Here is a 114,059-nt window from a genome sequence, read left to right on the forward strand (position 1 = left end):
CATCTTCGTGGGTTCGACCTGTGCCTTGCCACGGCCTTCGCGAGCGAGGAACGTGCGGTGGATGGCCATTGGCATAGCGTCGGCGCCCCGCGTCACCAGCGCGACCATGCAGGGAAAGATGCCGCCCGATGGATGCTTCAGGCCCACATGAAAACGCAATGATGGCGGGAGCGAGCAGGTCAGACCGCGCGAAGCGAGATAGACTTCGACCGGCGTGCCATCGGCGGGAAGCGCGGACTGCCAGATCGAAAGCGCGTATGCACTCCGTTCCGCCTGGTGCGGATCGGGACGCTGCGGCAGCACCATGCGACGGTGTGATTTCCGGACGGTCGAAGGCTGCCTGCCGTCCCACAGCCCCCGTTCCTTCAAGATTGCGATTACGTCGCGTTGTTCGCACCCGGCATGACAGCGCACCAGCACCTTGCCACCGTCATCACGGATGGAGAGGCTGGGCACGCGGTCGTCATGGGCCGGGCAGCGCGCCGTCCAGCATTGACCGACCTTGCGACCACCGAGCGCCCTGGCGATAATCTCAGCAGTCATCGTGCGCCCCCTCGTCGTCACAGGTGGCCACGTCACTGTCATCATTGGCGGGTTTGGGCATATTGGCCCGCGACCACTCGGCCAGGATGGCAAAGAAGCCGGTTACGCTGGCGGCGACCTGCTTCGCCTCGTCGCGGCTCAGGTCGCGCCCGAGGCGCGGCTGCCAGACCTTGCGAGTCTGTCCGATCAGTTCGTCATTGAGATTGTCGTTCGCTGCATTCACCGAAGATCTCACAGTCGGCTTCTCGCCGCTCCGTGCCCCTGATCTCCGGCCTCGGACTCGCACCGATGACGCTGGATCGTATCGTCATTTGCATGTTCGGCGTCCCAATCGCAGGGATCGCCAGTTTGCGTGCGCGTCAGCGCGGCAGTTCGTCCATGGGAATCGTGAACTTGTGGGATTTCCCGGCCTCGATTACGAGGTCGCGGCGGTTGTTCTTGCCGATCCCGCTGGAAATCGTGCATCGGAAGTGGCCATGGCGCAGACCGTCCAGAACGATCTGGTCAATCTGATCGAGCGCCTGGCGCAATTGAGGGCCGGTGTCGGGAAAGGGAGTTCTTTCAAGCATTGTGCAACAGCGCCTTCATGTCCTTGACGGTGGTGGAGAACGCGAGAGGCGGCACCATCGCCCCGTCGCCGTAGAACGACAGCACGTCATCGCGCCGTGACGGCCGGTCGCGAAAAACGAAGACCTTGCGCCTTCCCTCGGCACGCAGATCGAGAAGTTCGTAACCGGTGCAGCGCAAAAAGCAGGCGAGATAGAAGTCTCGGGTCTCGAACCCGTTGTCCTGCACCGATGCGTCGCATTTCGCCTGTCCACTTGACACTTTACATTCTCCTCAAAAAAAGGGGCGGTTCACCTGCCGGACAGAAGCTGCTGGAGCGGCACCACACGATGAAGCAAGCCGAGCTTCTCCAGCCGGATACGCATGGCGATGGGGGATACGACGAAGCGCTCGGCCAGAGGCTTGCAGAACCGTTCCAGCGCCTCGTCCTCCGTTTCGGAGATGTCGAAGTCGCCGACAGAAGCATGAATGCGCGGAACCTCGACGAAGGCGTGCGCGATTGGCTTTTCCGGCTGGAGTACGCGCTGTTTCCGGTCAGGAAACAAGTCGTCCCACATGGCAAAGACCATCTTGCGCGGCATCAGCAGGCAGGAGGCGTAGAAATCGGCCTGCCATTCCACCCGCTCCTTTGCCTCGCTCGACCGGCAGATGAACTTGGGTTCGCTCGCGGCATCGAGGAAGGACGCCTGCGCTGTATTCTGCACGATGAGGTGTTGATGCAACCGCCAGTGCCCGCCGCCCTCATGGGCCAGGGTGAAGCGATAGCGGCCCTCCCGCGTCGGATTTTCCTCGGGGTCGAGGCTTTCGTCGATGAAGATGCTGCCGTCACCATAGATCGCGCCAAGAATGTCGGGCTGGCCGTTCGGAGGTCGCGGGATATTGTGACGAGCGTGCATGTCGTCAAACTCGATCCGCAGCTTGAGGTACTTTTCCACGATGTCCTCGACGGGGACTGGCGGCTCGATCATTACGCCCCGTGCACGCTCATACTCTCCGATCAGGGAAGCAGCGTCGCGCTCGATAGCCTCTTCGGCAAGATAGGGAACAAAACGGCTCATCGGTCATCCTTCATCTGCATCAGCGGGGCCATGCCCCGGTGGCTTCAGTTGCCCTTGGCCTTTCCTGCCTCCCGAGAGAGCCGGGCCAGGTCGTCGGCGCTCAGGCCGTTGGCAGTTCGCAGCAGCGCCGACATTTCGACGGGCTGCCGCTTGATGATGTCAGCAAGGTCGGAAGGCACGCGCCCCGCCATCGCCAGCAATTCGTCCGGATCGCATTCGAGAATTTGCGCGATCGCCCGAACCTTGTCCTCGGTCGGCGGCGTGAACTCGTCGCGCTCGACCTTCGACATATAGGTCGGGCTCACCCCGATCTTCTTGGCCATCTCGCGCAGGCCGATCTCCCGCGCCTCGCGCTCGCGGCGGATGAACGCCCCGAACTTCTCCCTCCCGCTGGTCATGGCTCCTATCTCCGTTTCCTGTTTAGCTGTCACTATACATCCGATTCGGCAAAATCGTCAACCATCCACTAAACGGTGATCGAAAAGCCGTCAGGCGGCAAGCCGAAGTTCGCAGATATCCTCAAGCATGCGCTTGAAACCGGGCTCCGGCGCGATGCACATGGTTCGATACGTATTCAGAAACGGCAGCCATCTCGATAATTCATAGCAGAATCGGTAGCTTGGCGCCCACACAGGGCTGTGCGGCTGCCTCCTGAGCAATTCAGGATAGCATTCCGCGGCCGCGAGAAGCTGGTGGTCCGCTTGAGTTTTCAGTTTTCGGGATTGCAATAAGCCGTTGAACAAATGGCTTATTTGAATGAGGCGGGGGAGTTGTCTGTCCGGATCGCTGACGCCTCGCGGCAACTTTCGCAATCCGCTGACTTTGATCTGAATTCGGACGGCGGCCGATAGAAAACCCTGGAGGACTTTCGCTTCTGGCTGGATCAGAAGCGGGCGCTCCATGAGTTTGATATGTCGCGTTTTCTTCACGCGACCGAGTATCCATCCTCGGGTCAAAGCCAGATCACATGCTTCGCTCGAAAACGCTGTGGTCGCCGTCCTATCTCTACTGTGTTGGCATCATGTGCGATGCATCCGGGCGAACTTACTTTTGCGGGTGCTCACGGTGGTAAGCTGCCGTTTGACGCTGCCCATAGGCTATAGCCAGCGAGAATATGGCGATGACGCCAGCAACGAAAGCGGTCACTAAGATTGTTTCAGTTGGCACGTCGATCTCCCTTGTTGATTTCGACAGGCCGAGAATACATCTAGTTCCAATGTATGTTTTGCCATGGCGCAAAGACGCCATTTTCCGTGCATGGTTGCCGCTGGAGCCGGCGCTATTCAGCCGCTTCCTTGATCAAGGCGTGGCTCGAAAGGTTGCGGTCACCGGGGCGGCCCGAACCGGACAGCCAGTTGGATAACTGGTCGAGGTAGAGGTAGACGACCGGCGTGGTGAAAAGCGTCAAGGCCTGGCTGACCAGAAGCCCGCCGACCATCGCATAGCCGAGCGGCTGACGAATCTCCGATCCGGCTCCGGTGCCCAGCATCAGCGGCACGCCGCCAAGCATCGCCGCCATGGTCGTCATCATGATGGGCCGGAAGCGGAGCAGGGCGGCTTTGCGGATGGATTCTTCCGGTGGGAGATGCTCCTCGCGCTCGGCCGCGATCGCGAAGTCGACCATCATGATGCCGTTCTTCTTGACGATGCCGATCAGCAGGATGATGCCGATCAGCGCGATCAGGCTGAAGTCGTAACCGAACAGCATCAGGGTCGCCAGCGCCCCGACGCCGGCCGACGGCAGCGTCGACAGGATCGTGATCGGGTGGATGTAGCTCTCGTAGAGAATGCCGAGGATCAGGTAGACAACGACGAGCGCGGCGAGGATCAGAAGCGGCACCGTGCCGAGCGATTGCTGAAACGCCTGCGCCGTTCCCTGAAAGCTGCCGTTGAGGGTCCCCGGCGCGCCGAGTTCGCGCATGGCGTTATGAACGGCGGCCGTGGCGTCGCCGAGCGATGCATTCTCCGCGAGATTGAAGCTGATGGTGATGGCCGGGAACTGGCCCTGATGACTGATCGACAGCGGCTGCACCGGCACTGTCGTCCAGCTGGCGAAAACCGAAAGCGGAACCTGCTCGCCGGTGAGCGGTGACTTGAGGTAGATTCTGTCCAGCGTGTCGAGCCTGCCCTGCAGTTCGGGTAGAATCTCAAGGATGACGCGGTAGGTGTTGAGTTGCGTGAAGTACTGCGCGACCTGCCGCTGACCGAAGGAATCATAGAGCGTGTCGGAGATCAGCTGAGGCGAGATGCCGTAACGGGACGCCGCGTCGCGGTCGATCGTCAGCGTCAGCGTGGTGCCGCCGGTCTGCTGGTCGGTGGCAACGTCCCGGAGTTCGGGCAGCGCCTGCATCTTCTTCAGCACCTTCGGCGCCCAGGTATTCAACTCGTCGAGATCGGCATCCTGAAGCGTGTACTCGAACTGGGTGCGGGTGGCGCGTCCGCCGAGCCGGACGTCTTGCGACGCCTGAAGAAACTGCCGCGCGCCTTCCACCTGGTCGAGCTTTGGCCGCAGCCGCGCGATCACCTGCTGTGCGGACGCGTCGCGCTCCGCGAGCGGCTTCAGCGTGACATACATGCGGCCGTTGTTGAGGGCGCTGCCGCCGCCGCCGATGAACATGGCGATGCTGTGCACGGCGGGATCAGCCAGAACGATGCGGCCGAGCTCCTCCTGCTTCTTCTTCATTTCAGCAAAGGAGATGTCCTGCGCGGCCTCGGAGGTGCCGAGAATCATGCCGTTGTCCTGCTGCGGAAAAAACCCCTTCGGGATAATGACGAACAGGTAGACCGACAAACCCAGCGTCATGAAGAACACCAGAAGCGTGGTCCGCCGCCAGCGCAGCACGAGATCAAGGCCGCGGCGGTAGGCGTCGAGCATGGCGTCGAAACCGCGCTCGCTGAGCCGGTAGAGGCGGCCGTGCCGAACGCTGTCATGCCGGCGCAGGAAGCGCGACGCCATCATCGGCGTCAGCGTCAGCGATACGACGAGCGACACGAGGATCGCCATCGCCAGCGTGACCGCGAACTCCCGGAACAGGCGTCCGATGATGCCGCCCATCAGCAGCAGCGGAATCAGCACGGCGACCAGCGAAATGCTGATCGACAGGATCGTGAATCCGATTTCGCGCGCGCCTTTCAGCGCCGCCGCCATCGGCTCTTCCCCCTTTTCGACGTGGCGGCTGATGTTCTCCAGCACGACGATGGCGTCATCGACGACAAAGCCGACCGAGATCGTAAGCGCCATCAGCGACAGGTTGTTGAGCGAATAGTCGAACGGCCACATCAGCGCGCAGGCCCCGAGCAGGGCGAGCGGCACCGTCACGCTCGGGATGATCGTCGCCCAGAAATTGCGCAGGAACAGGAAGATCACCAGGACGACGAGCACGACGGTGATCAGCAGCGTGAACTGCACGTCCTCCACCGCCGCGCGGATGGTGGTGGTGCGGTCGCTGATGAGGTCGATCTTGATCGCCGGCGGGATCGCCGCGATCAGTCTGGGCAACTCCGCTTTGATCCGGTCGACGGTGTCGATGACATTGGCGCCGGGTTGCTTGAAAATGATCAGGAATACGCCGCGTTTCCCGTTGGCCCACGCGGCCTGCTTGTTGTCCTCCGGGCCCGTCACCGCCTGTCCGATGTCGCGGATTCGAAGCGGGGCGCCGTTACGGTAGGCGATGATGACGTCGCCCCAGTCCTTCGACAGGGTCAGTTGATCGTTGGCGTAGATGGTGTAGCTGCGCGTGCCGCCGTCGATGCTGCCTTTCGGACTGTTCACCGTGGTCACGGATATCTGGTTGCGGACATCCTCGAGCGACAGACCCTTGGCCACGAGCTTGGCCGGATCGATCTGGATCCGAATGGAGGGTTTCTGCTGGCCGCCGATAATAACCTGGCCGACGCCTGAAATCTGGCTGATCTGCTGCGCGAGCTGAGTGTCGGTGTTGTCGCTCACCGTCGTCAGGGGCAGGGTATCCGACGTCGCCGAGAGCAGCATGATGGGAGAGTCGGCGGGATTGACCTTGCGGTAGGTCGGCGGGCTCGGGAGGTTTTTCGGTAGCTGGCCGCCGGCGGCGTTGATGGCGCGCTGGATGTCGTTGGCGGCCCCGTCGATGTTTCGGTTGAGGTCGAACTGCACCGTGATCGAGGTCGACCCGATCGAACTGGTTGACGTCATCTGCGCGACGCCGGGTATCTGGGCCATTTGCCGCTCGAGCGGCTGCGCCACCGACGACGCCATGGTTTCAGGGCTCGCGCCCGGCAGGTTCGCCTGGACCTGGATGGTGGGGAAATCGACCTGGGGCAGCGGCGCCACCGGAAGCAGCGGGAACGCCACCAGGCCGATGAACAGGATACCCGCCATCAGCAGCGATGTTCCGATGGGATAGCGAATAAACGGCGCGGATAGGCTGTCGTTCATCCTAGGATCCCGAATCCGGATTACGGTTCATTTGCAGGACTTTCTCTCGCGAACTTCGGATTCGAAAAGAACGCTAGCACTCTATGAATCTCGTGTGGTTCGGGTTCAAAAGTTCGTTTGACGAACCCGCTGAGACAGGAAAGCGAACGTCTAGTCGTCCGATGACCCGGAGCTCGCGATGGTCTCGGTCACGACCGATCCCGGTTGAACACGGTACTGTCCGGCGACAATGACGCGTTCTCCCGGAGCGATCCCTTTCTCGATGATGGTTTCGCCGTCGATCGACTTGCCGACCGTGATCCTGCGAAACTCAGCCTTGTTGTCCTTGTTGACGACGTAGGCATAGAGACCGTCGGTTCCATGCTTGATCGCGTCATCGGGAACCACGACGGCATCCTTCGCGGTTGATACCAGCAGACGGGTCGAAACCGATTGGCCCGGCCACAGGACGTGATCCTTGTTCTCGAAAACCGCCTTGAGGCGGATGGTCCCGCTCGCGGTGTCGACCTGATTGTTGATCAGCATCAGCGTTCCCTCGGAAAGCATCCGCTTGCCGTCGGGGGAATACGCGATCGTCTTCGGCGAACCGGCCGTGATGGCGTCCTTGATTTGCGGCAGCTGGTTTTCCGGCGCGGTGAAGATCACGGCGATCGGCTCGATTTGCGCGATGGTGACGATGCCGGTCTGGGTTGAGGCATTGACGATGTTGCCGCGGTCGACAAGACGAAAACCGGTGACGCCCGCGATCGGCGCGCGGATGCTGGTATAGTCCAGTTGGGTCTGTGCATTGACAATCGCGGCCTCGTCCGCGGCGATCTGCGCGGTCAACTGCTTCACCATCGATCGCTGGGTGTCGGTTTGCTTCCGCGTCGCGAATTCGCCGAGCTTGGTATAGCGTTGCAGGTCGAGTTCGGCGTTGGCCAGATTGGCTTCATCCTGCGCTTTCTTGGCCTTGGCCTGGTCGAGCGCGGCCTGATACGGTCGCCGATCGATATGGGCGAGCAGGTCGCCTTTCTCGACCAACTGCCCCTCCTTGAAGGCGATCCGCTCGATCTGGCCATCGACACGCGTGCGGACCACGACGGTATTGAATCCCTGCACGGTTCCAAGTCCGGTCAGGTAGATCGGAAAGTCACCTTTGCGTACGGTGGCGATCTTGACCGGAACCGGCGGAGCCTGTGCTGCGTCGCGGGACGGCCCGTTGTGCTTTCCCCCGCCGTGCCACAGCGCGTAGCTGGCCACGACGGCGATCGCCGCGCCAAGGAGTGTCCAACCGGGGACTCGCGATCGGGGCATGAGGGCTCGTGCCTGGACAAAGACTTCAAAACTTCGAAAAAGGGCGCGGGGCCGTGGTATATGCGCGCATATCCTCTGTAAACACACCATCCCTTGAAGTCCTGAACAATCGGAAAGCTTTAGGAGGGCGGTCGCTTGTCCTGCCGAGGGTCTTTGAAGGCGTCGTTACGGATGCGCGAGTCCTGTGCCGGCTGTCGATGCGCGCCGGAGATCGGACAGCTTGAGGGATTCCACGGGATGAGACGTTTAATAAGATAAGAAATGTTGATCGAACGGGGTCTCAGGCTTTGCGGGCCGGGAGAGGCGTATCTGGAGTGTTCCCGAACTTCACGATAGCGAACGGAAGGGCGCATGCTGCCTCGCGGGGAATCTCGTGATGCGGGGGGGCCGGGTTCCATCTTTATTTCCGGCTGCGGGGCATGTTAGGGGCACCCGTTCAAGCAGGCTGCTTTTTCAATTAGGACTCTCCATCGGATGCTTCGGCTGACATCATGAGACCGGCTGATGATCCTGGAATGGTTAACCAGCATTACGATCTTGTTTTCATTAGGCCGGGGTGAACGCGTTGATGTTTAGAACGTCACTGAGGACGATTTCACTCGCCGCCGCGTTGATCATGGGGTCGCTTGTTTCATCCGCGATCGCGCAACAGAACGGCTCGCAACAAAGCGTTGCGCATCCGACCGCGCCATCCGCGCAGACGCCGGCCGTTTCCGCGCCGGCACCGCCGGTTCAAGCGCCGCCGATCTCCAATGCGTCGGAACCTGCTACCGCCGCCACTCCGTCTCCAGCCGGCACCGCCGGCGTCAACCTGCTGAATCCCGACACCGCTTCGCCTCACGAGTTATCTCCGTGGTCGATGTTCATGTCGGCGGATATTGTCGTTCAGCTGGTGATGATCGGTCTTGCGTTTGCGTCGCTGGTGACGTGGACGATCTGCATCGCGAAGCTGGCGGAGCTGTCGCTGGCGCGGCGCGCGCTGCGGGCGGCGCTGAACAAGATCGGCGACGCGCGCTCGCTGGCGGAAGCGCAGATGGCGCTCGGCGCGCGGGAGGGCGTGCTGGCCTCGCTGCTGGCCTCGGCGATGCACGAGGCGCGGCTTTCGGCCGGCATTTCCAGCGACGCCGGCATCAAGGAGCGCGCGGCGTCGAGCTTCGCCGAGATCGTCCGCGCGGAATCGCGCCGCATCCGGCTCGGCATGGGGCTGCTCGCCACCATCGGCGCGACGTCGCCGTTCGTCGGCCTGTTCGGCACCGTGTGGGGCATCATGAACAGCTTCATCGGGATTTCGAAGTCGCAGACCACCAACCTCGCGGTGGTGGCGCCCGGCATCGCCGAGGCGCTGCTCGCGACCGCGCTCGGCCTTGTCGCCGCCATTCCGGCGGTCATCATCTACAACTACTTCGCGCGCGTGACGCGGGGCTACACCGAACTGGTCGGGCGCGCCTCGGGAGCGGCCGGCCGGCTGCTGTCGCGCGATCTGGACCGCACCCACGGTTCCCTCACCTCGCGCGCGGCGGAGTAGGCCGATGGGCGCATCGATCGCGGAAGGCGGCTTCGACGACGACGAGGAGTACGGCGAAGCCCACGAGATCAACGTCACGCCGTTCATCGACGTGATCCTGGTTCTTCTGATCATCTTCATGGTGGCCGCGCCGCTGTCGACCGTCGATCTTCCGGTCAACCTGCCGACATCGAGCGCGACGCCGCAGAAGAAGCCGGACAAGCCGACCTATGTCAGCATCAAGGCCGATCTCGCGGTGGCGATCGGCGAGACGCTGGTCAAGCGGGTCGACCTGGTGCGGACGCTGGAGACCACGCCGAACATGACGAAGGAGAGCTTCATCTTTCTGCGCGCCGATCGCGCGGTGCCCTATGGCGACCTGATGGACGTGCTGGAGATCCTGCGTACCGGCGGCTACGCGAAGATCAAGCTGGTGGCGCTGGAGGGCGTTCCCGACGCCCGGTCGGTTCCGGCGGCGAACACGGCGGGGCGTTGAGATGCCTGAGATTGTCGAACAGCCACCGTCCGGCCGGCTCTGGCTTTCCGCCGCCGCCGCCGCGCTTGCGATCCATCTCGGCTGCGTGGCGCTGGCGCTGGCTCACCTGGACACGGATGAGGCGGCCGAGGATCTCGGCGCGCCGGCGATCGAGATCGGGCTCGACCTGTCCTCGCCGCATCGCGAGGTGACCGACCTTCCGCCCGGACCGGACACCGACGCGTCGATGGCCTCGCCCGCGCTGGCCGAGCAGAAGGCGGTCGAGGAGGAAACCGATCTGCCGAAGGATACGCCGACGGAGAGCGCTGATCCGGACCGCATCGTCACCGAGAACGAGTCGCGGAAGCCGTTCGATGACGCCACCGAGAAGGCGGCGAAGCAGACGCAGGCCTCGCAGGAATCGGCGGCGGCCGAGGCGACCGCGATGCCGAGCGTCGAACAGGCGCAGGAATCGGAGCGGTCGGTGGCGCCGCAGCAGGGCACCGGCGCCAGCGCGCGCCGCATCCGCGCCACCTGGCAGAAGGAGCTGGTGGCGCATCTCGACAAGCACAAGCGCTATCCGCCCGACCGGAGCCAGAAGAACGCCGAGATCCTCGTCAACTTCGAGCTCGACCGCATGGGCCATGTCGTGTCGGCCACGATCGTGAACGGATCGGGCGATCCGATCTTCGACCAGGCCGCGCTCGCCATGCTGCGCCGCTCAGACCCCGTCCCGCCACCGCCCCCCCTCATCGCCGACGAGGGCCTCAGCTTCACGCTCCCCGTCGTCTTCAGGGTCAAAGGTAAAGGGTGAGGGAAGCAAGCGTAGCGTCGTTTTCACGGCCGGCGGGATAGCGATGCACGCCCGCTATCATTGCAGGAGAAAGTACCGGATACCGACGTAAATCAGCACCAGACAGATGAAGATCAGCGCAACCGGCAGGCGCGGTCGTGCGCCTGGCGCGGAATTGACCGAAGGCGCTGGTTGCGGAGCGGGCCGTTTGAAGGCCATCACATTGCTGGTATCGACGATCGGCTCCTTCGGCATCGACTTGACATCGGGCGCCGTTCCGGTGCCGCCCATGTCCACGTAATAACTCTTGTAAATCAGTTCGATGGTCGCTTCGCTGGCCTCCGTCTCCGCCATCGTTTCGGCAAGGCTCTTGTAGCTCGCCAGGAACGTCAGGGCCTCAGTGGGAAGTGACGAAGCGCCATTCAGTTTCACCATCATCTTCCAGGTGGCGAAGTCGGCGCGTGCCTTGGTGTCGGCACGTCTTGCAATCATCTTGTCCTGAGCTTTGATCAACTGACTACGCCTCTTGCAACGCTCATTAATTATATATTGCCGGTGACCAGCAAAAGAAACTGTATCACATAACCGGTAACTGTTTTCACGATGGTGGAGATCACGTCAAGGTTGAGATCGAGCTGGCGGCCAAGCATCGGAAGCAGCAGGAGACCCCCGATCAGGATCAGCAGCCCATACGGTTCCAGACGGGAAAGCGGGGCCGCCAGCACGCTCGGCAACAGGCCGACGGCAACCCGTCCGCCGTCCAGCGGCGGGATCGGCAGCATGTTGAACACCGCAAGGATGACGTTGATGATCAACGCGTTCTTCAGGTTGTCGGCCACCCATTGCGCGCTGTTGCCGGGAATAAAGCCAAGCCCGTGAAATGCCGACGCCGCGAGGAGGGCCAGCAGAATGTTGGTGGCGGGACCGGCAAGCGCCACCCAGACCATGTCGATGCGGGGATGGTTCAGGTTTCGGAAGTTCACCGGAACCGGCTTTGCGTAGCCGAACAGGAACGGGGCGTGCGACAGCAGCAAAATGCCCGGCAATATCACCGTGCCGAAGGCATCGATGTGCCTGAGCGGGTTGAAGCTGACGCGGCCGAGATTCCAGGCGGTATTGTCGCCGAGCCGGTAGGCGACGAATCCATGCGCCGCTTCGTGAAAGGTGATCGCGATCACCAGCGGCAGCACCCAGACCGACAGCGTGTAAAGTGAAATGCCCGGCAATCGACAGCCTCGTGCGGGGTGCGACAGACGAACCCTATCATGAACAGCCGGCGCTATGACAGGGAGGTCAGGTGCGTGATCTCGCCCGCAAACCGGCTCCGCTTTCAGGATGTGACTTGGAGCATGATCCGATCAGCTTGCATCGAAGCGTGCTTCAGAACTTAATTTTCCGCTCGCGGTTCTTGCGGCGAAGAGGTCATCCGTTTCACTGGAAAGTGCTCTACGCATCCTTCAGATAATAATTCGCCCGCTTGCCGAGCGCGATGCGGCGCAGGATTCGTCGCATCGTCATCGAGGCTCGCAGCGGCCGGACAGCCGTCGTTCCCGTTCGATAGAACGCGAGTTTCACCGCATCGAATGCGGGCTGCGCGCCCGGCGGTTTCTGCGGCCAGCCGAGACCGCGCAGCATCGAGTTAAAGAAGTGAAGGTCGTTGGCGCGGCGGACCTCGCGCGTCTTCCAGGTAATGGCCATCGAGATCGAGTGCGATCCGGCGGTACGAACCCAGTGTGGCCACTGGTAAGGCACGAAGCATCCGTCGCCGCCGAACATGTGGAATTCGGTGCCCCGCGGCGCGAAACTCTCGTCAAATTTCAGGTTGCGATGTTTCGTCATCGAACGCTCGATCTCGTCTTCCGCTACGAGTCGGCGGTCCCTGTTGTCGTAGATCGTGAAGAACTTTTCGCCGTGGATCTGGACGAAGAAATTGTCCTCGCTGTCGAGATGGAACGGCGTCGTCGAGTTCGGTGATGAGACGAACAGAAAGCCCTCGATCTGTTCAAACCCGGCGTCGCGCAAGCTCTCGAAGCCGCGCGCGCGCGCGACCGACAGCAGTGCGTCCTCGATCAGGCGGCGATACTCCGGAGCGTTCTCCACGCGTTTCAGCACCATCCACGCGCCCGCCGTTTCGATCCGCTTCACCACCTCCACCGGATCGAGATCGACCGTCGGGATCGCATCGGGGTCCTGGCTGATTGCGACCTTGCCGGAATTGTACTCGATCAGATCGCGCGGCAACTCGGCCGCCAGTTGCGCGATGCGCGGCAGCGTCAACAAGGGATGCCCGGCAAGCCCGTGTCGGATCGCGAACGGCTTGAGCGGAAAGTCGCGTCGAAGTGCGTCATTGGCCGCGGTAATGACCGACCCGGGTTCGGAGGCGTTCATGCTTTCTTCTCCTGACGTTCGCGGAGGATATGGACGGCGCGGCGCATGGGTTCGCGCACCAGCTTGCGCAGCGTGATCGCCGCTCTTGCGAGCGAAACGACGGGATCACGGCGGCGAAGCGGGATCAGCACGTCGCCGATCACAAGCCGTCCGCGCCAGATCGGATCGATCATCGGATGACCCGGATCCGCGGTGGAATCCGCCATTGTGATCGCGGGGTCGGCGCAGAGATGGCGCGTGAGATCAAGCGTCAACTGTACGCCGGGTGAAAACTTCGCGAAACGCTCATCAACGCCGAGCTTGAAATAAAACGCGCGATCTTGGTGGCGCAGCACGATCGCCGCCGCCACGGGCGTCGGACCGGCGCGCAGGGTCACGATTTCACACTGGCCTCGCTCGGCGAGCGCCGGCGCGGCGCGGCGGATGAAAGCTGCATCGCCGTCATGCTGGATCAATGCGGTCCCCCGCTGCGCCTTCCAGCCGCTGGCCTCCAGCGCGAGGAAGGTTTCAAGCGCCGTCGCGACCTCGGCGGCCGCGCGTGCGACCTGGAACGACACCTCGCCATGCTCGGCAAGACGATTGCGCTGGCGTCGCAATTCCTTGAGCTTCTTGGCGCCCAGCGCCTCGCGCAGCAGTTCTTCCGGGTCGCGAGTGGCGTCGAGGCAGGCGCGCGCGTGTCCATGCAGCCTGTGCGGCTGGAGGCCGTCGGGTTCGAGGGCCGCCGTAAAGGCTTTCACGGCGGCGCCGTCGAGCGTGACGTTGCGGAGGATCAGCGCGCGTTGGCCGAGGGCGCGCGCCTCGCGCAGCAGCGTGGCCGCGGCCTGATCCGTGCGGTCGCGGTCGAGCAGCGGCGTGCAAAGCGTGCCGTAAGGGTCGGCGCTGACCAGAAGGGGAAGCGGAATCCGGTAGGCCCTCCAGGCGGAGATAGCCGGGATCAGGCCGATGAGAGTTTCCGCGCCAGTTTCGCCGGATGAAAAATCGGAACGCGCCGTCAGCGCCGACGCATGGGTCCGGCCGCGCGCCGTGGCGTCCAGCGCCAGCTCCCAATCAGCGAGATAGTAGCCGTTCGGCTCGACGGCACGGTCGGCGAGCGATCGCCACTGGTCGGGATCGAGCGATGCAAGGGCGGCCGCTCGGTGTAGCGTGCGCGGCGGCGAGGCTACGAACTCATTCATCAGCGAACGACGAGCCGGAGCCGTATTGGCAATATCGACCATGTCCCCAGTTTCCCATGCGATAGACGGCGAGGCGAGGCCGCGCATGCCGCTGCCCTTCCTTGTTGGCGACAGACGATAGTCGAAATATTCGAAGATAACGTTGGTTCCGACCTCCGATTTTTGTCTCGGGATTAATTCTACGTTCACTCTGTATGCCGCCGGCAGCGGGCAACAGGTTCAATATCGTCGGGGGGGACTTGCGGCGCATTACCAACCTGACGAGCGGTTTGCGGCAGGTTCAGACCTGCTGTCGGGCGATATGATCATTTTACGGCCGCCACCGGCATATGCCAGTATGATCCGGACCCGCCTGAGCAGTAGAAAAGATATGGTTCGGTCCGACCGGCGATATTACGGCGCGGGCCCTGCATGTGAAATTTGCACGGATGATGAACCGTCGCGCCGCGCAGGCCGACAACCGTCGAACAAGGACGTTACGCGGAGCCTCCCATGACATTTTCGATGATTCGCTCGATCGTTCTCGGGGTGGTCGCCGCGATCGTGCTGACCGCGCATCCGGCCGCCGCCGAGAACCGACTGGCGCTGGTGATCGGCCAGTCGGCCTATCGCGCGGTGACGCCCCTGCCAAATCCCGGCAATGACGCCAAAGCCATGACGCAGATGCTTGGCGACGCCGGTTTCGATGTGCTGACGGCCTCCGACCTGTCGCAGACCGAAATGCGGGAGAAGGTGGGTGAGTTCGCGGCAAGGATCGCGGAGAAGGGGCCTGACACCATCGCGCTGGTTTTCTATGCCGGCCACGGCTTGCAGGTCGACGGCGAGAACTTCCTGGTTCCGGTCGATCTCGATCCGAAGCGCGAGGCCGATATTCCGCTCCAGGCGATTCGCCTCAACGACATCATGAACACGCTGACGTCGGTTCCGAGCCGGATGCGCATCGTTCTGCTGGATGCGTGCCGCAATAACCCGTTCCCCGCCATCAACAAGACGGTCGGGCACGGCCTCGCCATCGTCGATGCCAAGGTGGCCGCTCCCGGCACGTTCCTGTCTTTCTCCACCTCGCCGGGAGCCGAGGCGGAGGACGGTGCGGGCACGGACAGCCCTTATACGGCGGCGCTGTTGACCGCCGGCCGGCAGCCGGGACTTTCGATCGAGGAAGCGTTCAAGCGTGTCCGGCTGGAGGTCAACAAGGCCACGAATGGCCGCCAGACTCCGTGGGAAAGTTCCTCGCTGACGGATAGTTTCCATTTTTTCCCCGGATCGGCCGAAACAGGCGCGACGCCGCCTGCCGGTTCCACAGTCAAGCGTACGGTCGCGGAGTGGCGCCGTGAATTGAAAGGCAAGACCGCCGAGCAGGCGCACGAACTGATCGTCAGCGACGGCAGCGGTCAGGCCTATGAAGCGTTCGTCGGGCTGTATGCGGACTCGCCGTTCGATCTGGAGGCGCGGCAGTGGCTCGATCGCCAGCGCCGGATGCAGGCCTGGAACAGGGCGGTCCTCACCAATACGGCGGCCGGATACCGGGCCTTCCTTGCCGAATATTCCGATAGCGACCTGACGCCGACGGCGCGCAAGCTGGAGGAGCGTCTGCGCAACCGGCCCGATAATCCGGGTGTGGCGGTTGCCGCGGCCGCGGCCGGCCCGACCTGTCCCTGCAGCACGCCGCCGCGGGAGCCGCAGAAGAAGAAAGCCGAAACGCCCAGGAAGAAGCAGGCAAAGCAGGATCGTTCGCGGAACGAAGATACGCCCCCGCGCCGGGGCCAGCGTCGGCCCGCTTATTATGCTGATGATGTGCCGCCGCCGCCTCCGCCACCCAGCGTCGTGCCGATGCCCTTGCCGATACCCTCCATCGGCATCGGCGGGTTTGGTGGAGGATTCGGGCGTGGCGGCGGGTACGGCGGTTCCGGGCGGGGGGGAGGAATGGGCGGCTCGACGGGCCGATACTGAGCACATATCCGGACATCTCCGATCGGGGCCGGGCGCTGGTCCCGCTTCCCTTCCTCGTCCTCACAGCAAACGGTGATGATGCGCTCGAGCCATGGGTGCCGGGCGGCGTCTCGGAACCTCAGGGCGCTTTCGAGCGGCGAGCCGCTTGAAACCAAGAGGATCGCGCGTTTATGCTGTCCATTGTGGGGAGGAGTTCTGATGAAAATTCTATGCGCATCCATGCTCATGGCGGCCGTGGTGTCGGGTCCGGCTTTCGCCCAGGCGCCGCAATTCAACATGATGGCTGACGGGCCTGGAAAAACGCCGGAGCAGATTGAGAGACAGAAGGCCCTTGAAAAAGCTTACAAGGAGTCGCTGCGAAAGATTCCCGATGCGGCGGTGGTCGACGATCCCTGGGGAGGCGTTCGAAACGCGAGCCAGTCCAAGACCAGTTCCAAAAGCAGACAGCCCTGACGCCGCGCGTTTTCCCCCGCCAATGACACGACGTTGACGTCGATTGTTGACGCCAAGGGGCCATCTATCGGCCTTAGCCGGTTATCCGCTTTTCCGTCGTTCGGAGCTTGTTGCCTTCAGGCGTGACCAGCGCTCCAAACAACAACGTCACCTGAGCGGAATATGATCGCCCGGTGACGTTGTGCATAGACTGGGTAATGCAATCCCCCAGCCCTTTTTGGGTCAGCGTACCGCGGGAAAGGTTCAAACGGGATCTTCGCCAGGGCATGCCGGCGAAGTTTGTCTCCGGTTCAGCCGGCCAATGGTCGACCGCTTCAAGTTCAGGTGAGAGCCTCCCTGATCGTCCGTGTGTTGCCGATCGCTTTTCAGCGCGGCCTATGCCCGGCGCGCCGTCAGGAGCGGCCAGTGATTCGGCGAGCGGGACACCAACTGGAAAGTTTTGATTAAGATTCGACGCGCATTCTAGCCAAACCTGTTTTGTGTGCCGGGAGAAAGATCATGCTGACTACCGAACCTGGTTTGGCCCGGAATTTCCTCAATATTGCACTGGGCGGCTTCGGCGTGCTTGTCGCGGTGCTGATTGGGGTGGCGATCGGCTGAGACACCTGCAAGATATCCACGGCTGGCCAAAAGCGGTAGACAAAGGGCAGTAGACATTGCCCGGAAGCTGCGGCTCGATCGACCGGAGCAACGGACACCGGAGCAACCGACGTGGGTAACAGCAGCGGCGGGTTGGACAAGGGATTGATGGCCCTGATCCAGAACGTTCTGGGGACTCGCCCTCACGCGCGCCCGCCTGAGCCCGAACTGCCCGACGACCATCAGCACGGTTCACCGGAATCGCCCGGCGCTGAAATCTCGCCGCAACCCGAGGCAGAAGGGTCGGCTGAAGAAACTGGCGCGCCGTCGCCGGACCAGCCGGAGAGTTACGATCGCCGCAAAACCGCGGACGAACTGGCGGGCATCATTCTGAAGGCGCTGCAAACACTCGACGGCGCGCCGGCCCATGGGTTCGTGGTGACCGTCTATGGCGGCAACCCATGGAACGCGATGCTGACGATCAAGCCGGAGGCCGGGCCGATCGCCGATCCGGGCCTGTGGCGCGAGCGCGTTCGGGATATGGCTGCGCGGTTACGTCAGGATTTTGATCTGGCGGAGACATAGCGGGCCGAGCAGAGCACCAGCGAGCAGAGTGCGGTCGAATAGACAAGCCTGTCAGGTGAGGGCATCGCGGTCCGGTCAAGGCCGCGACCAGTAGCCGTCAATCGCGTGAGCCAGGAAAATGCCGGCGCTCATGAATCCAAAGAAGGCGGTGATTGTTTCCAGCATCTTACTCATCCTGCTACCCAGCGGCTGTCAGCAAATGCAAATCGTATTGCACAGTCAAAAGGATTCTGACCGCGCGGCGGACTCGCTGTCGTGCTGATGATTTCCGGCAACACCGTTGCTGGCTCGCACTGTCTTATGTATTTTGTCGCCGGGGATTCAAACTTCGGAGCCGAAGCTTGCATCGTGCGATGGCCTTCGCAGCGTCGCGCGCAGGGCGTTCGTGCATGAACGGCAGAAATCGTACTGCGCGACGTGCGGACGGCACGGTACTGGCCGAAATGGGCCACCGTCGATTGAAACAGGCCACCTCGCGCAAAAAAGCCCGGCACGATGGCCGGGCTATTACTGGTTATTAAAGGGTGAGGATTCACCCTTTGCGAACGGGTGTTGCGTAGTTCGTGCCCTTCACAAGATCAATGCCGTGCAGGCAGTCGGACTTATTCCAATAGCCTTCACCAGAGTCTGCGATCTTCCTATGGTTAGTCGCATATAGCGTCCAGCGCCACTGTCCTGCTATATCTTTGTCGAGGTGAAAAAACATGTCGCTCTCCAATGTCGATGAATTTCAACGGTACTTGTTTGAATACAAATTCGACGGAGCGGAGTGGGGTGTCGAGATCAAGGCCGCGAGTCCAAATGAGGCGCTTGAGCGCTTGAAGGCGATTAGCTGGGCTAAATACAAAGGGGAAATCTACGCAACCGTCCCCGTAGCATCTGCTCGGACGTCTCGCACACTCGCGCGTCTCCGCGCCGCCGTCGGTCTTGGCTAAGCGGCCAACTTCCTCGCCTCGGCAACATCACGGCTGCCGATGTGGCGAGTGCCCTTAAGCACTTCGTTGACGCGGCCGGGGTTCACGTCGAAATGCGCTGCGATTCGATGTTGGAATTCGCCACCCCAATGACGAATCCAGATATCCACAGCGTCGTCGAAAGTTAGTGCATAAGTCGGAGTCTTCAAATCATTGACCTTTTTAAAAAAGGCCAAGGGGACTCTTGACAGAAGTTACAGCACCAATACGGTGCCGTTGTGAATAACTGTCTCTGCAACAGTCCCCTTAGACCTCGTTGCGAATCACGGAAACCGGGGTGTATCAGACCCCGGTATTTCCATGGGTGGGCGAATCGACCGCTCACCATCTGTAAGGTTTCCGCACTCTCGCATTGCGAGTCAAGCTGACGGAATGCAACTTTCACAACTTCCCACCCTGAATTACTGTGAACTTCCGCCGACGATCCGGAGGCGTCTCCGTCGGCAGTGCTGGCGCCACGGCGAGCGCCGCGTCCACAAGTTGGCCAATACTCCAAGCCCGATCTGCAACGCCAATGGCCTTTGCTGGCGTCGTGTGTAGGGCTTCATGAACACGGCACAGATTGTAGTGCGCGACGTACAGCGCGGCCGCCGCACCACCCGGGGATAAAACAGGCCAGCACTCGACGCAGGGTACTGGCCTGTTTCGACCCTCAGTGGCCTAGTTTGATTTTGATAGTGGCCTGTTTTACTTTGGGCGTGCGGCTCGCCCGCGAAGGGGCTCATAGAGCCTGCACTGCCCCCGACAAGGTTCGGGTCTCACACATCAACGGATGGAGACCAGAATGAACCACCAAGAACGAGAGCGCAAAGAACGTGAACGAAGGCTTGCCGAGTTAGGGCTTAGGCCAGCCCGGATATATACCCTATGGACATGTAGAACATACCGTGATATAGAATGGGCATTCTCCTAGGAGGGAGAGTGCAATGGCTCAAAAGCCGTCGAAAATTCGCGAATTTCAGAAGCGGTTCCCTGATGAAGAGGCTTGCCTGACGCATTTGATGCGCACCCGGTTTGGCGAACGTCTGACCTGCTTCAAGTGTCAGAAGCAGGCGACCTATTACCGGGTCAAAAACCGCCGCTCCTTTGAGTGCGAGCATTGCGGCTATCAGGTGTATCCGACTGCCGGAACGCCGTTCGAAAAGACACGCACCAGCCTGCGGGATTGGTTCTATGTCATGTTTCTGTTCTGCGAGACGCGGAACGGCGTGGCCGCGAAAGAAGTGCAGCGTCAGCTAGGCGTGACCTACAAGACCGCTTGGCGCATGTGCCATCTTATCCGGCTCTATATGGGCTACGTCGATGGCGACTATCCAATGGGCGGGCCCGGTAAGACCGTTGAGGCGGACGAAACGTTCATCGGCGGCAAGGACAAGGCTGGCAAAGACGACAAAGCAATTGTCATGGGGATGATCGAGCGTGGTGGCGATGTCGTTACGCGCGTCGTCCATGCTCGTACAAAGGCGCATATCTTGCCGCACATCGTTCGGTTTGTGAAAGAAGGTTCGCGCGTCCACACGGACGAGGCGTCAAACTTCAAGCTTCTCAAGGAGAAGTATGGCTACGATCACGAAGCGGTTGATCACTCTGCGAAGGAGTACGTTCGCGGTGACGTACACACTAACTCAATCGAGTCGTTCTGGTCTCAGGTGAAGCGTGGGATCAACGGGACCTATGTTTGGGTTTCGAAAAAGCACTTGCAGCTTTACCTTCGCGAGTTCGAGTATCGCCATAACTTGCGGAAGCAACCCGGCCTGATGTTCGAGCTTCTTTTGCAGGCGTTCCCGAAGGTACGGGTTGAGTGACCATAGCCTGCAAAAGCTGATCGAAGCGCTTTCTCACCTTACTGTCTGAAGACATGGCGGTCCTCTTGCAAAAAGGAATAAATGTTTCCTGTCGCGGCCTCATTCTCGCGATACGCGATGAATACCGAATAGCGCTGCTTCACTCGACCCTTCTTAACCGCCCTCACTTCGACCAGATTTCCCGTACCGGGTATAGGCGATTTGTTTGCGGTGCCATCCCCCCAAAAATGGGGGCCATGGGCCGCTTGCGCAATCGTTGCGATGGGTACGCGCACATGCTCACCTTCTGAAAACTTCACCGCGTCAACTCGCAGCAGCAACTGCGCTGGCTTATTAAACGACCATTGAAGGTGTTCGTACAGGACTAGTTCCAGGGAGTGACCGGTCACAGGGCCAATAAATCTAACAGAAAAATATGGGGTTTGGACCTCGTATCCGTCTTTTACATCGCTGGCCGGATGGAACACGACATTGAATACTCGCCGCCGATCTGCCCACCACCTCCGAAGCTGTGAGTTATCGTTGTAGAGGTCAGCATAAAATGTGCCGAGTCCGAATGCGGCAATCGTCGCTAGGATGGCGATCCACGGCACGTCTACCCACCACGGCCGGAATTGAAGCCATTGTTGGCTGCAAAACCAAGCCGCCCCAAACAATAAAATAAGCCCTGGTACGGGCAGATATTCCCTAAAAGGGAATTGGCTCTTGCGCATCCAAACGTCTCCCACGCCCGTCTAGGGCTAGTTGTGGCAGACGGACGAATAACACGATTCATATTACATGTCCTAAGGGTATATATCTGCCCGACGCAGCGAAAGAACATATTGCGAACTTGGAACAAATGGGGTACATATTTGCATCGGATCAACACTGCGCCATTCGTTGTCCCGTTCGCGAATCCCGTTCATAAGGAGCCCGGCCTAATGTCCCAAGCTGCCCTGCGTATCGTCGAAGGATCCTCCATGGATAAGTCCAAGGCGCTGTCCGCCGCGCTGTCACAGATCGAACGCCAGTTCGGCAAGGGCTCGGTGATGAAGCTGGGCAAGAACGACAAGTCCATGGATGTGGAGGTTATTTCCTCGGGCTCGCTCGGCCTCGACATCGCGCTCGGCGTCGGCGGTTTGCCAAAGGGACGCATCGTGGAGGTCTACGGTCCGGAGTCCTCGGGCAAGACCACGCTGGCGCTGCACGCGGTGGCCGAGGCGCAGAAAAAGGGCGGCATCTGCGCGTTCATCGACGCCGAGCACGCGCTCGATCCGGTCTATGCCCGCAAGCTCGGTGTGAATGTCGACGACCTCCTGATATCGCAGCCCGATCACGGCGAGCAGGCGCTGGAAATCGCCGATACGCTGGTGCGCTCGGGTGCTGTGGATGTGCTGATCATCGACTCGGTCGCCGCACTGGTGCCGCGCGCCGAGCTCGAGGGTGAGATGGGCGACGCGCTGCCCGGACTACAGGCGCGGCTGATGAGTCAGGCGCTGCGCAAACTCACTGCCTCGATCAACAAGTCCAATACCATGGTGATCTTCATCAACCAGATACGTATGAAGATCGGGGTGATGTACGGCTCGCCGGAGACGACAACCGGCGGCAACGCGCTGAAGTTCTATGCCTCCGTGCGCCTCGATATCCGCCGCATCGGGGCGATCAAGGAGCGCGACGAGGTCGTCGGCAATCAGACTCGCGTCAAGGTCGTGAAGAACAAGCTGGCGCCGCCTTTCAAGCAGGTCGAGTTCGACATCATGTACGGCGAGGGCATCTCCAAGATGGGAGAAATCCTCGATCTCGGCGTCAAGGCCGGTATCGTTGAAAAATCCGGCGCCTGGTTCTCTTATGACAGTCAACGCATGGGGCAGGGCCGCGAAAATGCAAAAGCGTTCTTACGGGCCAATCCTGACATCACCGCCAAGGTCGAGATGGCTATCCGGCAGAATTCAGGACTGATCGCCGAGCAGATTCTGGCCGGAAGCCCTGAGCGGGAGACCGACGATGACGAGACGGCGGAGGATTGAGTCGCTTATAGCGTTTTCGAGCGAAGCATGTCCTCGGGCTTGGCCCGAGGATGGATGATCTGTTCGCGTGAAGACAACGCGTCAAAACAATAATCCAGAGCTTCGCTTCTGATACAATCAGAAGCGAAAATGCTCTAGCTTCCAGAGCTTCCATGGAAGCATAGGCGCACGCTCCCTGATCTTAGTCGCCGCGTTTTCCTCCGAACCTCGACGCGTCCGGGGAAAGCCTGAGAATACTCTTCGGTCGAGAACACCTTGGCGAGGTGAATTTTCAGGACCAGGGCGCGCGACTCCGGTGGGTGCGATCCGCGAAGACGGGAATCCTTCGTGGAAGTCTGTGTCGCGCCTGTTGGAAGAGACGGGCGCTGTGGATGTTGAGTTGCCGACATCCCCAGCGTCCGGCTTGCGATCATTCATCTCACTTCCTTCTCTCATGGCGAGAGAGGGAAGGGAGTTCGGAGTTTCTCGTTTCCGAGCGAAGCATGTCCTCGGGCTTGACCCGAGGATGGATGATCTGTTCGCGCGAATAAAACGCCTCAAAACCAGGCCGCCCGTTCAGTACCAGATCACGATGGTTTTGGATCGAATCGATCCAAAACCATGAACGTGATCAATTCCAACATTTTAGAGCGGGATGCGGGCGGGAAAACCGCTACACACTTTTCCTCATCCCGCGCTAGGCCGGATCGACATTCACGGCAGCCAGATCAGGGCTGCGGCCAGGTGAACGAAGCCCGTGAAGTGAACGGTGCGCCTGTCGTAGCGTGTGGCGAAACGGCGGAAGTGCTTGAGACGGTTGAAGCAGCGCTCGATCCGGTTGCGGTGTTTGTAGAGACCGGCGTCATGCGGGATGATGATTTTGCGTGTCCTGTTTGAGGGGATCACCGCTTCGGCGCCCATGCCGGCGATGAGTGCACGCAAGGCGTTGCTGTCATAAGCCTTGTCGGCCAGCACGGCGTCCCCGGCCTGGGCTTCGAGCAGCGCGGGGGCTTGTGTGATGTCTCCGACCTGCCCGGCGGTGACGATGAAACGCAAGGGTCGGCCCAGCGCATCGGCGAGCATGTGGACCTTGGTGGTCAGTCCACCTCGGGAACGCCCCAGCGCCTGATCCTTGGCCCCCCTTTTCCGGTAGCCGCCTGCTGATGGGCTCGAACGATGGTTGAGTCGAGCATCAGATACTGGTTGTCGCGATCGGCTGTCAGGGTGGAGAACACCCGTTCCCACACACCGGCATGGCACCACCTGCTGAACCGCCGATGCACCGTCTTCCAGCGACCATAGCGCTCCGGCAGGTCACACCAGTGCGCGCCGGATCGCAGCACCCACAGGCAGCCGTTCACAAACAACCGATTATCCGATCCCGTCCGTCCCGGATCAGAGGCCTTGCCTGGCAGCAACGGTGCAATCTTCGCCCACTGATGATCGCTCAGCTCATACCGCTTGATCCCCATCGTGCAGCTCCGTGTCAGAATCACGGAACCCTATGAATCAGCGATCAGACCGCCTGGGAATCCTGAATGTCGATCCGGCCTAGGTCCCAAAGAGTCGCGCTTCCAACTCCGTCAGAAGCGGAGAGGCGCTGGATACAGCCGTCATCTTCTACTCCGCGGCCTGCGCGTAATCTTCCACGGGCGGACAGGAGCAGACGAGATTGCGGTCGCCGTAGGCGTTGTCGACCCGTCCGACCGGACACCAGTATTTATCCGACCGCGAGCTTCCCGACGGAAAGCAGCCCTGGGCTCGGCTGTAGGGTCGCGACCATGCGTCGTCAGCGATGTCGTGCGCGGTATGTGGCGCATGGCGCAGTGGCGATGCCTCGACTTTCCAGCGTCCGGCCTCGATCTCGGCGATCTCCTGCCGGATCGCGATCATGGCGTCGCAGAAACGGTCCAGCTCCGCCTTTGATTCGGATTCGGTCGGTTCAATCATCAGCGTGCCGGGCACCGGAAAGCTCATGGTCGGGGCATGGAAGCCGTAGTCGATCAGCCGTTTGGCGATGTCGTCCACGGTGACGCCGGTTTTGGCCTTCAGCGCGCGGGGATCGATGATGCATTCATGCGCGACCCGGCCTTTCACATTGCGGTACAGCACCGGGAAGTGCGGATCGAGTCGCTGCGCGATATAGTTGGCGTTGAGGATCGCGACTTCGGTCGCTCGCTTAAGGCCCTCGCTACCCATCATCAGGATGTAGATGTAGGAGATGGTCAGGATCGAGGCCGAGCCGAAAGGCGCCGCTGAGACCGGTCCAACGGCGGACGGTGTCGCGTCATCGATAGCGGGGTGCCCGGGCAGGAAAGGCGCGAGATGCGCCTTCACGCCGATCGGACCCATGCCAGGTCCGCCGCCGCCGTGAGGGATGCAGAAGGTCTTGTGCAGATTGAGATGGCTGACGTCGGCGCCGTAGTCGCCGGGCCGCGACAGACCGACCTGCGCATTCATGTTGGCGCCGTCGAGATAGACCTGTCCGCCATGGCCATGCACGATGTCACAAATTTCGCGGATGCGCTCTTCGAACACGCCGTGCGTTGACGGATAGGTGATCATGATGGCGGCGAGACGATCGGCGTGCTGCGTCGACTTGGTTCTCAAATCGTCCACATCGACGTCGCCGCGGGCGTCACAAGCCACGACCACGACGTCCATTCCGGCCATGTTGGCGGAGGCCGGATTGGTGCCGTGCGCGGAGGAGGGGATCAGGCACACCGTGCGATGGCTCTCGCCGCGCGCCGCGTGATAACCGCGGATCGCCAGAAGCCCGGCATATTCACCCTGTGCGCCGGAGTTCGGCTGCAGCGAAATCGCATCGTAGCCGGTGATGTCGAGCAGCCATTCTTCGAAGTTCTCGAATAGCGTGAAATAGCCTTCAGCCTGCTCGGGCGGCGCGAACGGATGCAGGTTCGCGAACGCCGCCCAGGTCAGCGGAATCATCTCCGTCGTGGCATTGAGTTTCATCGTGCAGGAGCCGAGCGGGATCATTGCGCGGTCGAGCGCGAGGTCGCGGTCGCTGAGCTTTCGCATGTAGCGCAGCAACTCCGTTTCGGAGCGGTGCTCATGAAAGACCGGATGGGTCAGATAGGCTGTCTTGCGCTTGAGATCGGCAGGCAGCAAGTCGGGAGCGTGCGCTTCGACGTCGGCATAAGACCATGTTGCGCCAAACGCGCGCCATAGCGCTTCGACAGTCTCCTCGATGGTGAGTTCGTCCAGCGCGATGCCGAGCGTGCCGTCCGCGTTGATCCGGAGGTTGATGCCCTGGCTGCTCGCGCGTTTAACGATCTCGCTTTGCCGCTCGCCCGCGTTCACGGTCAGCGTATCGAAAGCGGTACTGTTGAGCGGCGCGAAACCGAGTCTCGTCAATCCCGCCGCCAACGTCGCGGTGTGCCGGTGCACGGTACGCGCGATCTGCGCCAGTCCTTCCGGACCATGATAGACCGCGTACATCGAGGAGATCACCGCCAGCAGCACCTGCGCGGTGCAGATGTTGGAGGTGGCTTTTTCGCGGCGAATGTGTTGCTCGCGAGTCTGCAAGGCAAGGCGATAGGCCGGCGTCCCGCGCGAATCCACCGACAGCCCGACGAGGCGGCCGGGCAGCAGCCGTTTCAGCGCGTTGCAGACCGCCATGTAGGCGGCGTGCGGACCGCCATAGCCCATCGGCACGCCGAAGCGCTGCGCGGAGCCGATGGCGATGTCGGCGCCGAGCACGCCGGGAGAGGTCAGCAGCGTGAGCGCCAGCAGGTCTGCCGCGACCACCGCCAGGCCGCCTTTCGCCTTGATCGCGGCGATGGCCGGGCGCAGATCGCGTACGACGCCGGATGTGCCGGGATATTGCAGCACCGCGCCGAATACGTCCGCCTTGTCGAGATCGTGCAACGGATCGCCGGTGACGAGCGTCCAGCCCAGCGGCTCGGCGCGGGTGCGCAGCACGGCCAGGGTCTGCGGATGCACCTCATGATCGACGAAGAACGCTTTTGTTTTCACCGATGATGCGCGCTCCGCGAGCGCCATCGCCTCTGCCGCCGCGGTTGCCTCGTCCAGCAGCGACGCATTGGCGACGTCGAGGCCGGTGAGGTCGCAGATCATGGTCTGGAAATTGAACAGCGCTTCCAGCCGGCCCTGGCTGATTTCCGGCTGATAGGGCGTATAGGCCGTGTACCACGCCGGATTTTCCAGAATGTTGCGCTGGATCACCGCGGGCAGGATCGTGCCGGAATAGCCTTGCCCGATCAGCGACGTGAGCGGTTGGTTCTGCGCCGCGAGGGCCTGCATATGCGTCAGCACTTCGGTTTCGCTAAACCCTTCGCCGAGATCGAGCGGCGTCTTCTGCCGGATCGACGGAGGCAGCGCCTCGTTCATCAGCGCCTCGAGACTCTTCGCGCCCACGGTTTCCAGCATTGCGGCGATATCGCGTGACGATGGACCGATATGGCGGCGCGCGAAGGTCGTGGCGGGCTCTTCACGGGCGATCATTGAATGGCTCCCTGGATGCCTGGATCAAAGTTATGAATGCGCTATGCCGGGCTTCGTGCCGGACACGAAAATGCTTAAGCCGTGTGAGCCTTGTAGGCTGCCTCGTCCATTAAACCTTCGAGCTCGCTCCTGTCGGCGATCCTGAGCTTGAAAATCCAGGCCTTGCCCTCGGCGTCGGAATTCACCAGCGCGGGCTCCGCGCCGAGTGCCTCATTGACCTCCAGAACCTCGCCCGTAATCGGCGCATAGACGTCGGAAGCCGCCTTGACCGACTCGACCACCGCGGCTGCCTGGGCCTTCGTGAGCTGGCTTCCGACTTTCGGAAGCTCGACGAAGACGACGTCGCCGAGCTGAGACTGCGCGTAGCCGGTAATGCCGATCGTTGCCGTATCGCCCTCAATGCGGAGCCACTCATGGTCGGTGGTATACAAAACGGTCATGACAAATCCTCAACGCTTGTAATTGTGTGGAACGAAAGGCATCGCGCATATCCGTAGCGGCAGCCGCTGTCCGCGTACTTCTGCATAGACAAGACCGCCCGTGGCGGCATGTGAGACCGGCAGATAGCCCATCGCGATCGGCGCGTTCAGGCTCGGCCCGAAGCCGCCCGATGTCACCGCGCCAATCGAATCGGCGGAGGCTGCATCGGCGAACAGCGGCGCGCCCTCGCGCACGGGCGCGCGGCCTTCCGGCCTCAACCCGACGCGGCGGCGGGCCGCGCCCTGCTCGAACTGGGGCAGAATGACATTGGCGCCGGGAAAACCGCCCGCGCGCACGCCGCCGCTGCGCCGGCTTTTCTGCACCGACCATTCCAGAGCGGCCTCGACCGGCGTTGTCGTCGCGCCGATGTCGTGGCCGTAAAGACAGAGGCCGGCCTCGAGCCGCAGGCTGTCGCGAGCGCCAAGTCCGACCGGCGCGACGTCGGGATCGTCGAGCAATGCCGACACCACATCCTCGGCCCGGGCCGCGGGAATCGAAATTTCGTAACCGTCCTCGCCGGTGTAGCCCGAACGCGAGACGAAGCAGGCGACGCCGCCGACCTGGCGAGGACCGGCCTCCATGAATTTCATCGCCGGCACCTCGGGACATTTCTTAGCGAGTACGGACGCCGCCTTCGGACCCTGCAGCGCGATCAGCGCGCGATCCGTCAGAACCTCGATGGCGCAGGCATCGGAAAGGTGCTCGCGCAAATGCGCTTCGTCGGCGGCTTTGCAGGCGCCGTTGACGACCAGAAACAGGTGGTCGCCGAAATTGGCCACCATCAGGTCGTCGAGCAGGCCGCCGGCCGGATTGGTGAACTGGGCGTAGCGCTGCCGTCCGGGCGCGACCGCCACGATGTCCTGCGGGACCAGCCGCTCCAGCGCGAGCGCGGCGTCCCTGACGTCGCCGGACTTCGGCCGCAGCGCGATCTGGCCCATGTGCGAGACATCGAACAGGCCGGCTTTGGCGCGGGTGTGGAGATGTTCCTTCAGCACGCCGGACGCGTACTGCACCGGCATGTCATAGCCGGCGAACGCCACCATCTTGCCGCCCCGCTCAAGGAGCAGGGCGTGCAGAGGTGTTTTTTGCAGGGTAGGGGCGTCTGAAACGTGGGTCACCATCAAGGGGGCCTCGCGGTTAAAGGGACGATTCCCTGCAAACCCGTTGAGAGACCCCATCTGTCGCTGTGCCTGAGAGTATTATCCCGTCGGCGGACCCTGTACGGACCGCCGGTCCGCAAGGGTCTCTTTCCAGATGTAACCAGTCGCGCGGTCCGTTTGCCTGAGAGTTTCCGGGGCGGTTGCTCCTTCGGCGCCAGCCTGCTTCCTCATCCGGAAAGCGGCCGATCTCTCCCGGCGCGACTAAACTAGCAGATATGAGGAAAATACGGTTTCAACAAGGCTGTCAACGCACCGCAGCATCTTTCAACGGATGATATTTGGAGGGCCGCCAAGCCCCTGATCCTCCTGCCCACTTTCTGGACAGCCCGGCCACCCCCGTCTAAAAGGCGGTCGCTGGGCGAACTCTGACAGCTTTCGGGGCCGCGAGCCCTTATTGACGCGATGGAACACAATGAGCGGCGTTAACGACATCAGGTCGGCGTTTCTGAACTATTTCGCGGCCAACGGCCACCAGATCGTGCCTTCGTCACCGCTGGTTCCGCGCAACGATCCGACGCTGATGTTCACCAATGCGGGCATGGTGCAGTTCAAGAACGTCTTCACGGGCGTCGAGAAGCGACCCTATCAGCGCGCCACCACTTCGCAGAAATGCGTGCGCGCCGGCGGCAAGCACAATGATCTCGACAACGTCGGATACACCGCGCGGCATCACACCTTCTTCGAGATGCTCGGCAACTTCTCGTTCGGCGACTACTTCAAGGACCGCGCGATCGAACTGGCATGGAAGCTGGTCACCCAGGAGTTCGGCCTGCCGAAGGACCGCCTTACAGCGACGGTCTATATCGACGACGACGGGGCGTTCGACCTCTGGAAGAAGATCGCGGGCCTGCCTGAATCCCGCATTATCCGCATAGCTGGCTCGGACAATTTCTGGCAGATGGGTGACACCGGTCCGTGCGGCCCGTGCTCGGAGATATTTTACGATCACGGCGACAGGATTCCCGGCGGGCCTCCGGGATCGCCGGAGCAGGATGGCGATCGCTTCGTCGAAATCTGGAATCTCGTGTTCATGCAATACGAGAAGCTGCCGGACGGCAGCCGCCCGAACCTGCCGAAGCCGTCGATCGACACCGGCGCCGGGCTCGAGCGCGTGGCCGCCGTGCTTCAGGGCAAGCACGACAACTACGACATCGACCTGTTCGTGGCGCTGATCCGCGCGGCGGCCGATCTGACGGGCGCGGACCCGCAAGGTCCGATGAAGGCGTCGCTGCGCGTGATCGCCGACCACTTGCGCGCATCCTCATTCCTGATCGCCGACGGGGTGCTGCCGTCGAACGAAGGCCGGGGCTATGTGCTGCGCCGGATCATGCGACGCGCGATGCGCCATGCCCAACTGCTCGGCGCGAGGGAGCCGCTGATGTGGCGGCTGGTGGGCGTGCTGGTGCGCGAGATGGGCGAGGCCTTTCCCGAATTGCAGCGCGCGCGGCCTTTGATCGAGGAAACGCTACGGTTGGAGGAGACTCGCTTTCGCAAGACGCTGGAGCGCGGACTGTCCATTCTGGATGAGAAGAGCGCGTCGCTGAAGCAGGGCGACATGTTCGACGGCGAGACCGCGTTCACGCTGTACGACACTTATGGCTTTCCGCTCGATCTCACCCAGGACGCGCTGCGCGCGCGCGGCATCGGCGTGGATCTGGCGTCGTTCACCGATGCGATGGAACAGCAGAAGGCCAAGGCGCGGGCGTCATGGTCGGGCTCCGGCGAGGCCGCGGCCGAGTCGATCTGGTTTCCGTTGCGCGAGAAACTCGGTGCGACCGAGTTTCTCGGCTATGAGACCGAGGCCGCCGAAGGCGTCGTCGCCGCGCTCGTGAAGGATGGCGAGGAAGCCGACACCCTCAAGGCCGGCGAGAGCGGGGCCATCGTTCTGAACCAGACACCGTTCTATGGGGAATCCGGTGGGCAGGTCGGTGACACCGGCTTTCTCATCGCCGATGGCGTGCGCTTTCGTGTCACCGACACACAGAAGAAAGCGGGCGATCTGTTCGTGCATCTCGGCACCGTCGAGCAGGGCGTTCTCGCACCCGGCATGGCGCTGGCGCTGGAGGTCGATCACGATCGCCGCTCTGCGATCCGCGCCAACCATTCGGCGACCCATCTGTTGCACGAGGCGCTGCGGCAGGTGCTCGGTGATCACATCGCGCAGCGCGGCTCGCTGGTCGCGCCCGAGCGGCTGCGTTTCGACTTCGCTCACAACAAGCCGATCAGCGCGGACGAACTGCGCTGCATCGAGGACATCGCTAACGATGTCGTGCTGGAGAACGGCGAGGTGACGACACGGCTGATGGCGGTGGACGACGCGCGCGAGGCGGGCGCGCGGGCGTTGTTCGGCGAAAAATACGGCGACGAGGTGCGGGTGGTGTCCATGGGCGGCACGGACCGGCACGGCGCGGCGAGCAATGCGCTCGGCTGGTCGGTCGAACTCTGCGGCGGCACCCATGTGAAGCGCACCGGCGATATCGGCCTGATCTCGGTGGTCGGCGAAAGCGCGGTGGCGTCAGGCGTACGCCGGATCGAGGCGCTAACCGGGCATCAGGCTCGCCATCACGCCAACCACGCTATCCAGCTCGCGAAGACCGCGGCCGGTGAATTACGCACCTCGCTCGACGACATGCCGGCGCGGATCGCATCGCTGATGGAGGAGCGCAAGAAGCTCGAACGCGAACTGTCCGAGGCGCGCAAGAAGCTCGCCATGGGAGGGGCCGCGAGCGCATCCTCCGGCGCGACGACGGGTGTGCGCGATGTCGGCGGCATCAAGCTGATGGCGCGTTCGGTCGAAGGCATCGAGATCAAGGATCTCAAGAGCCTCGCGGATCAAGGCAAGAAGCAGCTCGGCTCGGGCGTCGTCGCGCTGGTCGCGACCAGCGGCGACGGCAAGGCCAGCGTCGTCGTCGGCGTGACGCCTGATCTGGTGACCCGCTTCTCGGCGGTCGATCTCGTCCGCAAGGCGTCCGAGGTGCTTGGCGGCAAGGGCGGCGGTGGCAAGCCGGATATGGCGCAGGCCGGCGGTCCCGATGGCGCCAAGGCGGGCGCGGCGCTCGACGCCATCGCCGCGGCGATGGGCGCGTAGAGCGCGATCCGTTCAGGTTAAATCGGATTGCGCGCACAGATGATCTTCACCGTCGTGCCCGCGCTTGTTGCGGGCATCCACGTCTTCGCAGCGTATCCGCAAACAAGACGTGGATGGCCGGGACAAGCCCGAGCTTTGACCGAGACTGACAAACGGGTTGACCTTGCGTCGGGATTGGGCTTATAGCCGGGTTTTCCGGTGCGTTCTATCCAGTCGAGGATTGTGCTAAGTTCACCTTGCAAGGTGACAGAGAAGTCGCGGCGCATCGGGCCGGGCGTGATGACGATGCGGTCGATGATCTCGCGGATCGCGTCGGCCGCTTCCGCCGCGTCGTCAGGATGATTGAGCGCGGCGGTCAGACGTTCGATCCTGCGCCGGTAGGTTTCGGCGATGCCGGGATGAATGTCGGGAGCGTCCTGCGGGGCTTCCGAAAGACGGGCCAGAAGCGGCGATTGAAGAAATCGTTCGTGACTACATCCGCTATGATCCAGGTACCTATGATGTTGTGCTAACGCCCGCTGGCCTGGCGCTCAGCAATGACGCCAAAGTTCTGGTAATCCTCGTTGCTATTGCCGGGTGGCAGTATGTGGTCGATGAAATTCGCCCTGTCGATACCAAGCCTGCTGCACTAGGCCGGATCGACATTCAGGATTCCCAGGCGGTCTGATCGCTGATTCATAGGGTTCCGTGATTCTGACACGGAGCTGCACGATGGGGATCAAGCGGTATGAGCTGAGCGATCATCAGTGGGCGAAGATTGCACCGTTGCTGCCAGGCAAGGCCTCTGATCCGGGACGGACGGGATCGGATAATCGGTTGTTTGTGAACGGCTGCCTGTGGGTGCTGCGATCCGGCGCGCACTGGTGTGACCTGCCGGAGCGCTATGGTCGCTGGAAGACGGTGCATCGGCGGTTCAGCAGGTGGTGCCATGCTGGTGTGTGGGAACGGGTGTTCTCCACCCTGACAGCCGATCGCGACAACCAGTATCTGATGCTCGACTCAACCATCGTTCGAGCCCATCAGCAGGCGGCTACCGGAAAAGGGGGGCCAAGGATCAGGCGCTGGGGCGTTCCCGAGGTGGACTGACCACCAAGGTCCACATGCTCGCCGATGCGCTGGGCCGACCCTTGCGTTTCATCGTCACCGCCGGGCAGGTCGGAGACATCACACAAGCCCCCGCGCTGCTCGAAGCCCAGGCCGGGGACGCCGTGCTGGCCGACAAGCTTATGACAGCAACGCCTTGCGTGCACTCATCGCCGGCATGGGCGCCGAAGCGGTGATCCCCTCAAACAGGACACGCAAAATCATCATCCCGCATGACGCCGGTCTCTACAAGCACCGCAACCGGATCGAGCGCTGCTTCAACCGTCTCAAGCACTTCCGCCGTTTCGCCACACGCTACGACAGGCGCACCGTTCACTTCACGGGCTTCGTTCACCTGGCCGCAGCCCTGATCTGGCTGCCGTGAATGTCGATCCGGCCTAGTGGGTCCTGAACCGGACCATCGTGCTTGACCTAGAGCCATTTTGGATTGAGATTACGCATAACCGGCGTGATTGAAGAAGTTGATGCATTGGTCTGGAGAGAAGAGATCGAGGATAGAACCGATCCTGTTCCAGAGTGCGGGGATCGATCGCTCGGCGGCCTTTCGCAGATGGGCCTTGAGCTTTGCGAACGCCATCTCGATCGGGTTGAGGTCGGGCGAGTACGGCGGCAGATAGCGCAACTGCGCGCCAGCGGCCTCGATGATTTGTCGAACATCGTCGTTCTTGTGGGCGGGCAGATTGTCCATCACCACGATGTCGCCTGGCTTCAGGGTCGGGACCAGGCATCGTTGCAGGTAGACGCGAAAGATCTCGCCATTCATCGGCTCGTTGATGACAAAGGGAGCGGTGATAGCGTCGTGGCGCAGTGCCGCGACGAAGGTGGTGATCTTCCAGTGACCGTGTGGAATCTTGCCGACCAGGCGTTGGCCACGGCGGCAGCGGCCACGCAATCGCGCCATGTTGGTCGAGGTGCCGGTCTCATCGATGAAGACGAGGCGGGCTGGATCAAGCAGCCCTTGTTGCGCTTTCCAGACCTCGCGGGCCATCGCCACGTCGGGCCGATCCTGCTCGGTCGCGTAAACGCTTTTTTTTGAAGCTGATGCCGCGCCGGTCGTAGAAGCTCCACACCGTTGCCACGCTGACCGTAATGCCGCGCTCGCGCAGCAGGACCCGGACTTCTTCAAGCGTGATATCCGACTGTGCCCCAATCAGGTCGAGCAGCCACGCGGCATGCGGCTCAAGAACCGCGCGACGATGACCGCGAAGGCCGCTCGGCGCCGTTCGTCCGTCAAGCCGCCACTGACGGACCCATTTGATCGCGCTGCTGGCACTCACCGAAAAAACCTTGGCCGCCGAGGTTGCCGAAAGCCCGCCCGCAACCGCACCAATCACCCGCTCGCGCAAATCAGACGAATAGGCCCGTGTCATCGCTGCCTCCGAATCAAGACAGCCAAACCCTGGCCCAGAAAAACCCCTCCGTGAATCCTCAAACGAGTCAGATCAACCCAAAAAGACTCTAGGTCACGAACCCATAAACGGGATTCCGTTTGGACGGGATGCGTGATTCAATCTCCAGAGGTGGGAGGATTGAATGGCACGTTTTGATCTGACGGATTTTGAATGGTCTGTGATCCAGCCGCTGTTGCCGAACAAGTCGCGCGGCGTTGCACGGGTGGATGATCGGCGGGTGCTGAACGGGATTTTCTGGCGGCTGCGCACCGGTGCGCCGTGGGCGGACATTCCAGCGCGCTACGGCCCGCATACCACTTGCGTGAACCGCTTCAACCGGTGGCGCAAGGCAGGCGTGTGGGATCGCATTCTGTCGGCTGTTTCAAAGGCTTACGATGGCGACATCCAAATGATCGATTCGTCGTCGATCCGCGTGCATCAACATGCGGCCAACGGTCAAAAAAACAGACGCGATCCCGTTGCATGGGTCGCTCGCGCGGCGGGCTGACCACCAAAATCCACGCGCTGGTGGATGCCTGCGGCCTGCCGATCGTCCTCAAGATCACCGAAGGCCAGGCCCATGACGGGCGTAGCGCGCAGGACATGATCGACACCGTCGAACGCGGCGACGTGCTGCTGGCCGACCGGGCCTACGACTCCAACGCCCTGCGTCAAACGCTGGCCGCGCGCGGCGCGAGAGCCAATGTGAAGCCGATGCCAAATCGCGTTGCGGCCTTGCAATTCAACAGACGGCTCTATCGCAAGCGCAATCTGGTCGAACGCTTCTTCAACAAAATCAAGCACTATCGCGCCGTCGTCACCAGATATGACAAACGTGACGACAACTTCCTCACCTCCATCAAGCTCGCCTCAATCCGCATCTGGTTGCGATTTAATGAGTCGATGACCTAGGTGTTCAGTCCCGGCATTTGATGGATTGGATCGATGATGAATCGATCGGGCTCTGAAGTCCATCGTTTGCAGATGAACTCGTAGGGTGTGAGGCGCTTTGAGCGTCTTCAGCCTTCGGCCGAAGTTGTATGCCTTGATGAAGTCCTGAAGGTGCCGGCGCAGTTGGTCATGATTGTCGTAGTGGAAGCGCTTGACGGTGGCGTCCTTGATGGTGCGGTTCATCCGTTCCACCTGTCCGTTGGTCCAGGGATGGTTGATCCTGGTGAGCCTGTGCTCGATGCCGTTCTCGTCGCAGACGCGATCGAAGATGTGGTGGAACGCATATTTGTGACGGGCGTGGTTGGTGAACTGGATGCCGTTGTCCGTCAGCACCGTGTGGATGGCATAGGGAACTGCCACGATGAGGTTGCGCAGGAACTGAGCCGCGACCATCTTGCCCGCCTCTTGGTGGAGCTCGGCGTAGGCGAACTTCGAAGTGCGGTCGATGGCCACGAACAGGCGCAGCTTGCCCTCAGCCGTCTGCACCTCGGCGATGTCGATGTGGAAGTAGCCGATCGGGTAGCTCCTGAACGTCTTCCTGATCGGCTTGTCGCCTTCGACCTCCGGGAGCCGGCTGATGCCGTGACGGTGCAGGCAGCGATGCAATGAAGACCGCGACAGGTGCGGGATCGTTGGCTGAAGCGCGTAGAGGCAATCATCGAGCGGCAACAGGGTATGCTTGCGGAAGGCGACGATGATCGCCTCCTCCTCGGATGAGAGCACCGTCGAGCGCGGATCTTTCGGTCCCGTCGGAAGGTCGGCCACCGAGGTCCGCTTCTTCCATTTTGCGACGGTCTTCTGGTTGATCCCGTAGCGTTTCGACAGCGCTCTCAGGCTCTCTTCACTATTTTGTATTGCTCGACGGATTGCCTCTGTCGTCGTGGCGCTCCCGTGAAGAACCTGTCCCATAGCGCATCCTTCCATTCTCCGGAAAATAATGCACCATCAAATGCCGGGATCAAACAACTAGAAACTGAGCTAGTCGAAGCCTACGAGCAGCTTGTCGCCAAGCGTCGAACGCTGCCTGATCCTCTGCGCATTCTCATTCCCCGAGCCGCCTACGGAATGATCTATGACCTGCGCAGCAAGCGCAACGCGGTGCACGTGAAAGAGACAGACCCCTACTGCAATCGATGTCGCTCTGACTGTTGCCGCAGCCGGATGGATAACGGCAAAACTCCTTCGTTTATATCACAAGTCGAACGAGAAGGCCGTAGCAGACGCGATGCTCGCCCTTACTCGTGGGACCATCCCGATGGTGGAGTCGATTAACGGAGAGATCTTCGTAGGTAGGACAGTTCCGGCAAAGTTCGAGATGCTACTGCTGCTCGCCCATGCCAAGCCGAAGGGTATGAATCGCACCGCTCAGGTAATGCAGCGAAATGTAGCCAGCCGTCCGTATCCACAGCCTTGAAGGCGCTTGGGTCAGAGCGGATGGTTCATTTCGGAACCGATCAAGCCTATTATATTACCAGCGGCGGCGAGCAGACTCTCGGCCAGTGGCTGATTAGCGCCGATCATTAGGTGTTCGCGCGACGTGGCAGGTTGTCGGCTACATCGGAAATGGTCGCGGATGTAGATTTCAAATCTCCACAGTCAGCAAATGTCTGTCTCGGTCAAAACCTGCCCGGCCATGACGGGAGCGGATGGATGGCTGCTTCAGCCCATCGTCCTGGTCAGGTTGTCGGCCACCTTGTCGAGGAAACCGGTGGTGGAGAGCCAGCGCTGGTCGGGGCCGACCAGAAGCGCGAGGTCCTTTGTCATGAAGCCGGCCTCGACGGTGTCGACGCAGACCGTCTCCAGCGTGGTGGCGAATTTCGCCAGCGCCTCGTTGTCGTCGAGCTTGGCGCGATGCGACAGGCCGCGCGTCCATGCGAAAATCGAGGCGATCGAGTTCGTCGAGGTCTCCTTGCCCTTCTGATGCTCGCGATAGTGCCGCGTCACGGTGCCATGGGCGGCTTCCGCCTCGACCGTCTGGCCGTCCGGCGTCAGCAGAACCGAGGTCATCAGGCCGAGCGAGCCGTAGCCTTGCGCCACCGTGTCCGACTGCACGTCGCCGTCGTAATTCTTGCAGGCCCAGACGTAGCCGCCGGACCATTTCAGCGCCGAGGCCACCATATCGTCGATCAGACGATGCTCGTAGGTCAGGCCCTTGGCCTCGAAGTCCTTCCTGAACTCCCGGTCGTAGATATCCTGGAAGATATCCTTGAAGCGGCCGTCATACACCTTGAGGATGGTGTTCTTGGTCGAGAGGTAGACGGGGAAGCCGCGCTGCAGGCCGTAATTGAATGAGGCGCGCGCGAAATCGATGATGGAATCGTCGATATTAAACATCCCCATCGCGACTCCGGGGCCGGGCGTCTTGAACACCTCGCGCTCGATCACCGCGCCGTCCTCGCCGACGAACTTCATGCTCAGCGTTCCCTTGCCGGGAAACCTGATGTCGGTGGCCCGGTACTGATCGCCATAGGCGTGGCGGCCGATGATGATCGGCTTAGTCCAGCCGGGGACGAGGCGAGGCACGTTCTTGCAGATGATCGGCTCGCGGAAGATCACCCCGCCGAGGATATTGCGGATGGTGCCGTTGGGCGACTTCCACATGTGCTTGAGGCCGAATTCCTTCACCCGCGCCTCGTCGGGGGTGATGGTGGCGCACTTCACGCCCACGCCCACCTTCCTGATGGCGTTGGCCGCCTCGACCGTGATTCGGTCGTCGGTCTCGTCGCGGGACTCCATACCCAGGTCGAAATACATCAGATCGATATCCAGGAACGGATGAATCAGCTTGTCCTTGATGTACTGCCAGATGATCCGGGTCATCTCGTCGCCATCGAGTTCGACGACGGGATTGGTCACCTTGATTTTTGCCATGGGAGATCGGGCCTTTTCGGAAAATAGCTGCGCTTCGGAAGGAGATAGGTCGGGCTATAACATCGCGGCGGCGCAGGCGAAAGCCGAGCGGGCCGCAAGACGGTGGCGATTTTCCAGACATCTGGCGGTTTGCCGGCAAGCCTTCTCCCTGCACCTTGAGAGGCAGAACCTCATCTTCCGCCGGAAATTCAGGATGGCTTCATAAGCTCATTATTTGACTTGAGAAAAGCTGTGAAAGGCGCGATCGAAGAAGCGGCAGGCCGCCATTGAACCAGAATCTCAGCCTGAACTGAAAGAACGAGGCAGGATGTCCGGCACCGACAGGACGAAAACCGGCATCGACGTCGTCGGTCCCACCGTAATTCTGGTCGAGCCGCAGCTTGGCGAGAATATCGGCATGGCGGCGCGCGCCATGGGCAATTTCGCCCTGACGCGGCTGCGCATCGTTAACCCGCGCGACGGCTGGCCCAATATCGCGGCGCAGCGCGCGGCGGCGGGCGCCGACCACATCCTCTCCCGAGTTGAACTGTTCGATACCGTGGCCGAGGCGGTCGCCGACTGCACGCTGCTGTTCGCGACCACCGCGCGCGCCCACGATCAGGCCAAGCCCGTGGTAGCGCCGGAAGCTGCGGCGGTCGAGGCGACCGCGCAGATCGCAGCAGGCGGCCACGTCGGCATCCTGTTCGGCCGCGAACGCGCCGGCCTTTTGAACGAGGAGGTGGCGATGGCGGATCGCATCATCACCTATCCGGTCAATCCGGGCTTCGCCTCGCTCAACCTGGCGCAGGCGGTGCTGCTGATTGGTTACGAATGGTTCAAGCTGGTGACGCGGGGCGAATTGCCGTTCGCGATGCCGGAGCGCTCGGAGCGGGCCTCCCAGCACCAGATGCAGGCGTTCTTCGACAATCTCGTCGCCGAACTCGACAAGGTGGAATTCCTCCGTCCGCCGGAAAAGCGCGACACCATGCTGGTCAACCTGCGCAATATCTTCACCCGCATGGAGCCGACCAAGCAGGACATGCACACGCTTCATGGGGTCGTCATGGCGATCGCGGAGGGGCGCAAGGGGCCGGCCAAGGGCGGCGTGCTCGACGGCGCGCAGGCGACTCGGCTGCGGGCGCTTTTGGCCGAGCAGGGGCCGGGAGGAGCTTCCGCCGACAGCAGCAGCACGGTGCGCGGACTGGCGCGGCTGCTGAGGCGAAATCCCACCGATGCCGAGCGCATCCTGTGGCAGGCGCTGACCCGCGACCGCCGCTTCGCCGGACAGTTCAAGCGGCAGACACCGGTCGGGCGGCACATCCCGGACTTCGTGTCGTTCGTGCAGCGCGTTGCAATCGAACTTGTCAACGCGGACGAGAGCGACACCATCGCACGCGACCGCGCCGCGCGATCGGCATGGCTCGCCGAACGCGGCTATCGCGTGATCGAGATGGAGGCTGCGGCGGTGGAGGCTGATCTGGCGCACGTGCTTGATGGGTTGGCGGGGAGGATGGAATCTGGAAAAGACCCGAAACCGTAAAATTATCGCCAAACTTTCATTGAGCAGAGTAAAGTTGAGAATTTTCAATTCACCAATGTGTTCAAACTAGGTGTTCAGTCCCGGCATTTGATGGATTGGATCGATGATGAATCGATCGGGCTCTGAAGTCCATCGTTTGCAGATGAACTCGTAGGGTGTGAGGCCTTTGAGCGTCTTCAGCCTTCGACCGAAGTTGTATGCCTTGATGAAGTCCTGAAGGTGCCGGCGCAGTTGGTCATGATTGTCGTAGTGGAAGCGCTTGACGGTGGCGTCCTTGATGGTGCGGTTCATCCGTTCCACCTGTCCGTTGGTCCAGGGATGGTTGATCCTGGTGAGCCTGTGCTCGATGCCGTTCTCGTCGCAGACGCGATCGAAGATGTGGTGGAACGCATATTTGTGACGGGCGTGGTTGGTGAACTGGATGCCGTTGTCCGTCAGCACCGTGTGGATGGCATAGGGAACTGCCACGATGAGGTTGCGCAGGAACTGAGCCGCGACCATCTTGCCCGCCTCTTGGTGGAGCTCGGCGTAGGCGAACTTCGAAGTGCGGTCGATGGCCACGAACAGGCGCAGCTTGCCCTCAGCCGTCTGCACCTCGGCGATGTCGATGTGGAAGTAGCCGATCGGGTAGCTCCTGAACGTCTTCCTGATCGGCTTGTCGCCTTCGACCTCCGGGAGCCGGCTGATGCCGTGACGGTGCAGGCAGCGATGCAATGAAGACCGCGACAGGTGCGGGATCGTTGGCTGAAGCGCGTAGAGGCAATCATCGAGCGGCAACAGGGTATGCTTGCGGAAGGCGACGATGATCGCCTCCTCCTCGGATGAGAGCACCGTCGAGCGCGGATCTTTCGGTCCCGTCGGAAGGTCGGCCACCGAGGTCCGCTTCTTCCATTTTGCGACGGTCTTCTGGTTGATCCCGTAGCGTTTCGACAGCGCTCTCAGGCTCTCTTCACTATTTTGTATTGCTCGACGGATTGCCTCTGTCGTCGTGGCGCTCCCGTGAAGAACCTGTCCCATAGCGCATCCTTCCATTCTCCGGAAAATAATGCACCATCAAATGCCGGGATCAAACAACTAGGTCATCGACTCATTAAATCGCAACTAGATGCGGATTGAGGCGAGCTTGATGGAGGTGAGGAAGTTGTCGTCACGTTTGTCATATCTGGTGGCGACGGCGCGATAGTGCTTGATTTTGTTGAAGAAGCGTTCGACCAGATTGCGCTTGCGATAGAGCCGTCTGTTGAATTGCAAGGCCGCAACGCGATTTGACATCGGCTTCACATTGGCTCTCGCGCCGCGCGCGGCCAGCGTTTGACGCAGGGCGTTGGAGTCGTAGGCCCGGTCGGCCAGCAGCACGTCGCCGCGTTCGACGGTGTCGATCATGTCCTGCGCGCTACGCCCGTCATGGGCCTGGCCTTCGGTGATCTTGAGGACGATCGGCAGGCCGCAGGCATCCACCAGCGCGTGGATTTTGGTGGTCAGCCCGCCGCGCGAGCGACCCATGCAACGGGATCGCGTCTGTTTTTTTGACCGTTGGCCGCATGTTGATGCACGCGGATCGACGACGAATCGATCATTTGGATGTCGCCATCGTAAGCCTTTGAAACAGCCGACAGAATGCGATCCCACACGCCTGCCTTGCGCCACCGGTTGAAGCGGTTCACGCAAGTGGTATGCGGGCCGTAGCGCGCTGGAATGTCCGCCCACGGCGCACCGGTGCGCAGCCGCCAGAAAATCCCGTTCAGCACCCGCCGATCATCCACCCGTGCAACGCCGCGCGACTTGTTCGGCAACAGCGGCTGGATCACAGACCATTCAAAATCCGTCAGATCAAAACGTGCCATTCAATCCTCCCACCTCTGGAGATTGAATCACGCATCCCGTCCAAACGGAATCCCGTTTATGGGTTCGTGACCTAGTTCGTCGCCATGTCTGACGTTTGCGCAAAAGGCTAGGTGGCCTTCAAGTTCTATGCGAACGCGGTATGTGCCGTGTGGTAGAACTGCTGCAACTCGCCATCGCTTTACGGGGGCAGGCGGCTGAGCCGCCATTTCATTGTTGGTGAAATTCACAACCTCTTTCCCGGTCGAGTCACTGGCTATAATTTTGATGGCAATTGGCTTCTGGTCCACTCGGGGATTTAGTTCGAACACGAGTCCATCGTTAGCTATCGCGACGTGTTCGACAAAGACGTACTTCCGCTCGAAGACTAATAGATCGTTGGACACAATAATCTTGTGCGCCCATGACCTCGCTTGATCGCCCAGCATATCGCACAATGTCTCACGCTCGGCGATCGTTCGGCAAGATATCCATTGCAACGCCGTACCTAATGGAAATGGTGATGCCGTTAGCACTTCCGCACAGCGGTGTTCGATAATTGATTTATCTCCGCTACTTTGGATGGTCAGAGGCACTAAAATGGTTCTGCCGCGTTGCATTAATTCGTTAACAATTATCGACCTCAATCTAGCGATCTATTTACAATCTGGGATTCGCTGTGCTGAGTAATTTCGTTCGCGATCGAATTTGGGTCCAGCCAGATAACTGGCCGTCGTCCGACATTTGCGGAAGAATGATGCTTACCTATCGGCGCACAAGTCTTCTTGAATCCACGGCACAAACATTGGTCAATACAGTCAACTTGTCCGCCGTCAGGGCTCTTGAGACAGTTTAGGGGTTTTCGGGAAGGGAGGATTTCTGGATCATCGCAGCCAATTTGGAGCGCAGATGAGATAGAAATCCGGGCCGGAGAAAGCACCGGCAGAGCAGGTCGTGAAGGACATCCGCCGGGCAACGCGCCGGCAGTTCTCGGCTGAAGAGAAGATCCGCATCGTGCTGGAAGGCGTGCGCGGCGAGGAGAGCATCGCCGAGCTGTGTCGGCGCGAGGGGATCGCCTCGTCGATGTATTACGGCTGGTCGAAGGAGTTCCTCGACGCCGGCAAGCGCCGTCTCGCTGGTGACACGGCCCGCGCCGCGACGTCGGACGAGGTGAAAGAGCTGCGCCGTGAGGCGCAGGCCCTGAAGGAGGCCGTGGCCGATCTCACCCTGGAAAACCGCCTGCTGAAAAAAAGCATGCTCGCGGATGGGGAGGACGACACATGAGGTATCCTGCATCCGAAAAGGCCGAGATCATTCGCCTGGTCGAGGCCTCGCATCTGCCGGCACGGCGAACCCTGGACAAGCTCGGCATCCCGCGCGCCACGTTCTATCGCTGGTACGATCGCTATCTCACCGGTGGGATCGAGGCTCTGGCCGATCATCGCTCGCGGCCGGATCGTGTCTGGAACCGGATTCCTGACCCAATCCGGGCCGAGATCGTCGAGCTGGCGCTGCGCGAAACGGAGCTGAGCCCGCGCGAGCTGGCGGTGCGCTTCACCGACGAGAAGCGCTACTTTGTCTCGGAGGCGTCGGTATATCGGCTGCTGAAGGCTCATGATCTCATCACCAGCCCAGCCTATATCGTCATCAAGGCGGCGTCTGAGTTCAAGGACAAGACGACAGCGCCCAACCAGCTCTGGCAAACCGACTTCACCTACCTGAAGATCACGGGTTGGGGCTGGTATTATCTCTCGACCGTGCTCGACGACTTCTCCCGCTTCATCGTCGCCTGGAAGCTCTGCGCCACGATGCGGGCGGATGACGTCACCGCCACGCTCGATCTGGCTCTGGCGGCATCGGGGCTCGACCAGATCACGGTCGCGCATCGGCCGAGGCTGTTGAGCGACAACGGCGCCTCATACATCTCGGCCGAACTCGCTACCTGGCTCGACGGCAAGGGCATGAAACACGTTCGCGGCGCGCCGTATCATCCCCAGACGCAGGGCAAGATCGAGCGCTGGCATCAGACCCTGAAGAACCGCATCCTGCTGGAAAACTACTATCTGCCCGGCGACCTTGAACGGCAGGTCGCGGCCTTCGTCGAGCACTACAATCACGGCCGCTATCACGAGAGCATCGATAATCTCACGCCCGCTGACGTCTACTTCGGCCGCGGGCAGACCATCCTCACCGAACGCGAAAGGATCAAACGCCAGACCATCCACCAAAGACGCTTGCAGCATCACCTGCAGGCCGCCTAACCTCAAACCCAGATGAGCCAGAACCTCCGTTCCCGTGACCCCGGAACAGTCTCAATTCATCTGACGACGGACAAATCCACGGCACAAACATTGGTCAATACAGTCAACTGTGTTGGCGTTATGGGAAAAGGCATTGCGCTTGAATTCAAGAAGCGTCAGCCGGATATGTTCGACGCGTATAAACGCATTTGCGATAAGAAGCTGCTTACACCCGGTAAGCTGTGGTTATGGCGCGGTAACGAGCACCTTACGCTAAACTTTCCAACGAAGATTCACTGGCGTAATCCCTCAAAGTTGGAATGGATTGAGTCTGGGCTTAGGAAGTTTGTAGAGAACTACAAAGCACTAGGAATTTCGGAGATTTCGTTTCCGCGCCTTGGTTGCGGAAATGGTGGCTTGGATTGGGATGATGTGGCCCAGTGATGGAGCGCTATTTGTCCCCACTCCCAGGATCCGGTGACTATGGTACAAATAGAGAACATTTTTGTTTTTGTCAATTATTCCCGTAGTTTAATCTCAGATAATTCTGTAGGCATCGCTGTGGTTGCGGCGGCCTGCCTACCTCTCCTCCTCGCTCCCCTCTCCCTCAGCGCCGGATGATCCTTCTCCACCGGCATATTCGCATCGATCACCAAATCCAGCGCCTCCTGCGGGGCACAGTCGATGTCGACGCCGCCGCGGCGCATCTCCTTGAGCGCGGCGCGGATCGCCTCCTGCTCGTTGAGAACCTCCCGGCCGGTGCGCGAGGGGCCGATGACAGGCCAGTGACGATTTCGGGTCCTGGCCTCCAGCCGCGCCATCTTTAAGGCCTCCATCGCCTGCATCAGCTTGTCGATGTCGGTGTCCGGCTTCTCCTCCAGGTCGCGCACCATACGCTCGGCGATCGCAACCAGCCGTCCTGTCAACGCGGCCGTCTTTTGCCGTGGGCCGGCCCGCCAGAGCGGCACGTCATAGGAATGGCGCGCAGCGAACGCCGGGCGCGTCCAGCCATGATTGCGCTTCCAAAGCGTTATCGTCGAATGGTTGACTCCGGTTCGGGCCTGTATCTGCGCAAAGGTTAGCGTGGTCGTCTCCACAAGGTGCCGTACGGCACGGACGCTGGAATCCGGATGCGGCCGCCGTGTGCCCTTTGGTCGGTCGGTTGCCTGAATGGCGGGCGGACCTGCAACGGTCGAACCATCGGCGGGTTTCGTCCGGTTTGACGCGGAGGCGGGCGAGGGTGGGAGGAATGTGCGGCGGGGTCATGTGGTGGAATATAATCCTATTATCCGGCGACGGCAAGGGAGGAGGGGGTGAAACGGTCGCCCCGTTGAACTGGGCGCTTCATGACGGGTGCCCGCTGATGCGGCAGGCGTTGCGTAAATTCTGGTCAATCGCCCGCCGTCGGCACGGCTTTCCGCGTCACTTCTGGCCTTCAAACCCCGTATTCCAGCCGAATCCGCCATGGCACGGGCATTGCAATGGATGGGTGGTCCAAGGCTAGCTTTTCAGACGGGAGACAACGATGAAGCGATCCGACCTCACCGAAAAGATTCTCGACATCAAGCGCGAGAAGGAATGGAGCTGGTCATACATCGCCGGCGAGATCGGCGGTTGTTCCGATATCCTGATCGTCAGCGCATTGCTCGGCCACATGAAGCTGACCAAGTCGCAGGCGGCGGTTGCCGGAAAGCTGTTCGGCCTTTCCAAGACGGAAATCGCGATGCTCAACGAGGTGCCTGTGCGCGGCGCGGGCGTTCCCATGCCGCCGACCGATCCCTTGATCTATCGCCTGTACGAACTGGTAATGATCAACGGACCGGCGCTGAAAGTGCTGATCGAGGAAGAGTTTGGCGATGGCATCATGTCGGCGATCGACTTCGACCTCGAGCTTGCGCGCGTCGCCAGCCCGAAGGGCGATCGCGTCAAGATCGGCATGTGCGGCAAGTTCCTTCCGTTCAAGTATACCGCCGCCAGCGAGCAGCATCGGGAGCGTCACCTCGAAGAGGCCTGATTCAACTGCGTTGGATCAGAGCCCTCGCTTATCTTTTTGTTCGAACATGATCTTATCGGATCATGTTCTAACGGCTCGACCCGGCTTGGTTATCGTGGAGAGCAGGGGCGATGGCGCGGCAGATCGCCTTGAGCGACCCGCGTCGCGCTCCTGAATTCCGACCTTATCATCCCCGCCCGGCGCAAAGCCGGGCGCGGGTGGTCGCGGCCGCGAAAATAACGCGGAGAGAAGCCTTACGTCCCCGCCTTTACCTGGGCGATAGCCTCCGCCAAGAATAGGTTCATCTGCGCGCGGACCTGCTGCTCGGTGAGCGCGATGCCCTTGGCGGTGAGGTCGCCCATCACTTTCTGAAAAACGTCGTCGTCACCCGGCTGTTCGAAGTCGGCGGCGATGACCTCCTTGGCATAGGCATTGGCGGCGTCGCCGGTAATTCCGAGCTTCTCCGCGACCCATAATCCCAGCAGCTTGTTGCGGCGGGCCTCAGCCTTGAATTTCTGCTCCTCGTCGAGCGCGAACTTCTTCTCAAAACCTTCTTCACGCTTGTCGAATGATGTGCTCATGGCTTGGGTCCGGTTCCATTGTTGCCGAAGCTTTTAATCCGTCCGCTGGCGCGGCCGGTTTAATATCCTAGATCACATTCCTAAATAAGGAAGGGCCGATCCGGGAACAACGGGCGCAAGGTCGCAGGGTGAGGCGGGTAAAACTTCGCGCGGGACGGTCGGCATTGATTGTACTTGGAGACTCAATCGGCTACCCTGCGGACAGGCTGGGTTCTTGTTCTGTTTCCTGTTCTTGACCGGGATGGGTCCGGAACTCCTGGCCTTCGCGGCAGCTCCGCCACGGTCACATCAAGCGCTCGGAGCACACCAACTTCATGGATTTCAACAACACACGGTACATCCCAATGAGCCGTCGGCGTCGCATATACGAAGGCAAGGCCAAGGTGCTTTACGAAGGACCGGAGCCGGGCACCCTGATTCAACACTTCAAGGACGACGCGACCGCGTTCAATGCCAAGAAGCATCAGGTGATCGAGGGCAAGGGTGTCCTCAACAACAGGATTTCGGAGTACCTGTTCCAGCACCTCAACGACATCGGGGTGCCGACGCATTTCATCCGTCGTCTCAACATGCGCGAGCAGTTGATCCGCGAGGTCGAGATCGTGCCGCTGGAAGTCGTGGTCCGCAACGTCGCGGCGGGGTCGCTGTCGCAGCGACTCGGCATCGAGGAGGGCACCCAGCTTCCGCGCTCCATCATCGAATTCTACTACAAGAACGACCAGCTCAACGACCCCATGGTGTCGGAAGAGCACGTCACGGCGTTCGGCTGGGCGACGCCGCAGGAAATCGACGACATCATGGCGCTGGCGATCCGCGTCAACGACTTCCTGACCGGGCTGTTTCTCGGCATCGGCATCCGGCTTGTCGATTTCAAGATGGAATGCGGCCGGCTGTTCGAGAATGAGATGATGCGAATCGTCGTCGCCGATGAAATATCGCCGGACTCGTGCCGGCTGTGGGACATCAAGTCGAACGAGAAGCTCGACAAGGATGTTTTCCGTCGCGATCTCGGCGGGCTTCTGGAAGCCTACACCGAAGTTGCCAAGCGGCTCGGCATCCTCATGGAGAACGAGCGGCCGATCGGCGCCGGCCCGGTGCTGGTGAAGGGATAATCGTCCCTCTCCCTTGCGGGAGAGGGTGACGGGCAGCACAGGCAGGTTACGTTTCAAGATGAAGGCACGCGTCACTGTTACGTTGAAAGCCGGCGTTCTCGATCCGCAGGGCAAGGCCATCGAGGGAGCGCTGAAATCGCTCGGCGTCGATGGCATAGCCAGCGTGCGGCAGGGCAAGGTGTTCGATATCGAGCTTGACGGCGACAAGACGAAGGCGGAAGCCGCGCTCAAGGCGGCCGCCGACAAGCTGTTGGCCAATACCGTGATCGAGAACTATCGCGTCGAGGTTCTGGGCTAGGCGACGCACGACATGAAGTCCGCAGTTCTCGTTTTTCCCGGCATCAATCGCGAGCGCGACATGGCGCGCGCGTTGCGGCTGGTGTCCGGGCGCGAGCCCGCGATGGTGTGGCACGCGGAGACTTCGCTGCCCGAAGGCACCGATCTTGTCGTGGCGCCGGGCGGCTTTTCCTACGGCGACTACTTACGCTGCGGCGCCATCGCCGCGCGCGCGCCGGTCATGGACGCGGTGCGCGCCTTCGCGTCGGACGGCGGTCTTGTGCTCGGCGTCTGCAACGGATTTCAGATTCTCTGCGAGTCCGGGTTGCTGCCCGGAATCCTCATGCGCAACGCGCGGCTGAAGTTCATCTGTCATGACGTGCATCTGCGGGTCGAACGCTCGGATACGCCGTTCACGCGCGGCTACAATGCGGGGCAGGTGATCCGCGTGCCCGTCGCCCATGGCGAGGGCAACTATGCCGCCGACGAGGACACCATTCGCCGCCTCGAAGGCGAGGGGCGTGTGCTCTATCGTTATTGCTCGGCGTCAGGCGAGGTCGGCGACACGCATAATATCAACGGTGCGGCGCAGTCGATCGCCGGCATCGTCAATGAACGCGGCAACGTACTCGGCATGATGCCGCATCCGGAAAATCACGTCGAAGATATCATGGGCTGCACCGACGGGCGCGGCCTGTTCGCGGGCCTCGTCGCGCATCTGGAGCGGGCGGCGTGAAGCAAATAGATGAAGTAGACATTTTTAAGTTTTGGAAAGAAGTCGGGCCGTCGGAAAAGGTTCATCCAGCAGATAGGGAAATCTTATTCAATGCTCCGAATAAGTTTGATCTAGATTATTTGCCGACGCCTTTTTACGGACCACTCCGAACCGCGCCGATTGTTTTGCTTTATACAAATCCGGGCCTCTCAGATAAAGACAAGAAAGCCGGCAGCGATCCATCGGAGCAGCAGTTTTATTTCAGGCAGCGCCAAGGAAATGAGTGGCTGAGAGATCAGCGCGGGTTGACTGAAAAAAGCTGGTGGGTATCGCGAACAAAAAGAATTTGCGCGGATCCGGAGTATTTGCGAAGTCGTGTGGCCGTTCTGGAACTTTGCCCATATCACTCATCTTCGTTTGTTGATGCGAAGATGGCTCGTACTTTGCCATCATATCAAACAGCCCTTGGTTGGGCCCACCAGTATCTTTTTCCGATGGCCCGCGCTCGCGAGCGAGTCGTTATCTGTCTTCGCGCCGCGAAACGCTGGGGACTTCAACGGAATGCAAGCGACGGCTTTCTTTTTGCGCCCGGCGTAAATCGATCCGGCCATATGCTGAGCCAAGATAGAGATGTTATTATTCAGACGGCGAGAAAAATAATAGGGTTAGACAGTGGCTCTGGAGCCTGCTTGTAGTGATTGTCCGCAACGAACCTCCAATCACGCCTGAACTCGTCGCCTCGCACGGCCTCAAGCCGGACGAGTATGAGCGCATCCTGAAGCTGCTCGGCCGGACGCCGACATTCACCGAACTCGGTATCTTCTCGGCGATGTGGAACGAGCATTGCTCGTACAAGTCCTCGCGTATCCATCTGCGCGGGCTGCCGACGAAGGCGCCTTGGGTGATCCAGGGCCCCGGCGAGAATGCCGGCGTCATCGACATCGGCGACGGGCAGGCGGTGGTGTTCAAGATGGAGAGCCACAACCATCCGAGCTACATCGAGCCTTATCAGGGCGCGACCACCGGCGTCGGCGGCATCCTGCGCGATGTCTTCACCATGGGCGCGCGCCCGATCGCCTGCCTTAACGCGCTGAGCTTCGGTGATCCGTCGCATCCGAAAACGCGACACCTCGTCTCCGGCGTGGTGGCTGGCGTCGGCGGCTACGGCAATTCGTTCGGGGTGCCGACCGTGGGCGGGCAGGTGCGCTTTCACACCCGCTATGACGGCAACATCCTCGTCAACGCCATGGCGGTCGGTCTCGCCGATGCCGACAGGATTTTCTATGCGGCGGCGTCGGGCGTGAACATGCCGATCGTCTATCTCGGCTCCAAGACCGGCCGCGACGGCATCCACGGCGCGACCATGGCGTCGGCCGAGTTCGACGACGACAGCGAGGAGAAGCGTCCGACCGTTCAGGTCGGCGATCCCTTCGCTGAAAAGCTGCTGCTGGAAGCCTGTCTCGAAATCATGGCGAAGGGATGCGTCGTCGCCATCCAGGACATGGGCGCGGCGGGGCTGACGTGCTCGGCGGTGGAAATGGGCGCCAAGGGCGATCTCGGCGTCGATCTCGATCTCGACAGCGTGCCGACGCGCGAAACCGGCATGAGCGCCTACGAGATGATGCTTTCGGAGAGCCAGGAGCGGATGCTCATGGTGCTCAAGCCCGAGAAGGAAAAGGAAGCGGAGGCGATCTTCAGGAAGTGGGGGCTCGATTTCGCGATTGTCGGCTCCACCACGCCGGGCAGGCGCTTCGTGGTTCGGCACGGCGGCGATGTGATGGCCGACCTGCCGATCAAGGAGCTTGAATCGGAAGCGCCCTTGTATGACCGGCCGCATGTGCCGTCGCCGCAATTGCCCGTCATTCAGGCGCGCGACGTCGCGCCGTCCCTGACGACAGCCGACGCGCTGGAGAAGCTGCTCGCGATGCCCGAACTGTGCTCCAAGCGCTGGGTATGGGAGCAGTACGACCATGTCATCGGCGGCAACACGGTGCAGCGTCCCGGCGGCGATGCGGCGGTGGTGCGCGTCGAGGACGGGCCGAAGGGTCTCGCGCTGACGGTTGATGTGACGCCGCGCTATTGCGAGGCCGATCCGTTTGAGGGCGGCAAGCAGGCGGTGGCCGAAGCCTGGCGCAACATCACGGCAGTCGGCGGACGTCCGCTGGCGATCACCGACAACCTGAACTTCGGCAATCCGGAACGGCCTGAGAACATGGGCCAGTTCGTCGGCTGCCTGAAAGGCATCGCGGCGGCCTGCACCGCGCTGGATTTCCCGGTCGTGTCCGGCAACGTCTCCCTTTATAACGAGACTAACGGCCGCGGCATTCTGCCGACGCCCACCATCGGCGGCGTCGGGCTGCTCGATGACTTCACGAAATCGGCCTCGCTTGCCTTCAAGGCAGAGGGGCATCCGATCCTGCTGATCGGCGACACCCAGGGATGGCTCGGCCAGTCGGTTTACCTGCGCGACATTTGCCGGCGCGAGGAGGGAGCGCCGCCGCCGGTCGATCTCGCCGCGGAGAAGCGCAACGGCGATGTGGTGCGCGGCATGATCCACGCCGGCACCGCGACGGCCGTTCATGACGTGTCTGACGGCGGGCTTCTCGTCGCGCTGGCGGAAATGGCGATGGCTGATGGCATCGGCGCGGCACTCGATGCCGCTCCGGCGGCGATCGTGCCGTATGCGTGGTGGTTCGGCGAGGATCAGGCGCGCTATATCGTGACCGTTCACGAGCGGGATCTGTTGAGCGTTTTTACCAAGCTCAAGGCGGTGAACGTGCCCTGCATTCAGATCGGGCTCACGGGTGGTCATGAGATCGCTATCGCAGGCGAGCGCGCTGTCGACCTCAAGGTCTTGCGGCAAGGCTTTGAAAGCTGGCTGCCGGACTACATGGCCGGAAAGCCGTGATGCGCCGGGAGACGACGTATGGCGCACGCGGTTGCGGCGAACACGCAGGCGCGGGCCGTCTTGCCGCGGCCGTCTTGCGGTTGAACCGGTTCGTGCAAATATAAGGCCGACCACGGCGTGACTGGACCGCGCGGCCACGTTAAGCTCGGCGGCCGTTTGCGGGGATTCCGGTGCCTTATTGGGAACGCGGCGGATTTGGGAGACACTTTGAGATGGCGATGGAAGCGCGGGATATCGAGTCGATGATCAAGGAGGCGATTCCGGACGCCCGGGTGACAATCCAGGATCTCGCGGGTGACGGCAATCACTACTCGGCGACCGTGATCTCGGAGTCGTTCCGCGGCAAATCGCGGGTGCAGCAGCATCAGCTTGTCTACCAGTCGCTGAAGGGCCAGATGGGCGGCGTTCTCCACGCTTTGGCCTTGCAGACCGGCGTGCCCGAGTAGCCGTCGTCAGCACACCAGCGCGTGAACCGAGAACATCCGCTCGGGGTCGGTCCACGCGGCCACAGGCGTCCAGCCCGACCCCTTCGCCAGGGCGTTGAAACGTTCGATGCTGTACTTGTAGCTGCTTTCGGTGTGGATGCTTTCGCCGGCGCGGAAGGCGAAGCTGTGGCCGTGCAAGCGGGCCGTCTGCGGTTTTTTGCTGACGAGATGCATCTCGATCCGGTGGCGCTCCCGGTTGTAGATCGCGCGATGGGCGAACGCGGCCAGATCGAAGTTACCGCCGAGTTCGCGATTGACGCGAGCCAGCATGTTCAGGTTGAAGCGCGCGGTGACGCCGGCGGCATCGTTGTAGGCCTCGTACATCCTCCGTTCGTTTTTCTCGAGATCGACACCGATCAGCATGTATGCGCCTTTACCCAGGATATCGCGCGCCCCACGCAGGAAGCGGTTGGCTTCGTGAGGTTCGAAATTGCCCAGCGTCGATCCGGGGAAGAATCCGACCTTCGGCATGGCCGCGACTTGATCGGGTAGATGGAACGGCGCGGTAAAGTCGGCCGTCACCGGATGGATTTCGAGATGCGGAAACTCTTTTCGCAAGCCGCGGGCCTGCGCGTTGAGAAAGTCGCCCGAAATGTCCACCGGAACATAGGCGGCGAATTCACACGCGGCCAGCAATAGCCGCGCCTTGGTGGGAGCGCCGGCGCCGAACTCCACCAGCGCCGCATGTTCGGGAATGATCGAAGCGATTTCAGCCGACCGGTCGCGCAGAATGCCGAGTTCGGTGCGTGTCGGATAATATTCGGGAAGCCGGGTGATCTGTTCGAACAGCTCGGAGCCTGCCGCGTCATAAAAATACTTTGGCGGGAGTTGTTTCGGATGGTGAGTCAATCCTGCGATCGCGTCACGCGCGAAGGTTCGTGTGCTTTCGCTGGACCCTGTTTCGTTGGATCGTGGCGTCCCGGAAAAAGTGGCCGCATCCGGATTCATCATAGTGCCCCCTGCGTCGCGACGCGTGTGAGTTGACGGCGATCAGACGCCGTAGTCGGCGAGGCGCAGACCGGTGAATTGCCAACGCTGATGCGGGTAAAAGAAGTTCCGGTAGCTGACGCGACTGTGCCGTGCCGGCGTCGCCAGCGACGAGCCCCGGAGAACGAACTGGTTGACCATGAACTTGCCGTTGTATTCTCCGAGCGTATCGCGACTTGCGCGATATCCCGGATAGGGCGCGTAGGCGCTTCGCGTCCATTGCCAGGCCACGCCGAAGGCGTCGTCGAGATGTCCGGCCCGCGCCGCGACTTCCCATTCCATCTCGGTCGGTAGATGCTTGCCGCTCCAGCGCGCGAAGGCATCGGCCTCATAATAGCTGACATGGCGGACGGGAGCGTTCGGATCGAGCGGCCGCAAGCCGCCCAGCGTCATGACCTGCCAGCCGTCGTCCTTCCTTCGCCAGTAGGCCGGGGCTTCCCACGCCTCGCTGGTCGCCGCAGCGAAGCCGTCCATCAACCATAACGTGGCGTCGCGATAACCGCCGTCGTCCATGAAGGCGAGCCAGTCCGCATTGGTGACGAGACCGCGGGCGAGTTTGACCGGGCCCACCAGAACGCGATGGGCCGGCTTCTCATTGTCGAAATGAAAACTGTCGCCCTGATGCCCTATGGTGTGGATGCCCTGGTTCAGCGTGATCCATCCGCTGCCTGTGTGCGGCCCGGAAAACGGCCACGACGTGTCGTAGGCGGGGGCAATCGGATTTTGCGCGAATGCGTGCAGGATATCCGTCAGCATCAGTTCCTGGTGCTGCTGTTCGTGATTGAGGCCGGCTTCGATCAGCGGCATCATCTCGGCCAGCGCGTCGTCATCCGCTTCCTTGAGGAATCGGACCACCGCGGCGTCGACGTGCCGTCGATAGGCGGTGATTTCTTCCGCGCCGGGACGGGTCAGAAGACCCCTCTCAGCGCGCGCGTGACGCGGGCCGGCGCTCACGTAATACGAATTGAACAGGAAGGCGTAATCCGGATGGAACCCGACATAGCCGGGACTGTGCCGCGCCAGTAGAAACTGTTCCCAGAACCAGGTCGTGTGAGCGCGGTGCCACTTCACCGGACTGGCGTCCGGCATTGACTGCACCATCTGATCTTCCGGCGTCAGCGGCTTCGCGCGCCGCTCGGTCTCGCTCCGGACCGCTAGAAATGCTTCTACAACGTCATCGGCCAGCCCCCTCGAAGCGGCAAACGGCGAGACACGAGGGACCGCCCCGGCGGCAGATGCAGGATTCGCCACAGAACTCTCCAGTTTGGAGAGGAACGTTGTTCCGGGGAATGGGTTCCGTGGAATAGTCCTTTCGCCGGGCCGCAACCTGCAGGGGCGTCATGCTATTTCAGGAAGCCTTGGCGGCGGCGCCTGTGACAACCCCGGCAATTACTTTGTTGCACAACGGTTTCGGGCTATATACATGCCAAACGGGACAGGGCCGCTCGCGGCTCCATAAACTAGCGGCCAAAAGGATGTGACGGATGAGCATTAAGGAAACCATCGAGAATGAACTGAAGTCGAACGACGTCGTGCTGTTCATGAAGGGCACGCCGCAGTTTCCCCAGTGCGGTTTTTCGGGGCAGGTGGTTCAGATTCTCGACCACGTCGGCGTGGGCTACAAAGGCCTGAACGTTCTTGAATCTCCTGAAATGCGCGATGGCATCAAGACCTATTCGAGCTGGCCGACCATTCCGCAACTGTACGTCAAGGGTGAATTCATCGGCGGCTGCGACATCGTTCGCGAGATGTTCCAAGCCGGCGAGCTTCAGAAGCTGCTCTCCGACAAGGGCATCGCCTTCAACACGCCGGCGTCGGCCTGACCACGGTTCGGGCGCGCCGCCGGTCCCGCGACAGGGTATTGTCGCGGACAGTTCGGCGCAGGATATCGATGCGATCCTCAGCGGTGAAGGCTCTGATCGGCGATGATGGCGCGTTCATCGCCCGCTCTTTCATGCGCGTGATGTGAGGCGTTCAATTCGCGGCGAGGAACCCTGACAACGTGTGGCCGTTCTTGTGCGGACCAATTGCGTTGCAGGGAGATCGTGGATGAGAATACGATATATTGCCCTGGCGATGGCGGCGACCGTGGCGGTTGCCGGTCTTGCCAAGGCCGACCAGCCGGGGACCGATTGGATGCCTGCGGATCAGGTCATCGAGAAGTTGACCGCGCAGGGATACACCAACTTCAGCAAGGTCGAGGCGGACGACGGCCATTTGGAATTGGAGGCCGATCTCAAGGGTGTCCGTTACGATCTTCAGGTTGACCCGAAAAGCGGCGAGGTCACCAAGAGCAAGCCTGACAACGATTAGAGCATGATCCCGAAAAGTGGAAACCGGTTTTCGGATAAGATCATGCTCAATCAAAAAAAACAGGACGTGAGTCTGATTCAACGCCGTTGAACCAGACTCTTAGAGCATTTTCCGGCGAAGTGGATACCGGTTCGCCGCAAGAAAATGCGACCAGACAACCATTTCTAGAGCATGGTCCGATTCAACTTGATCGGATCATGCTCTAGAGCGGGATGGGTTTATTTTGAATCGATTGAGATTCCCAAATCAGAATTCATCTGATTCAACATGCTGACTGGGAAGGAGGCCAGCATGGATGGGACGAGCCTATTCGAACGACCTTCGTGAGCGGGTAGTGCGTGCTGTCGTTAAAGGCGGCCTGTCGCGGCATCAGGCTGCGGCCCAGTTTGGGGTGGGCATCAGCACGGCGATCAACTGGGTACAACGCTTCCACGAGACCGGCAGCGTCGCGCCAAGCCAGATCGGCGGCTATAGGCCAAAGAAGATTGCGGGGCCGCACCGCGAATGGCTGCTGCAACGGTGCCGAAAGGACTTTACCGTGCGCGGGCTGGTGGCCGAACTTGCCGAGCGTGGCCTTAAGGTCGATTACCGCACGATGTGGGAGTTCGTTCACGCTGTGAAGCTCAGTTACAAAAAAAGACGCTGATTGCTGCAGAGCAGGATCGTCCCGATGTCGCCCGTCGGCGAGCGCAATGGACCAAGTATCGAGATCGGATTGATCCCACTCGGCTGGTGTTCATCGATGAGACCTGGACCAAAACCAATATGGCGCCGCTGCGGGGCTGGGCGCCGCGCGGTCAACGCATCAGAGCCAAGGTGCCGCATGGCCGCTGGCAGACCATGACCTTTATGGCCGCTCTGCGCCACGATCGCATCACCGCGCCGTGGTTCATCGAGGGGCCGATCAACGGCGAAGCCTTCCTTCTCTACATCGAGAAGGTTCTGGTCCCGACCCTGCGGCACGGCGACATCGTCATTATGGACAACCTCGGCTCGCACAAGGCCAGCGCCGTGCGTCGCGTCATCCGTGCCGCCGGTGCCCGGCTCTTCTACCTGCCGAAATACTCGCCTGATCTGAACCCGATCGAGCAGTTCTTTGCCAAGTTCAAACACTGGCTACGCAAAGCCGCGCAGCGGACCACCGAGGCCGTCTACAATGCTATCGCTCCGATCCTCGAAACCGTTGCACCGGCTGAATGCGCCAACTACTTCGTCAATGCAGGATACAACCAAATCTAAACTCATCATGCTCTAGCAGATTAGAATCGGGCGTCTTCTTCACGCGAATCGTATCCCATCCTCTGGTCAGCCTCAGGGCATGCTTGCCCCGGGAACGCTACAGTGCAGACGCTCCACGTCGCAAAAAAGCCCCGGTCGCTCCGGGGCTTTTTCTTGAACCTGGATGATACTCGGATCAGCGCGAATAGAATTCGACGATCAGATGGGGCTCCATCTGCACCGCGAAAGGAACGTCCGCAAGCTGCGGAATGCGAATGAATTTCGCGCTTTGCTTGTTGTGGTCGGCGTCGATGAAATCGGGCACATCGCGTTCGGCGAGCTGGTTGGCTTCCAGCACGAGCGCGAGCTGTTTCGATGCGTCCTTCACTTCGACGGTATCGCCGACCTTTAGCTTGTAGCTCGGAATGTTGACGCGGCGACCGTTCACCTTGACATGGCCGTGGTTGATGAACTGGCGAGCGGCGAAGATGGTCGGCACGAACTTCGCGCGATAAACCACGGTGTCGAGACGGCGCTCCAGCAGGCCGATCAGGTTCTCACCCGAATCGCCCTTCATGCGGGTCGCTTCGACGTAAATCGCGTAGAACTGCCGTTCGGAAATGTTGCCGTAATAGCCCTTGAGCTTCTGCTTGGCGCGAAGCTGGGTGCCGAAATCGGAGAGCTTGCCCTTGCGGCGCTGGCCGTGCTGGCCGGGACCGTATTCGCGCTTGTTGACGGGGCTCTTAGGGCGGCCCCAGATGTTCTGCCCCATGCGGCGATCGATTTTGTACTTCGCCTCGTTGCGCTTAGTCATCGCGTCCTCTTGTCAAAGTTTAAGCCTGTGGATCGAGGAGACGCGCCCTCCTGTGCGGAAGATCTGGACATGGCGAAAACCGGAAGGCCGCTTTTCGGGATCATGACAAATCTGCCGCCGACAGGTCCGGCCCATAAGCTTCACAGGCGGGACCACGGGTCGCGAAACGCAACGCGGGCCGAAACCGGCCCGCGTGCAGGCGTTTTCTTAAGGATAAACCATGGTCCTGTCAAACCAAAGCACGGGGAGCCCGGCTGCGGACATCGCGCGTCCCGCGGCCGTATATCCTGAGCCGGCGATGCGCTGGTTCATGCCGGCACGCGTCCGCCGAAGAACGGCGCCAGCGCGTCCGCCAGCGTGCGCGAGCGGCCGGAGGTGAAAATCATCTCGGGGGGACGATCATGATCGCCGGCGGTATTCGGCGCGAGCGGCCCCAGCAGCCCCAGCAGATCGACAACACGGCGGGCGATCGCTGGCGCGGGATCGATCCATGACACCGGCCATGGCGCGAGCCTGAGCAGCCGGTCGAGCAGCAGCGGGTAGTGGGTGCAGGCGAGCACGACGGCATCGGTGCGCAGGCCGCCGCCCTCGCCAGCCGGAACGAAACATGGCGTGATCTCGCTCAGGATGTCGGCGTCGCTGACCAGCTTGCCGCTCAGGGCGTCCTCCGCCAGGGAGGCCAGCCGCGCGGCGCCCACAAGCGTCACGGTGCAGGCTTGCGCGTGATTCCGGATCAGCGCCTGAGTGTATTCGCGCTGCACGGTCGCCCGGGTGCCGAGCACCGACACGCGCTTGGTTTTCGATGCGGCGCAAGCCGGCTTGATCGCTGGAACCGTGCCCACGAACGGCGCCGGATAGGCGGCGCGCAACGGTCCCAGCACCGAGACGGACATCGTGTTGCAGGCGATCACCACGATGTCGGGGGCGTGGGCCCCGATCAATTCTCCGACCAGAGGCACCACGCGCGCGATGATGTCTTCCTCGCTGAGGCGACCATAGGGAAAGAAGGCGTCGTCGGCGACGTAGATATATCGCGCGGCGGGAAGGGCGTTGACGATCTCCCGCAGCACGGTGAGGCCGCCGAGGCCGGAATCGAGGACCAGAATGGTGGGGCTGTATGACACGCGGCAATATTAGGGATGGTCGGTTACCGCGGAGTTTTTACGGATCGGGCTGATTTGTCCACCCGGCGAAACGTGCCGCGCGGAAAGTCTGCCGTCGGAGTATCCCCGAATTGCTCCTTTTTGAGAGTATTCTCGTTATTTCAATCGGATGTAGTCAAATTCCGGCAAACGGGTTCGGCCTGGCTGAATAACCCTTCGATTGAAGCGCTTGCGCAGGCATATCAATATTTTGGATCAGTTTCTTCATTCATAAACAGAGAAGAACCTCTAGCGCAATCCTTCGTAGACCATGAAGCCGCGCGCGATCGCCAGCTTCTTGAGGGCGCGCGGGACGAAGCGTTGCGGCGGATGATTCAGATAGCGCCACGAGGTGAGGGTGAAGTCGGCTACCGGCTGCCGGCTATGCTGCATCGGCGCCAGCAGGCCGGTGAGGCTGATGGGTGTATGTGCGCGATGGTTGAAGGGTAACAGCAGCAGTTCGAAATGTGCGAGCGATCCGTTCCTCTCGGTAGCGGTCAGACCTGCGACCGAGACCAGCAGTTCTTCGGATACGATGCCGAGAATGTCGGTGATTTCATCGCGGCTTGCGGCGGCGAACAGGGCTGAAAAATTATCGCCTTTGAGATCGCGGTCAAGCAGGGCGCACACGCGGGTTCCGGCGACACGGAACGGATAGCCGCGCTCCGGATCGTAGGACAGCACGAATATGTCCCCGAGCAGCTGGCGAACCGCGTTCGGTTCGATCACGCGCCGGTCGGGGGCGCGCTCGCCATCCCGCTTCTCATCCCAATACGCGAAGAATGCCCGGTTCGATGGATGTTTCATGATGCAACCGTCCCGACCGGGGCTCGAACCGGACAAATCCGTCCTGCTTCAAGGCGACCCTCGGCCTCTTGCTGTTGTGCAGGAGTGGTGTTGCAGCGTCCATGCCGGGAGGGCGGCTTCCGCGTCATGCGATCCCTAATTGTGCCGTTAACGTTAAATTCACCATGTGAATTAACGCCTCGGTAACTTACGCGCTTCGCGAGATTCCTTGCTTGCCAGCGAAGGGGGGCGGGTAGGGGAGCCCGCGGCCCGGCTGCATCGGCTGTCGCCGTCATCGACAGCAAGAGCCGGATTGAGGTATTAGTCCGCTTGATCCGCGCGACCGCCGGTCGCAATCGTAGTGGCATGAGACCGGATAGAGCGCCGTTCGCGGACTATCCCGTACTCGATGATGGCAGAGGCAAACGCTGAATGAGACAGGCGGGAAGAGTCGCGCGGTTTTGGGTGGCCGCTTTTGGTGTTGTGGTCGGCCTTCAATCGGCCTGTATTCCGGCCGGGTCTGATGAATTCCGAGGTGGCGGCGCGGCCATCGAGAACAGCCAGTTCCGGCTGGCTCTCCTTATCAAGAACGAGGCTGGCCATGCTCGCGATGGCTCCACCATTCTGGTGAGCGAGGTCTCGGCCGAAAAGGCGGAGGTTTCGGAGGATACTCAAGCGAGCGAAACCTCAGCGGAAAAGGCGGAGGTCCCGGCTGACACTCAGGCGAACGAGGTCCCAGCGGCAAAGGAAGAGGTCCCCGCGGAAAGGGAACGAGACCACAGCGCTCGAAGTCTTGAGGAGATGCTGGCCTGGTTCCTGAAGGGAGCGGCCTTGCTGACCGCCATGGTGCTTTTCTACAAAGGGCTGAAATGGTGGGTGTTGCGCAATCGGCAGAGCGAGTAACATACTCGCTTTCTGTTCTCCTGTCGCAACTGTTTTGACATGGTTTGAAAGGTTGCGTTGTCGGGAATGTCGCGCGACCTGCGACCGGGAAGGGACCGTCTGGACCACCATTTGATGGGTTTCATCAGCCGGATCGAACCTCGTTTGCACAATCTCCTTATGCAGCTTATTCAGCCTATCGTCCCCTTGAGCCCGTCAGGTCGCCGCCCTTGGACTCCCCCCCAGATCCATCGTCAGAACGTCCGCCGGAACCTCCGCGTGAACCGATCCTGACCCTGCCGGGGCCGTTGACCGCCTATATCGGCCTTCTGGCGGCCATTCATGTTATGTGGTCGTCTGTTCCGCCTGATCTGGAATATTGGATCATCGAGGCGTTCGGCTTCATTCCGAAGCGGTACGATCCGAGTCTCCTGGCGACGGCGTTTCCAGGAGGAAGCGGCGCCAAGGTCTGGACCTTCGTGACCTATTCGCTGCTGCACGCCAATCTCAGTCACATCGGTTTCAATATTTTGTGGTTGCTGCCCTTCGGCAGCGCGCTGGCGCGCCGTTTCGGCGGCTTCAGGTTTTTTCTTTTCATGGCGGTAGCCGCCGTCGCCGGCGCGGCCGCGCATCTTGTAACCCACGAGCATAGTATCGCGCCGATGATCGGTGCGTCAGGATCGGTGTCCGGCGCGATGGCCGCGTCGATCCGGTTCGCCTTCGCGCAGGGAAGCTTTCTGTCCTTCGGGCGCGGCGATGCCGACGCCGCCGCGCAGGTGCCGGCGCTGTCGTTGACGCGCGCATTGCAAAACCCCCGCGTGCTCGCGTTCCTCGCGGTCTGGTTTGGTATCAACATCATCTTCGGCATGGGATCGATCGCGATCGGCTCCGAGCCCGGCAGCGTTGCGTGGCAAGCTCACATGGGCGGCTTTATGGCGGGCCTTCTATTGTTTTCGTTGTTTGATCCGGTGCCTCGTCCGGCGCGCGACCCCGACGACGCGTCTTCCGGGGCGGATCATTTTTAACGACGGCTTGCGATGCAGGCTGATTTCATTCATCATCCACTCGGTCAGGCGAGTTTGAATCCGTTCTCGTGATGGAAACGATGCCCCTGTCGGTGCGTTTCACTCTTTACGGGTTGGACGTTTAGACAAGATGGACGTTTAGCTTTCGCCTGAATGCTAAACGGCAAGGATCGCGCAAAGTGATCCCGCGCGATCCCCGCAAGGGAAGCGACGTCCCTCCAAGGGAGGCCGACCATGACAGTACGTGCCATTCTCAGCGCCAAGGGTCCTCAAGTCGCAAGCGTCGAACCCGACGTGAAGCTTTCGGCGGCGCTCAGGATTTTATCTGAGCGGCAGATCGGGTCCGTTATCGTCGTGAGCGGTGCGCGCATAGAGGGCATTCTGTCCGAGCGGGATGTTGTCCGCGCGCTTGATGAGCACGGCGCGGCGGCGCTCGACCAACCGGTCAGCGCCGCCATGACTCGCAAGGTTGTCAGTTGCCGCCTGTCGGATACGGTTGCTCACCTCATGGAAGTCATGACGGCGGAAAGGTTCAGGCATCTGCCGGTGGTGGAGGAGGGAAAGTTGGTAGGCCTGGTCTCGATCGGGGACGTCGTGAAACTGCGACTTCAGCACTACGAAGCCGAGCAGGAGGCGCTACGCGACTACATCAACATGGCCTGAACACGTTTCCTATTAGGGCCAATCGACATTCAGGATTCCCAAGATGCGTAATCGCTGATTCATAGGGTTCCGTGACTTGCACGGAGCGTGTGATGGCGGCGAAGCGGTACGAATTGAACGAGGCGCAATGGTCGAAAATTTCGTCGTTGCTGCCCGGCAAGACAGGCGATGCAGGTCGCACGGCAGCGGATAATCGTCTGTTCGTGAACGGCTGTTTGTGGGTTCTGCGCTCGGGTGCGCATTGGTGCGATCTGCCAGAGCGGTACGGCAAATGGAAAACGGTGCACCGGCGGTTCAGCCGTTGGTGTCATGCGGGCGTTTGGGAGCGCGTGTTCGCAGCCCTGACGGCGGATCGGGATAACCAGTATCTGATGATCGACAGTACCATCGTTCGTGCTCACCAGCAGGCCGCGAGCGGAAAAGGGGGGCCAGGGATCAGGCGCTGGGGCGCTCCCGAGGTGGACTGACCACCAAGATCCACATGTTGGCTGATGCGCTCGGGCGCCCGCTCCGGTTCGTTATCACGGCCGGATAGGCCGGCGACGTGACTCAGGCACCGGCCTTGCTTCGTGGCCAGACCGGCGAAGCCGTGCTCGCCGACAAAGCCTATAACAGCAACGCCCTGCGCATGCTCATCGCCGGGATGGGCGCAACAGCCGTCATCCCATCCAACCGAACCCGCAAGGTGATCATCCCGCACGACGCCACAGCCTACAGACAACGCAATCGTATCGAGCGCTGCTTCTGCCATCTCAAGCACTTCCGCCGCTTCGCAACGCGCTACGATAGACGATCAGCCCACTTCGCCGGGTTCATCCATCTCGCTGCCGCAATGATCTGGCTGCGGTGAATGTCGATTCGTCCTAAGGCTCGGTTCCATCTTCAGCATCGGCCGGGCGGATAGTGTCCGGCGCTGAGGCCGGGGCGAGCACTTCGATCGCTTCCACAATGGCTTCGATCGCTCGATCCGCAGCGCGTGTGCCGTGCTCGATCAGATCGTCGGCGCGGTGGAAGTCGAACCAGCCAATCTGTCCGACCCGTGGCGAGATCAAAAGGTCCGGCGGGTCGCCGGCGAGCCGCGCCCGCGTGATTCGATCCTGCATGATGTTGAACGCGTCGGTCATGACCGACACGACGCCCGGGCGATTGCCGCCGCCGAAGAATTCGCGCTTGACCGTTCGCTCGAGCGAAAAAAACCTGCTGAAGCCCAGTCTGCTCGGCGGTGGCTCGACGATCTCCTCCTGCACGCCGTTCTGCGTGCCGTGGGAAAATATCGTGGTGCTGCGACCGAACACGTCATTGGAGAGGTTGGCTGCAATCACGACCTCGGCGCCCAGCGCGCGGGCCGTGGAGACGGGCACCGGGTTGACGAGCGCGCCATCGACCAGCCAGCGATCGCCAACCAGCATCGGTGCAAAAATGCCGGGAAGGGCATAGGACGCGCGCATGGCATCGACCAGCCGCCCGTGCGTAAGCCAGATTTCATGGCCGGTGCGCACTTCCGTCGCGACGCTCGCGAACTTGAGCGGCAGTTCTTCGATCTGGATGTCACCGAGAGCGTTTTCGAGCCGGGCCGTGAGCTTGGCGCCGCCGATCAGTCCGGAGCCGTTCAACCGGATGTCCAGGTAACTGAAGAGACTCCGAGGCTGCAGGCTGCGAGCCCACTCCTCCATGGTATCGAGACGGCCCGCGGCATAGGCGCCCCCGACCACCGCTCCGATCGATGTGCCCACCACGACATCGGGCTGGATGCCGTGCGCGATCAGGGAACGGAGAATGCCGATATGAGCGAAGCCGCGCGCGGCTCCGCCGCCGAGGGCCAGTCCGATCACGGGCCGCCTGACGCTATCCAATCCTACTTTCCGGCCGTTCGACCCGTTCTGGTCGCGACCTTTCATATCCTCCGGCACGATAGAGATTCTCCGACTACCGATATCGGTTACCGCGCTTCCGGCGGACAGGGTGAGCGCAAGACAGGATGAAGTCAGGATGACTTGCCGGATGCTGCTTCGCCCGGGCGGAAATTATCACCGGACAGCGGTGTTTCAACCCGGCGAGCCGGTTTTTAAGCCTTCCACAGCAGGATGCAATTCTGAACGGGTTCAGAGGCTTGAATTTGCCGTGTTTTCCGGGAAGAACCGGCACCATGATCTTCGGGGGAAATCATCGATATCGTTCAGGTCGGCGCTCGTGGCCCCTGCTCGTGTCGGTTGTCACGCTCCTCGCGACGTATCCTCACATATCCTCGGCGCAATTGTTCAGCGAACGTCCGCCGCCGGTCCCGCCGGAATCCGTTCCGGAAGCGCCGCCGCCGGGAGCTGCGATCAGCCTCGCGCCGTCCGCCGATCCGGCGTCGATGCCAAATCTGCCTGCGCCATTGACTCAGGCGCCGGTCGCCGCCGTTCCGCTGACGTCCTCGCCCAGGGTCGCATCTCCCGCGCAGGCGGTGCTGTCACTGACCGCGCGCTACGGCAAGGATCTGCCGGCCATCAATAGCGGGCTGATCTGGCGCGTTTATTCCGACCGACCTGACGAGACCGGCGCCTTCAAGCTGGTGCGCGAGGATCATGAGGCGACGCCGAGCATCGCGCTCCCTCCGGGCGACTATGTCGTGCACGTTTCGCTGGGGCTGGTCAGCGCCGCGCGGCCCGTGACGCTCAGGTCCGACGCCGACCGGGAGTCGTTCGTGTTGCCGGCGGGGGGATTGAAGATCGAGGGACGAGTCGGCGCATCGATGATCCCGCCCAACCAGATTTCCTTCAGCATCTATAAAGGCAGCCAGTTCGAGGGCACCGAACGCGCGCCGCTCCTGCCCAATGTCGCCGGGGGCGACGTCATGCTTCTGCCGGAAGGGACCTACTACATCGTTTCCAACTATGGCGACGCAAACTCGGTCGTACGATCGGATATCCGGGTGCAAGCAGGGAAGCTGACCGACGTGACGATCTCCCATCGCGCCGCGGTCATTACCCTGAAGCTCGTCAGTGACAAGGGCGGGGAGGCGCTGGCCAATACGGCGTGGTCAGTCCTGACGCCCGGAGGGGACGTCATCAAGGAGTCGATCGGAGCCTTTCCCCGCGTCGTGTTGGCCGAGGGGGAATATCGCGTCATCGCCAAGAACGAAGGCAAGGTCTTCGAACGTGGCTTCGAGGTCTCCAACGGCGTTGACGGCGAAATCGAAGTTCTCGCGCGTTAGAGCATGATCCCGAAAAGTGGAAACCGGTTTTCGGACAAGATCATGCTCAAATAAAAAGCTAGGCGACGAGCCTAATTCAACGCAGTTGAAACAGGCTCTGGAGCATGATCCGGACCCGAAGGGCCGCGCCAGCGCAAGGCGGAAACCGGTTCGCGCGAAGAAGCGCGTCAAACAACAATCCAGGGTTTCACCTCTGATTGAAATCCGAAGCGACGCTTCAGAAATTGCTACTTCGCATTCACGCCGCGCCAGCGGCCGTAACGCCAGGGCCGGTACCACGTCGCGCCGGACGGTTTCGCCACGGGAACATTATCGATGCCGGACGTTCCCCACGGACGGCAGCGCAGGATCCGCGCCAGTGTCATCCAGCCGCCGCCCCAAAGCCCGAAACGCGCGATGGCTTCGTCACCGTAGGCTGAGCATGTCGGCAGGTGCCGGCAGTTGAACCCCACCAGCGGCGACAATGTGTGACGATAGATCCAGATCAACGCCCGCCCCGCATTTCGTGGCAGCCGCAACGCGGCATTCGTACAAGCCGGGCATAACCTGGAGCACCTCACTTCTGATGGAATCGTTTTCATGGAGTGCGGGCTTCTATCTTAAGGCACGCAATCGACGGGAGGTTCCCTCTCAGGAACCAGGCCAAGCTGCAATCGCGCCACAAGCCGTGGAAATATCGCACAGTTTTGCGGATCATGGCAAAGGTTGTCATGGACGCTGACACGTCTCGCGGCTAGTTTCATGATGTTCTGATGACAGATCACCACGTTGGAGCTGGACCGTGAGGGTCCGGCTGCACGGATTGGGCCCGGTGCTTTAGGGATATCGGTCGCGGGAAGGAACCGAATTGAGGTTCGCGCAATCATCTGGCTTCTGTGGACGGGCGCTTTTGTACGCGGCAGCTTTTGGTCTTGCCTTTTCAGGCCCATCGGCCGCATTGGAAAAAGTAGGTCCCGCAAAGGTAAACGTCGAAGCGCGCAAGCAGCCGATGCGATTCTCCTGGGTGGCTTGTGAGCCGCGCTGCGGGAGCTGGATCACCGCCGTCGGCCTCGTCACGAGCGAGACCCTTAAAACCTTTAACGACTTCGCCGCCGGGCGCGATCTTGCTGGGGCGACGGTCGTGCTGGACTCCGGTGGCGGTTCGGTCAACGACGCCATCGCGCTCGGGCGGCGCTGGCGGGAACTCGGCCTGCGCACCACGGTCGGAACCAGCGTCGTCGTCACGACGGCGGCAGGCGATCGCGCGGCCGTGCTGCCCGAAGCCTATTGCGAGTCCATGTGCGTGTTCGTGTTGCTGTCTGGAAAAACCCGCTACGTGCCTGAGCGTGCGCATGTTCGCGTTCATCAGATCTGGATGGGAGATCGCGCGGAGAACGCCAGGGCCGCTAGCTACACTGCCGAGGATTTGACGACCGTGGAGCGCGACATCGGCCGGCTCGCCAAGTACACCTTCGAGATGGGCGGGTCGGGTGACCTGTTGTATCTGGCGCTTAACATTCCTCCCTGGGAGGCGCTCTATGAATTGTCGCGATCTGAGTTACGTTCCACCAACTTGGTGACGACGGACCGTGTCGCGGATGTGTTGCCGGATGGGGAGGTCGCCGAGGCGCCCGTCGCCGATCTCGTCACCAAGCCGGTACAGGATCGCTTTCCTGGCGCCACGAATGCGCCCGCTGTTGTGACGATGACGGGACAGCCGACCAAGACGGCCGAAGCGGAGCCCTCCGGCGCTGCTGTGGTGACGACCGTCCCGGCCCGGCAATAGAGCCTTTCCGCTTCTGATGGAATCAGAAGCAGGCTCTATTATTGTTTGTCGCGTTTTCTTCACGCGAACCGGTATCCACTTCGCTCGAAAACGCTTTGGCGACGCTGGATTCAGCTTTGCGCGGTGGTCAGCGCGGCCGATTTGGCCTCGATCTGACCGATGGCGTCGACGACCGCGTCGAACGTAAGCAGGGTGGATGCGTGGCGCGCCTTATAGTCGCGCACCGGTTCGAGCAGCGCGATCTCGGCCCATTTTCCTTTGGGGGGCGAGCCGTTTTCCTTCAGCATCCGGCGGACGATTTCGCGCAACTCGCGAAGTTCGCTGGCGGTCGAGCCGACCACATGGCGCGCCATGATCGAGGAGGACGCCTGGCCGAGCGCGCAGGCCTTCACGTCGTGCGCGAAGTCCGTGACCACGGAGCCATCCATCTTGATGTCGATCTTGACGGTGGACCCGCACAGCTTCGAATGGGCGGTGGCGCTGGCGTCCGGCGCGGGCAGACGGCCCAGGCGCGGAATATTGCCGGCCAGTTCGATGATGCGGGTGTTGTAAACGTCGTTCAGCATAAGGTTTCGATATTGAATCGCTGAAAGAGGCGGAGCGCCGCTCTTGGCGACGGGAACCTCGAAGCCTATATATGTATCTATCGACCGGAAACGCAATCCGGCGATTTTCCGTCGCACCCGGATTGAACTTCAATTCGGACGTTGCAATGTTAAATATCAAGGGACTCAGGCGTCCGGTGGCGAGAAAGGCCGCCCCGTCTGCCCGGTGACACCTCCGGTCCAACGTCAGGCCGGTCGAACGGAGTGAAGATGGACGCTTTGATCAAGCCGCTGCGCAGCGGCAAGCCTTCTGACATCAACAAGGCTTCTGATATCAAATCCAGTAACGCCAAGCCTGCCGGCTTTTCTCCCGCTCAACTGGACCCGTCGGAGTTTATGGCGGCGGTTCAGCCGAACCGGCAGCGCCCGTCGAGGCATGAAGCTGAAGACGCGGTCAGAACGTTGCTGGCCTATATCGGCGAAAATCCCGACCGGGAGGGGCTGCTCGATACCCCGCGCCGGGTGATCGAATCGTATGACGAGATTTATCAAGGCTATCATCAGTGTCCGGCCGAAGTGTTGAATCGGACCTTCGGTGAAACCGCCGGCTATGATGATTTCGTGCTGGTGCGCGACATCCAGTTCACTTCGCAGTGCGAGCATCACATGATGCCGTTCTATGGCAAAGCGCATATCGCCTATACGCCGGTGGAGCGGGTGGTCGGGCTGTCCAAGCTGGCGCGTCTGACCGACATCTTCGCCCGGAGACTCCAGACCCAGGAGCACATGACCGCGCAGATCGCCGCGGCCGTGGACGAGGTGCTCAAGCCGCGCGGCGTCGCCGTGATGATCGAGGCCGAGCATACCTGCATGTCGGTGCGCGGCGTCGCCAAGCATGGCGCGATGACCGTCACCAGCCGGTTCACCGGCGTGTTCCGAGACGATCCGGCGGAGCAGGCGCGTTTCCTGTCCATGGTACGGGGGCAGCCGCGTTAGTCCCCATCCGCGTTTCGGAGCGAAGCCATTGCTATTCCGGGTTCGCGTGAAGAAAGCACGTCAAGCATAAAGAAAGATAGAGTCTTTCACCTTTTCCATGAAGGGGTGAAAGACTCCAGAGCATGATCCGATCAAGTTGAATCGAACCATGCTCTCGAAGTGGTTGTCTGGTCGCATTTTCTTGCGGCGACCGGTATCCACTTCGCCGGAAAATGCTGTAGGTCCTATTCCGTAGGGATTTCCTGTGTCTGGATCGAAATCTTCATCTGAGACCGAGGAAGGGCTGGCGTTCCAGCCCTCCTTTGACGCGTCCGGGCTCGTGACCTGCGTAGCCACGGATGCCAAAACCGGCGACGTGCTGATGGTAGCGCACATGAATGAAGAGGCGCTGCGGCGGACCGTCGAGACCGGCGACGCCTGGTATTACAGCCGATCGCGCAAGGCGTTATGGCGGAAGGGCGAGAGTTCGGGTCAGGTCCAGCGCGTGCTGGAGATGCGGACGGACTGCGATCAGGACGCTGTCTGGATCAAGGTCGAGCAGCAGGGCGCCGCCTGCCATACCGGGCGGCGCTCGTGCTTCTACCGGGCGGTGGCAAAAGGCGAGGGCGCGGGAATCCGTCTTGCCTTTGTGGATGCTGAAAGGCTCTTCGATCCGGCCGAGGTTTATCGCGCGAAAGCCTGACGGGTTTTCGGGCTTTGCTCGCGACCTGCGTTAAGGCGCCGTTAACCATAATCTTCCACCTTGCGCTTCTGGAGCGTTTCAAGCGAAGTGGACACCGGTTCGCGTAAAGAAAACGCGTCAAATCAAAAGGCTAGAGTCGTTCACCGATTCCATGAAGCGGTGAACGACTCTAGAGCATCGGACCCGAAAGTGGGAACCGGTTTCGGGATAAATCCGATGCTCAATCAATTAACTGGAGCGGCGGCGCTGATTCCATTTGACCAGCGGCCGCTCTAGCGAGCAGCAGCCGTCCGGAGACGTCGGAATAAGCGACACAATTGCCGAGGTTGCTCCGGAAGACGAGCGGCGGGTTCGCGGGAGCGGAGGTCAGGATGAACGTCGATTCCGCCAATGCCGTTTCCGGATTGAGCGGAGTCTTCGGTGGAATAACCACCGCCATCAGGCGCGCCGCCGAGGCCACGGGAGCGAGCTTCGAGTACCTGCTCGCGACGGCCAAGATGGAATCCAATTTCAATCCTCATGCCGCCGCCGGCACGTCGTCCGCCAAGGGCCTCTATCAGTTCATCGAGCAGACCTGGCTCGGCACGGTGAAGGAGGCGGGGCCCGCGCTCGGCTTTAACGGCTATGCCGACGCTATCGCCAGATCGCCATCCGGTACCTACTCCGTTGCGGATCCGGCGGCCCGCGCCGCCATTCTCAAGCTGCGCGACGATCCGGCGATTGCCTCGGCGATGGCCGGCGTGCTGACGAAATCCAACAGTTTCAAGCTGACCGGCCTGATAGGCCGCCGTCCGACCGACAGCGAACTCTACATGGCGCACTTCATGGGCGTCAGCGGAGCCGCGAAACTGATCGCGAATGCCGAAAGCAATCCGCAAGCGTCCGGCGCGCTCCTGTTTCCGAACGCCGCCGCCGCCAACCGTCCGATCTTCTATGATCATAGCGGCCGTGCGCGCAGCGTGTCGGAAGTCTATGCGGATCTGGATCGGCGCTACGCCGTCGCCGCCAATTCGCCGGCGACTCGCATGGCCGCGGCGTCCGGGACGCAATTCTCGACGCCGTCTGATCGCGCGGCCTATCTGTCGCGGCTGCCCGATGTCGGCGGCGTCGCGCCGGTCGCGGCATCATCCTCGGTCGCGCCAAGCCAGCCGATGTTCCGTTCGCTGTTTCAAGTCGGCGAGCGCGCGCAGCCGGTGTCTCCGGTCGTTCAGGAATTGTGGGGTGTGCCATCTACCACGGCGCAAAACCCATCTACCTCTGATCCGCGTCCGCCGTTCGATCTGTTCAGCGATCGCAGCGGCGCTTATAGCGAATAGAGCCTTTCCGGCCTTGATGGAAACGGAAGCAGCGCGGCGCGCTGTGAACGCCTCGCATGACCATCTGTCGCGTTCCGCCTCATGCGCGTGAACGCCCGCATTAACGAAGCGTCAGCGAAGGCAAATGGTTATGGTGAACTCTTTGTTAAGCGTCATGGTTTATTTTCTATGACCGGCACCGTTTCGCGATGTCGGTGCGTAAGCCGGAAACACCATGATCATTCGGCAATTCCTAAGCTGGGTACGGACCGCTTCCGCGGGCGCGCGCGCCGAGGCGACGCGAGCGCTGGCACGCGCGTGGCTCATATCCGATCTCTCTGATGATGAACGCGCCGCCGCCGAGGGTGGGCTGCTGCTGCAACTCGATGACTCGTCTCCGCTGGTTCGCCGGGCGATGGCGGACGTCTTTGCGCGCAGCGCGAACGCGCCGCCAACGATCGTTCGGGCATTGTCGGTCGATCAGCCTTCGGTCGCTATTCCGGTTCTCGAACATTCGCCGCTCCTGACCGATGCGGATCTCGTCGACATCGTCGCGACCGGTAGCTGCGAGGTGCAGTGCGCCGTCGCACGCCGCGTTCGCGTGCCGGTGCCGGTCTGTGCAGCCATCGCCGAGGTTGGCTCGGCGGCGGCGGCCCTTGAGCTTATCGAGAATCCGGGCGCCGATCTCGCTCGCGTTTCATGGGATCGCATCGTCGAACGGCATGGTCATCTCCCGGCGATCCGGGAAGCGATGCTCGCGCTCGACGGTCTGCCCGCGGTCACGCGGCTCTTGCTGGCTGTAAAGCTTTCGGACTCGCTGGCGCGGTTCGTTGTCGCGCGAGACTGGCTCAGCGCCGAGCGCGCCGGCCGTACGGTCAGCGACGCCCGCGATCGCTCGATCGTCGATATCGTGGCGCGTGCGCGAGAGGACGAGATGACGTGTCTGGTCGCGCATCTGCGCGCCACGGGGCAACTCACCGCCGGATTGATGTTGCGCGCGCTGCTGTCGGGGACTCTCGGCCTGTTTCACCATGCGCTGGCGGATCTGTCCGGGCTGCCTTTCAGTCGCGTCACCGCGCTTGTTCACGATCGCGGCGGCGCGAGCCTGCCTGCTTTGCTGACGCGGGCGGGGCTGCCGGAATCCGCGTTTCCTGCGTTTCGCGCCGCGCTGGAAGCGCATGAAGAGATTGGTTTTGTGGCAACGGTCGATGGCGCGGTGCGGCTGCGTCGTCGCATGGTCGAACACGTGCTGACAGTTTGTGAAGCGGCGTCCGCCGAGATCTCACAGCCTCTGCTGACTCTGCTGCGGCGTTTCGCGACGGAATCGGCGCGCGACGAGGCGCGCGTTTTTTGTGACGAGCTGGTCGCGGAGGCGGCCCGTTCGCCGATGATTGAAGATGTGCCGGCTGGGGAGACGGCGCTCCGCGATCTCGAAGTTCGCGAGGAGTTCTACGAACCCGTGCCCGCCATAGCGCTTCCAAGTGAAGTGGAGATCAACTCGCTTGAAGAAGACGCGTCGGATCAGAATGCCGGGGTCGTTTACCGCTTCGGCGAGGGGATGAAGACCTCCCGACCGAGATTTCTCGACCGGCTTGCGCTCAAAACCAGGTTCGCCGAATACGAGCCGCGTGACGCCGAGCTTGACGACGCGACGTCTCCCGACGCCGTACCTTACGAAGCCTTGTCTTGCGAGGTCTTGCCTTACGAAACCTTGTCTTACGAAGACGAGCCTGTCGAAGATGGACCTTACATCGTCTCGTCTTGTGAACCGAAGCGCGTCGAGCCGAGGTTTGATGAGCCGGCGCCCTACGATTCCCTCTACCGTGAGCCTGACTTTAGCGGGCTGAAAAATGCTCCGCCAGCATATCGCGAACCGCTGCTCAGCGATCTGCTTGCGGCGGCGTAGCTCGTTCGCGCGAGCGAAGGTCTCCGCGGCGGGCGTTCGGCTGGGAAAACAACTCGCGGCCGTTTGCAGAAAGCGATCGGGCGCGCGCTACTCTGTCGGCGCGATGCTCGGTGCGAGAATGGCTTCAAGGTGTTCGGGACGGTCCTGATTGACGGCCGCGAGATATTCATCGGCGACGAGACGCAGTTTCCGGTTGATCTCCATCGCCGTGATCTCGGCGCCGGGGGTGGTATGCTCGCGCACGATCGCCTGGATCGCGTTGATGTGATAGGCGATCAGTTCGGCGGGCACCCGGTCGAGAGCCGGAGCATGTTCGATGATGCGGCAGAGGCTTTCTGCCCCGGCTGCGGCGAATGGATAACCGAAGGTCGCGGCATCGCCCTTGATGTCATGCGCGGCTCGGAACAGCTCATCGCGCGCGGCCGGAGTGAATCCGTTGTTGAGAATGGCCGCGTGAGCCATCACAAGGCGGTCACGCTCGATCTCCATCCACTTGGAGAATTCGTCCGAAAGTCCGGCGAGCGCCTTTTCGGCGCGCGCGATCGGGTCGTCGAAGTTCTTCTCATCGACCAGCCGAACCGCGTTGCGCAGCCGATTGGGTGGAGTGATGATGTGATGGTCGGCGAATGCCTGAATGTTCAGTTCCTGGGAATTTTCCGTCAGCATGTTCGCGCCTCTTAACCCGGTGCTCGAGCCTTATCCAGCAGCGACGGCTGCTGGATAACGTCGGGCTCCCTGGCGCCGCGACGCTCGGGGCCGATATAGGCATTGCTGGTATTGCGCCTGCGGTCCGGACCGAAATAATTCTTGGTCTTGATGAAAGGGCGCGGCGAGACCACGACGTTCAGGATTCTTTGATAGAGACCCTTGGCTGAAATCGGTTTCGCAAGGAATTCGGTGATGCCTGCATCGCGCGCGACCGTAACGCGCCGCTTCTCCGAATGTCCGGTCAGCATGATGATCGGGGCAAACGGGTTTCCCTTGGAGTCGGGCTGGCGGATCATCTGCGTCAACTCGATGCCATCGAAGATCGGCATCGCCCAGTCGACGATGACGATGTCCGGAACATAATGAGTATACATCTCGAGCGCGGTGGCGCCGTCCTCGGCCTCGTAGACTTCGCGCGCGCCGAACGAATGCAGCAGCGTACGCAGGATGCGGCGCATGTGCGCGTTGTCATCGCAGACGAGAAACCGCAGCTTGTTGAAGTCGATGCCGTACATGGCGCGGATCCGGTATACCTGCCGTTAACTATATGTCCTTGCCGTTAACGAATGGTTGCCGCTTCCGTCTCCCCGAGACCACCGGAAAATGAGGAGAGGGGAGAGATCAGTATCCGAATTGCTCCCTGAGGATTCGTTCCTCGAGGCTGTGGCCGGGATCGAACAGCATCCGCATCGCAATCGTCTTGTCGGACGAGACTTCGACGCGGCGCACGTTGCGAGCTTCATCGTGATCGGCGACGGCGGCCACTGGACGCTTTTCGTGTTCAAGCGTCTCGATCGTCACGATGGCGGTATCCGGCAGCAGCGCGCCGCGCCAGCGACGTGGACGGAACGGACTGATCGGAGTGAGGGCGAGCAGCGCCGCGTTGATCGGCAAAATCGGTCCCTGCGCCGACAGGTTGTAGGCGGTCGATCCGGCCGGCGTGGCAACCATCACGCCGTCGGCAATGAGTTCGGCCATGCGTTCGCGCTCGTCAATCAGGATGCGGAGCCGCGCGGCCTGGTGAGTCTGGCGAAACAGCGACACTTCATTGATGGCGTGATGAATGTGAACCGTACCGTGAACGTCGGTCGCGCGCATCAGCAGCGGATGGATAACTGTGTCGGTCGCGGCGGCGAGGCGCGCATGGAGATCGTGCCGGCTGTACTCGTTCATCAGAAACCCGACCGTGCCGCGATGCATCCCGTAGATCGGCTTCCCCGACCGCATGTTCCGATGCAGGGTTTGCAGCATCAACCCGTCGCCGCCCAGCGCCACCAGCACGTCGGCGTCCTCGGGATCGCGGTTGCCATAGGTCTTCACCAGCTCCGTCAGCGCCTGCCGGGCTTCCGGACTGGCGCCTCCGACGAAGGCGATGCGGTTATACGATCGGGTGGAGGTCATGATCATTCGCTGGCTTTGCGGCTGTTGCCGGCGGCGTGTCGCTTCCGGTTACGCCACAGTTATGAGAGGACACTTAACCGCGCTTTGCGGCGGTGTGTCGAGATTCCGATTCATTGATGGTTATTCGTTTTCGAACGAAGTGGGTATCCGGCTGCCGCAAGCCCCGATTCGGCGCAACCCGAACTTTCGTGCCGATAAACGAAATGCGAATTTGATTTCGGCTGCGGACGGTTTAGTGATTTCCGGAGGAAGACAAACCGGAAAGACGGACGGGTGTTGGGGGCATCTGCAAAATTCGTGGCGATCGCAATTCTGGCGGCGTCACTCACGGCCTGCGTGACCGACAGCGGCGATCAGGGCCGTGGTCAGGGCGGCCTGGTGTATACCGATGATCGCGGCGTTGCTGATCAACCTTTTCCGACCGATTATCGCACTCAGGTGCTCGCGTTTCTCAGAACCTACCTGAACGACCCCGCCGGCATTCGCGACGCCGCGATGGCCGAGCCGGCTCAGCGCACCGTCGGGGGCCGGCGGCGTTATGTGAGCTGCCTGCGCTATAACGCCCGCGAGATCGACGGCAGCTATCGGGGTGTGGCGCAGCGGGCGATCGTGTACGTCGATGCGCGGCTCGATCGGATGATCGATAAGACCGACGACATCTGTGCCGGCGCGGTCTACGCCCCGTTCCCGGAGCTTGAGAAGCTGACGCGCTAGAGTCGTTCATTGCTTCATGGAAGCGGTGAACGACTCTAGCGTTTTGATTTGACGCGTTTTCTTTGCGCGAACCGGATTCCACTTCGCTCGAAAACGCTATAAGCGCCGGGCAGGGCCGGGGCGTCCAGCCCGGTTGATCACGTTTCGGAGAGGCTGGAACCTTTTTCGCTCGCGGCCGAATTTGTCCGCGCTGAGTTTTCCCGCGCTTTTGCGGCCGAAAGCGGCGCGCCCTGTTTTTCCCGGCGGCGGTTCCTACATAGAAGCAGCGCGTCGTAAGGTAGCACCGAGGCCGCCGCTCTGCCGTTCGGCAACCAAACTCGCGCCACGTTGTTTGTCCAGGTTGATTGAAACGATGATGGTATCCAACGAGAGGGGAAACCCATCATGAAAAAGTTTTTGCTCACGGCCGTTGTGGCTACGGCCTTCGCCGCGCCCGCGCTTGCGGCTGACATTGCGCCGCGGCCCTATACAAAGGCGCCGGTGCCCTATACGCCGCCGCAGGCTGTTTACAACTGGACCGGCTTTTACATCGGTGGCCATCTCGGCGGCGCGTTCGGCGGCGATCTGGGTGGAAGCGACGGCCGTTTCCTCGGCGGTGTGCAGGGCGGCGCCGACTACCAGTTCGCGAACAACTGGGTGCTCGGCATCGAGGCCCAGCATAGCTGGCTCGCCAACTACAGAGAGAACGTGGCCTTTCCGGGCGGCAGCGTTGTGACCGGCGGCAACAGCGGGCTGGGTTCGGTGACCGGCCGGCTCGGCTATAGCTGGGGACCGACCCTTCTCTACGCCAAGGGCGGCTATGCGTTCAGGGACGGCGCGCTCGGTGTGACCGACGCGGCCGGCGCGCCGCAGGCTTTCACAACCACCGGAAATCGAAATAGCGGTTACACCGTCGGCGCGGGTCTCGAATACATGTTCGCGCCGAACTGGTCCGCCAAGGCGGAGTACCAGTATTTCAATTTCGGCAGAACGACATTCGGCGCGGGTTCGCCGGCGGATGTTGTCGGAGCGAGCTTCCGCAACGACGAGCATACCGTGAAAGCCGGCGTGAACTATCGCTTCGGCTGGGGTGGGCCACCGGCCCCTCAATATCCGGCTCCTCAATATTGAGGATCGCCTCGCGCCGAATGGCAAAGGCCGGCATCGCGCCGGCCTTTTGAGCATGATCTTTTCCGAAAACCGGTTTCCACTTTGCGCTGGCGCGGCCCTTCGGGCCGGGATCATGCTCCGGTTGCGGGTGATGCGATCCGCTGTCCGACTGCGGATCAAACGCGGTCGATACTCAGAAACAATGCTTACAACGGGCGGCGGTCGTGGTCGATCACCACTTGTAGGAGAGGCTTCCCGTGATGCGGCGCCGGTCGCCGTAGAAGCATGACGTGACGAAGCCGCAGCTTGCGACATACTGGGTGTCGGCGATATTGACTACGTTGATCGCCGCGCGCCATTGGTTCGCCCATTCATAGTGGACCGCCAGATCGCCGAGAACCACCGACGGTACGGATAAAGTGTTCGCCGCGTCCGCGAACGATGAGCCGACATAGCGCACGCCACCGCCGAAACCAAAGCCGTCCAGCCAGTTGTCCCGGAACGTGTAATCCATCCATAGCGACGCGACCTGGCGCGGCTTCGCGGTCGGAACCTTACCGATCAGCGTGGGATCCAGATCCTTGCTGACGAATAACGCGTAGTTGGTATAGCTCGCGACCACCTTGAAGTCGCGGGTGATGTTGGCCAAGGCTTCCAACTCGATTCCGCGCGATGTCACCTCGCCGTTCTGGGTTTGAAACAACACATTGGTGGGGTCGGTGGTCAGGGCGTTCTTGCGCTTCAGGTCGAATAAAGCGATGCCGAACCGCGCGTTGAGACCTACAGGCTGATACTTCATGCCGACTTCGGTCTGCTCCGCGGTTTCGGGCAGCAGCAATCCGCCGAAAGGATTCAGGCCGACGATCGGATTGTAGCTCGTCGAGTAGGACGCATAGGGCGCGAGACCATTGTCAAAGTTATAGATCAGACCGGCGCGACCTGTGAATTTACTATCGTTCCGGTTTGGGCTGGGCCCAAGCCGGTTGTTGAAAACCAGACCCACCCAGTCGTTGCGACCTGACAGGATCAGCGTGAAACGGTTCCACTTGATCTGGTCTTGCAGGTAGATGCCGAGTTGACCTTGGGTCAGATAGCCGTCCTGATAAAGCGGGCCGTCGAAGGGCGCGTTAACGCCATAGACCGGGTTGAGAACGTTCAGATCCGTGCCGGGTCCGATACCCTGCCTGTCGTCGATCGCGTAATGCTTGAGGTTGAGACCCATCAGCGTGGTATGCCGGAACGGGCCCGTGGCAAAGCGGTACTCAAACTGATTATCCATGTTGAGCTGAGTGGCTTTCGAGGCGGCGAGGAAGTTGCCCCGCGTGATGTTGGCCGCGGCCGGCGTGGTGGCCCAGCCCTGCCCGTACAGTCCGGTGTAATTCACCTCGACATGGGCGGCGCGCGCATTCTGGCGGAACGTCGCATTGTCCGTAAGATGCTTTTCGAACTGGTAACTGACCATTTCTTGGGTACGCGTATAACGGTCAGCCGAGGGATCGCCGGTGAACAGGCTCGTCGGTATCCGGCCGAACGGGGCATCGGTCGCGGTGCCGACATAGGGCAGGAAATTCGAGGCCCTGGTGCGGGTGCGGGACGCCATCGCGAAGACTGTCAGTCGCGTGTCTATATCGGGCAGCCAGGTCACGGACGGCGCAATGAAATAGTTGTCGTTGTTGACAAAGTTCGTTTGAGTCCCGCCGCCCTGAACCTGGCCGACAATTCTATAGAGCATCTTGCCGTTGCCAGGCTGTGTCGCGACGGGGCCCCCGAAGTCGAACTGCGTGTAAGCGTTACCGAAATTATTGACGCCAGCTTCAATATAATGAAGGGGCTCCGCCGGAGGCAGCTTGCTCACGGCGTTGACGAGTCCTCCCGGCCCCGAGCCACCGTATAGAGAGGCCGACGGGCCCCGCAGCACCTCAACACGCTCAAGGTTGAACGGCTGCATTTTAAAGCCGCCAAAGGCAAAATAGGAAAGCTGCATGCCGTCGAGGAAAAGCGAGTCATTCTGCGCGTCAAAACCACGGATCAGGAACCAGTCGTCGCGATGATCCGTCCCGAAGGTCCCGGCAACGACGCCCGGCGTGTAACGCAACACCTCATCAAATTTGGAAACCAGCTTCTGGTCGCGGATTTGCTCGGCTCCAATTACCGACAGCGACTGCGGAATTTCGATGATCGGGGTATCAGTCTTCGAGCCCGTAAGGCTCCGGTTCGCGACATAGCCTTGAACCGGACCCCACGCGGTCTCGCCCTGAATATCGATCGTGTCGAGTGCGATCGCGCCGGCCGGAGCCGCGCCCGTGGCGGAAGCGCCCGGTCCGACGATGGTGATCGCGTTCGGGCCGGTCGCCCGCGCGACCAGGCCGGTCCCGTTGAGGATAACCGACAGCGCCTGGTTCGCGGTCAGCGCGCCTTGCGCGCCGCGCGTCGTCTTGCCCCGCGCGATCGAGGCGTCGAACAGGACCTGCATCCCCGTCTGCGCGGCCAACTGGTTCAGGGCCGATGTCAACGGGCCGGCAGGGATGGATATCGTGCGCGCCGCCAATGATGCCGGCGCATTCTGCGCGGCCGCCGGCACGGCGAAACCGGTTGTGAGCAGCGTCGTCGCCAACAAAAGCGATCGGGTTCGCCCCTTAACTTGTGATTGACGCATCCGCCCCATTCGCTTGTCCCCCATCGAACTTCATCCCCCAGGCTGATCGCCGCCGCGTCGGGATGACGCACTGTCAGCCGTTCATTGAGGTGACGAATGAAGGAAGGGCTTTGGGACTCCGGACGATGAGGAAATTTCTCTCCCGTCATGCCCGGCCGTGTGCCGGGCATCCACGTCTTCACCGCGTCTCAACAGGCAAGACGTGGATGGCCGGGATAAACCCGGCCATGACGGAGTGGGGGTCGTAGCCGCAAATCACTGCCGTCATTGCCGGGCTTGACCCGGCAATCCATTCTGGAACGATGGATACGCGGATCAAGCCCGCGTGTGACGCTGGTGGGAGGGGATGGGTGGATGAATGCTCATCCCCGCAGCAGGATCAGCGGCCCCATCCGGATCACGCTCAGACCCAGCGACTCGCGCAAAAGCGCCAGCGCCGAGTCGGTATCGGTGACGGTGAACGTGCCGCTGACGCGGCGCGCGGCGAGGTCCGAATTCGATATGATGATGCGCCCCGCGAAATGGCGATCGATCTCGGCCACGACATCCGCCACCGGCGCATTGTCGACCACCAGTTGGCCCCGGCGCCACGCGAGCACCGCATGAGTGTCGGCCTGCCGGACATCCTTCACCTTGCCGTCAGCGTCATAGACGGCCTGCTGTCCTTCGTTGACCCGGACCTCAGGCTCGGCGTGCGTATGAGGAGTGACCGATACCGCATGCTCGGTCACCGTCACCTCGGTTGAGTTCTGACCCAGCCGGATATCGAAGGCGGTGCCGAGCGCGGTGGTCTGCCCGCCGTTCGCCTCGACAACGAACGGGCGGCTCGCGTCCTTCGCGACCTGGAAAAACGCCTGACCCCGCAGCAACGTGACCGTGCGCGTTTCCGCCGTAAATCGGTAGGAGATGGCGGAAAAGGCGTTGAGCTGGATGGTCGTGCCGTCAGCCAGTTCGATTGTCGGCATCTCTCCCGTGCCCGATATGGCGTTGGCCAGAAGTCGCATCGGGCCGTCGGAATAGACGAACGCGCTGCCGGCGAGCGCCGCGCCGAGAAACGCCACCGCAAGGGTCTTGGCGACGCGCGGGCGCGGCTTGACCTTGAAATTCCGCAGCGCTGGATCATTCAAAATGGCCGTGCGCGCTTCGCCCATCAGCCGCTGGGCCGCTTCGTAAGCCGCTCTGTTCTCCTCGCCCCGGTCGAGCCATTCCTCAAACGCGCGACTTTCGTGCGCGCTTTGATTGATGTCACGATTTTTGAGCACCCAGGCGGCGGCTTCTTCGTGTCGTTTGCGGCTTGCCTGCGCGGATTGGTCGGCTGTCATCGCGACTCCTGATCGCTTCTCACCCATCAGGGAGACGAGTGAATCCCCTTGTGAAGGACTCTTACTCGATACCGAGCAGGCGATCGAGGCAATGCGCGAGGGCCCGTCGAAGGTGGCGGTCCACCATGTTTCGCGAAATATTGAGCTTTCGCGCGATCTGGTCGGGCTCCAGCCGGTGGAGGCGATGCAGGATGAAAACGGCGCGCTGGCGCGCCGGAAGCTCGGTAATGGCCTCGCGCAAGACCGCAAGGCGGGCTTCGACATCCAGGCCGTAATCGGGAGCCGCCGTTTCGGCGGGGACGGCCAGCGCCTCAGCCTCGGTTCCTGAAAAAAGATGCTGCTCCAGCCGGGCGCGGCGCATCCGGTCGATGCCGAGATTGATCGCCGAGCGGCACAGGAACGCGCACAGCGAGCGCTTGTTCTTCAAAAGGTCGGGCTGCTCGGCAAGCTTGATATAGAGGTCGTGGACGACGTCCGAGACGAGGCCGCGCGCGCAGCCGCGACGCAGCACCGCCGCCTTGATGTCGGCATAGTGCGCTTCGATGGCGCGATCCAGGAGGTTGTCGCTGTCGAGAATACTGGCCGGCGCCACGCTACGATTCCTGTCCGAATAGGCAGGCATATACAGAGACAAATATCCTGCAGCGCAAGCTTCTAACTTTAGATCGCATCTAAACCTTGTCGTGCATTCGACAAGGATAAGGCGCTCCCGGCCAAGGCGGGCAGGGAATTCGGATCTTCAATCCTGGCCAGCTTTCTGGACAGGCTTGCAATGGTGGAGAAGCCACACTTTGCTGTCCGCGAGGGTGGGCGTCCCGTCGCAACAGGCGCCGTTGCTTCGATCCTGGAATGATCGAGGCGGAGTGGCGTTAGCGTTCTGTCGGGGAGTTCAACTGGTTATCTGGCAGGAGTGGCATGGCTATGAAATCCCAATGATTACAATGGGTGCGACCCTTTTCGCGCCTCAAATAGCCCTTCAAAAGCCCTACAAACTACAGAGGGGTCGCACCTCAACCAACTGCATTTTGCTCTCCTTCTGGTGGGGTCGGCGCGCCGTCGGCGGGCAGGGCGTCGAGCACTTTCGCGATAAAAGCAGGCGAGGGGCGGTTTCTCATCGGGGCACCTGCCATGTGTCCACGATGGTGCCGGCGAGTAACACTCCGATGTAGATCCAGAGCAGAATGTTGTCGGCGATCCTGCTCATGACGCCCTCGCCATTTCAGTGGTGACAATCTCCTGCCGGGCCACGGCCAGTGCGTCGTCAACGAATGTCGCGATGTCGCTGTAACTGTAGCGGCGCGTGCACATCAGCGAGCGGATTGCGTCGCTCTCGGTGCCGGTCGCCTCGAAGCGAATGAGATCGGCGGCCATGCGATCGACGATGTCGCCGTTGTTGGAGCGCAGGGGGACAACGTTGCCTTCATCAGCGGAGCGCATAAAGAAAGCCAGCTAAGCAAGACTACGAGAACCCCGCTCCGGCGGGGTTTTCTTTGCGGCAATTCGAGCAACCTTATGCCAGTTGAGTGCTTAGCCATCGTGATGAGCGCATCATCGCGCGCACGGTGTCAGGAGAATTTATGTCGATTCCGAATAAGAACGTAGACGACCCCTCGAAAGCCAATCTGAAGTCAGAGATGAAGTACAGCGTGCCGATCGATCGGCAGCGTGGAGCGCTGACCAGGAAGGAGTTACCCCTCATCGGCTCTCCTGATCGGAGTATGGGTCTGGGCAATCTCGGCGTGGACCAGCGATATTCCGATGAGCGGCTGGATTCCCTTGGGATTCGGAGGTGTTTCCATGCTCATGGTCGCGGTCGGCTTAATAAGCTGGATGTCTTACAGCAACCGTCGCGGTTATGACGAAGAGGCGTTAAGGCTCCCGATGTAATCTACCGGGCCTGTTGAGCAGGCTGAAGATCTCCGCCTGAGCCGGCGGGGGTTTTTTTATCAAATCCCCCGTGTCGCTGTCGCTCACCGCTTCGCATTCAATTCTGGATGTCGGGTCACACCCCAAAGATCGCCTCGGCGGGGTTTTCTGGCCCACTCGGCAAAGCCTTATCCACCAGCACCAGGATCATCTCCATGTGCTTCCGCAGCAGGGCCGCGTCGTCGCTGTCCTGCGCCGATCGAGCCAGCGTCCGGATGTGCTGCAAGGCTTTGACGGGATCGATGGCCGGCTCTTTATCCCCCTGTCGGGCTAATGCTTCCTGTCCACGCGCCTTTATCAGTGTTCGGATGTGACCCAAGTCCTGACGCTTATTCATAATACATCCTTTCGCTGGCTCCCCGCTCCGCCTTCAGCGGCAGCTCCCGCGTGTGGGAGTAGTCCTAGCGTGAGCTGAAATAGCTCTCGTAGATGTAGTCGTGATTGCCGATAGCTACCGCCTCGAACTCCTCCGCTGCGATCTGTCGAGCTCGTGCAGCGGTGCTGACCTGCACAGGAAAGCGGTCACCAAAATTCCTTCCCTTCTTCTAGGTCAACGGGGTCCTGGTCCATGTGTCGCGAATGAAGGGGGTTAAGAACTCGTAGCCGCTCGCTATCTGCGGCGGCTTCGGTCGCAACGATGCGAAATGTTTCCTGCGAGCGGGTTCCACTCGCGGCTGATTGGAGAATCCGTTCGGCCATTAACGCTTGTGTAGACGGATCCGGACGGACGTCCAGTGTGGCTTGCTCAAGCGCGCCTCGCATAACCGCAATTAGCCCTGCGTCAAACATGTAGAATCTCCGTTTTGGATGGCGCTCTACCATTTATGAGTGACGGCTGTACTGCGGAACTCCGACGACGATGAGTCGATAGAATTAAACTTCTGACAGGTTGAGCCACATCGTCACACAGCGATACGACTACTCATGCACATTTACCATCACCAACCATCGCGCGACCTTGGATGTACCGGTGTGCGGTTGGCTCTGACGATGCTGCTGGGATCGAATCGCAAACTCGAAGCGTGTTCGGGGGTTCCCTGAGTTAACTACCGATCCCTCGCCAGCTTCCGCTTCCCCCACCTATGGCCCTTCTTGCCTTCCGGGTTGCCGATCTGGGGCGGTTCCTCTCCAAATACAGCCTTGGCGAACGCTACCCGGGCCATGAAAACGAAAGGGCCGCCGTGCTCTGCCGCCTGGTGCAGCACCTTTGCCGCCAGTTGCCAGGGCGGGGTGTCGCAGTAGGATTATAGCAATCCTAAGTTGTTCTTGCAAAAAGCCCGCCAGGAGCGCGGCGGGCTTGAGGTGAGTGAAGAGACGCGCCAATTACCGAACCTTCTCGTCGTGATTGATGCATACAAACAAACCCGCCGGGAAGGCCCGGCGGGTAATTTTTGGTAAGAGAACAGGGCCTTGGCCCGTCTGCTTCTGAATTTCAGTGCTCAACCAGGACGTACCACTACCTCGTTATGGTAGCCATCGAGCTTTGCGTATCGGGCGTTCCAATCAAAGATGGTCTCCGTACCGTGCTTGGGGCCACCTTTCATCCGGCTCCCGCTGATGTCGGAACCGTATTCGCCAAGAGCGGTGTCATATCGCAGCACCGCCCAGGGCACCAGGTAATGCTCTTTGCCTATACCGAGGAATCCACCGAAACTGAGTACGGCGTAGGCTATTTCCCCGCTGGTCTTGTCAATCATCACACTTTCGATTGAACCAATTCTTTTGTTCTCCGCCCCATAAACAGCTTTACCAGACTCTCTATCGCTGATCAGATGATCAATCGTTTCTTCGGTTGCCATGCAGTTCTCCTAGGTTACTGAGAGAAGGGACTGGCGGGGGAAACGTTCCTACGGACGCGCGATCTGTCGCACGTCGGACAGACAGACTTGCGCCGCTTTGGCTAAACTGCCGCACTGTCATTTCGGTGCGGTCGGGCTCCCCTGTGATAAGCTGAGCCTCAAGACGGGAGGCCGGTCATGACAGAACGCCGCGAACTTTATCGAAGCCCGAATGGCGATTCCTGGTACTTGGGTCGGGAGCCCACGAACGGGCACGCCTTTATCATCCACCAGCCTAATTCCCCATCCTGCGGGCGGTTGTCGCATATTGAGCTTGGTGAATTCCTTCGGAGTGGAAAAGGCCCAGAACAGCAGGCATTGCTTCGTTTGATCGGCACACTCGTTGAAGTGCCACCATACGCTTAGTGACTGCTCAGGCGGGGTTTTCTACGAGCAACCTGATGCTGGCCGGGGCGTTATCAAACTGAGGTATCCCAGGACGCCTCCCGGTGACGGTCCCGGTGTCTAACTCCCCCTTGCCGAAGGAGTGACGTCGGGCCGTTACTCGGGGCGGTATCCATCGAACCGGAGTCCCTTGCCGACGAAAAAAGGATGCATGCCATGATGGAATTTTACGCGGGGGTGGCGATTGCCACCGCTATGATAGGCGCGGGGTTGCTGTTGTCGAAGTGAGGCGTGGGGTCAACTCCGTGGAGTTCTTTACCGGTCCCTCGCCAGCTTCCGCTTTCCCCACCTGTGACCCTTGTTGCCTTCGGGGTGGCCGATCGGGGGTGGCGTCTCGCCGTTCCATGTCCCGCTCTCGAGCCCATAGTGGTCACTGCACTGAATGAATGAAGGTGAAGGCGCACCAGACGATCGCGACGGCCTTGCGCGTGGAGTACGAAAGGGGTCGCACCGAGCCGAAGGGGTCGCACCTCGCTTGCAACCTATTGAAATATTTAGTGGTTGGCAGGAGTGGCAGGGCTCGAACCTGCGACCCCCGGTTTTGGAGACCGGTGCTCTACCAATTGAGCTACACTCCTAGTGGATGCTTCTATAGCGAACGTAAAACGCCCCGTCAGCCCCAAAATGCATCGAACCGGCTTCTGAAAACGCGCGGGAGGCGGCGAGTAGAAGTTCCTCATCCTGATCCGCCATTCATGGTGGCAGACGCGGCCAAGCCGTACCCTTGACCTTTTCAGTCGCCGGCAGTAGATAGCGGCACCTGCTGTCGGCCCGATTTGACGGATATCCGACGCGGCCCTGAATTCCCGGACAGTCCAGCCCGTTGGGCGGCTACCCTCCAGATAGAGGGTTGGGCGCGCGAGAGAGGCTGCCCGGATTTTTGCGAAACCAGACCGGCACAAAACGAACGCGGATCATCAACGATGGCTTTCAGCCCGTTCAAATTCCTGCAGGAAGTGCGCACGGAAACCGCGAAGGTCACCTGGCCGTCCCGCCGCGAAACCACGGTGACGACGATCATGGTGTTCGTGATGGTGGCTCTGGCGTCGATCTTCTTCTTCTTCACGGATCAGATTATCCGCGTTTTCATCACGTTCGTACTAGGTCTTCACTGACAGCACGAATGACGCGCACGGACTGAACAATGAGCATGCGCTGGTATATCGTCCACGCCTATTCGAATTTCGAAAAAAAGGTCTCGGAGTCGATCCGGGAGCAGGCCAAGCAGCGCGGGCTCGAGGATCTTTTCGAGCAGGTGCTGGTGCCGACCGAGAAGGTCACGGAAGTCCGGCGCGGCCGCAAGGTCGATACCGAGCGCAAGTTTTTCCCGGGTTATGTGCTGGTGAAGATGAACCTCACCGACGAGGCGTTCCATCTCATCAAGAATACCCCGAAAGTCACGGGCTTCCTCGGCGCCGAGAACAAGCCGATGCCGATATCGGAAGCCGAAGCCATGCGCATCATGCATCAGGTGCAGGAAGGCGTGGAGCGGCCCAAGGCGTCGGTTTCCTTCGAGGTCGGGGAGAATGTCCGCGTGGCCGATGGACCGTTCGCGTCGTTCTCCGGCGTCGTGGAGGAAGTCGACGAGGCTCGCTCGCGCGTGAAGGTCGCGGTGTCGATCTTTGGCCGCGCAACGCCAGTCGAGCTGGAATTCGGTCAGGTCGAAAAGGTTTAGGTTTCACCTCTCCCCGCCTGCGGGGAGATGTCGACCGCGTAGCGGTCGGGTGAGGGGGCCTTGCTTAATGGCCGCCCCTCACCCCGACCCTCTCCCCGTAAGAACGGGGAGAGGGAGCAGGCGATCATCGTGGGAGGTGAGGGCGGTCGCCAGCCGCTTGAGCCATGACCACAAACAGGAGTGACGCATGGCAAAGAAAGTGACCGGATACCTGAAATTGCAGGTGCCGGCCGGTGCGGCGAACCCCTCGCCACCGATCGGTCCCGCGCTTGGTCAGCGCGGTCTCAACATCATGGAGTTCTGCAAGGCCTTTAACGCCCAGACCCAGAAGGAAGAAAAGAACACGCCGATTCCGGTCGTGATCACAATCTACGCGGATCGTTCCTTCACCTTCGAGATGAAGACCCCGCCGATGGCCTACTTCCTCAAGCAGGCGGCGAAGATCCAGTCGGGCTCCAAGACGCCGGGCCGCGATGCCGCTGGCACGCTGACCAGGGCGCAGGTGCGTGAGATCGCCGAGAAGAAGATGAAGGACCTCAATTGCGACACCGTCGAGGCAGCCATGAGCATGGTTGAAGGCTCCGCCCGTTCGATGGGCCTTCAGGTGGCGGAGTAACGAACCATGGCAACCGGAAAGCGTTTGAAGAAATCCCGTGAGGGCATTGACAGAAATAAGCTTTATCCAATCGCGGATGCGATCAGGATGGTTAAGGAGCGTGCCACATCGAAGTTTGATGAGACGATCGAGATCGCGATGAATCTCGGCGTCGATCCGCGTCACGCCGACCAGATGGTGCGCGGCGTCGTCACGCTGCCGAACGGCACTGGCCGCACGCTGCGCGTCGGTGTGTTCGCGCGTGGCGCCAAGGCCGAGGAAGCCAAGGCCGCCGGCGCGGATGTGGTGGGCGCGGAAGATCTTGTCGAGACCGTGCAGGGCGGTACGATCGCATTCGATCGTTGCATCGCCACGCCGGACATGATGCCGCTGGTCGGCCGCCTCGGCAAGGTGTTGGGCCCGCGCGGCATGATGCCGAATCCGAAAATCGGTACCGTGACGATGGATGTCGCCGGCGCCGTGAAGGGCGCCAAAGGCGGATCGGTCGAATTCCGTGTCGAGAAGGCGGGTATCGTGCAGGCCGGGATCGGCAAGGCCTCTTTCTCCGCGGAGAAACTGGTCGAGAACGTCAAGGCGTTGGCGGACGCGGTGGCGAAGGCCAAGCCGGCCGGAGCCAAGGGTACCTACGTCCAGCGTATCGCGGTGTCCTCCACCATGGGCCCGGGCGTCAAGGTTGAGCCGGGAACCGTGCTCGGCTGAGATCGGGTGAATGAGACGATCGAAGCGGGTTCGGAGTTTCCGGGCCCGTTTTGACGTTTTGATCGCGCGGTGAAGTCGATTCTTGTCGGTGTTAGTCAGGTGTGAGGCGCGTTCTTCGAAGCTGGCCGGAAAATTGCATGATTTAGGGCTTGGCAACGCGGCGAAGATTGGTTAAACACCGCGCTCCGGACGCGTGGGCTTCTGTTCGCGCGTTCGCGTTCGTTTTCCAAAACCCAACGAGACAGGAGAACCTTGTACCTTCCCATGGCCATTTCGCATGGTTCGGGAGGGCGGGGAGCCAGTTTGCTGGGTTGGTGCGAACGGGGGTCTTCGGACCGTTCCTGGGATTATTTCCGGGAATGGTATTGGTGATCCCGTCCTGTCCGAGACTGCAGGCGCCGGCGACAAACGAGTGTTTGTTCAATGGCTTAATCATATGGCCTGCATAGACGGGTGAAAACCGGATTTCGCTTTTCGCCGCCGTGAGCGGAAAGCAGCGGATTGGGTTCGAACCTCGACCCCGGTGCCAAATGGCTGTCAGGCCGTGGGAGCCGGGAGGGCAGGCTACTGAATGTCGTCACGTCTCGTGTGTCCCGAGACTGTTGTCTTGGGATCTGGTGGAACGGGTCGACGGGTGTAACCCCGGTGTCCTTGCCTTGGGCGTCCTTAGCCTTGGCAAAGCCACCACATGGAAAGAGCTTGCTGTGGAACGAGCGGCAAAAAAAGAAGCGGTCGAACAGCTCAACGAGACTTTCAGGACGACGGGCGTCGCGATCGTTGCTCATTATTCCGGTCTCACCGTGGCTCAAATGCAGACCCTGCGCAAGCAGATGAAGCAGGCGGGCGCCTCGGTGAAGGTCTCGAAGAACCGTCTCGCCAAGATCGCTCTCGAAGGCACGGACGTCGTTGCCATCGGCTCCCTTTTGAAGGGGCCGACCGTGATCGCGACTTCCAGCGATCCGGTGGCGGCGCCGAAGGTGGCCGTCGAATTCGCCAAGACGAACGAGAACTTCGTCGTGCTCGGCGGCTCGATGGGCAAAACCGTCCTGGACGTGAACGGGGTGAAGGCTCTCGCCTCGCTGCCGTCACTCGACGAACTGCGCGGCAAGCTGGTCGGCCTTCTGGTCGCGCCGGCGACCAAGATCGCCCAGCTCTCGACGGCGCCCGCGGCCAAGCTCGCGCGCGTTGTCCAGGCCTATGCCTCAAAGGACGAAGCGGCGTAGGGCCCTTCGCAAGTCAAATCTGGTTCGAACCGAATACGTTAAAGGAATATATCGATGGCTGATCTGCAGAAGATTGTTGACGACCTCTCGGCGCTGACCGTGCTCGAGGCTGCCGAACTGGCGAAGCTGCTCGAGGAGAAGTGGGGCGTGTCGGCCGCCGCCGCCGTGGCTGTTGCGGCTGCGCCGGGCGCCGGCGGTGGCGCTCCGGCCGCCGAAGAGAAGACCGAGTTCACTGTCGTGCTCGCAGCCGCGGGCGACAAGAAGATCGAGGTCATCAAGGAAGTTCGCGCCATCACCGGGCTCGGCCTCAAGGAAGCCAAGGATCTGGTCGAAGGTGCGCCGAAGCCGGTCAAGGAAGGCGTTGCCAAGGACGAGGCCGAGAAGATCAAGGCCCAGCTTGAGAAGGCTGGCGGCAAGGTTGAACTCAAGTAACCGTGGGAGGTTACCTGAGTCATTGAGACTTCGATCTTAGCGCGCCAGGGTGAGAGCCGAAGATTGCCATGTCAAGTGGAATCACTGGCTCAAGCCTCAGGCGAGGCAGGCGAAGCCGGACATGAGGCGGGTGATATGAGCGGTATATCCCTGGCGGGCGCGATTCCATCGCGCTCGCCGGGTGCGGCCTGAGGTCGTTATTTTACTGGTTGTACACAGAAAGTTGGTTGTACACAGAAAAGTGTGGGAATTCAGGAGTATTACCCCTCGAATCTCCACGATTGCCATCTCATATCGGGATGGCAGCACGAAAAGCGCAGCGGATGCGGGAACGGCGGCGTTCTCCCATAAGCTGTTGGGAGAGCAGCAATTTCGGGCTTTTTGGTCCGCCTGGTTATGATTTTGACGAGCGGGGTGTAGCCATGCGCCCCGCGCGTCGTTTTGCGTTCTGCGAGCCCTGCGTTCCTGATCAGGATTGAAGTCCTGATATTTGCGTTCCGCTCTCAAGAGCGTTCCGAGATTCATCCCCGGGGGCGATGCCGATCGCGCTTCGGAAGGTTCGCCCTCACGGGCGACGACATGAGAGGCCACGATGGTGCAGCAGACGTTCACCGGTCGCAAGCGGGTTCGCAAGTTCTTTGGACATATCCGTGAAGTCGCGGAGATGCCGAACCTGATCGAGGTGCAGAAAGCCTCCTACGATCAGTTTTTGATGGTTGACGAGCCGGAAGGCGGCCGCCTGGACGAGGGTTTGCAGGCGGTTTTCAAATCAGTGTTTCCGATCAACGACTTCTCCGGCGCTTCGCAACTCGAATTCGTGCGCTATGAGTTCGAGGCTCCGAAATACGATGTCGACGAATGCCGCCAGCGCGGCATGACCTATGCCGCTCCGCTGAAGGTGACGCTGCGCCTGATCGTATTCGATATCGACGAGGAGACCGGCGCGAAGTCCGTGAAGGACATCAAGGAGCAGGACGTCTACATGGGCGACATTCCGCTCATGACGATGAACGGCACCTTCGTCGTCAACGGCACCGAGCGCGTCATCGTCTCGCAGATGCATCGTTCGCCTGGCGTGTTCTTCGATCACGACAAGGGCAAGACTCATTCGTCAGGCAAGCTGCTGTTCGCCGCGCGCGTGATTCCGTATCGCGGGTCGTGGCTCGACATCGAGTTCGACGCCAAGGACATCGTGTTCGCGCGCATCGACCGTCGCCGCAAGATTCCGGTGACGTCGCTGATGTTCGCCCTCGGCCTCGACGGCGAGGAAATCCTCAGCACGTTCTACAAGAAGATCATCTACAAGCGCGCGAAGTCCGGCGGTGGTTCGGACGGCTGGCGCGTGCCCTATGATCCGGTCCGTTTCCGCGGCTACTCGACGCTGAACGACCTGATCGACGCTGACACCGGCAAGGTCGTGCTCGAGGCCGGCAAGAAATTGACGGTTCGCGCCGCGCGCCAGCTTCAGGAGAAGGGGCTGAAGGCGCTGCGCATGAGCGACGAGGAACTCGTCGGCATGTATCTGGCCGAAGACCTCGTCAATCCGAAGACCGGCGAGATCTATGCCGAAGCCGGCGAGGAGATTACCGAGAAGTCGCTGAAGGCGCTCAACGAGGAGGGGTACAAGGAGCTGCCGCTGCTCGACATCGACCACGTCAATGTCGGCCCCTACATTCGCAACACGCTGGCCGCCGACAAGAACATGACGCGCGAGGACGCGCTGTTCGACATCTACCGGGTGATGCGTCCGGGCGAGCCGCCGACGCTGGAGTCGGCGCAAAACATGTTCCAGTCGCTGTTCTTCGATGCCGAGCGCTACGACCTGTCCGCTGTCGGCCGCGTCAAGATGAACATGCGCCTCGACCTCGATGCGCCGGACACCTATCGCACGCTCCGCAAGGAGGACATCCTTGCGGTCATCAAGACGCTGGTCGACCTGCGCGACGGCAAGGGAGAGATCGACGACATCGACCACCTCGGCAATCGGCGCGTGCGCTCGGTCGGCGAACTGATGGAAAACCAGTACCGCGTCGGTCTGTTGCGCATGGAGCGGGCCATCAAGGAGCGGATGTCCTCCGTCGACATCGACACCGTGATGCCGCAGGATCTGATTAACGCGAAGCCCGCGGCTGCCGCGGTGCGCGAGTTCTTCGGGTCGTCGCAACTCTCGCAGTTCATGGATCAGACCAACCCGCTTTCGGAGATCACCCACAAGCGCCGCCTGTCGGCGCTTGGGCCGGGCGGCCTGACGCGCGAACGCGCAGGCTTCGAGGTGCGCGACGTGCATCCGACCCACTACGGCCGCATCTGTCCGATCGAGACGCCGGAAGGCCCGAACATCGGCCTCATCAACTCGCTCGCGACGTTCGCGCGCGTCAACAAATACGGTTTCGTCGAGACGCCGTACCGCAAGGTGAAGGACGGCCGCGTCACCGACGAGGTGGTCTATCTCTCCGCGATGGAGGAAGGGCGCTATCACGTCGCGCAGGCCAACCTGCCGCTCGACGCCCGTGGCCGCTTCACCGAGGATCTCGTGGTCTGCCGTCATGCCGGCGAGGTGCTGCCGGTGACGCCGGACAAGGTCGACTTCATGGACGTGTCGCCCAAGCAGCTCGTCTCGGTCGCGGCGGCTTTGATCCCGTTCCTGGAGAATGACGACGCCAACCGCGCGCTGATGGGCTCGAACATGCAGCGACAGGCGGTGCCGCTGGTGCGCGCCGAGGCGCCGTTCGTCGGCACCGGCATGGAAGGCGTGGTCGCGCGCGACTCGGGCGCGGCGATCGCCGCCCGCCGCTCCGGCGTGATCGACCAGATCGACGCCACCCGCGTCGTCATCCGCGCGACGGAAGATCTCGATCCGACCAAGTCCGGCGTCGATATCTATCGCCTCATGAAGTACCAGCGCTCGAACCAGTCGACCTGCATCAACCAGCGTCCGCTGGTGAAGGTCGGCGATATCGTCAGGAAGGGCGACATCATCGCGGACGGCCCGTCCACCGATCTCGGCGAACTCGCGCTCGGCCGCAACGTGCTGGTCGCGTTCATGCCGTGGAACGGCTACAACTTCGAAGACTCGATCCTGCTCTCGGAGCGGATCGTCAAGGAAGATGTTTTCACCTCGATCCATATCGAGGAATTCGAAGTGATGGCCCGTGACACCAAGCTGGGCCCTGAGGAAATCACGCGCGACATTCCGAACGTTTCGGAAGAGGCGCTGAAGAGCCTCGACGAAGCCGGCATCGTCTACATCGGCGCCGAGGTCCGCGCGGGCGACATCCTCGTCGGCAAGATCACGCCGAAGGGCGAAAGCCCGATGACTCCGGAAGAAAAGCTGTTGCGCGCGATCTTCGGCGAGAAGGCTTCCGACGTTCGCGACACCAGTCTGCGCGTGCCTCCGGGCGTGCAGGGCACCATCGTCGAAGTCCGCGTCTTTAACCGTCACGGCGTCGACAAGGACGAGCGTGCGCTGGCGATCGAGCGGGAGGAGATCGAGCGTCTCGCCAAGGATCGCGACGACGAGCAGGCGATTCTCGACCGCAACGTCTACGGCCGTCTCGCCGATCTGCTCGAAAACCGCCAGGGCATTGCCGGTCCGAAGGGCTTCAAGAAGGATACCAAGATCACCAGGGCGGTGCTTGATGAGTACCCGAAGTCGCAGTGGTGGCTGTTCGCATCGCCGAACGACAAGCTGATGGCCGAGATAGAGGCCATGCGCAAGCAGTACGACGAGTCGAAGAAGGGCCTCGAGCAGCGCTTCCTCGACAAGGTTGAAAAGCTGCAGCGCGGCGACGAGTTGCCGCCGGGCGTGATGAAGATGGTCAAGGTCTTCGTCGCCGTGAAGCGCAAGATCCAGCCGGGCGACAAGATGGCTGGCCGTCATGGCAACAAGGGCGTGGTTTCGAAGATCGTTCCGATCGAGGATATGCCGTTCCTTGAGGATGGCACCCACGCCGACATCGTTCTCAACCCGCTCGGCGTGCCCTCGCGCATGAACGTCGGTCAGATTCTCGAAACCCACCTCGGCTGGGCATGTGCCGGCCTTGGCAGGCGGATCGGGCAGGCCGTCGACGCCTACCTCGCGAGCGCGAAGCAGGAAACCAAGCCGCTGAAAGAAACCCTGAAGAAGGTCTACGGCGACAACGAGACCATCAAGTCGCTTGAGGATCATGAGCTTGTCGAGCTCGGCCGCAATTTGAGACGCGGCGTTCCGATCGCGACGCCGGTGTTCGATGGCGCCAAGGAAGCCGATATCGAGCAGATGCTCGAACTTGCGGGCATGGACAAGTCAGGCCAGTCGACGGTGTATGACGGGCGGACCGGCGACCCGTTCGATCGCAAGGTCACGGTGGGCTACATCTACATGCTCAAGCTGCACCACCTTGTCGATGACAAGATCCACGCGCGCTCGATTGGACCTTACTCGCTCGTCACCCAGCAGCCGCTGGGCGGCAAGGCGCAGTTCGGCGGCCAGCGTTTCGGCGAAATGGAGGTGTGGGCGCTCGAGGCTTACGGTGCGGCTTACACGCTCCAGGAAATGCTGACGGTGAAGTCGGACGACGTCGCGGGCCGCACCAAGGTCTATGAGGCGATCGTGCGCGGCGACGACACCTTCGAGGCGGGCATTCCGGAATCGTTCAACGTGCTGGTCAAGGAAATGCGCTCACTGGGCCTGAATGTCGATCTGCATAACTCCAAGATCGGCGACATGATGCCGACATCCGAAGCAGCCGAGTAGCAGTTTGAGAATGCTTGTTTTCCTGGCGCGACGCATCACGCAGCGAGGCGTCGCGGAACCGGGACCGCAATGAATTCCGCGGACCGTTGAGGTTCCGGATCGGCAGCGCAGCGGGCGCGCTGCGCAGCATCCGGGACGCGGCCGTCGAGGAGAAGACCATGAACCAAGAAGTAATGAATTTATTCAATCCGACGACTCCGGCCCAGGTCTTCGACCAGATCCGGATTTCGATCGCGTCGCCGGAGAAAATTTTGTCGTGGTCCTACGGCGAGATCAAGAAGCCGGAAACGATCAACTACCGCACGTTCAAGCCGGAGCGTGACGGCCTGTTCTGCGCGCGCATCTTCGGGCCGATCAAGGATTACGAGTGCCTGTGCGGCAAGTACAAGCGGATGAAGTACAAGGGGATCATCTGCGAGAAGTGCTCGGTCGAGGTGACGCTGTCTCGCGTGCGCCGCGAGCGCATGGGTCATATCGAGCTGGCCGCGCCCGTCGCCCACATATGGTTCCTGAAGTCGCTGCCTTCCCGCATCGGCCTTCTGCTCGACATGACGCTGAAGGATCTCGAGCGCATTCTCTATTTCGAATACTACGTCGTTCTGGAGCCTGGCCTCACCGCGCTCAAGGACCGTCAGCTGCTGTCGGAAGAGGAGTACCTTCGCGCGCAGGACGAGTACGGCCAGGACAGCTTCACCGCCATGATCGGCGCCGAAGCGATCCGGGAACTGCTGAAAGGGCTCGAACTCGAAAGGCTGGAGGCCGAACTCCGCGCGGAGATGCAGGCGACCGAGTCCGACATCAAGCACAAGAAGCTCGCCAAGCGCCTGAAGATCGTCGAAGCCTTCCGCTTTTCCGGTAACAAGCCGGAGTGGATGATTCTCACCGTGGTGCCGGTCATCCCGCCGGATCTGCGCCCACTGGTGCCGCTCGATGGCGGCCGCTTCGCCACGTCCGACCTCAATGACCTGTACCGCCGCGTCATCAACCGCAACAACCGCCTGAAGCGGCTGATGGAGCTGCGCGCGCCCGACATCATCATCCGCAACGAAAAGCGAATGCTTCAGGAAGCGGTCGATGCGCTGTTCGACAACGGCCGGCGCGGCCGCGTCATCACCGGCGCGAACAAGCGCCCGCTGAAGTCGCTCGCCGACATGCTGAAGGGCAAGCAGGGACGCTTCCGCCAGAACCTGCTCGGCAAGCGCGTCGATTATTCCGGCCGCTCCGTCATCGTCGTCGGTCCCGAACTGAAGCTGCACCAGTGCGGCCTGCCGAAGAAGATGGCGCTGGAGCTGTTCAAGCCGTTCATCTATTCGCGGCTTGATGCCAAGGGGCTGTCCACGACGGTGAAGCAGGCCAAAAAACTCGTCGAAAAGGAGCGTCCCGAGGTCTGGGACATTCTCGATGAGGTCATTCGCGAACATCCGGTGCTGCTGAACCGCGCGCCGACGCTGCATAGGCTCGGTATTCAGGCGTTCGAGCCGACCCTGATCGAGGGCAAGGCGATTCAGCTTCATCCGCTGGTTTGCGCCGCCTTTAACGCCGACTTCGACGGCGACCAGATGGCCGTGCACGTTCCGCTTTCGCTTGAGGCGCAATTGGAAGCGCGTGTGCTGATGATGTCGACCAACAACATCCTGCACCCTGCGAACGGTCAGCCGATCATCGTCCCCAGCCAGGACATCGTGCTCGGTCTTTATTATCTTTCGATCATGCGTGAGGGCTTGCCCGGCGAGGGCAAGGTGTTCGGCGATATGGCCGAGCTGGAACACGCGCTGCATTCGGGTGTCATCCATCTTCACACCAGCATCAAGTATCGCTGGGATCAGACCGACGAGAATGGTGAGCCGATCAAGCGTCTGATCGACACGACCGCAGGCCGCGTCATGCTCGGCCAGGTGCTGCCGAAGTCGCAGAAGATATCGTTTGACGCCATCAACAAGCTGATGACCAAGCGTGAAATCTCCGGCGTGATCGACCAGGTCTATCGTCACTGCGGTCAGAAGGAGACCGTGATCTTCTGCGACCGGATCATGGCGCTCGGCTTCTACAACGCGTTCAAGGCCGGCATCTCCTTCGGCAAGGACGACATGGTCGTCCCCCATGGGAAGTGGAAGATCGTCGACACCACGCGCGCGCTGGCGAAGGATTTCGAGCAGCAGTACAACGACGGCCTGATCACGCATGGCGAGAAATACAACAAGGTCGTTGACGCATGGTCCAAGGCGACGGAAGAAATCGCCAAGGAGATGATGAAGGAAATTTCTTCGACCAAGAAGGACGCCAAGGGCATCGAGGCCCAGATCAACTCGATCTACATGATGGCGCATTCCGGCGCGCGAGGCTCGCCCGCCCAGATGCGTCAGCTCGCCGGTATGCGCGGCCTGATGGCGAAGCCGTCGGGCGAGATCATCGAGACGCCGATCATCTCCAACTTCAAGGAGGGGCTGTCGGTTCTTGAATACTTCAACTCGACCCATGGCGCCCGCAAGGGTCTCGCGGACACCGCGTTGAAGACGGCGAACTCGGGCTATCTGACCCGCCGCCTGGTCGACGTCGCGCAGGATTGCATCATCACCCAGGATGACTGCGGCACGAAGCTCGGCATCAAGATGCGCGCCATCGTCGATGCCGGCACGGTGGTGGCGTCGCTGGGATCGCGCATCCTGGGCCGCACGGCCTGCGAAGACATCCGTAATCCCGCGAGCAACGAGGTGCTGATTGAGCGCAATACCTTGATGGAAGAAAGCCATGTCGATCAGATCTCGAAGGCTGGCATCCAGGAGGTCAAGATCCGCTCGGCTTTGACCTGCGAACTGATCAACGGCATCTGCGGCAAGTGCTACGGCCGTGATCTGGCCCGCGGCACGCCCGTAAATCACGGAGAGGCGGTCGGCGTCATCGCGGCGCAGTCGATCGGTGAGCCCGGCACGCAGCTCACGATGCGCACGTTCCATATCGGCGGCGCCGCGCAGATCAACGAGCAGTCGGTGATCGAGTCGAACTTCGACGGCAAGATCACGATCAGGAACAAGGCGATCGCAAGAAACGGCGAAGGTCATCTGGTTGCGATGGTGCGCAACATGGTGGTCGCCGTTGTCGATGCGGACGGCACCGAACGCGCAACTCACCGTATTCAGTACGGCGCGCGCATGCACGTCGACGAGGGCGACATGGTCAAGCGCGGCCAGCGTATCGCCGAGTGGGATCCCTATACCCGGCCGGTTCTGACGGAGCTTGAAGGCACCATCGGATTCGAAGATCTGATCGAAGGTCAGTCGATCTCCGAGACGCTCGATGAATCCACCGGTATCGCCAAGCGCATCGTGATCGACTGGCGTGGTACGCGCGGCGGAGCGGATCTGCGCCCGGCTATCGTGATCAAGGGCAAGGACGGCAAGGTGCTGAAGCTTCCCCGTGGCGGCGACGCCCGCTACATGCTGTCGGTCGACGCTATTCTGTCGGTCGATGTCGGCGCCAAGGTGAAGCCTGGCGATATCCTGGCGCGTATCTCGACCGAGAGCGCGAAGACCCGCGACATCACCGGTGGTCTACCGCGAGTGGCCGAACTGTTCGAGGCACGCCGGCCGAAGGACGCGGCAATTATCGCGGAAATCGCCGGCACCATCCGGTTCGGTCGCGATTACAAGAACAAGCGCCGCATCTCGATAGAGCCGGTTGACCAGGAAGAGGAGACCCGCGAGTACCTCATTCCGAAGGGCAAGCATATCCATCTGCAGGATGGCGATATCGTCGAGAAGGGTGACTTTATCGTCGATGGCAATCCCGCGCCGCACGACATCCTGGCGATCAAGGGCATCGAAGAACTCGCCGCCTATCTGGTCAACGAGATCCAGGAAGTCTATCGCTTGCAGGGCGTGCTCATCAACGACAAGCACATCGAGGTGATTGTTCGTCAAATGCTTCAGAAGGTCGAGATTATCGATCAGGGCGAGACCGACATGATCTCGGGCGAGCAGATCGACAAGATCGAGTTCGACCGGCTCAACCTCAAGGCTCAGGAAGAAGGCAAGAAGATCGCCACGGGAACGCCGGTTCTTCTCGGCATCACCAAGGCCAGCCTGCAGACCCGCTCGTTCTTCTCGGCGGCGTCGTTCCAGGAGACCACGCGTGTGCTCACCGAGGCCGCGGTCAACGGCAAGGTGGACCCGTTGGAGGGCCTGAAGGAAAACGTCATCGTCGGTCGACTCATTCCAGCGGGCACCGGCGCGTCGATGGCCAAGATCCGTGAAGTCGCGGTCAAGCGCGACAGGTTGATTCTCGACGAGCGCGAGAAACAGGCGGCGATCGTGCCGTCCGCTCCCGAAGCCGAACCGTTGGCGCTTCCGCCGGCGGAGTAGAAATCGGCTGATCTGAGTTGAAAGAAGGGCCGGCGCAAGCCGGCCTTTCTTACGTTGTGCGCCGCTTCAGACAACGGTCCCTTTGCGCTTCTTGAAACCGCTCCGCTGGCTGTGCCGGGCTTGAGCACTTTCGCTTCTGATGGAATCAGAAGCGAGCTCCAGATTATTGTTTTGACGCGTTTTCTTCACGCGAACCGGCATCCACTTCGCTCGAAAACGCTATAAGGCGTGGTGCGCGAGGAATACCGATTGTCAGGTTTGCGCGCTGAGGTTTTACGGGAAGCCGGTCGTGCCTACGTTATGCCAACCTGCCTTCGGGTGATTGCGGGGGCGGCGGCAATGTTGGCGGCGGTGTCGTGGATTTTCTCGCCGATCGTATCAGCCCCTCGGCCAGCCTGACGATAAATCGCGCCCACCGGCGTGCGCGTCACGTCGGGCCGTTGTCGAGCGAGAGCGAACGAAGATGCCAGGCTTTCGCTGCCGACCATGCGTCGCATTCCATTTTGACGGGGTCATCGTAGAACATCTTGATCTTGGCGCGGTCCATGCCTTCGGTGGCGAGCCAGTGCGGGATGTGGTGGTTGCAAAGCCGCTCAACGTCCGTAAACACCTTGTCTGTGCCGGTGCCCGCAGCCGGGCACGAGGTCGCAAATGCGTCGCCGATGACCACGACCCCGGCCTGCCGATGATTTTCCGTGACGTACAAATCGGCTGGCCGGATTTTGATCTGTCCACTTACCTTGAAGCCGCCGGTTATGCGGTCGAGGCCGGGCATCATCGCGCTCATCGCCGCTTCGGGATTCTCACGAAACTCGTGAAACCAGATGTCGTTCATCGACCGATAGACCATCAAGTTGGCTCGCATGGTGTTACCGATCGGAAATAGCGTCAGGTAGGCCATGCGATCGCTCGACCACTTTGGCCAATAGGTCAGGGCAGGGAAGGGAAGGGCAACACCGGGCGATCGATCGGCTCAACGTCAAAGCCGAGCGTCACTGAATGACACTCGCTGATGACACGTCGCCCAAGTCCGAGGAAATGACGCAGGCTGATGCTGAGCCCGTTAGCGAGCACAATCAGGCGCGCCGAAATTTCTTCGCCACTCGCCAGCACCACGCGCTGACGTTCGTCACTCGTCGCTACTTCGGTGACCTTGGTATAAAAGCTCTCGATGCTGGATGGAATCTGCGTGCGCATGGCATTGACCCGAGTGTCGTACATCACGCCGTGCTGATCGCTGGGCTTTTTTACGACAACGAAACCAAACCGCGCTTCCTACACCTCGCCGTCGAGGGTCGTCGCTTGCAGTATCTGCTTGTCGAGACCCGTGTTGCGCAGTCGCCGAATCTGAGTGCCACTGAGCTTTTCGCAGCGCAGGTCGGGTAAATACGTTGTGTGCGGATCCATCAAGATCGCAGGAACACCTGCGCGGCCCAGCATCGCGGCTGCCGTTGAACCGGCCAATCCGCCGCCAACAATCGCAATGTTGGTGTAGCGCATGGATCCGCCCTTGTTAGCCAGGTTAATCAATGCGCCGCAAAAACCAACAAACCTTGAAGGTGCCAGAAGGGCGACCGGTTCGACCGGGTGTGGCTTAACCAAAAAGAAACAGGGGGAAGGTCAGTATTCCCACGGGGTGGATCGCCGAGGATGATCCGAGGCGTTTGATGATTTCAGTAAACATTTGCCCACCAACACCGGACCTGGCGGCGCCATGGGACGATCTCGTTCGGCGGGCGTCTTCAAACGTATTCATGAATCCGGTGGTCCTGTCGGCCGCGAACGAGAGCGGGTTTGCGGACGTCCGTGTTCTGCTGGCGTGGAATGACGGCGCCGGATTCAAGAAGCTGGTCGGTATCTGGGCTTTTCAAGTCCGCAAAATTTCGCCGATGTGGCCCTTGGTGCTTGAAGCATTGCCCTACAACTATGCCTTTCTTTCAAGTCCCGTCGTCGACCCGGCTTTCGTTCGCGACGTCATTCCAGGCTTTCTATCGGCGATCCGTGACAGTCGCTCGCTGCCCAAGGTGATCAGCCTGAAATCGCTTGATGCCGAGGAAGAGAGCTTCGCAACACTCATCGAGACGCTGAACGAGCAGGGTTGCGCCTGCCTCAGGATGTCCGACAGCACGCGTCCTTTCGCTACTCCTGATGCTGGCGTGAAACGGTCGGGCTCGACCCGGAAGAAGCTGCGGCAGGATTGGAACCGGCTCTCCGCCGCAGGCAGTGTCGATATCGTCAATCTCCGCGCTCCGGATACCAGAGAGGCTTTCGAGACGTTTCTGGAACTGGAAGCCGCAGGCTGGAAAGGAGCGCGTGGCACGGCTTTGTTATGCAGGCCCGCGGACGCGGCGTTCGCCAGGAAGATGATTGCCGCGCTGGCCGAACGTGGCGATGCTTCGGTTGCCTTGCTTCGTGTTGATGGGCGCGCCATCGCCGCACAGGTGCTGATGTACTGCGGCGCCACGGCCTATACGTGGAAAACGGCCTTCGATCCCGACTACGCGAAATACTCGCCCGGCATGCTGCTGATCGACAGGATCACGGACGATCTGCTGACCTCCGCAGATATCGAGGCGGTCAATTCCTGCTCCTACGAAGGAAGCTTCATGGCTCAACTCTGGGTGGGACGACGGAGGATGGCCGATCTGCTGGTCAATGTCGGGCGGGATCGATCCCTGGCCTTCTCGCTGGAGGCCGCCCGCCAACGGGGCTATGAACAGCTTCGCTGGTTTCGCGACCAGGTTCGGAGCTGGTCAGTTCCCGCCAGCCCCAAAGCAAGAAAGTAAGCTTGTGACGCACTGTCTTTGGCCTGCTTCAACAGCGCGGTCGGGAAATGGAGCCTGCAGGTCGGAGCCGTCGATCCGGTGTGGCTTGCCTTTGGCTACGCAAAGGGCGACACTGCGACCGCCGGTTTTGACTTACCGCAAGAACCGGTGATCGTGGGACCATGGTGCACGGGCCAAAGAACAGCCTTCTGGCGAGCATACCGGACACGGAATGGATCGAAGTTCAGAAGCTGTGTGAGTTTGTCAAGCTTCCACTGGATCGCGTGCTGTACGAGCCGCGCGGCCCGTTCGATTATGTGTACTTTCCCGAAACGGCGATCATCTCCAACGTTGCTCCGCTCAAGGTCGACAAGACAGCCGAGACGTCAACCACGGGACGGGAGGGCATGATCAATGTCGGAGCGATCATGGGTGATGATCAATCCATGCATCGCGCCGTCGTCCAGGTGTCCGGTGACAGCATCCGAATTGCGTTTCAGGATTTTCAGGAGTTGCAAGCGCGCCTGCCGGTGTTTCGGCGCAAGCTCAACGCCTACTCGCGGGCGTTCCTTGCGCAGGTGATGCAGTCCGTTGCGTGCAACGCCAGTCATACGCTTCTCCAGCGCTGCGCGCGATGGCTGTTGAAGTCTCACGATCGCGTCGATGGCGACGAACTTCGACTCACTCAGCAATTCCTGGCCGAAATGCTCGTGGTCAGTCGCGTGGCCGTTAACGCCGAGTTGCAGAAGTTTCAGCAACAGCAGGTTCTCACATATAGCCGCGGCATCATTACCGTACTGGACCGTAAACTTTTGGAGCGCACATCCTGCGAATGCTACCGCGCGGTCCGGCGAGAGTACGACAGGCTGTTGCCCGGCTCTTTCACCAAATAAAAAACGGCTATGTAAACTAGTTGGCTATACCGTCGCTGTTTCCATCGGTACACAAAGAAATTCAAAAAATAATAGAGGAGCGCACCGATGCCGCGACACATCTCTTTTTACGATGAATCCCTGGGTAAGCAGATCGATGGTTCATACACTTCCGATGGCAAGGTGATCCATGCCGGTTCGGGATCGCTGGGCGCCAAAAGCGCGACCATCGGCCATCTTGGCAACGCCACCACGTTTCCGGTCGATCAGGTAGGGCAGGATCTTCTGGCTCAGAAGCTGCTGAGCGAGTTGGCTCATCGCGAAGCAAAGAACGGCCACGGCCACTAAGTCGTCGTCAAACAACAGATGGTGTGAGCCGCTCATGCGGTTCACATAATCGTTTTCTATCGCGGAGGGGCCTTCGTTGGCCCCCTTTCGTTGGCATCGCTGCAGGTGGCTGTGGTTTAAAGTGGCCGCCTCCGAGCCTCTGCTCAGGCATTCAGGCTCTCCTTCACTTCACGCGCAGTGGTCGTGCTTGGGCCGGCTGCTCCCGCGCAGATTTATTGATCGTTTGAAGCGGTGCGACGGTAGTCGCTTGCCTTTAACGTCCCAAGATTTCAATCTCTAGCGCGATCGAGAAGCGACGTCATGCCGCTCAGCTTATCGTCCGCATGTGACGTTCTGCATCTCTTCCCTGTAGCGTTATCGAGCAACGCAATTCTTGGGTTGATCCGAGGGTATATCGGTTCGCGTGAAGACAGCGCGTCAGATCAAGCTCATGCAGCCGCGCTTCTGATTCTGTCCGGATCAGAATCGGAAAGACGCTGGAGAATGCCGGCAATGACTCGTCAGCCTCTCGCCGATTGGCGGACAACTACACGGCACCGCGGATCTCGGGGCGACGCAAGCCGTCTGCCTCGGCCAGTCCAGCTTGCTAGAGCCTTTTCCGCTTCTGATGGAATCAGAAGTGAGGCTCTATGATGATTTGACGCGTTTTCTTCACGCGAACCGGTATCCACTTCGCTTGAAAACGCTCTAGGTCACGAACCCATAAACGGGGTTCCGTTTGGACGGGATGCGTGATTCAATCTCCAGAGGTGGGAGGATTGAATGGCACGTTTTGATCTGACGGATTTTGAATGGTCTGTGATCCAGCCGCTGTTGCCGAACAAGTCGCGCGGCGTTGCACGGGTGGATGATCGGCGGGTGCTGAACGGGATTTTCTGGCGGCTGCGCACCGGTGCGCCGTGGGCGGACATTCCAGCGCGCTACGGCCCGCACACCACTTGCGTGAACCGCTTCAACCGGTGGCGCAAGGCAGGCGTGTGGGATCGCATTCTGTCGGCTATTTCAAAGGCTTACGATGGCGACATCCAAATGATCGATTCGTCGTCGATCCGCGTGCATCAACATGCGGCCAACGGTCAAAAAAACAGACGCGATCCCGTTGCATGGGTCGCTCGCGCGGCGGGCTGACCACCAAAATCCACGCGCTGGTGGATGCCTGCGGCCTGCCGATCGTCCTCAAGATCACCGAAGGCCAGGCCCATGACGGGCGTAGCGCGCAGGACATGATCGACACCGTCGAACGCGGCGACGTGCTGCTGGCCGACCGGGCCTACGACTCCAACGCCCTGCGTCAAACGCTGGCCGCGCGCGGCGCGAGAGCCAATGTGAAGCCGATGCCAAATCGCGTTGCGGCCTTGCAATTCAACAGACGGCTCTATCGCAAGCGCAATCTGGTCGAACGCTTCTTCAACAAAATCAAGCACTATCGCGCCGTCGCCACCAGATATGACAAACGTGACGACAACTTCCTCACCTCCATCAAGCTCGCCTCAATCCGCATCTGGTTGCGATTTAATGAGTCGATGACCTAGTCTGAGGACTTGGCGCGATGGATTTGGCTTGTCCACATTCTGTTCCCCTCATTAGGCCCCCGCCCGAAATCGACCTTAGAGCCTTTCCGCTTCTGATAGAATCAGAATCGGGGTCCATGATTCTGATTTGACGCGCTGTCTTCACGCGGACCGGTGTCCATCCTCGGGTCAAGCCCGACGATATGCTTCGCTCGAAAACGCTATAGCCGCGCGAGCAGGGTGGTACTCTGATTCGCGCTGTTCGGATCCTGTCCGGCGATGAATCGGGCGGGGCCGGACCCGGCCGTGCTGGCCTTGAGCGAGGCGGGCGCGCCTGTGACGGTTTTCAGGTGATGCGGATGCTGGTTTGCTAGAAAATCGCGTTAAAACAATATCTTGACCTTCATTTCCAATTCTAATCGGAAGCGGAAAAATCGGATGAGGTGAGGCAATTCCCGCTCTCGAAAAACCATTGTTTCGAACGGCTTCCGGCAGTTGGTGCGCGGTCGCTTCTGCAACACCCGATTGAGGCAGGGCCGGTCGCATGAAACGGTCAGAAGTGCCTCTGGTGTGGCGGTTCAGCCTTGACTTGACGAGTCGCGATGGATAAAACCCGCGCACTTAACGGCAGGCGGTGAGCTACGCTAGCGTCGGAACGGACCACCCTTTCTATCTGGTTTGATGATGGACGGGCACCAACCTCGACGAATGCTGCTCAGACGCTGCCGCAATAGCCAGGCAATGCCAGGACGATAGTCGTCTCTTGAGCGAGTTCTCTTGAGATTGATTTCGGATACATGACCTCGGTGGAGGCTGGCCGGTTCGTTCCGGCTGGCGTTGATCGTGGTCCTCTGTGGTGTCGAAGCGCTTCCGCTCAGCAGTGAACGGTTGGCGCGGTTTCGTTTTGCGTGAACCGATTCACGCATCGCGAGCGGGTGGGCGTTAGCCCCGGACGAAGTGCGAAACCGATCGGGGTTTTGCGTAAATATAAGGGTGAAGGCGAACGATGCCGACGATCAACCAGCTGATCGCAAGTCCGCGCGTCCTACAAAAGTCGCGCAAGAAGGTGCCAGCGTTGCAGCAATCGCCGCAAAAGCGCGGGGTGTGCACGCGTGTTTACACCACGACTCCGAAGAAGCCGAATTCGGCGCTGCGCAAGGTCGCCAAGGTGCGCCTGACCAATGGCTTCGAGGTCATCGGTTATATTCCGGGTGAGGGCCACAACCTTCAGGAACATTCCGTGGTGATGATTCGCGGCGGCCGCGTGAAGGACTTGCCGGGCGTGCGCTATCACATCCTCCGCGGCGTCCTCGACACGCAGGGCGTCAAGAACCGCAAGCAGCGCCGTTCGAAGTACGGCGCGAAACGTCCGAAGTAAGCGGGAACAGAAACGATGTCACGTCGCCATTCTGCCGAAAAGCGTGAAGTGTTGCCCGACCCGAAGTTCGGAAACGTCGTCATTACGAAGTTCATGAACTCGATCATGTATGCGGGAAAGAAGTCAGTCGCCGAAAGCATCGTCTACGGCGCGCTCGACCTGATCGAGGCCAAGACCAAGCAGGGTCCGTTGACTGTTTTCGAGCAGGCGCTCGAGAACGTGATGCCGACCATCGAGGTGCGGTCCCGCCGCGTTGGCGGCGCCACCTATCAGGTGCCGGTGGAAGTTCGCTCTACCCGCCGTCAGGCGCTGGGCATTCGCTGGCTGATCACAGCTGCGCGGGGGCGCAATGAAAAGACGATGACGGAGCGGCTTTCGGCTGAACTGCTCGACGCGTCGAACAATCGGGGCAGTGCGGTCAAGAAGCGGGAAGACGTGCACAAGATGGCGGAAGCCAACCGTGCGTTCTCGCACTATCGCTGGTAACGGCGACACAACAGGAATTTAAGGACAGCTCCATGCCCCGCCAACATGCCATCGAGGATTACCGTAACTTCGGTATCATGGCGCATATCGACGCCGGCAAGACGACGACGACCGAGCGTATCCTTTATTACACCGGCAAGAGCCACAAGATCGGCGAAGTGCACGAAGGTGCGGCGACGATGGACTGGATGACGCAGGAGCAGGAGCGCGGCATCACCATCACCTCGGCTGCGACCACCGCGTTCTGGGACGGCAAGCGGCTGAACATCATCGACACTCCGGGTCACGTCGACTTCACCATCGAGGTGGAGCGCTCCTTGCGTGTGCTCGACGGCGCCGTATGCGTGCTCGATTCCAACCAGGGAGTCGAGCCGCAGACCGAAACGGTCTGGCGTCAGGGCGACAAGTACAAGGTGCCGCGCATCGTCTTCTGCAACAAGATGGATAAGACCGGCGCCGACTTCTACAAGTGTCTCGCTGACATCGTCGATCGTCTCGGTGCGCGCCCTGTTGCGCTGCAGTTGCCGATTGGCTCGGAAAGCAACTTTAAGGGCATGGTCGACCTCGTCCGCATGAAGGCGCTGGTCTGGAACAACGAAGCGCTGGGCGCGATGTACGACATCGTAGACATCCCGGCTGACCTTGCCGACAAGGCAAAGGAGTATCGCGAGAAGCTGGTGGAGGCCGCCGTCGAACTCGATGACGACGCCATGGCCGCTTATCTCGACGGCGCCGAGCCCGACGAAGCCACGCTGAAGAAGCTGATCCGCAAGGCGGTGCTGACCGGCGCTTTCTATCCGGTGCTGTGCGGCACGGCATTCAAGAACAAGGGCGTCCAGCCGCTGCTCGATGCCGTGGTCGCCTATCTGCCGTCGCCGCTCGACGTTCCGGCTATCAAGGGCGTTGACGACAAAGGCAACGAAGTTGTCCGTCACGCCGACGACAAGGAGCCGATGTCGCTGCTGGCGTTCAAGATCATGGACGACCCATTCGTCGGGACGATCACGTTCTGCCGCATCTATTCGGGCATTCTTCAGAGCGGCACCGGCGTCGTCAATTCGACGCGCGAAAAGAAAGAGCGCATCGGCCGGATGTTGCTGATGCATGCGAACAATCGTGAAGACATCAAGGAGGCCTATGCCGGCGACATCGTTGCGCTGGCCGGCCTGAAGGAAGCGCGCACCGGCGACACGCTGTGCGATCCCGCTCATCAGGTGATTCTCGAAAAGATGGAGTTTCCTGATCCGGTCATCGAGATCGCGATCGAGCCGAAGTCCAAGGCGGACCAGGAAAAGCTGGGTATCGCGCTGGCGAAGCTTGCGGCCGAAGATCCATCCTTTCGCGTCTCGACCGACCAGGAGTCCGGCCAGACCATCCTCAAGGGCATGGGCGAGCTCCATCTTGACATCAAGGTCGATATTCTCAAGCGCACCTACAAGGTCGACGCCAATATCGGCGCGCCGCAGGTGGCGTTCCGCGAGCGCGTCACCAAGCGTGTCGAGCACAGCTACACCCACAAGAAGCAGACGGGCGGCACCGGCCAGTTTGCGGCGGTGACGCTGATCGTCGAGCCGAGCGAGCCCGGCAAAGGCTACGAGTTCGAGTCGAAGATCGTCGGCGGTGCCGTGCCGAAGGAATACATCCCCGGCGTGGAGAAGGGCATCGAGAGCGTGCTCAGTTCGGGCGTGGTCGCTGGCTTCCCTGTTGTCGACGTCAAGGTGCAGCTGATCGACGGCAAGTTCCATGACGTCGACTCATCGGCGCTGGCATTCGAAATCGCGACGCGCGCCTGCTTCCGTGAAGCTCTGCAGAAGGGCAAGTCGGTGCTGCTGGAGCCGATCATGAAAGTCGAAGTGGTGACGCCGGAAGACTATACCGGATCGGTCATCGGCGATCTCAATTCGCGGCGCGGCCAGATCCAGGGTCAGGACATGCGCGGCAACGCCAACGTCATCAACGCGATGGTGCCGCTCATGAACATGTTCGGCTACGTGAACAATCTGCGCTCGATGAGTCAGGGGCGCGCGACCTTTACGATGCAATTCGATCATTACGCGGAAGCGCCGGCGAATGTGTCGGCGGAAGTCCAGAAAAAGTTTGCCTGATTGTCGCTGGCGACAGTCGACGACTGAACGGAGAGTCAAATGGCCAAAGCAAAGTTTGAACGTAACAAGCCGCATTGCAACATTGGAACGATCGGTCACGTCGACCATGGCAAGACCTCATTGACGGCGGCTATCACGAAGGTTCTTGCGGAAGCCGGCGGAGCGACGTTCACGGCATACGACCAGATTGACAAGGCTCCTGAGGAAAAGGCGCGCGGCATCACGATCTCGACGTCGCATGTCGAGTATGAGACGCCGAACCGCCACTACGCGCATGTCGACTGTCCGGGCCATGCCGACTACGTGAAGAACATGATCACGGGCGCGGCGCAGATGGACGGCGCGATTCTTGTCGTGTCGGCTGCGGACGGCCCGATGCCTCAGACGCGCGAGCACATTCTTCTGGCGCGCCAGGTTGGCGTTCCGGCGATCGTGGTGTTTCTGAACAAGTGCGACATGGTCGACGATCCGGAGCTTCTGGAACTGGTCGAGATGGAGGTCCGGGAGCTTTTGTCGAAGTACGAGTTTCCCGGCGACGACATTCCGATCATCAAGGGCTCGGCGCTGGCGGCGCTTGAGGATTCCGACGCCAAGCTCGGCAAGGAAGCGGTGCTTGAACTGATGAAGGCGGTTGACGCCTACATTCCGCAGCCGGAGCGGCCGGTTGACCAGCCGTTCCTGATGCCGGTCGAGGACGTGTTCTCGATTTCCGGTCGCGGTACGGTTGTGACGGGACGAGTTGAGCGCGGTATTGTCAAGGTCGGCGAGGAAATCGAGATCGTCGGCATCCGCGAGACGCAGAAGACGACGGTGACGGGCGTGGAGATGTTCCGCAAGCTTCTCGATCAGGGGCAGGCGGGCGACAACATCGGAGCGCTGTTGCGCGGCACCAAGCGCGAGGACGTGGAGCGCGGTCAGGTTTTGTGCAAGCCGGGCTCCGTGAAGCCGCACACCAAGTTCAAGGCGGAAGCCTACATCCTGACCAAGGAGGAAGGTGGCCGTCACACGCCGTTTTTCACCAACTATCGGCCGCAGTTCTATTTCCGCACAACGGATGTGACCGGGGTGGTGCATCTTCCGGCCGGCACCGAGATGGTGATGCCGGGCGACAATGTCGCGATGGAGGTGCATCTGATCGTGCCGATCGCCATGGAGGAGAAGCTGCGCTTCGCCATCCGCGAGGGCGGTCGTACCGTCGGCGCAGGCGTCGTCGCCAGCATCATCGAGTAAGGACAAGGGAATTGCGAATAGCGAGTGGCGAATAGAACACCTTCTATTTCGCTATTCGCTACTCACTACTCACTATTCGCTTTTCAAAGAGAGACACGGCAATGAACGGCCAGAATATCCGCATCCGTCTCAAGGCGTTCGATCATCGGATCCTTGATACGTCGACCCGCGAGATCGTGAACACCGCGAAACGCACCGGCGCGCAGGTCCGCGGACCCATACCGCTGCCGACGCGAATCGAGAAGTTTACGGTCAACCGTTCGCCGCATGTCGACAAGAAGAGCCGCGAGCAGTTCGAGATGCGGACTCACAAGCGCCTTCTCGATATCGTCGATCCAACGCCTCAGACAGTCGATGCCTTGATGAAGCTTGATCTGGCTGCGGGCGTCGACGTGGAGATCAAGCTCTGACGAGGCGGCCCGCCGTTTTCGGATCGGGACACGCGGAAAGTCAGAACGAAGTTTTGGAACAGTCCGGTCGTTAACGGACAGAAAGAACAGGAAGCACGAGGATGCGCTCCGGAGTGATCGCACAAAAGGTCGGGATGACGCGGGTCTTTACAGAGGCCGGCGAGCACATCCCTGTGACCGTGCTGAAGCTGAGCAATTGTCAGGTGTTGGGACACCGGACCAGCGAGAAGAACGGCTACGTCGCATTGCAGCTTGGCTCGGGTGCGCGCAAGACGGTCTACATGCCCAAGGCGGAGCGCGGACAATTCGCGGTCGCCAAGGTGGCGCCAAAGCGCAAGGTCGCTGAATTCCGCGTGTCGGAGGATTCGCTGATTCCGGTCGGTGCGGAAATTCAGGCGGACCATTTCGTGGTCGGCCAGTTCGTCGATGTCACCGGAACGTCGGTGGGTAAGGGTTACGCCGGCGGCATGAAACGCTGGAATTTCGGCGGTCTGCGCGCCACCCATGGCGTGTCGATCTCGCATCGTTCGATCGGTTCGACCGGCGGCCGTCAGGATCCGGGCAAGACCTTCAAGAACAAGAAGATGCCGGGCCACATGGGTGTCGACCGCATCACGACTCTAAACCTGCGCGTGGTGCAGACCGACGTGGAGCGCGGCCTGATCCTGGTCGAGGGTGCCGTTCCGGGCTCCAAGGGCGGCTGGATCGCGGTACGCGACGCGGTGAAGAAGCCGTTGCCCAAGGAAGCGCCGAAACCAGGCAAGTTCAAGGTCGTGGGCGATGCGCAGGCTGTGGACGAGGACAAGGCTCCTGCGGATACCCCGGCCGAGAAGGAGGGGGCATAACATGGAACTGAACGTTACCACCCTCGAAGGCAAGGCTGCGGGTTCGGTTCATCTGTCGGACGGAATCTTCGGGCTCGAGCCTCGCAAGGATCTCATTCAGCGTTGCGTGAACTGGCAGCTTGCCAAGAGTCAGGCGGGCACCCACAAGACCAAGGGACGCGCGGAAATCTGGCGCACCGGCAAGAAGCTGTTCAAGCAGAAGGGCACGGGCAACGCCCGTCACGGCTCGGCCCGCGCGCCCCAGTTCCGAGGCGGCGGCCGTGCGTTTGGGCCGGTCGTTCGCAGTCATGCGCATGATCTGCCCAAGAAGGTGCGCGCGCTGGCGCTGCGCCATGCGCTTTCGGCGAAGGCCAAGGATGGCGGTTTGATCGTTATCGACAGCGTCGAGCTGAAAGAGGCCAAGACCAAGGCTCTGATGGGGCATTTTTCGAGCCTCGGTCTGACCAGTGCGCTGATCATCGATGGCGCGCAGGTTCATGCCGGGTTCGCAACCGCCGCGCGCAACATTCCGAACATCGACGTGCTGCCGATCCAGGGCATCAACGTCTACGACATTCTGCGCCGTCAGAAGCTGGTGTTGACCAAGGCGGCGGTTGATGCGTTGGAGGCGCGTTTCAAATGACGATCGACGCGAACCATTACGACGTGATCGTCGCTCCGGTGATCACCGAAAAGGCGACGATGGCCTCCGAGTACAACAAGGTTGTGTTCAAGGTGGCTCGCAAGGCGACCAAGCCGCAAATCAAGGAAGCGGTCGAGAAGCTGTTCGACGTCAAGGTCAAAAGCGTGAACACGCTGGTGCGCAAGGGCAAGACCAAGGTTTTCCGAGGCCGTCTGGGTTCACACTCGGACAACAAGCGTGCGGTTGTGACCCTCGAAGAGGGCCATCGCATCGACGTGACCACGGGTCTCTGAGGCGGAAACGGCTTTAAGGCGACAGATTATGGCACTGAAGACTTACAATCCCACCACGCCGGGCCAGCGCCAGTTGGTGATGGTCGATCGCTCGGCCCTTTACAAGGGCAAGCCGGTCAAGACGTTGACCGAAGGCAAGCGCGGCAAGGGCGGTCGCAACAACACCGGGCGCATCACCGTGCGGTTCCGTGGCGGCGGCCACAAGCAAGCCTATCGCAACGTCGATTTCAAGCGCGGCAAGACGGACGTGCCGGCGGTTGTTGAACGGCTCGAATATGATCCGAACCGCACCGCGTTCATCGCGCTGATCAAGTATCAGGACGGTGAGCAGGCCTATATCCTTGCGCCGCAGCGTATGGCTGTCGGCGACACCGTGGTGGCCGGGAATTATGTGGACGTCAAACCGGGTAATGTCATGCCGCTCGGCAACATGCCTGTCGGCACGATCGTGCACAACGTCGAGATGAAGATCGGCAAGGGTGGCCAGCTTGCGCGTTCCGCCGGCACCTATGCTCAGATCGTCGGCCGCGATCAGGATTATGTCATTCTGCGTCTGAATTCGGGCGAGCAGCGCTTGGTGCATGGCCGCTGCCGCGGCGCCATCGGCGCAGTATCGAATCCGGATCACATGAACACCTCGGTCGGCAAGGCAGGCCGCACTCGCTGGATGGGCCGCCGTCCGCACAACCGGGGCGTGGTCATGAACCCGATCGACCATCCGCATGGCGGCGGCGAAGGCCGAACGTCCGGCGGCCGTCACCCGGTGACGCCGTGGGGCAAGCCGACCAAGGGCAAGAAGACCCGTTCCAACAAGTCGACCAACAAGTTCATTCTCATCAGCCGCCACAAGCGGAAGAAGTAGCAAGGATAGCCGGACATGGTTCGTTCAGTCTGGAAAGGCCCGTTTGTTGAAGGCTCGCTGCTTAAGAAGGCAGATGCCGCGCGAGCGAGTGGCCGTCATGACGTCATCAAGATCTGGAGTCGCCGCTCGACCATTCTGCCGCAGTTCGTCGGGCTGGTGTTCGGTGTCTATAACGGCCAGAAGCACGTGCCTGTGTCGGTCAACGAAGAGATGGTCGGTCACAAGTTCGGCGAGTTCTCGCCGACCCGTACGTTCCATGGCCACTCGGGCGACAAGAAAGCCAAGAGGTCTTGAGGTTCAAGTTATGAGCAAACCAAAGCGCGAACGGAGCCTCCCGGAAAATGAGGCCAAGGCGATTGCCCGGATGCTTCGGGTGAGCCCGCAGAAGCTCAACCTGGTTGCGCAACTGATCCGCGGCCGCAAGGCGTCGGCGGCGCTCGCCGATCTGCAATTCTCGCGCAAGCGGATCGCGGGGGACGTCAAGAAGTGCCTCGAGTCGGCGATCGCCAACGCCGAGAACAACCATGACCTCGACGTCGACGAGTTGATCGTATCGGAGGCGTTTGTCGGCAACGGCATGGTGATGAAGCGTTTCGCGCCGCGCGGCCGTGGCCGTTCGGGCCGTATTTATAAACCGTTCTCGCAGCTGACGATCGTGGTGCGTCAGGTCGAGGCCGAGGCGAGCGCTTAAAAGGCGCGGGAGAAAACGATGGGTCAAAAGATCAATCCGATCGGGCTGCGTCTGGGTATCAACCGGACCTGGGATTCCCGTTGGTACGCCGGCAAGGCCGAGTACGGCCGGCTGCTGCACGAGGATGTCAAGATCCGTGAACTCCTGCACAAGGAGCTCAAGCAGGCAGCCGTCGCCCGCATCGTGATCGAGCGGCCGCATAAGAAGTGCCGGGTGACGATCCATTCGGCGCGCCCCGGTGTCGTGATCGGCAAGAAGGGCGCCGATATCGACAAGCTGCGCAAAAGAGTTGCCGACATCACCTCGTCGGACGTGGTTCTCAACATCGTCGAGATTCGCAAGCCGGAGCTTGATGCCACCCTGGTTGCCGAATCGATCGCGCAGCAGCTCGAACGCCGCGTCGCGTTCCGTCGCGCGATGAAGCGCGCCGTGCAATCGGCGATGCGTCTCGGCGCCGAAGGCATCAGGATCAACTGCTCGGGTCGTCTCGGCGGCGCTGAAATCGCTCGCATGGAGTGGTATCGCGAAGGCCGCGTGCCGCTGCACACGCTGCGCGCCGACGTAGATTATGGTGTTGCCACGGCGTTCACGACATTCGGTACCTGCGGCGTCAAGGTCTGGATATTCAAGGGCGAGATCCTTGAGCATGACCCGATGGCTCAGGATAAACGCCAGGCCGGCGACGATAGCCGTCCTCGCCGCGACGCGGCATGAACGACAGCATGATCCCGAAAGGTGGTCACCGGTTTTCGGACCGGATCATGCGTAAAGAGAAGGTTTGAGGGCGTAAGCCATGATGCAACCGAAGAAGACCAAGTTCCGGAAGGCGCATAAGGGCCGCATCCACGGCGTCGCGTCGTCGGGTGCGACACTGGCCTTCGGCCAGTTCGGCCTGAAGGCGATGGCGCCCGAGCGCATCACGGCGCGTCAGATCGAAGCGGCGCGGCGGGCGCTGACACGCCACATGAAGCGCGCGGGACGGGTCTGGATCCGCGTCTTCCCGGATGTGCCCGTATCGAAGAAGCCGGCCGAAGTCCGCATGGGCTCGGGCAAGGGCGCGCCGGAATTATGGGTGGTGCGGGTCAAGCCCGGCCGGGTGCTTTTCGAGATCGACGGCGTGGCTCCGCAGACCGCGAAGGAAGCGCTGACGCTCGCCGCCGCCAAGCTGCCGATCAAGACGCGCTTCGTCGCGCGCATCGCGGAGTAATCGACATGGCCGCAATGAAGACCGCCGACATCCGCGCGATGACCCCCGACCAGATGGACGACGCCATCACCAGTCTGAAGAAGGAGCGGTTCAATCTGCGCTTCCAGCGCGCGACCGGACAGCTTGAAAACACCTCGCGGATGCGTGAAGCCCGCCGCGATATCGCACGGATCAAGACCATCGCCGCGCAAAAGCGCGACGCGAAGAAGTAAGGGGCTTTAAGATGCCGAAACGTACGCTGCAGGGCGTGGTCGTCAGCGACAAGCAAGCCAAGACGGTTGTGGTGCGCGTCGACCGCCGCTTTACCCATCCGATCTACAAGAAGACCATTCGCCGCTCGAAGAACTACCACGCCCACGACGAAAACAACGAGTTCAAGCCGGGCGATATGGTGTGGATCGAGGAAAGCAAGCCGATCTCGAAGTTGAAGCGCTGGACCGTGGTTCGGGGCGAACAGAGAAAAACCGCTTAGGCGCGATTTTGCGCATCAGAAAGAGGACAAGGTGCATCAATGATTCAGATGCAGACCAACCTCGACGTGGCCGATAATTCAGGCGCACGCCGTGTCATGTGCATCAAGGTGCTTGGAGGCTCCAAGCGCCGCTATGCAACGGTGGGCGACATCATCGTCGTGTCGATCAAGGAAGCCATTCCGCGGGGGAAGGTGAAGAAGGGCGACGTCATGAAGGCGG

General features: G+C 61.0%; 105 protein-coding genes, 1 tRNA gene, 7 pseudogenes and 1 riboswitch (2 of these 114 running past the window's edge). Of the genes and pseudogenes, 64 read left to right on the forward strand and 49 right to left on the reverse strand.

Annotated features, from left to right (window positions below):
* The 9 genes from NWI_RS06515 to NWI_RS06550 form a co-directional block, all read right to left on the reverse strand.
* Positions 1-543: the 5' portion of a DUF7146 domain-containing protein gene (locus NWI_RS06515; RefSeq protein ID WP_011314548.1), read on the reverse strand. Its footprint begins 348 nt before the window's first position; only the first 543 of its 891 coding nucleotides appear in the window; its start codon is at positions 541-543; its stop codon lies off the left edge, out of view.
* Positions 533-766 carry a hypothetical protein gene (locus NWI_RS06520; RefSeq protein WP_011314549.1) on the reverse strand — a complete coding sequence of 78 codons (234 nt, stop codon included), beginning with the start codon at positions 764-766 and terminating at the stop codon, positions 533-535. The genes NWI_RS06515 and NWI_RS06520 overlap by 11 nt, the downstream gene beginning before the upstream one ends.
* 136 nt (positions 767-902) lie before the next feature.
* Positions 903-1,112, reverse strand: a complete 210-nt coding sequence (locus NWI_RS17545; protein ID WP_148203794.1) for a hypothetical protein — start codon at positions 1,110-1,112, stop codon at positions 903-905.
* Entirely contained in the window at positions 1,105-1,371 is a 267-nt protein-coding gene (locus tag NWI_RS06525) for a DUF5659 domain-containing protein (RefSeq protein ID WP_011314550.1), read from the reverse strand. The genes NWI_RS17545 and NWI_RS06525 overlap by 8 nt, the downstream gene beginning before the upstream one ends.
* Positions 1,372-1,400: 29 nt before the next feature.
* Complete coding sequence (locus NWI_RS06530; RefSeq protein ID WP_011314551.1) at positions 1,401-2,168, reverse strand: ImmA/IrrE family metallo-endopeptidase; 768 nt, start codon at positions 2,166-2,168, stop codon at positions 1,401-1,403.
* Positions 2,169-2,212: 44 nt separating this feature from the next.
* Entirely contained in the window at positions 2,213-2,566 is a 354-nt protein-coding gene (locus NWI_RS06535; protein WP_011314552.1) for a helix-turn-helix domain-containing protein, read from the reverse strand.
* Between the two features lie 90 nt (positions 2,567-2,656).
* Positions 2,657-3,097, reverse strand: coding sequence for a hypothetical protein (locus NWI_RS06540; protein WP_011314553.1), 441 nt, complete (start codon positions 3,095-3,097; stop codon positions 2,657-2,659).
* Between the two features lie 350 nt (positions 3,098-3,447).
* Positions 3,448-6,582, reverse strand: a complete 3,135-nt coding sequence (locus NWI_RS06545; RefSeq protein WP_011314554.1) for a multidrug efflux RND transporter permease subunit — start codon at positions 6,580-6,582, stop codon at positions 3,448-3,450.
* A gap of 150 nt (positions 6,583-6,732) precedes the next feature.
* Positions 6,733-7,878: an efflux RND transporter periplasmic adaptor subunit gene (locus NWI_RS06550; protein WP_041344874.1), complete on the reverse strand. Its 1,146-nt coding sequence runs from the start codon at positions 7,876-7,878 to the stop codon at positions 6,733-6,735.
* A gap of 568 nt (positions 7,879-8,446) precedes the next feature.
* Here NWI_RS06550 and exbB point away from each other — a divergent pair.
* The 3 genes from exbB to NWI_RS06565 are packed head-to-tail and all read left to right on the forward strand — an operon-like array spanning position 8,447 to position 10,671.
* Positions 8,447-9,403, forward strand: a complete 957-nt coding sequence (gene exbB, locus NWI_RS06555; protein WP_011314556.1) for a tonB-system energizer ExbB — start codon at positions 8,447-8,449, stop codon at positions 9,401-9,403.
* A gap of 4 nt (positions 9,404-9,407) precedes the next feature.
* Positions 9,408-9,878, forward strand: a complete 471-nt coding sequence (exbD, locus tag NWI_RS06560; protein ID WP_011314557.1) for a TonB system transport protein ExbD — start codon at positions 9,408-9,410, stop codon at positions 9,876-9,878.
* 1 nt (position 9,879) lies between these two features.
* Complete coding sequence (locus tag NWI_RS06565; protein ID WP_011314558.1) at positions 9,880-10,671, forward strand: TonB family protein; 792 nt, start codon at positions 9,880-9,882, stop codon at positions 10,669-10,671.
* A gap of 57 nt (positions 10,672-10,728) precedes the next feature.
* Here NWI_RS06565 and NWI_RS06570 read toward each other — a convergent pair whose 3' ends face one another.
* The 4 genes from NWI_RS06570 to NWI_RS06585 all read right to left on the reverse strand — a co-directional run bounded on the left by NWI_RS06570 (position 10,729) and on the right by NWI_RS06585 (position 14,255).
* Positions 10,729-11,142, reverse strand: a complete 414-nt coding sequence (locus NWI_RS06570; protein ID WP_011314559.1) for a hypothetical protein — start codon at positions 11,140-11,142, stop codon at positions 10,729-10,731.
* A 50-nt stretch (positions 11,143-11,192) separates the two neighbouring features.
* Entirely contained in the window at positions 11,193-11,876 is a 684-nt protein-coding gene (locus tag NWI_RS06575; protein ID WP_011314560.1) for a site-2 protease family protein, read from the reverse strand.
* Between the two features lie 220 nt (positions 11,877-12,096).
* On the reverse strand, positions 12,097-13,038 hold the full coding sequence (locus NWI_RS06580; RefSeq protein WP_011314561.1) for a cupin-like domain-containing protein: 942 nt from the start codon (positions 13,036-13,038) through the stop codon (positions 12,097-12,099).
* Positions 13,035-14,255, reverse strand: coding sequence for a GNAT family N-acetyltransferase (locus NWI_RS06585; protein ID WP_011314562.1), 1,221 nt, complete (start codon positions 14,253-14,255; stop codon positions 13,035-13,037). Before NWI_RS06585 ends, NWI_RS06580 begins: the two co-directional genes overlap by 4 nt.
* A 450-nt stretch (positions 14,256-14,705) precedes the next feature.
* Here NWI_RS06585 and NWI_RS06590 point away from each other — a divergent pair, with 450 nt between their 5' ends.
* From NWI_RS06590 to NWI_RS06600, 3 genes are all read left to right on the forward strand, one after another.
* Complete coding sequence (locus tag NWI_RS06590; RefSeq protein ID WP_011314563.1) at positions 14,706-16,163, forward strand: caspase family protein; 1,458 nt, start codon at positions 14,706-14,708, stop codon at positions 16,161-16,163.
* A 225-nt stretch (positions 16,164-16,388) separates the two neighbouring features.
* Positions 16,389-16,616: a hypothetical protein gene (locus NWI_RS06595; protein ID WP_244374996.1), complete on the forward strand. Its 228-nt coding sequence runs from the start codon at positions 16,389-16,391 to the stop codon at positions 16,614-16,616.
* Between the two features lie 711 nt (positions 16,617-17,327).
* Complete coding sequence (locus NWI_RS06600; protein ID WP_244374997.1) at positions 17,328-17,780, forward strand: hypothetical protein; 453 nt, start codon at positions 17,328-17,330, stop codon at positions 17,778-17,780.
* 532 nt (positions 17,781-18,312) lie between these two features.
* Here NWI_RS06600 and NWI_RS16815 read toward each other — a convergent pair.
* From NWI_RS16815 to NWI_RS18570, 3 genes and pseudogenes are all read right to left on the reverse strand, one after another.
* The gene (locus NWI_RS16815) at positions 18,313-18,486 is read right to left on the reverse strand and encodes a YegP family protein (RefSeq protein ID WP_081431712.1); all 174 of its coding nucleotides are present in this window, start codon (positions 18,484-18,486) and stop codon (positions 18,313-18,315) included.
* A gap of 225 nt (positions 18,487-18,711) precedes the next feature.
* A complete protein-coding gene (locus NWI_RS06610; RefSeq protein ID WP_049750561.1) occupies positions 18,712-18,930 on the reverse strand; it encodes a hypothetical protein in 219 nt (72 codons plus the stop codon).
* 205 nt (positions 18,931-19,135) lie between these two features.
* A pseudogene (locus NWI_RS18570) lies at positions 19,136-19,348 on the reverse strand (transposase); the annotation flags it as partial.
* A gap of 332 nt (positions 19,349-19,680) precedes the next feature.
* On the opposite strand from NWI_RS18570, the gene NWI_RS06615 reads away from it, so the two are divergent.
* Positions 19,681-20,559, forward strand: a complete 879-nt coding sequence (locus NWI_RS06615) for an IS1595-like element ISNwi2 family transposase (RefSeq protein WP_011314567.1) — start codon at positions 19,681-19,683, stop codon at positions 20,557-20,559.
* Between the two features lie 38 nt (positions 20,560-20,597).
* Here NWI_RS06615 and NWI_RS06620 read toward each other — a convergent pair whose 3' ends face one another.
* Complete coding sequence (locus NWI_RS06620) at positions 20,598-21,272, reverse strand: hypothetical protein (RefSeq protein WP_011314568.1); 675 nt, start codon at positions 21,270-21,272, stop codon at positions 20,598-20,600.
* A gap of 210 nt (positions 21,273-21,482) precedes the next feature.
* Here NWI_RS06620 and recA point away from each other — a divergent pair, with 210 nt between their 5' ends.
* Positions 21,483-22,571, forward strand: a complete 1,089-nt coding sequence (recA, locus tag NWI_RS06625) for a recombinase RecA (protein ID WP_011314569.1) — start codon at positions 21,483-21,485, stop codon at positions 22,569-22,571.
* Between the two features lie 693 nt (positions 22,572-23,264).
* Here recA and NWI_RS16825 read toward each other — a convergent pair.
* From NWI_RS16825 to gcvT, 4 genes are all read right to left on the reverse strand, one after another.
* Positions 23,265-24,016, reverse strand: a protein-coding gene (locus tag NWI_RS16825; RefSeq protein ID WP_430691788.1) for an IS5 family transposase whose coding sequence is annotated in 2 segments (ribosomal slippage) — positions 23,265-23,686 and positions 23,686-24,016 — 753 coding nt in all. Because the reading frame shifts where the segments join, the coding sequence is not laid out codon by codon here.
* Between the two features lie 154 nt (positions 24,017-24,170).
* Positions 24,171-27,035: an aminomethyl-transferring glycine dehydrogenase gene (gene gcvP, locus NWI_RS06640; protein WP_011314571.1), complete on the reverse strand. Its 2,865-nt coding sequence runs from the start codon at positions 27,033-27,035 to the stop codon at positions 24,171-24,173.
* 74 nt (positions 27,036-27,109) lie between these two features.
* A complete protein-coding gene (gene gcvH, locus NWI_RS06645; protein WP_011314572.1) occupies positions 27,110-27,475 on the reverse strand; it encodes a glycine cleavage system protein GcvH in 366 nt (121 codons plus the stop codon).
* A gap of 9 nt (positions 27,476-27,484) precedes the next feature.
* Positions 27,485-28,636 (reverse strand): glycine cleavage system aminomethyltransferase GcvT, encoded by a 1,152-nt coding sequence (gene gcvT / locus NWI_RS06650; protein ID WP_011314573.1) that lies wholly within the window; start codon positions 28,634-28,636, stop codon positions 27,485-27,487.
* Between the two features lie 139 nt (positions 28,637-28,775).
* A riboswitch (glycine riboswitch) is annotated at positions 28,776-28,880 on the reverse strand.
* Between the two features lie 207 nt (positions 28,881-29,087).
* Here gcvT and alaS point away from each other — a divergent pair.
* Together alaS and NWI_RS16830 are read left to right on the forward strand one after the other, a co-directional pair.
* Positions 29,088-31,763: an alanine--tRNA ligase gene (gene alaS / locus NWI_RS06655; protein ID WP_011314574.1), complete on the forward strand. Its 2,676-nt coding sequence runs from the start codon at positions 29,088-29,090 to the stop codon at positions 31,761-31,763.
* Positions 31,764-32,480: 717 nt separating this feature from the next.
* Positions 32,481-33,231 (forward strand): annotated as a pseudogene (locus tag NWI_RS16830) (IS5 family transposase).
* Positions 33,232-33,300: 69 nt separating this feature from the next.
* On the opposite strand, the gene NWI_RS16835 reads toward NWI_RS16830, so the two are convergent.
* Positions 33,301-34,237, reverse strand: a protein-coding gene (locus NWI_RS16835) for an IS630 family transposase (RefSeq protein WP_148203782.1) whose coding sequence is annotated in 2 segments (ribosomal slippage) — positions 33,301-33,900 and positions 33,902-34,237 — 936 coding nt in all. Because the reading frame shifts where the segments join, the coding sequence is not laid out codon by codon here.
* 163 nt (positions 34,238-34,400) lie between these two features.
* Between NWI_RS16835 and NWI_RS16840 the strand changes: the two are divergent.
* Positions 34,401-35,170 (forward strand): annotated as a pseudogene (locus NWI_RS16840) (IS5 family transposase).
* Here the strand turns inward: NWI_RS16840 and NWI_RS06695 are convergent.
* Positions 35,167-36,118, reverse strand: a pseudogene (locus tag NWI_RS06695) (IS481 family transposase). The pseudogenes NWI_RS16840 and NWI_RS06695 overlap by 4 nt on opposite strands.
* 750 nt (positions 36,119-36,868) lie before the next feature.
* Positions 36,869-38,080, reverse strand: a complete 1,212-nt coding sequence (locus NWI_RS06705) for an NADP-dependent isocitrate dehydrogenase (protein WP_011314578.1) — start codon at positions 38,078-38,080, stop codon at positions 36,869-36,871.
* 307 nt (positions 38,081-38,387) lie between these two features.
* Here NWI_RS06705 and NWI_RS06715 point away from each other — a divergent pair, with 307 nt between their 5' ends.
* Positions 38,388-39,599 carry a TrmJ/YjtD family RNA methyltransferase gene (locus NWI_RS06715; protein ID WP_011314579.1) on the forward strand — a complete coding sequence of 404 codons (1,212 nt, stop codon included), beginning with the start codon at positions 38,388-38,390 and terminating at the stop codon, positions 39,597-39,599.
* A gap of 66 nt (positions 39,600-39,665) precedes the next feature.
* Here NWI_RS06715 and NWI_RS06720 read toward each other — a convergent pair whose 3' ends face one another.
* Positions 39,666-40,616: an IS481 family transposase gene (locus NWI_RS06720; protein WP_011313641.1), complete on the reverse strand. Its 951-nt coding sequence runs from the start codon at positions 40,614-40,616 to the stop codon at positions 39,666-39,668.
* An 84-nt stretch (positions 40,617-40,700) separates the two neighbouring features.
* Positions 40,701-41,443 (reverse strand): IS5 family transposase gene (locus NWI_RS16845; RefSeq protein WP_148203796.1). Its coding sequence is split into 2 segments (ribosomal slippage): positions 40,701-41,134 and positions 41,134-41,443, totalling 744 coding nucleotides; the frame shifts between segments, so codons are not numbered across the junction.
* Between the two features lie 931 nt (positions 41,444-42,374).
* Here NWI_RS16845 and NWI_RS06745 point away from each other — a divergent pair.
* A protein-coding gene (locus tag NWI_RS06745; protein ID WP_148203797.1) for an IS3 family transposase occupies positions 42,375-43,681 on the forward strand; the annotation gives its coding sequence in 2 pieces (ribosomal slippage) (positions 42,375-42,666 and positions 42,666-43,681; 1,308 coding nt in all).
* A 12-nt stretch (positions 43,682-43,693) separates the two neighbouring features.
* Positions 43,694-44,104: a macro domain-containing protein gene (locus tag NWI_RS06750; protein WP_011314581.1), complete on the forward strand. Its 411-nt coding sequence runs from the start codon at positions 43,694-43,696 to the stop codon at positions 44,102-44,104.
* Between the two features lie 74 nt (positions 44,105-44,178).
* Here the strand turns inward: NWI_RS06750 and NWI_RS06755 are convergent, their stop codons facing one another.
* Complete coding sequence (locus NWI_RS06755; RefSeq protein WP_011314582.1) at positions 44,179-44,757, reverse strand: hypothetical protein; 579 nt, start codon at positions 44,755-44,757, stop codon at positions 44,179-44,181.
* 428 nt (positions 44,758-45,185) lie between these two features.
* Here NWI_RS06755 and cynS point away from each other — a divergent pair, with 428 nt between their 5' ends.
* Positions 45,186-45,674 (forward strand): cyanase, encoded by a 489-nt coding sequence (gene cynS, locus NWI_RS06760; protein WP_011314583.1) that lies wholly within the window; start codon positions 45,186-45,188, stop codon positions 45,672-45,674.
* Positions 45,675-45,907: 233 nt separating this feature from the next.
* Here cynS and NWI_RS06765 read toward each other — a convergent pair whose 3' ends face one another.
* A complete protein-coding gene (locus NWI_RS06765) occupies positions 45,908-46,234 on the reverse strand; it encodes a DUF1476 domain-containing protein (protein ID WP_011314584.1) in 327 nt (108 codons plus the stop codon).
* A 344-nt stretch (positions 46,235-46,578) separates the two neighbouring features.
* On the opposite strand from NWI_RS06765, the gene purC reads away from it, so the two are divergent.
* The 6 genes from purC (at position 46,579) to NWI_RS06790 (ending at position 51,691) form a co-directional block, all read left to right on the forward strand.
* Positions 46,579-47,346: a phosphoribosylaminoimidazolesuccinocarboxamide synthase gene (gene purC / locus NWI_RS06770; protein ID WP_011314585.1), complete on the forward strand. Its 768-nt coding sequence runs from the start codon at positions 46,579-46,581 to the stop codon at positions 47,344-47,346.
* A gap of 58 nt (positions 47,347-47,404) precedes the next feature.
* Positions 47,405-47,644: a phosphoribosylformylglycinamidine synthase subunit PurS gene (gene purS / locus NWI_RS06775; protein ID WP_011314586.1), complete on the forward strand. Its 240-nt coding sequence runs from the start codon at positions 47,405-47,407 to the stop codon at positions 47,642-47,644.
* 12 nt (positions 47,645-47,656) lie between these two features.
* Positions 47,657-48,358, forward strand: coding sequence for a phosphoribosylformylglycinamidine synthase subunit PurQ (purQ, locus tag NWI_RS06780; RefSeq protein ID WP_011314587.1), 702 nt, complete (start codon positions 47,657-47,659; stop codon positions 48,356-48,358).
* A complete protein-coding gene (locus NWI_RS17555; protein ID WP_011314588.1) occupies positions 48,355-49,032 on the forward strand; it encodes a hypothetical protein in 678 nt (225 codons plus the stop codon). Before purQ ends, NWI_RS17555 begins: the two co-directional genes overlap by 4 nt.
* Complete coding sequence (gene purL, locus NWI_RS06785; RefSeq protein ID WP_011314589.1) at positions 49,032-51,245, forward strand: phosphoribosylformylglycinamidine synthase subunit PurL; 2,214 nt, start codon at positions 49,032-49,034, stop codon at positions 51,243-51,245. Before NWI_RS17555 ends, purL begins: the two co-directional genes overlap by 1 nt.
* A 212-nt stretch (positions 51,246-51,457) precedes the next feature.
* Entirely contained in the window at positions 51,458-51,691 is a 234-nt protein-coding gene (locus NWI_RS06790; RefSeq protein WP_011314590.1) for a BolA family protein, read from the forward strand.
* Positions 51,692-51,697: 6 nt separating this feature from the next.
* Here the strand turns inward: NWI_RS06790 and egtD are convergent, their stop codons facing one another.
* Complete coding sequence (egtD, locus tag NWI_RS06795; protein WP_041345479.1) at positions 51,698-52,678, reverse strand: L-histidine N(alpha)-methyltransferase; 981 nt, start codon at positions 52,676-52,678, stop codon at positions 51,698-51,700.
* A gap of 42 nt (positions 52,679-52,720) precedes the next feature.
* Positions 52,721-53,968 (reverse strand): ergothioneine biosynthesis protein EgtB, encoded by a 1,248-nt coding sequence (egtB, locus tag NWI_RS06800; RefSeq protein ID WP_011314592.1) that lies wholly within the window; start codon positions 53,966-53,968, stop codon positions 52,721-52,723.
* Positions 53,969-54,201: 233 nt separating this feature from the next.
* On the opposite strand from egtB, the gene grxD reads away from it, so the two are divergent.
* From grxD to NWI_RS16850, 3 genes are all read left to right on the forward strand, one after another.
* A complete protein-coding gene (grxD, locus tag NWI_RS06805; protein WP_011314593.1) occupies positions 54,202-54,540 on the forward strand; it encodes a Grx4 family monothiol glutaredoxin in 339 nt (112 codons plus the stop codon).
* A 226-nt stretch (positions 54,541-54,766) separates the two neighbouring features.
* Positions 54,767-55,030 carry a PepSY domain-containing protein gene (locus tag NWI_RS06810; protein WP_011314594.1) on the forward strand — a complete coding sequence of 88 codons (264 nt, stop codon included), beginning with the start codon at positions 54,767-54,769 and terminating at the stop codon, positions 55,028-55,030.
* Between the two features lie 295 nt (positions 55,031-55,325).
* A protein-coding gene (locus NWI_RS16850) for an IS630 family transposase (RefSeq protein WP_187147962.1) occupies positions 55,326-56,269 on the forward strand; the annotation gives its coding sequence in 2 pieces (ribosomal slippage) (positions 55,326-55,661 and positions 55,664-56,269; 942 coding nt in all).
* Positions 56,270-56,444: 175 nt separating this feature from the next.
* Here NWI_RS16850 and rpsD read toward each other — a convergent pair.
* From rpsD to NWI_RS06835, 3 genes are all read right to left on the reverse strand, one after another.
* Positions 56,445-57,062: a 30S ribosomal protein S4 gene (gene rpsD, locus NWI_RS06825; RefSeq protein WP_011314595.1), complete on the reverse strand. Its 618-nt coding sequence runs from the start codon at positions 57,060-57,062 to the stop codon at positions 56,445-56,447.
* A gap of 308 nt (positions 57,063-57,370) precedes the next feature.
* Positions 57,371-58,186, reverse strand: a complete 816-nt coding sequence (gene murI / locus NWI_RS06830) for a glutamate racemase (protein WP_011314596.1) — start codon at positions 58,184-58,186, stop codon at positions 57,371-57,373.
* A gap of 267 nt (positions 58,187-58,453) precedes the next feature.
* Positions 58,454-59,011, reverse strand: coding sequence for a PAS domain-containing protein (locus NWI_RS06835; protein ID WP_011314597.1), 558 nt, complete (start codon positions 59,009-59,011; stop codon positions 58,454-58,456).
* 444 nt (positions 59,012-59,455) lie between these two features.
* On the opposite strand from NWI_RS06835, the gene NWI_RS06840 reads away from it, so the two are divergent.
* From NWI_RS06840 to NWI_RS16855, 4 genes and pseudogenes are all read left to right on the forward strand, one after another.
* Positions 59,456-59,893, forward strand: coding sequence for a hypothetical protein (locus NWI_RS06840; RefSeq protein WP_187148022.1), 438 nt, complete (start codon positions 59,456-59,458; stop codon positions 59,891-59,893).
* 209 nt (positions 59,894-60,102) lie between these two features.
* Positions 60,103-60,897 carry a rhomboid family intramembrane serine protease gene (locus NWI_RS06845; protein WP_011314599.1) on the forward strand — a complete coding sequence of 265 codons (795 nt, stop codon included), beginning with the start codon at positions 60,103-60,105 and terminating at the stop codon, positions 60,895-60,897.
* Positions 60,898-61,131: 234 nt separating this feature from the next.
* Positions 61,132-61,560, forward strand: coding sequence for a CBS domain-containing protein (locus NWI_RS06850; RefSeq protein WP_011314600.1), 429 nt, complete (start codon positions 61,132-61,134; stop codon positions 61,558-61,560).
* A 92-nt stretch (positions 61,561-61,652) separates the two neighbouring features.
* Positions 61,653-62,410 (forward strand): annotated as a pseudogene (locus NWI_RS16855) (IS5 family transposase).
* Between the two features lie 13 nt (positions 62,411-62,423).
* On the opposite strand, the gene NWI_RS06865 reads toward NWI_RS16855, so the two are convergent.
* Complete coding sequence (locus NWI_RS06865; protein WP_430691782.1) at positions 62,424-63,458, reverse strand: patatin-like phospholipase family protein; 1,035 nt, start codon at positions 63,456-63,458, stop codon at positions 62,424-62,426.
* Positions 63,459-63,706: 248 nt separating this feature from the next.
* Here NWI_RS06865 and NWI_RS06870 point away from each other — a divergent pair, with 248 nt between their 5' ends.
* Complete coding sequence (locus NWI_RS06870) at positions 63,707-64,756, forward strand: hypothetical protein (protein WP_011314604.1); 1,050 nt, start codon at positions 63,707-63,709, stop codon at positions 64,754-64,756.
* 227 nt (positions 64,757-64,983) lie between these two features.
* Here NWI_RS06870 and yidD read toward each other — a convergent pair whose 3' ends face one another.
* Positions 64,984-65,337: a membrane protein insertion efficiency factor YidD gene (gene yidD / locus NWI_RS06875; protein ID WP_011314605.1), complete on the reverse strand. Its 354-nt coding sequence runs from the start codon at positions 65,335-65,337 to the stop codon at positions 64,984-64,986.
* 266 nt (positions 65,338-65,603) lie between these two features.
* Between yidD and NWI_RS06880 the strand changes: the two genes are divergently transcribed.
* On the forward strand, positions 65,604-66,521 hold the full coding sequence (locus NWI_RS06880; protein ID WP_011314606.1) for a hypothetical protein: 918 nt from the start codon (positions 65,604-65,606) through the stop codon (positions 66,519-66,521).
* A gap of 110 nt (positions 66,522-66,631) precedes the next feature.
* On the opposite strand, the gene NWI_RS06885 is transcribed toward NWI_RS06880, so the two are convergent.
* Positions 66,632-67,087 carry an iron-sulfur cluster assembly scaffold protein gene (locus NWI_RS06885; protein ID WP_011314607.1) on the reverse strand — a complete coding sequence of 152 codons (456 nt, stop codon included), beginning with the start codon at positions 67,085-67,087 and terminating at the stop codon, positions 66,632-66,634.
* Between the two features lie 249 nt (positions 67,088-67,336).
* Between NWI_RS06885 and folE the strand changes: the two genes are divergently transcribed.
* The 4 genes and pseudogenes from folE to NWI_RS06905 all read left to right on the forward strand — a co-directional run.
* Positions 67,337-68,062 (forward strand): GTP cyclohydrolase I FolE, encoded by a 726-nt coding sequence (gene folE / locus NWI_RS06890; protein ID WP_011314608.1) that lies wholly within the window; start codon positions 67,337-67,339, stop codon positions 68,060-68,062.
* A 244-nt stretch (positions 68,063-68,306) separates the two neighbouring features.
* Entirely contained in the window at positions 68,307-68,744 is a 438-nt protein-coding gene (hisI, locus tag NWI_RS06895; protein ID WP_011314609.1) for a phosphoribosyl-AMP cyclohydrolase, read from the forward strand.
* Between the two features lie 371 nt (positions 68,745-69,115).
* Positions 69,116-70,060: a transglycosylase SLT domain-containing protein gene (locus NWI_RS06900; protein ID WP_011314610.1), complete on the forward strand. Its 945-nt coding sequence runs from the start codon at positions 69,116-69,118 to the stop codon at positions 70,058-70,060.
* Between the two features lie 214 nt (positions 70,061-70,274).
* Positions 70,275-71,417: pseudogene (locus tag NWI_RS06905) on the forward strand (DUF2336 domain-containing protein); the annotation flags it as partial.
* A 615-nt stretch (positions 71,418-72,032) separates the two neighbouring features.
* Here the strand turns inward: NWI_RS06905 and NWI_RS06910 are convergent.
* The 3 genes from NWI_RS06910 to NWI_RS06920 form a co-directional block, all read right to left on the reverse strand.
* Positions 72,033-72,611 carry an Hpt domain-containing protein gene (locus NWI_RS06910; RefSeq protein WP_011314612.1) on the reverse strand — a complete coding sequence of 193 codons (579 nt, stop codon included), beginning with the start codon at positions 72,609-72,611 and terminating at the stop codon, positions 72,033-72,035.
* 11 nt (positions 72,612-72,622) lie between these two features.
* The gene (locus tag NWI_RS06915) at positions 72,623-73,168 is read right to left on the reverse strand and encodes a response regulator (RefSeq protein ID WP_011314613.1); all 546 of its coding nucleotides are present in this window, start codon (positions 73,166-73,168) and stop codon (positions 72,623-72,625) included.
* Positions 73,169-73,274: 106 nt separating this feature from the next.
* Complete coding sequence (locus tag NWI_RS06920; protein ID WP_041345483.1) at positions 73,275-74,054, reverse strand: NAD kinase; 780 nt, start codon at positions 74,052-74,054, stop codon at positions 73,275-73,277.
* 273 nt (positions 74,055-74,327) lie between these two features.
* Between NWI_RS06920 and NWI_RS06925 the strand changes: the two genes are divergently transcribed.
* Both NWI_RS06925 and NWI_RS06930 read left to right on the forward strand, forming a co-directional pair.
* Positions 74,328-74,768, forward strand: a complete 441-nt coding sequence (locus NWI_RS06925; RefSeq protein WP_011314615.1) for a hypothetical protein — start codon at positions 74,328-74,330, stop codon at positions 74,766-74,768.
* Between the two features lie 384 nt (positions 74,769-75,152).
* Entirely contained in the window at positions 75,153-75,878 is a 726-nt protein-coding gene (locus NWI_RS06930) for an outer membrane protein (RefSeq protein WP_011314616.1), read from the forward strand.
* Between the two features lie 211 nt (positions 75,879-76,089).
* On the opposite strand, the gene NWI_RS06935 is transcribed toward NWI_RS06930, so the two are convergent.
* The 7 genes from NWI_RS06935 to NWI_RS06975 form a co-directional block, all read right to left on the reverse strand.
* Positions 76,090-78,537: a TonB-dependent siderophore receptor gene (locus NWI_RS06935; protein WP_011314617.1), complete on the reverse strand. Its 2,448-nt coding sequence runs from the start codon at positions 78,535-78,537 to the stop codon at positions 76,090-76,092.
* A 338-nt stretch (positions 78,538-78,875) separates the two neighbouring features.
* A complete protein-coding gene (locus NWI_RS06940; RefSeq protein ID WP_011314618.1) occupies positions 78,876-79,835 on the reverse strand; it encodes a FecR family protein in 960 nt (319 codons plus the stop codon).
* Positions 79,836-79,896: 61 nt separating this feature from the next.
* Positions 79,897-80,457 carry an RNA polymerase sigma factor gene (locus tag NWI_RS06945; RefSeq protein ID WP_011314619.1) on the reverse strand — a complete coding sequence of 187 codons (561 nt, stop codon included), beginning with the start codon at positions 80,455-80,457 and terminating at the stop codon, positions 79,897-79,899.
* A 578-nt stretch (positions 80,458-81,035) separates the two neighbouring features.
* Entirely contained in the window at positions 81,036-81,272 is a 237-nt protein-coding gene (locus NWI_RS06950) for a hypothetical protein (RefSeq protein WP_011314620.1), read from the reverse strand.
* A 565-nt stretch (positions 81,273-81,837) separates the two neighbouring features.
* Complete coding sequence (locus tag NWI_RS06955; protein ID WP_041344886.1) at positions 81,838-82,098, reverse strand: hypothetical protein; 261 nt, start codon at positions 82,096-82,098, stop codon at positions 81,838-81,840.
* A 1,102-nt stretch (positions 82,099-83,200) separates the two neighbouring features.
* A complete protein-coding gene (locus tag NWI_RS06970; RefSeq protein ID WP_011314622.1) occupies positions 83,201-83,560 on the reverse strand; it encodes a PRC-barrel domain-containing protein in 360 nt (119 codons plus the stop codon).
* Positions 83,561-84,506: 946 nt separating this feature from the next.
* Positions 84,507-84,582, reverse strand: a tRNA-Trp gene (locus tag NWI_RS06975).
* Positions 84,583-84,927: 345 nt separating this feature from the next.
* Here NWI_RS06975 and secE point away from each other — a divergent pair.
* The 8 genes from secE to rpoC all read left to right on the forward strand — a co-directional run bounded on the left by secE (position 84,928) and on the right by rpoC (position 97,742).
* A complete protein-coding gene (gene secE, locus NWI_RS06980; RefSeq protein WP_011314623.1) occupies positions 84,928-85,119 on the forward strand; it encodes a preprotein translocase subunit SecE in 192 nt (63 codons plus the stop codon).
* A 29-nt stretch (positions 85,120-85,148) separates the two neighbouring features.
* Positions 85,149-85,679 (forward strand): transcription termination/antitermination protein NusG, encoded by a 531-nt coding sequence (gene nusG, locus NWI_RS06985; RefSeq protein ID WP_011314624.1) that lies wholly within the window; start codon positions 85,149-85,151, stop codon positions 85,677-85,679.
* A 187-nt stretch (positions 85,680-85,866) separates the two neighbouring features.
* A complete protein-coding gene (gene rplK, locus NWI_RS06990) occupies positions 85,867-86,295 on the forward strand; it encodes a 50S ribosomal protein L11 (protein WP_011314625.1) in 429 nt (142 codons plus the stop codon).
* A gap of 6 nt (positions 86,296-86,301) precedes the next feature.
* A complete protein-coding gene (gene rplA, locus NWI_RS06995; protein WP_011314626.1) occupies positions 86,302-86,994 on the forward strand; it encodes a 50S ribosomal protein L1 in 693 nt (230 codons plus the stop codon).
* A gap of 704 nt (positions 86,995-87,698) precedes the next feature.
* On the forward strand, positions 87,699-88,217 hold the full coding sequence (gene rplJ / locus NWI_RS07000) for a 50S ribosomal protein L10 (RefSeq protein ID WP_011314627.1): 519 nt from the start codon (positions 87,699-87,701) through the stop codon (positions 88,215-88,217).
* Positions 88,218-88,271: 54 nt separating this feature from the next.
* Positions 88,272-88,649 carry a 50S ribosomal protein L7/L12 gene (gene rplL / locus NWI_RS07005; protein ID WP_011314628.1) on the forward strand — a complete coding sequence of 126 codons (378 nt, stop codon included), beginning with the start codon at positions 88,272-88,274 and terminating at the stop codon, positions 88,647-88,649.
* Positions 88,650-89,241: 592 nt separating this feature from the next.
* Positions 89,242-93,384, forward strand: coding sequence for a DNA-directed RNA polymerase subunit beta (gene rpoB / locus NWI_RS07010; RefSeq protein ID WP_011314629.1), 4,143 nt, complete (start codon positions 89,242-89,244; stop codon positions 93,382-93,384).
* 158 nt (positions 93,385-93,542) lie between these two features.
* A complete protein-coding gene (rpoC, locus tag NWI_RS07015) occupies positions 93,543-97,742 on the forward strand; it encodes a DNA-directed RNA polymerase subunit beta' (RefSeq protein WP_011314630.1) in 4,200 nt (1,399 codons plus the stop codon).
* Positions 97,743-98,169: 427 nt separating this feature from the next.
* Here the strand turns inward: rpoC and NWI_RS18205 are convergent, their stop codons facing one another.
* Genes NWI_RS18205 through NWI_RS18215 form a run of 3 tightly spaced genes read right to left on the reverse strand, consistent with a single transcriptional unit; the run spans position 98,170 to position 99,242 of the window.
* A complete protein-coding gene (locus NWI_RS18205; protein ID WP_011314631.1) occupies positions 98,170-98,643 on the reverse strand; it encodes a hypothetical protein in 474 nt (157 codons plus the stop codon).
* Positions 98,644-98,672: 29 nt separating this feature from the next.
* Positions 98,673-98,966 (reverse strand): hypothetical protein, encoded by a 294-nt coding sequence (locus NWI_RS18210; RefSeq protein ID WP_011314632.1) that lies wholly within the window; start codon positions 98,964-98,966, stop codon positions 98,673-98,675.
* Between the two features lie 51 nt (positions 98,967-99,017).
* Positions 99,018-99,242, reverse strand: coding sequence for an FAD-dependent monooxygenase (locus tag NWI_RS18215; RefSeq protein ID WP_244374999.1), 225 nt, complete (start codon positions 99,240-99,242; stop codon positions 99,018-99,020).
* Positions 99,243-99,409: 167 nt separating this feature from the next.
* On the opposite strand from NWI_RS18215, the gene NWI_RS07025 reads away from it, so the two are divergent.
* The 20 genes and pseudogenes from NWI_RS07025 to rplN all read left to right on the forward strand — a co-directional run.
* A complete protein-coding gene (locus NWI_RS07025; protein WP_011314634.1) occupies positions 99,410-100,528 on the forward strand; it encodes a GNAT family N-acetyltransferase in 1,119 nt (372 codons plus the stop codon).
* A gap of 161 nt (positions 100,529-100,689) precedes the next feature.
* Complete coding sequence (locus NWI_RS07030; protein ID WP_011314635.1) at positions 100,690-101,400, forward strand: Crp/Fnr family transcriptional regulator; 711 nt, start codon at positions 100,690-100,692, stop codon at positions 101,398-101,400.
* Between the two features lie 87 nt (positions 101,401-101,487).
* Positions 101,488-101,727: a hypothetical protein gene (locus NWI_RS07035; protein ID WP_011314636.1), complete on the forward strand. Its 240-nt coding sequence runs from the start codon at positions 101,488-101,490 to the stop codon at positions 101,725-101,727.
* Positions 101,728-102,489: 762 nt separating this feature from the next.
* A pseudogene (locus tag NWI_RS16870) lies at positions 102,490-103,259 on the forward strand (IS5 family transposase).
* A 985-nt stretch (positions 103,260-104,244) separates the two neighbouring features.
* Entirely contained in the window at positions 104,245-104,616 is a 372-nt protein-coding gene (gene rpsL / locus NWI_RS07050; RefSeq protein ID WP_011314637.1) for a 30S ribosomal protein S12, read from the forward strand.
* Positions 104,617-104,631: 15 nt separating this feature from the next.
* A complete protein-coding gene (rpsG, locus tag NWI_RS07055) occupies positions 104,632-105,102 on the forward strand; it encodes a 30S ribosomal protein S7 (protein WP_011314638.1) in 471 nt (156 codons plus the stop codon).
* A 32-nt stretch (positions 105,103-105,134) separates the two neighbouring features.
* The gene (gene fusA / locus NWI_RS07060) at positions 105,135-107,207 is read left to right on the forward strand and encodes an elongation factor G (protein ID WP_011314639.1); all 2,073 of its coding nucleotides are present in this window, start codon (positions 105,135-105,137) and stop codon (positions 107,205-107,207) included.
* Between the two features lie 39 nt (positions 107,208-107,246).
* Positions 107,247-108,437, forward strand: a complete 1,191-nt coding sequence (gene tuf, locus NWI_RS07065) for an elongation factor Tu (protein ID WP_011314640.1) — start codon at positions 107,247-107,249, stop codon at positions 108,435-108,437.
* Positions 108,438-108,538: 101 nt separating this feature from the next.
* The gene (rpsJ, locus tag NWI_RS07070; RefSeq protein ID WP_002712302.1) at positions 108,539-108,847 is read left to right on the forward strand and encodes a 30S ribosomal protein S10; all 309 of its coding nucleotides are present in this window, start codon (positions 108,539-108,541) and stop codon (positions 108,845-108,847) included.
* A gap of 101 nt (positions 108,848-108,948) precedes the next feature.
* Positions 108,949-109,692 carry a 50S ribosomal protein L3 gene (gene rplC, locus NWI_RS07075; RefSeq protein WP_011314641.1) on the forward strand — a complete coding sequence of 248 codons (744 nt, stop codon included), beginning with the start codon at positions 108,949-108,951 and terminating at the stop codon, positions 109,690-109,692.
* 1 nt (position 109,693) lies between these two features.
* A complete protein-coding gene (rplD, locus tag NWI_RS07080; protein ID WP_011314642.1) occupies positions 109,694-110,314 on the forward strand; it encodes a 50S ribosomal protein L4 in 621 nt (206 codons plus the stop codon).
* Entirely contained in the window at positions 110,311-110,607 is a 297-nt protein-coding gene (locus NWI_RS07085; RefSeq protein ID WP_011314643.1) for a 50S ribosomal protein L23, read from the forward strand. Before rplD ends, NWI_RS07085 begins: the two co-directional genes overlap by 4 nt.
* A 28-nt stretch (positions 110,608-110,635) precedes the next feature.
* On the forward strand, positions 110,636-111,469 hold the full coding sequence (rplB, locus tag NWI_RS07090) for a 50S ribosomal protein L2 (protein ID WP_011314644.1): 834 nt from the start codon (positions 110,636-110,638) through the stop codon (positions 111,467-111,469).
* A 15-nt stretch (positions 111,470-111,484) separates the two neighbouring features.
* On the forward strand, positions 111,485-111,763 hold the full coding sequence (gene rpsS / locus NWI_RS07095; RefSeq protein WP_009797134.1) for a 30S ribosomal protein S19: 279 nt from the start codon (positions 111,485-111,487) through the stop codon (positions 111,761-111,763).
* A gap of 10 nt (positions 111,764-111,773) precedes the next feature.
* Positions 111,774-112,160, forward strand: a complete 387-nt coding sequence (rplV, locus tag NWI_RS07100) for a 50S ribosomal protein L22 (protein ID WP_009797133.1) — start codon at positions 111,774-111,776, stop codon at positions 112,158-112,160.
* Between the two features lie 18 nt (positions 112,161-112,178).
* Positions 112,179-112,874 (forward strand): 30S ribosomal protein S3, encoded by a 696-nt coding sequence (rpsC, locus tag NWI_RS07105; protein WP_011314645.1) that lies wholly within the window; start codon positions 112,179-112,181, stop codon positions 112,872-112,874.
* Positions 112,875-112,953: 79 nt separating this feature from the next.
* Entirely contained in the window at positions 112,954-113,367 is a 414-nt protein-coding gene (rplP, locus tag NWI_RS07110) for a 50S ribosomal protein L16 (RefSeq protein ID WP_011314646.1), read from the forward strand.
* Between the two features lie 5 nt (positions 113,368-113,372).
* Positions 113,373-113,579, forward strand: a complete 207-nt coding sequence (gene rpmC, locus NWI_RS07115; protein WP_011314647.1) for a 50S ribosomal protein L29 — start codon at positions 113,373-113,375, stop codon at positions 113,577-113,579.
* Positions 113,580-113,590: 11 nt separating this feature from the next.
* Positions 113,591-113,839, forward strand: a complete 249-nt coding sequence (rpsQ, locus tag NWI_RS07120) for a 30S ribosomal protein S17 (RefSeq protein ID WP_011314648.1) — start codon at positions 113,591-113,593, stop codon at positions 113,837-113,839.
* A gap of 39 nt (positions 113,840-113,878) precedes the next feature.
* Positions 113,879-114,059, forward strand: the beginning of a protein-coding gene (gene rplN, locus NWI_RS07125) for a 50S ribosomal protein L14 (RefSeq protein ID WP_009797128.1). 188 nt of this gene lie beyond the right edge of the window; the window shows 181 of its 369 coding nt (coding positions 1-181); its start codon is at positions 113,879-113,881; the stop codon falls past the right edge of the window.

It is taken from the genome of Nitrobacter winogradskyi Nb-255 (assembly GCF_000012725.1).
Classification (GTDB): Bacteria; Pseudomonadota; Alphaproteobacteria; order Rhizobiales; family Xanthobacteraceae; genus Nitrobacter; species Nitrobacter winogradskyi.

What these genes read in the sequence shown, in the direction of transcription:
- NWI_RS06915 (WP_011314613.1), bottom strand. Translation starts at nt 73,168, where the DNA reads ATGTACGGCATCGACTTCAACAAGCTGCGGTTTCTCGTCTGCGATGAC.
- purC (WP_011314585.1), top strand. Translation starts at nt 46,579, where the DNA reads ATGAGCCGTCGGCGTCGCATATACGAAGGCAAGGCCAAGGTGCTTTAC.
- NWI_RS07025 (WP_011314634.1), top strand. Translation starts at nt 99,410, where the DNA reads ATGATTTCAGTAAACATTTGCCCACCAACACCGGACCTGGCGGCGCCA.
- NWI_RS06930 (WP_011314616.1), top strand. Translation starts at nt 75,153, where the DNA reads ATGAAAAAGTTTTTGCTCACGGCCGTTGTGGCTACGGCCTTCGCCGCG.
- rpsD (WP_011314595.1), bottom strand. Translation starts at nt 57,062, where the DNA reads ATGACTAAGCGCAACGAGGCGAAGTACAAAATCGATCGCCGCATGGGG.
- rpsC (WP_011314645.1), top strand. Translation starts at nt 112,179, where the DNA reads ATGGGTCAAAAGATCAATCCGATCGGGCTGCGTCTGGGTATCAACCGG.
- NWI_RS06580 (WP_011314561.1), bottom strand. Translation starts at nt 13,038, where the DNA reads ATGAACGCCTCCGAACCCGGGTCGGTCATTACCGCGGCCAATGACGCA.
- NWI_RS06810 (WP_011314594.1), top strand. Translation starts at nt 54,767, where the DNA reads ATGAGAATACGATATATTGCCCTGGCGATGGCGGCGACCGTGGCGGTT.
- rplC (WP_011314641.1), top strand. Translation starts at nt 108,949, where the DNA reads ATGCGCTCCGGAGTGATCGCACAAAAGGTCGGGATGACGCGGGTCTTT.
- rplA (WP_011314626.1), top strand. Translation starts at nt 86,302, where the DNA reads ATGGCAACCGGAAAGCGTTTGAAGAAATCCCGTGAGGGCATTGACAGA.
- yidD (WP_011314605.1), bottom strand. Translation starts at nt 65,337, where the DNA reads ATGAAAACGATTCCATCAGAAGTGAGGTGCTCCAGGTTATGCCCGGCT.
- cynS (WP_011314583.1), top strand. Translation starts at nt 45,186, where the DNA reads ATGAAGCGATCCGACCTCACCGAAAAGATTCTCGACATCAAGCGCGAG.
- rplP (WP_011314646.1), top strand. Translation starts at nt 112,954, where the DNA reads ATGATGCAACCGAAGAAGACCAAGTTCCGGAAGGCGCATAAGGGCCGC.
- NWI_RS06570 (WP_011314559.1), bottom strand. Translation starts at nt 11,142, where the DNA reads ATGATTGCAAGACGTGCCGACACCAAGGCACGCGCCGACTTCGCCACC.
- gcvH (WP_011314572.1), bottom strand. Translation starts at nt 27,475, where the DNA reads ATGACCGTTTTGTATACCACCGACCATGAGTGGCTCCGCATTGAGGGC.
- NWI_RS06615 (WP_011314567.1), top strand. Translation starts at nt 19,681, where the DNA reads ATGGCTCAAAAGCCGTCGAAAATTCGCGAATTTCAGAAGCGGTTCCCT.
- NWI_RS06585 (WP_011314562.1), bottom strand. Translation starts at nt 14,255, where the DNA reads ATGGTCGATATTGCCAATACGGCTCCGGCTCGTCGTTCGCTGATGAAT.
- NWI_RS06705 (WP_011314578.1), bottom strand. Translation starts at nt 38,080, where the DNA reads ATGGCAAAAATCAAGGTGACCAATCCCGTCGTCGAACTCGATGGCGAC.
- NWI_RS06835 (WP_011314597.1), bottom strand. Translation starts at nt 59,011, where the DNA reads ATGAAACATCCATCGAACCGGGCATTCTTCGCGTATTGGGATGAGAAG.
- exbD (WP_011314557.1), top strand. Translation starts at nt 9,408, where the DNA reads ATGGGCGCATCGATCGCGGAAGGCGGCTTCGACGACGACGAGGAGTAC.
- fusA (WP_011314639.1), top strand. Translation starts at nt 105,135, where the DNA reads ATGCCCCGCCAACATGCCATCGAGGATTACCGTAACTTCGGTATCATG.
- NWI_RS06765 (WP_011314584.1), bottom strand. Translation starts at nt 46,234, where the DNA reads ATGAGCACATCATTCGACAAGCGTGAAGAAGGTTTTGAGAAGAAGTTC.
- NWI_RS06530 (WP_011314551.1), bottom strand. Translation starts at nt 2,168, where the DNA reads ATGAGCCGTTTTGTTCCCTATCTTGCCGAAGAGGCTATCGAGCGCGAC.
- NWI_RS06865 (WP_430691782.1), bottom strand. Translation starts at nt 63,458, where the DNA reads ATGAAAGGTCGCGACCAGAACGGGTCGAACGGCCGGAAAGTAGGATTG.
- gcvP (WP_011314571.1), bottom strand. Translation starts at nt 27,035, where the DNA reads ATGATCGCCCGTGAAGAGCCCGCCACGACCTTCGCGCGCCGCCATATC.
- rpoC (WP_011314630.1), top strand. Translation starts at nt 93,543, where the DNA reads ATGAACCAAGAAGTAATGAATTTATTCAATCCGACGACTCCGGCCCAG.
- rpsJ (WP_002712302.1), top strand. Translation starts at nt 108,539, where the DNA reads ATGAACGGCCAGAATATCCGCATCCGTCTCAAGGCGTTCGATCATCGG.
- folE (WP_011314608.1), top strand. Translation starts at nt 67,337, where the DNA reads ATGGACGCTTTGATCAAGCCGCTGCGCAGCGGCAAGCCTTCTGACATC.
- NWI_RS06590 (WP_011314563.1), top strand. Translation starts at nt 14,706, where the DNA reads ATGACATTTTCGATGATTCGCTCGATCGTTCTCGGGGTGGTCGCCGCG.
- NWI_RS06970 (WP_011314622.1), bottom strand. Translation starts at nt 83,560, where the DNA reads ATGGCAACCGAAGAAACGATTGATCATCTGATCAGCGATAGAGAGTCT.
- secE (WP_011314623.1), top strand. Translation starts at nt 84,928, where the DNA reads ATGGCTTTCAGCCCGTTCAAATTCCTGCAGGAAGTGCGCACGGAAACC.
- NWI_RS18205 (WP_011314631.1), bottom strand. Translation starts at nt 98,643, where the DNA reads ATGGCCTACCTGACGCTATTTCCGATCGGTAACACCATGCGAGCCAAC.
- NWI_RS06940 (WP_011314618.1), bottom strand. Translation starts at nt 79,835, where the DNA reads ATGACAGCCGACCAATCCGCGCAGGCAAGCCGCAAACGACACGAAGAA.
- NWI_RS06620 (WP_011314568.1), bottom strand. Translation starts at nt 21,272, where the DNA reads ATGCGCAAGAGCCAATTCCCTTTTAGGGAATATCTGCCCGTACCAGGG.
- NWI_RS06550 (WP_041344874.1), bottom strand. Translation starts at nt 7,878, where the DNA reads ATGCCCCGATCGCGAGTCCCCGGTTGGACACTCCTTGGCGCGGCGATC.
- NWI_RS06870 (WP_011314604.1), top strand. Translation starts at nt 63,707, where the DNA reads ATGATCTTCGGGGGAAATCATCGATATCGTTCAGGTCGGCGCTCGTGG.
- NWI_RS06950 (WP_011314620.1), bottom strand. Translation starts at nt 81,272, where the DNA reads ATGCGCTCCGCTGATGAAGGCAACGTTGTCCCCCTGCGCTCCAACAAC.
- NWI_RS06720 (WP_011313641.1), bottom strand. Translation starts at nt 40,616, where the DNA reads ATGGGACAGGTTCTTCACGGGAGCGCCACGACGACAGAGGCAATCCGT.
- rplL (WP_011314628.1), top strand. Translation starts at nt 88,272, where the DNA reads ATGGCTGATCTGCAGAAGATTGTTGACGACCTCTCGGCGCTGACCGTG.
- rpmC (WP_011314647.1), top strand. Translation starts at nt 113,373, where the DNA reads ATGGCCGCAATGAAGACCGCCGACATCCGCGCGATGACCCCCGACCAG.
- NWI_RS06955 (WP_041344886.1), bottom strand. Translation starts at nt 82,098, where the DNA reads ATGAATAAGCGTCAGGACTTGGGTCACATCCGAACACTGATAAAGGCG.
- rpsS (WP_009797134.1), top strand. Translation starts at nt 111,485, where the DNA reads ATGGTTCGTTCAGTCTGGAAAGGCCCGTTTGTTGAAGGCTCGCTGCTT.
- NWI_RS06545 (WP_011314554.1), bottom strand. Translation starts at nt 6,582, where the DNA reads ATGAACGACAGCCTATCCGCGCCGTTTATTCGCTATCCCATCGGAACA.
- exbB (WP_011314556.1), top strand. Translation starts at nt 8,447, where the DNA reads ATGTTTAGAACGTCACTGAGGACGATTTCACTCGCCGCCGCGTTGATC.
- gcvT (WP_011314573.1), bottom strand. Translation starts at nt 28,636, where the DNA reads ATGGTGACCCACGTTTCAGACGCCCCTACCCTGCAAAAAACACCTCTG.
- NWI_RS07085 (WP_011314643.1), top strand. Translation starts at nt 110,311, where the DNA reads ATGACGATCGACGCGAACCATTACGACGTGATCGTCGCTCCGGTGATC.
- egtD (WP_041345479.1), bottom strand. Translation starts at nt 52,678, where the DNA reads ATGAATCCGGATGCGGCCACTTTTTCCGGGACGCCACGATCCAACGAA.
- rpoB (WP_011314629.1), top strand. Translation starts at nt 89,242, where the DNA reads ATGGTGCAGCAGACGTTCACCGGTCGCAAGCGGGTTCGCAAGTTCTTT.
- NWI_RS06595 (WP_244374996.1), top strand. Translation starts at nt 16,389, where the DNA reads ATGGCGGCCGTGGTGTCGGGTCCGGCTTTCGCCCAGGCGCCGCAATTC.
- rpsL (WP_011314637.1), top strand. Translation starts at nt 104,245, where the DNA reads ATGCCGACGATCAACCAGCTGATCGCAAGTCCGCGCGTCCTACAAAAG.
- NWI_RS06715 (WP_011314579.1), top strand. Translation starts at nt 38,388, where the DNA reads ATGTCCGGCACCGACAGGACGAAAACCGGCATCGACGTCGTCGGTCCC.
- rplV (WP_009797133.1), top strand. Translation starts at nt 111,774, where the DNA reads ATGAGCAAACCAAAGCGCGAACGGAGCCTCCCGGAAAATGAGGCCAAG.
- purS (WP_011314586.1), top strand. Translation starts at nt 47,405, where the DNA reads ATGAAGGCACGCGTCACTGTTACGTTGAAAGCCGGCGTTCTCGATCCG.
- NWI_RS06935 (WP_011314617.1), bottom strand. Translation starts at nt 78,537, where the DNA reads ATGGGGGACAAGCGAATGGGGCGGATGCGTCAATCACAAGTTAAGGGG.
- NWI_RS06850 (WP_011314600.1), top strand. Translation starts at nt 61,132, where the DNA reads ATGACAGTACGTGCCATTCTCAGCGCCAAGGGTCCTCAAGTCGCAAGC.
- NWI_RS07035 (WP_011314636.1), top strand. Translation starts at nt 101,488, where the DNA reads ATGCCGCGACACATCTCTTTTTACGATGAATCCCTGGGTAAGCAGATC.
- NWI_RS06565 (WP_011314558.1), top strand. Translation starts at nt 9,880, where the DNA reads ATGCCTGAGATTGTCGAACAGCCACCGTCCGGCCGGCTCTGGCTTTCC.
- NWI_RS06910 (WP_011314612.1), bottom strand. Translation starts at nt 72,611, where the DNA reads ATGCTGACGGAAAATTCCCAGGAACTGAACATTCAGGCATTCGCCGAC.
- NWI_RS07030 (WP_011314635.1), top strand. Translation starts at nt 100,690, where the DNA reads ATGGTGCACGGGCCAAAGAACAGCCTTCTGGCGAGCATACCGGACACG.
- NWI_RS16815 (WP_081431712.1), bottom strand. Translation starts at nt 18,486, where the DNA reads ATGTTTTTTCACCTCGACAAAGATATAGCAGGACAGTGGCGCTGGACG.
- NWI_RS06945 (WP_011314619.1), bottom strand. Translation starts at nt 80,457, where the DNA reads ATGCCTGCCTATTCGGACAGGAATCGTAGCGTGGCGCCGGCCAGTATT.
- NWI_RS06920 (WP_041345483.1), bottom strand. Translation starts at nt 74,054, where the DNA reads ATGACCTCCACCCGATCGTATAACCGCATCGCCTTCGTCGGAGGCGCC.
- grxD (WP_011314593.1), top strand. Translation starts at nt 54,202, where the DNA reads ATGAGCATTAAGGAAACCATCGAGAATGAACTGAAGTCGAACGACGTC.
- rplB (WP_011314644.1), top strand. Translation starts at nt 110,636, where the DNA reads ATGGCACTGAAGACTTACAATCCCACCACGCCGGGCCAGCGCCAGTTG.
- NWI_RS06885 (WP_011314607.1), bottom strand. Translation starts at nt 67,087, where the DNA reads ATGCTGAACGACGTTTACAACACCCGCATCATCGAACTGGCCGGCAAT.
- NWI_RS17545 (WP_148203794.1), bottom strand. Translation starts at nt 1,112, where the DNA reads ATGCTTGAAAGAACTCCCTTTCCCGACACCGGCCCTCAATTGCGCCAG.
- rplK (WP_011314625.1), top strand. Translation starts at nt 85,867, where the DNA reads ATGGCAAAGAAAGTGACCGGATACCTGAAATTGCAGGTGCCGGCCGGT.
- NWI_RS06750 (WP_011314581.1), top strand. Translation starts at nt 43,694, where the DNA reads ATGAGCCAGAACCTCCGTTCCCGTGACCCCGGAACAGTCTCAATTCAT.
- purQ (WP_011314587.1), top strand. Translation starts at nt 47,657, where the DNA reads ATGAAGTCCGCAGTTCTCGTTTTTCCCGGCATCAATCGCGAGCGCGAC.
- tuf (WP_011314640.1), top strand. Translation starts at nt 107,247, where the DNA reads ATGGCCAAAGCAAAGTTTGAACGTAACAAGCCGCATTGCAACATTGGA.
- rplD (WP_011314642.1), top strand. Translation starts at nt 109,694, where the DNA reads ATGGAACTGAACGTTACCACCCTCGAAGGCAAGGCTGCGGGTTCGGTT.
- rpsQ (WP_011314648.1), top strand. Translation starts at nt 113,591, where the DNA reads ATGCCGAAACGTACGCTGCAGGGCGTGGTCGTCAGCGACAAGCAAGCC.
- nusG (WP_011314624.1), top strand. Translation starts at nt 85,149, where the DNA reads ATGAGCATGCGCTGGTATATCGTCCACGCCTATTCGAATTTCGAAAAA.
- NWI_RS06790 (WP_011314590.1), top strand. Translation starts at nt 51,458, where the DNA reads ATGGCGATGGAAGCGCGGGATATCGAGTCGATGATCAAGGAGGCGATT.
- NWI_RS06535 (WP_011314552.1), bottom strand. Translation starts at nt 2,566, where the DNA reads ATGACCAGCGGGAGGGAGAAGTTCGGGGCGTTCATCCGCCGCGAGCGC.
- alaS (WP_011314574.1), top strand. Translation starts at nt 29,088, where the DNA reads ATGAGCGGCGTTAACGACATCAGGTCGGCGTTTCTGAACTATTTCGCG.
- NWI_RS18215 (WP_244374999.1), bottom strand. Translation starts at nt 99,242, where the DNA reads ATGCGCTACACCAACATTGCGATTGTTGGCGGCGGATTGGCCGGTTCA.
- rpsG (WP_011314638.1), top strand. Translation starts at nt 104,632, where the DNA reads ATGTCACGTCGCCATTCTGCCGAAAAGCGTGAAGTGTTGCCCGACCCG.
- NWI_RS06900 (WP_011314610.1), top strand. Translation starts at nt 69,116, where the DNA reads ATGAACGTCGATTCCGCCAATGCCGTTTCCGGATTGAGCGGAGTCTTC.
- recA (WP_011314569.1), top strand. Translation starts at nt 21,483, where the DNA reads ATGTCCCAAGCTGCCCTGCGTATCGTCGAAGGATCCTCCATGGATAAG.